This is a genomic window from Streptomyces sp. NPDC044063, assembly GCF_056434285.1.
This window is the reverse complement of sequence record NZ_JBWKFM010000001.1, coordinates 758,645-855,733: the sequence shown is the minus strand read 5'-3', so window position 1 is coordinate 855,733 and position 97,089 is coordinate 758,645. Positions and strand designations below refer to the sequence as shown.

Sequence of the window (97,089 nt, the reverse complement as noted above, 5' to 3'; positions counted from 1 at the left end):
CCGATGCTGTCCCATTTCCACATGGGACACGAATCCCACGCTGCAGAGTCCAAGCCGCAGCGGCTCCACGCCGACAAGGCCTACGACATCCCGCACCTGCGGAAATGGCTGTGGGGCAAGCACATCGGCGTCCGCATCGCCCGCAAGGCATCGACTCCAGCGAACGTCTCGGCCGCCGCAGATGGGTGATCGAGCGCACCATCTCCTGGCTGACCGGCTACCGCCGCCTCGCTCGCGGATCGGCCAGGCGAATCCCGCCATCGAGTACACCCGGCGGTGCGATAGGGCGCGTGGTGGTGCCGGACGGCATCCCAAGTCCGCTTCGCCGGTCCGGCAGCGCTACCAGGATCGGGGCTGCGCGCCCACCGCTCGGAGGTGCCGGGGCCTCGCGGATCGGACACGGTCCCGGCGCACTCCAAACCGTCGATGTTGCACAGGAGTTCGGCTGCCCTCATCGGTCAGGGACCTCCCGGTCTCCTGGAGCCGCAGCCCCGCCCGCAGCCCCAGCCGCGGCCGGTCACTCGAAAGCGGTGGCGAGTTCCTTCCAGAAGGCGCGCCAGTGGTCCTCCCCGAAGGTGCGCAGCGCGATGTCGCGGTTCTCGGCGAGTTTCCGCCGCACGACGGGGTCGCCGCTGCGCACGGCCGCCAGCATGTCGAGGAGTTCGCGGGCCGCCCGCTCGAGTTCTGTGTCGGACGAGCCGACCATCACCGCCGCGTATCCCGGGTAGACGGACGCGAAGATCTTGAACGGGCTCACCGCACACGGCAGTCCCGCCACGGCGGCGAACGCCGGCGGCATGCTCGCGGCCTCGACGCCGGGCACGTCGGGCGTGTAGACGACTCCGCCCCACCGTTTCCGGGCGATGTGCAGCAGGTCGATCTCGTCCAGGTGTATCCCCGACGCGTCGCGGTAGGTACTGAGCGGCACGCCGTCGGCCCAGACCACCAGGCCGTCGAGCCCGAGGCCGTCCGCGAGGTCGAGCATCTCCCGCGCGTGCTCCCGTTCCTCGGCGAGGCTGCCGTACACGACCAGTACCGGCAGGGGTTCTCCGCGTCTTTGCGCCTCCGCCACGGTCGCGGCGTGCAGGCGCAGGGTCTGCGCGACGCCCTTCTCGGGGACGACGCGCTTCGGGACCACCAGCACCGGCTGGTCGTCCTTGACCCCGTGGTCCGCCAGGAACTCGAGCTGGTTCGCTTCCAGTTCCCCGTCCGGTACCGACAGGGGCACCATGGGCGGCAGAAGGATCGGCTCCGCGTCGGTCGGGTAGCCGGCCGCCTCGGTGACCTGGGTGGGTGTCAGCGTCGCCCAGGAGGTGTAGCCGTTCGCTCGGGGCAGGGGGGTCAGCTCGTTCGGGAAGGCCGGGTAGACGCGTTTGCCGTCGGCGGTCCGCGCGTAGTTCGCGAGCAGGTCGTGGTCCCACCACAAGACCCGTCCGGGGCGCTGCCCGTCCGCGAACATCTCGTCCAGCACTCGCAGCAGCGCCAGCGTCACCGGTACCGCGTCCGTGAGCGTCATGTTCATCGTGATCACCACGTCGACGTCCGCCAGCATGACGCGGAAGTGCTCCTCGTACGGAGCCGCAAGCCGGTCGATCTCCTCCCGCAGCAACGTGCGTTCCTGGGCGTCGAGTTCTTCGAGCGCGGCCACCTGATCACGCACAGCCAGCAGAGCCCGCCCCCACTCGTCGGGATCGCCCGGCAACTCCATGCACGCGGGGATCATCCAGTCCGGGTACGGCTCACCTCGGCCGTCCGGGGTGAAGCCCTTGTCGAACCGCCACGAGTAGCCGAGGTCCGTGATCACCGGCAGTTCGGCCACGCCTGACCGCACGCCGAGATCGAGCGCGTACCGCAGACTGGTCAGCAGCCCGGACACGGGCAGCCCGTCGCCGCATACAACCCCTATGCGCATCCTTCGTTCCTCTCGGTGTCGCCTTCGGAGGTCTTCACGAGGTGTAGATGTTCACGAGGCACAGATGCCGTCCGTGCGGGCCGCCGCGCCCGGCCGGGCCACTCATCGCATGGGAGGCGGTCCTACGCGCCTGCGCGACGCAACCGCTCCTCGATCCCGTCGGCGAGTCGTGCGACGACGGGGGCGCCGTCGGAACGCAGCGTCGCCTTCTTGGCGTTGAAGCAGTGCACCCAGGCGCCGGCGGCCCACGCGGCTTCGCGGTCGGCAGCGGTCCAGGGCAGCTTTCTGGCCGCCTGGTAGGCGTCGAGGAACTGAGCGGTGTGGGCGATCGTCGCCTCGCCAGGACGCCCTCCCATAACGGCGTGCACCGCGGCGGCCGCACCGGCGACCACGATTTCCGGCAGCGCCACGATGCTGTCCCAGTCGTGCACGGCGTGCAGCGCGCCGTTCTTCCACGTCACGTTCTGCGCCTCCCAGTCGCAGTGGCCGATGACGGGCACGCCGAGGTCATGTTCGCTGAGCCGTTTGCGGACCCGCGTCGCCGCGTCGTCCAGCCAGTCCGGTCCCGGATGCCGGTTGAGGTCCTCCGGCTGGTCGTCGGGGAGGGGCCAGACACCGTCCTGGTCGTGGTTCCACCCCACCCACGGTGGAGCCGGGTCGAGGGTGCCGACCTCATCCACCGCGGGCGCGAGCGACACGAACCGGGCCAGTTCGGCGGCCGACTCGGCCGAGGAGCGGGGCGCGACGTCGAGCGCGGTGCCGTCGTCCAACAATGACTCCATCGTCACGATCCGGCCGTCGAGCCGGACCGGTTCGCCCAGCGGCTCCGCGCACGGCAGCCCTGCCTGCCACATGAGCCGGTGGGTGCGGCTGCAGCCGGCCAACCGGTCGGCGAATGGGCGGATCTTGACCACCACCCGACGCCGGTCGGCCAGTTCCACGCCGAGGACCGTGGACAGATGGGTCCAGCGCCACAACTCGGTGTCGGGAGGGCTGCCGAGGCGGCTCTCCACCAGCGCGGCGAGGACGGTTGCGTCGAGTGTGGTCGTCTCGTCGGACATCGCATCGGCCCCTGTTCGTCCACTGGTTCATCGCCGAGATGACGGGGAGTTGTGGCGGTCGCACGGAAGGTAACATCCCTCGGCGCTCCGTCGTCACTCCGCCGTCGGCGGCCGTCATGAGAGAGCAAGGGCCCGGCTCCCGGCCTGGCGACGGCCGTTGGACCGCTCCAGGTCGAAGGTGAGGGTGAGTTTGCGCAGCCAGCGGTCGGTGCCGTCGTAACGGGGCGTGAACGGCTCACGGCCGTGCACCGCCTGGTAGTTGTCGATGAGGACCAGGTCGCCGGGCCTCAGCCGGACCGGCACCAGGGCTCCCTCCAGCCGGCGGCAGAGCCGGGAGAAGGCGCGCGCGGCCTCGTCGTCCTCCGGCGCGGTGGTGGTGTACGCCGGGTCGACCCGCAGATACGGCCGCGGGCCGCCGAAGAGCACGGGACGCCACACGGGAGACGGATCGACGGGGCCGCCGTCCTTGAGGTGTTCGGGGTCGGGGCGGATGGCGAACCGAGGCCGGCGGAGCAGTTCGTGGTCCGCCGCACCGATGTCGAGGAGCCCGTCTGCGGTGGCGACGGTCGTCGCGGTGAGATCCTCGTTGCGCAGGCAGAGGAGGGCCAGGACGTCGCAGCGGGCGTCGTCGAATGCGTCCTCGACGTGGAAGTCTAGGTCGTCGACGCTGCCGTGGCCGGTCTGGGCGTGTTCCTGGCCCTGGATCGGCAGTACGTCGTTGAACAGCCTGCCTTCCTGCAACGTCTGCCAGCAGACCGGATCACCGATGTGCGTGGACACCATCGCCAGCCAGAGGTCGTGGGCGGCCGTGGCGGCCTGTCCGCGCGGCTTCCAGTGCGACGGCGTCGGGCCGACGTTTTCGTCCAGGCGGGGCCGCCGGACCACGGTGACCGCGCTGCCCGACCGGGAACGGACGCCGGCCAGCACGTCCGTCAGCCGTACGGGGAGGAGGTCGCGGTGTTCGGCGAGCCTCGCCAGCAGGCCGAGTTCGTCCATCGTGCCGTACTCGCGCGCGAGTCGGCGGATGACCTCGTCCGCAGGACGCGTCTCCTGTGCGGTGAGCACGATCTCCTGGATGCCGGACACGGGGGCGGACCTGCGCATGTGTGTACCCTCCTGCGGTCTTGATGGGTCCGGCGAAGGCGGCGGTGCCGCACGGTCGGGCTATCCGGTGCCTTCTGCCATCTCCGTCAGCAACTTGGCCCACGGGCCAGTCGGGAACCGGCGGTCGACGATCTCCCGGTTGCGCCGCAACAGCCCGGTCATGTGCGGGTCCCCGGCGCGGTTCGCCTGCATCGCCGCCACCAGTTCGATACCCGTCCGGCCTGTCGCGGCGGGGCGGGGTTCCACGGGGACGACGAAGAAGTCGTTGCCGTACGTCGGTGTGAAAGCGGCGTAGCTCGTGCTCGCGCAAGGAACTCCGGCGACGGCGGCCAGCGCCGGCCCCAGGCCGACGGTTCGACGTCTTCGGTGTTCGGGGTGAAGACGACGCCACCGCCGCTCGCCGCGGCTGTCCGAAGGAGGTCGATCTCGTCCAACCGCCAGGAGCCGGTGCCGTCCTGGACGCTGCCCAACGGGACGCCGTCGAGGAACCGCACATCGGGCAGGAGGTCGAGGCGCCGTGCGGTGCTCAGCACCTCTTCGGCGTAGGCCGGATCCTCCACCAGACTGCCGAAGACGAGCAGGTACGGGGCGGGAAGTCCGCGATCGGCGCTGGCCGTCCGGGCCTCCGCCAGGACTTCGAGGGCGAGTTCCACCCCCTTGACCCGGTAGACCCGTACCGGGTTGAGCAGGATCGGTCTTCGGGGGTCGAGACCGAGGCCGTCGAGGAACTGCGCGTGGCGGGGCTCCAGCGGCCCGGTGGGCACGCGGGGCAGGATGTTGGGCACCACCCTCGGCCGCTCCGGTACCGGGTAACCCGCCGCCTCCTCCGCAAGGGCTTCGGACACCACCGCCCACCGCACCCCCGGTCCCACCTCGGGCAGCGGGGTGAACTCGTTGGGGCGGTCGGGATACCTGCGCACCCGTTCGGCATAGTCCGCGCAACTGCCGAAGAGGTCGTGGTCCCAGAAGAGCACGCCGCCGGAACGGTTCTCGTGACGGCGCTCGCGCGCCGCGGCGAGCAGCGCCTTGGTGACGGGCACGGCGTCCGAGAGGGTCATGTTGACCGCGACAGTCCAGTCGATCCGGTTGCGGCGCATCCACTCCGAGAAGTACGCGCGGTAGCGCTCGGTCCGTCGGTCGATGCGCTGGTGCAGGCGGCCACGTTCGGCAGGCGCCAGAGCCGCCCCCTCCGCGACCGAGGTGCGTAGGAAGTTCCACTCGGCCGCCGCCTGTTCGGGATCCCCGAATTCGGGAGGGTCAGGCCGGGCCGGCTGCCACCAGGCGGACCTCTCCTGCTCGGCCGGCCCGTGCGGGAAATAGGCGAGCTTGTCGGGTCGCCATGAGTAACCCAGATCGGCGGATACGGGCAGCTGCAGCAGTTCGAGGTCGGCGCCCAGGCCGACCACGTTGCGGAAGATGGTCAGCAGGCCGCTGGCGGGCACGCCGTCCCCGCAGACCAGTCCCAGGCGCACCCCGGTGTCACCGGCCCAGCTGGGTGTTGATGATGGCCTCCACCAACGTGGCTCCTGCTTCGGTGAGGGCGATGCTGCCGGCCGTGCGGTCGACGCTCACCAGCCCGCGGTCGCTGAGCGAGTCGAACGTCGCGCCCCATCTGCCGGACAGCAGGGAGCTGTCGGGAAAACGGGAACGGTGCACTTCTTCGAGCAGGGGCTGACAGGTGGACAGCGCCATCTGCACCGCTCGCACCTCGCGGTGCGCCACGCTCACAGTTGTGACGTTCTCCAGCGGGATCTCGCCCTTCTCGACCAGGCTGAGGTACTTCGCCGGAGCGGCCACCGCGTTCGCCTCCGCGTCCCCGCACCAGCTGTAGGTGCCCAGGCCGATCCCCACCTGGGGGACCTGCTTGTCCTGGTCCAGGTTCAACGAGCGCCACACCTCCGGTCCCATCTCCCGCTGGGGGAAGTAGGTGGTGGGGTGCTCGTAGTAGCCGGCGGCGGCGAGTCGGTCGACGGCGCCCTCCCGCATCTGCAGTTGCTGCCCCAGTGATGGCCAGGCGAAGCCGCGTTCGGCCAGTTGCTCACGTACGCGCGGGTCCTCCCACGGAGCCGGCGAGACATGTCCGATGGCCGATTCCACGTCATGGAACGACTGCAGGTGGAGCTTGATCGCGACGATGGTGCTGAAATCGGCCTCGATCAGGCCGTCGATGTCCGCGAGGAAGCCGGGGACCGTCTGTCCGGGCAGGCCGTATACGAGATCGCCGTCGACCCTGGTGAACCCCAGCCGTCGAGCCGCCGCGCGAACGTCCAGCGTCTGCTGACCGGTGTGGCGGCGGTTGGCGACCTGCAGCAGCCGGTCGTCCAGGGACTGGACGCCGTAGGTGAGCGCGGTGAACTCCGCGTCGCGAAGCGTCTTCAGGATCTCCTCGGTGAGGGAGTCCGGACTGCCCTCCGCCCGCATCGAGGTCCGCTCGTCGAAGACGAACGTCTCCTGGTAGAAGCTCATCAGGCGCTCGATCTCGTGCGGCGGCAGGACGCTCGGCGTGCCGCCGAACAGGCAGAACTCGCCGACCGGAGTAGTACGCAGGGCCGGGACGGCCTCCACCCAGGACTGGGCTTCCCCGATGTTCGCGTCCACCCAGCGGCGTGCGGTCGCGTTGGCCGTCTCGGTCCGGTTGCTCGTCACGAGAATCGGAAATTGACAGAAGTGGCAGCGGTAACGGCAGAGCGGAATATCCGCCCACAGGTGAAAGGAAGGCGCCTCACGTAACTGGCGGTCCAGATCGCGGAAGAACTGTTCCGGCCTGCTTTCCTCGTCCCCGGTGAAGACGTGCGTGAAGGCTTCGGCTTGTACGTATCCGAGGAGTTCGTAGTTGCGCTCGTCGGAGAGCAACGAGGAAACCCTGGGTACCGGGTATTCCGGGTCGATCTCGAAGAGACTGCGGAGCGCCTGTCGACGGTCGTATAACGGTGCCGTGCTGATCCCCATGCGACACTCCGTATCGGGTACGTCGATGATCGTCTCTGGTCGGGATAGCGCCTGAACAGGCTAAGCACGTCCCCTTCCATGGTCAATACGGCCCGTGACCGTTCCGCAACATGGCGTGATTCATGCGGTAGGGGCGGACGGCCCCGAGGTCCACTTCCCGTGGTCCGGCCTGTCGGCGGATAATCCGGGTGGTCACACGTCCGGGTGCGGCTCACGCTGTGTGAGTGTCATTGGGCGAACGAATGACGGACGACGCGATTGGCTACGATCGATGATCGAAAAGTGCGGTTCAATGCCTGCCATGGTATGGCCACCTCGACTCGTCATGACAAATTCGACCGCCGCCGCTCTGGCCGACTTCAGTTCCACATGGCCGGCGAAAGAGCTGATGAACGAGCGGGCTCAGCAGGAGGCTCTGCGCCGCGCCCGTGAAGCGATTCCCGAATTGGACCGGCTGCTGGACGACGCCGTCACCGCTGTCCGCGCATCACTGGCCGTAGTCGTGGAAGGCTTCCCGAGCGACGCCGAGGCGCTGGTCATCGCCGCCGCCGCTCTGGGCGAGGTCGATCCGAGCCACAACGGACCCAACCCGGACGCGCTGGTGCACCACGTGGTCGACAGCCAGGCCCGCCCCTACCGGGATCCGGACCCCTTCCACACCGACTCCCCCTTGCTGCCGCGGCCGCACGCCTACCTCGGACTGCTGTGCGTCCGCCCGAGCCCCGCGGGTGACGGGCTGACCGTTCTGGCCGGCGCGGCGGACATCGCCGCCGAGATCGCCGACGGCGACCACCTGCGGGCGCTCCAGGATCCCAGCTATCCGTTCGCCGTTCCGCCGGGGCCCGGGAGCGACGAGCCGTCGGTCACGAAACACCCGATCCTCACGACGGACGGCTCGGGCACCACCGTGCGCTACTGCCCAGTGCGGGTTCCCGCAGGGCTGAAGATGCCCGGGCACGCCGTGGACGAGGAACACCTCGGCGCGCTCCAGGCGTTCGAACACGCGCTGGAGGCACCGCACCTGTCCACGGTCTTCCCGCTGCGGGCGGGCGAGCTCCTGTTCCTGGACAACAGGCGCCTGCTGCACGGTCGCACCGACGTGGGGCCCGACGGCATCGGCCGTCACCTCATGCGCGTCAAGGTGCAGGACCTCGGGGGACAGCGGTAAAGCGGGCCGGGATGTGGCAGAGAGAGCGGCCGTGCCGCGCGGGCAGGTGTGCCAGCCCTCCGACCTCCGGGAGCCATCAGTGACCATGAGCATCGGCATCGTCGGTGCGGGGCAGTTCGCCCGCGCCTTCATCCCTCTCTTCCAGGCCCACCCCGGCGTCCACGACGTCCGCCTCACCGAGGCCGTGCCCGAGCGGCTCACGCGCGAGTCCGCCCGGCACGCCGTCACCACCACCTACCCGTCTTACGAGGACATGCTCGCCTCCGACGTGGACGCCGTCGCGATCTTCACCCAGCGCTGGACCCACGGCCCCCTCGTCGTCCAGGGCCTGGAGGCCGGAAAGCACGTCTACTCCTGCGTGCCGATGGCCGTCTCCGAGGAAGAGATCGAGGCGATCATCGAGGCCGTGCGCCGCACCCGGCTCACCTACATGATGGGTGAGACCAGTTACTACAACCCCGCCGTCGTGTACTGCCGGGAACGGCACGCGGAGGGCGCCTTCGGCGACATCTTCTACGCCGAGGGCGACTACGTGCACGACATGGATCTCGGCTTCTACGACGCGTACCGCTACAGCGGTGGAGCCCGCTGGAAGGAGAGCGCGAGCTTCCCGCCCATGTACTACCCGACCCACGCCCTGGGCGGCGTCCTTGCGGTCACGGGCTCGCACGTCACGTCCGTGTCCTGCCTAGGCGTTTCCGACACCAGGGGCGACGGGGTGTTCGACCGGGAGATCAGCCGCTGGGACAACGACATCTCCAACGCCACCGCGCTCTTCCGCACGGCGGACGGCGGCGTCGTCCGCACCAACGAGATGCGGCGGGTGGGCTATCCGTCCCTGCTGCGCGAGTCCCGTTACCGCTTCTTCGGTTCGGAGGCCAGCTTCGAGCAACTGGCCACCACCACGCTGTGGCAGGACCGTGAGAAGGCGGAGGACATCGAGCAGTTGATGCGCGTGGTGCCGACCGCCCGTCTCGACGACGCAGCGCTCGCCTGTGTCGACCCCTCCCTGCGTGAGGCGTTCGTCAGCAGGTTCGCGCCCGTCCACGACACCGGCCGGCTGCCCGCCGAGTTCACCGGGCTCCCCAACGGGCATCAGGGTGCCCGCCAGTTCCTCGCGGACGACTTCGTCACGGCATGCCTGACCGGGGTGACGCCCCCGGTCGACGCCTGGACGGCGGCACGCTACACCCTGCCGGGCCTGGTCGCCCACCGATCCGCTCTGGCGGACGGCGCGCAGTTGGAGGTCCGGGACTTCGGGGACGCACCGGCCTGATCCGGCACCGGCCACTCCCCACGACCCGGCCCGACCGCCCTTCGGCGGCCGGGCCGGTAAACCGACTACACCCGGGTTCAGCCGCCACTGCTGGCAGGCGTTGTGCAGCCAGGTCCCCTGACGGACGTCCGCCCCGCCCGGGGTGGAGCAGTTCTCCACGTCGGCGGCCTTGCCGGTGGCCTGGTTGACCACCCGGACGTAACCGCTGTCGGTGGCGAGGAAGCGGAACCGCTGACACCGCGCCCGGAAGAGTGACGACATCCCGGGGCACGGTGTATAGAGGTGGACCGATCAACAAGGTCTTACGAGTCATCTCATTTGTCGAGTCGGCGGTTGCAGATGAGGGTGCAGGCGAGGCTGGTGAAGGCGAGGAAGTGTTCGGCCTTGCGTTCGTAGCGACGGTGGAGTCGGCGGCAGCCGGCAAGCCAGGCCACGGTCCGTTCGATGGTCCAGCGGTGTCGACCGAGTCGCTGTGAGGTGTCCACGCCCTTGCGGGCGATGCGATGCTGGATGCCTCGCTGTGACAGCCATTGCCGCAGGTGGCGGTAGTCGTATCCCTTGTCGGCGTGGAGCTTGGCGGGCCTTCGGCGGCGAGGGCCGCGACGGGACCGAATGGGTGGTATGCCCTTCACGAGCGGGATCAGGGCCTGGCTGTCGTGGACGTTGGCGCCGGAGACTCCGACGGACAGGGGCAGACCGGTCCGTTCGGTGATCAGGTGGATTTTCGAGCCGTACTTGCCCCGGTCGACAGGATTCGGACCCGTCAGGTCCCCCTTTTGAGGGCTCGCATGTTGACCGAGTCGATTGCGCACCTCGACCAATCCAGGTCGCCTCGAGAGCCGAGTTCGTCGAGGACCAGGCGGTGGAGCTTGGCCCACACCCGGGCCTTGGTCCATTCGGTGAACCGGCGGTGTGCTGTCGCGCCGGACGGGCCGAACGAGGCGGCGGGCAACTGCTGCCACGTGCAGCCCGAGGTCGCGACGAACACGATCGCGGCCAGCACCTCACGGTCGCCGTGGCGACGCCGGCCGCCACCCTGCGGCCGTGACGGCGCCTCGGGCACCACCCGCTGGAACAGTTCCCACAGCTCATCTGGCACCAACCGCTCAACGATCCCCGCCACGGCAGCAGCCTACTCAACCAAATGAGATGCCTTGTAAAGCGGGATCGCCGCCTTCGCCTGCACCACCGCCTCCGTGATCGCGCTGCGCAGCCTGAGCCTGCGCCCGGCCGTCCATGTCCATGCCCAGAGGCCCGAAATCCGCAACGAAACCCGCCCCGAGATCCCCGCCCCCGTTTCCGTCGGCCCGGCCGCCGATGACGACGCCCCCCCACAGCGGCAGACTTACGCACTCGCAGCCGAATCCAGCATCCTTGGCCACGACGGCTTCGTCATGCGGACGATGTCCCAACAGGGCATGAAGATCCACCGTGCCGAGCACTGCCTGGCCCTGGCCGAGACCGGCCTGGACCGCGTCAAAGGCCACGTCGATCCCGCGACCGAGGCCCTCTTCACATCGCTCGGACCCACGCGCTGGCCAAGTCCGGCCAGCCACAGCAGGCCGTGCACGCAGTCGAGCGCGCTCGCGCCCCTCTCGACGCGGCCAAGGGCGACCCGACACCCTTCTGGGCCCGCGACTGGGGGCCAATTGAAGCTACCGTCCGCTCCCGCACCGCCAAGTCTTCGCCACCCTTGGCGACCCTCGCAACGCCGCCCAGCGGTACGCCATGGCCTCCACCAGCCGCCCGCCCGGCACCTACGCCCGCATCATCGCCCTCGACCTCGTCGCCCAGGCAGGGCTACAACCAGGCCAAGGCGCCATCGAACAGGCATGCGTCACCTGGGGCCGGGCGATGGACCACATGGATGGGGTCGCCTCTGTCCGCACCCGCAAGGCGTCAAGAACATGCGCCGCGACCTGACGCGCTTCTGGGCTCGTGGGCTTCGATGTGGGGCAGAGTTGGCCGCTCGGGCGGTCCAACTCGTCGGTTCGTTCCTCATGTGATCAGCGGTAGCCCGTCAGCCCGTCGGTCAGCTCTTCCTCGTCATCGTCGCGCTGGGCGTAGAGGGCCTGCTGCAGAGCGAAGGAGCCGCGGATCGCGGCGATCCGGTCGGTCAAGCCATCATCCTGGGCCCCGCTGTGGAGGGCGAGCACCCGGCCGAGCACTTCGTCGCCGTAGCTGGCGCCGATCGCGGCGAGGTCCTCGGCCTGGTCGCCGAGGGTGACCTCATCCCAGTCGATCACTCCGCTGAGCCGTGGCATCCCATCGGCGGTCACCCAGAGCACGTTCTCCCCGCCGAGGTCGCCATGGACCACAGCGGAAGTGAGGTGGGGCAAGCCGTCGAGCGCGACGAGCTCCCGCTCGGCCCGCGCACGGCCGGCATCGTTCATGAGCGGGAACAGCTCAGCCCGGACGCTGGTGGCGAACTCCCGCCAATGCCCTTCGGGGGTGTGCGGGAGTACCGCGCGTGCCTTGTCGTCACCGCCGGCCGCGGCCAGCCCGGACAGCAGGGCGGCGTACTGAGCGGTGACCGCCACCGCCACTTCAGGGCTCCTGAGAACCTCCGGCTCCAGGGTTTCGCCAGGGACACGAGTGAGCACCAGGTACGCCGGCCCGTCCGGGTCGGCCGCGGCGCTCAGCTCCAGAGGCTCGGGGATGCGGAAGCCCAGTCCGAGCCCAGCGAGAGCACGCAGGCGCTCCGCCCGGCCGAGGAGTCGATGAGCAGCGGCGACGGTACGGGGGAAACACACGACGTGCTCCGCCCCGACGACTACGTGGTGGAACTGGCCCTGGTGAACGGTAAGGTCATCCGGCTTGTCGTCGGGCAGCAGCCTGCTCAGCAGAGCGCGGTGCGTCCATAGGGTCTCCATGGATATGAACTCTCCTTGGTCAAAGGGGCTGCCGTGTTTACGGTGCCCTATGCCCCCGGCGTAACAGCGAGCTCGTAGTCCGGTCCGATACGGCCCGGCCTGCGGTGGAGGGCAGAGATCACCAACGGCATCCCGAAAGTGAGCCAGCACCAACGATTTACAGTCCCGGCCCTTGTGGCGGCGGCGATCGATGCGAGGATGCGGGAGGTCGAACTGCCCGAGGAGCCACCGGCCATGACGGCCTTCCTCCCTTCGGACGTCGACCACGCGAGCGAGGTCCCCCGGCTCGTCGGGGGCCGCGCCTACTCGGCCCTGGTGAAACAGAGGCAGGGCAGCGGGCAGTGAGCCACGGGACACGTGAGGAGAAGCACGTCATGAAGAACCGCAGACTCGGTGGCAGCGGTGCGACCGTTTCGGCTATCGGTCTCGGGTGCATGGGCATGTCCATCGCCTACGGCCCCGCCGATCCGGCGGAGACACAGCGCACCCTCGACCGCGCCGCGGAGCTGGGCATCACCTTCCTCGACACGGCCGACGCCTACGGGCAAGGGGCCAACGAGGAGCTTCTGGGAGGCTGGCTGCGCGGGCGGACGCGCGAGAGCTTCTTCCTCGCCACGAAGTTCGGGCTGCGGCACGACCCGGTCAGCGGACGGGTGGACCGGGTCGACAACTCGCCGCAGCACGTGAGGCGAGCCTGCGACGCCTCGCTCCAGAGGCTGGGCGTCGACCACATCGACCTGTACTACGTCCACCGCCGCTCTCCCGAGGTCCCGGTCGAGGAGACCGTGGGCGCCATGGCGGAGCTCGTCTCCGCCGGCAAGGTGCGCTTCCTCGGCCTGTCGGAAGTGAGCCCCGGGACTCTGCGCGACGCCCACGCCGTGCACCCGGTCAGCGCCGTGCAGATGGAGTACTCCCTCGCTACCCGGGACGTGGTCGAGGGGGAGATGCTCGCGACCTGCCGGGAGCTCGGCACGGCCGTGGTGGCGTACTCCCCGCTGGGCCGCGGCATGCTCGCCGGCGCCGTCTCCTCGCGCGACGAGCTGTCCGAAGGGGACAACCGGCTGCGCTGGCCCCGGTTCTCCGCCGAGAACATCGACCGCAACCTCGCGCTCGTACGGGCCCTCGAAGCCGTCGCGGGAGAGATCGGGTGCACCCCCGCGCAGGCCGCCCTCGGCTGGCTGCTCGCCCAGGGCGACGACATCATCCCGATCCCCGGTACCAAGCGCTCCGCCCGCCTGGAGGAGAACGCCGCGGCCGTGGACCTGGTCATGACGCCCGAGCAGCTGGCGCGGATCAGCGACGCCGTCCCTGCCGAGGCGGTGGCCGGCGGACGCTACCCGGAGCAGGCGCTGAGCCGGCTGGGGCACTGAACCGATTGGGGGTGCCGGGCCGGCCGGGGCACCGGGCGTCAGAACGCCCCGATCGACCAGAAGACCCCCACCTCGTCGCCGGACACGGCGATCAGGCCGAGGTCGTAGTACAGGTCGATGCCATCGAGGTACGCGGAGGTCAGGAAGGTGTGGGAGCGCGTGCCCTGCAGGCCCGCCGCCACGAAGTCCGGGGCGGGGTCCGAAGCGGCGGCCGTCGCGTTGGTCCAGTACTGCGCGGCGGGGCCGTACCTGCCGAGCAGGATCCGGGCGTCCGCCAGCACGGCTTCCCGGTCCGGGCGAGTACGGACGGGGGCGGGTTCCGCCTGCCACTCCTCGCTCATGACGGCGAGCGCGGCGACCGCCGCCTCGGCTTCCAGGCGGTACAGGAGGCCGGGCATCTTTTCCGCAGCCGGGGGGTCGAAGGGGTAGGCGGGGACCCCGTATCGCGTGGTGTTGGTGCGGTCCACGTCCAGCCGTCCCCAGCCGCGGGGGTCGGGGACCTCCCGGTGCAGCACGGCGAGGACGTCGTGCGTCCAGTCCTCGTGCCGGCGGGGGCCGGTGGCCGCGAAGACGTAGGGGTCGTCGAGCAGCCACAGTGCCGCCGCGTCCCAGTCCTGGTGCGTCAACGTCAGCATGACCGCGCTCCGGCGCCGGTGAAACGCACTGCCTGGGTGAAGCCCGACGGCCTCTCCCCCTTGTCGGGACACCTCGAGGCCGAGCCGTTGGGGCATTCAGCGGTGATGGTGATGAGCACTGACGCGATCCTCGATTTCACGGCGGTCACTCTACCGAGGCACAGAACAGCGCCCTTGCTGTGACGCCGGTGCGACGTGCCTGGATGGACGTCCGACGATGCGACGAGAGGAGCCGGATCGTAACGCCGGAGCACCGACACCCGCTCGTGCCCGCTCGTGCCCGGTGCCACGGCGGCGAGCAGCTGCTCCATGCGCCCCCACTCCGCCTACTCCGCCCGGCCTCGGACGTCGCCGTCCAGGTCCTCGTGCCGGGGGTCCTACCGATGGTTGCTACTCTGCCTGGAGCCCGGCTTGGAGGGGATGGACCTCGTTGTCACCGGCAGGACGGCGGCTGATGTCCAACGTGCAGTCGAAACCATTTCCGGTCCCTGGCCGTCCGCATGCCTTCCGGCAACAGCCGCTGGTTGACGACCGGGCGACAGCACCGTCGCCGTGCGCGACTACACCACCGTCACCCCGAAACCGCCGGCCACCAGGTGCGGCTTCGTCAGCCCATCCCGTACGCATACGCAGTGGCCGACGCGCGGTCTGTCCGGCAGGCAGGCCGGCCGGAGTTTCACTGATCCCTGATCGGACAGGCATCTCCGATCAGGGACATGGCCACCTCACGGCGACGATGGCCGCGCCGGAGCGTTCGTCTGGTTGATGTCGCCGATCGTCCGCCACAGGCGCAGCGCCCGCCCTCGGTGCTGGTTCGCCAGGTGGTGAACGCCGGCGGCGGCGTCGAGGTCGCCGATCAGTTGCCAGCAGGTGGCCTCGTCCTGGCGGTCGCCGTGCCGGTGGAACAGGCCCGCCGCGCGCTCCAACGCCGGGCTCGCCCGGTCCCGGTCGTGTTGGCCGGCGTACACGCGGCCGACTTCCAACAGCGTGTACGCGACGCACCGCTCGTCGGCCAGTTCCTCGAAGGTGGCCAACGCCTGCCCCAGGCAGCGCAGCGCCTCGTCCGGATCACCGCGCCGATCGTGCAGCCGGCTGAACCGCCGCAGCACCACGGCCACGCGATGGTCGTCGCGCAGCGTCCTGGCCCGGCTCAAGGCCCCGTCGAACCAGAACTCCGCCTCGTCGAGTCTGCCCTGCATGAGTTTCATCACGGCCATGGAGCAGGACAGCTGCGCTTCTATGTGCCGGTCGCCCTCACCGGCCGCGATGGCCAGCGCGTGTTCGACGCGTTCGAGGGCTTCGTCGTCACGGCCCTGCACGCGGCTGACCGTACCCAGCATGGCTACCGACAGCGCCTCGCCGCGTTTGTCGCCACTGTCCCGACACAGCCCGAGGGAGGTCTCCAGGGCCTGGGCGGCGCGATCGAATTCGTCCTGGTAGATGTGCAGCTGGCCAAGGCCGCGCAGCAGCACCGATGCGCCGCGCATGTTGCCTGCGGCCTCGGCCGCGTCCAACGCGAGGCGGTGCCCGTGCTGCCAGTCCTGATAGAGACACCGGTGGTCGTAGTAGGTTGCTGCGCCGGCCGCCAGCTCCCAGGCCATTTCGTCCAGGCCCCAGTCCACGGCCAGTTTCACCGCGCCGAGCAGGTTGTCGCGTTCCGCGTCGAACCAGCCGACCGGGTCGGTCATCAGCCGGTCCACGACCGCATCAGGCAGCGAGCGGCGCGGTGCCGTACCGGGCGGGGTTGCCAGCAGCCCCGCCGCCGGCAGCCGATCGGTGCCGCGCCCGATCAGGTCGAGCCAGACGGACAGCACCCGGACGATCACCTCTCGCTTCTCCTCCGTGGGCAGCGGGGCGGCGCTCTCCACGGCACAGGTCCTGATCAGGTCGTGCAGCCGGTAACGCGGCTCGCCGAGGGCGTCGGTGGCGGTCAGCCGCACCAGGCTGGCGTCGACGAGGGTGTCCAGCACCTCTTCGGCGTCCGAGCGGTCCAGCAGCGGGCCGACCACCCAGCCGGGCAGGGTGTAGGCTCCGAGCAGACCCAGCAGGCTCAGCGCGCGCACCGCGTCGGCCGGCAGCAGCCGTAAGCTCAGTTCGACGCTGGCTCGCACGCTGAGGTCCCCGAGCCTCAGCTCGGCCAGCCTCCGGGACTCGTCCTCGATGCGCTCCCGCAGCACCCGCAGCGACCAAGCCGGACGGCCCGTGAGCTTGCCGCTGGCGATCCGGATCGCCAGCGGCAGATTGCCGCAGCAGTCGAGGATCGCGTCGGCCTCCTCCGGTTCCCGCTCGACCCGCGACCGCCCGACGATTCCGGTGAACAACTCCCGCGCCTCTGCCGGGCTCAGCACGTCCAGGTCGATGTGCAGAGCGCCGGGAAGCTGCGTCAGCAGAGTGCGGCTGGTGATCAACACGGCACAGCCGTCGGCAGCGGGCAGCAAGGGCAGTACCTGATCGGCTTGACCGGCATCGTCCAGCACCACCAGCATGCGACGGTCCACCAGCAACGACCGGTAGAGCGCAGCCCGCTCGGCCAGGCCCTTGGGGATCGCGCTGCCGGCGATCGAGAGCGCGCGCAGTGCCTCGGCAAGCATCATTCCCGGGTCCCGCGGCTCATCGGACGTCGCCGCGAGGTTGAGGTAGAGCTGGCCATCGGGGAAGGCACCGCTCGCCAGCCGCGCGGCGTGCGTCACCAGGCAGGACTTGCCGACACCGGGTCCGCCCACGATGACGGCCACTCGGGCCCGGTTCGGCGCCGACCCGTCGAGCAGTCCGGCGATCTCGGCCAGCGCCTCGGCCCGGCCCACGAAGTCCGGTACGTCAAGAGGTAGTTGACGGACAGGCATCGCCATGGCCGGCCCGGCGGCCGCCGCGTCGGGGCTCTGCGATGGTATGCCCAAGGGCCTGCCGGCCGGGACCGGGGTCGTCAAGGCAGGATCCGCGGTGAGGATGCGTTGGTGCAGCGCCTGGAGCGGCGGGGTGGGGTCGACGCCGAGTTCGTCGGCCAGTGTCCGGCGGAGCCGCTCGTACACGTGCAGCGCCTCGCCTTGTCTCCGACACCGATAGAGAGCGACCATCAGGTGTTCGGCGACATGCTCGTCGTAGGGGTGCTCGCGGAGCAGAGCGGTCAGCTCGTCAATGACCTCTCGATGGCGTCCCAGACCGAGTTCGATGACCAGACACTGTTTGAGTGTGTCCGCGCGTTTCTCGTTCAGCCGTGCCGCATCGATCTCCAGGACCCGGCTGGAGATGTCGGTCAGGGCGTGCCCACGCCAGCAGGCCAGCGCCCGCCGGAGTGCGACAGCTGTCTCGGACGGATCCGTGTGCCGTTCGGCGAGGCGCCGCTCGTGGTCGAACTCCAGCAGGTCGAGCTGATCCGGGGCCAGGTGGATCTCGTAGCCGCCGCGCCGCGTACTGATCAGGGGGCCTGGTGCTCCGCACGCGGCGAGGTTGCGGCGCAGGCCGGAGAGAGCGTCCTGGATTTGACGGACCGCGGTGGCGGGCGCTTTCGCGTCCCACATCACGGCGACGAGCCGTTCCATGGAGACGACGTGGTTGGCGTCGATCAGAAGCGCGGCCAGCATCTTGGCCTGACGCGGTCCGTCCAATCGGGCCTCGCGTCCGGTGATCCGGGCATGTAACGGCCCCAGTACGCCGAATCTCATCTTCCCCCCAGGCACTTCATGATCAGGGTTGGTCCCCTCGCTGACCTGGCGCTAGGACGAATCTAGGACGGCCGACGGACCCGTGTCCATAGCGTCACAGTGGGGCACGCAGCCGTTCCTGCGCAGCGAAAGGAACAGCGATGAAACGTTTGGTCGAGGCGGCAGTGGTGGCCGCGACGACGACCGTCGTCACCGTCACCTCCACCGGAGTGGCCAGGCCCATGGCTGACGGATGGGCCGGCAGGACCGCGGCTTCTCACCGGCCACGCGGCCGGCCCTACGCGGTCACGGCCGGCCGAGACAGTACGCCCCTGAGCCATCGGATGAGTCACCGCCATTGCCATCGGACGCGGTGCCGGCCGCCCGTGCAGCGCTCGATCGTCCCCGCGTCGATCCGCACCGGGCAGTGGGGACACGTAGACGTCGACGCGGGCTTCGGCCCGGCCATTTCAGAGGGGACGAACCCGGCATCATGAGATCCGGACTGCGGCGCCTCTCCGTCGCCGTAAGCGCCGTCACCGTCGCCGTCGCCGCGGCGGGATCGGTGGCCGTCAGTGCCGACGTGGCCACCGCGGCCGCGTCAGACGCGTGCACGTACACCAGGCGACTGCCTCGCACTCGGGCTGGAACGCGCAGGTGGCCATCCGGACGACGCAGCGCTTCTCCACCGCCACCTCGTACCCCGAACGGTAGCGGCCGGGTGCTGTGCTGAGCGGTCGGCCGGTCGTGGCCTCCCGGAGCGCCGGTCGGCGCAGGCCGCCGCCCTCATGGCACCTCTGTCCCGTCCTGAGACGGTTCCGCTACGACAACTCGCCCCACCACGAGTGGGGCTCGTTCGAGCACGGGCCGGACGGTTGCGAGCTTCTGTTTCTCGTACTGACGATCTCGCGGGCGATCCCTGCTCGCACGGACAAGGAGACACCCAACGATGCGCACACGACTCGCCGCTACCGCGGCGACCCTGATGCTGGCGACCGGAAGTCTGGTCGGCCTCGGTGCCACCGGCGCCAGCGCTGACGACACCTACTGCACCCCCGACATGAGTGCCTACGGCTGGCAGGTGCACACCTGTTTCGACGTCACCACCGCCGTCTTCACCCAGAGGATGGACGGCACCTCCGCCAGGACGGATGTACGGATCTTCTTCCGGGTGGACGACAGGTGGTCCATCGAGTACAGCAACGCGGGAACCGGCGGTACGCTGGCCGAACCCAAGCAGACCTACAGCATCAGCATGCCCTGGTACGCCCACGCGCCGGGGTACAAGCTGGAAGCGTGGATCACGGAGTCCGGCAGAACTGTCGCCTACCAGTCGACCGGCTGGTTCGGCTGACAGGTTCCCCGCCCGCATCCGAGGCTGACGCGAGCCGGTGAGTCCGGCGTCGTCCACACCCGCTTGCTTCCGAAACCGCGGTTTGACCGTATGAGCGGCCCGCACCTTCAAGGCCCCTTGCACCCGGCACGGCTGTGGCGGCACGTGTTCACCGAGCTGGAGAACCGCGGCCTCCGCGGCCGATGGACGAAGCCGGCGCCGATCGCGCAAGGCATCACAGGAGGAGGAGTTCATGCCCCGCCAACCCCACCGGCGCCGGCCCCGAGGCGGCCGACGAGCCGCCGCAGCCGCACTGTGCACCCTCGCGACCCTCACCACCGGGGTCCTGCTGGCGCCGAGCGCCCAGGCAGCCGGCTCCAACTGGGAGGCGTGGTCCGGTAACTGCTACGGCTGGACAACCTGGGACGCCAACCACGTCACCGGACACACCTGGGACCACGCTTACGACGACTGCCGGATCTCGATCATCCAGTGGAACGCCTACGGAACACCCGGCTCCGGCTCGTCCTACCGCTATGCCGACGTCTACGTCCCCAACGCCGGTGCCAGCACCCCCACGTGGTGGCACGGGCCCACGGACACCGGCGGCCTGCTGGAGGTTCAAGTCTGCGTCCAGGACATGAGCACCGGAGCAGAGATCCAGTGCAGCAAAGCGTACTACTGACACGTCCGCTGGTCAGGCCCCGGCTGCGCACATCGCCTGCCCGCGGCCGCACCCGAGCAAACCTCCAGCCCGACCAGGCCGCGCACACGGCCGCCCTGCTCGTCGCTCGCAATGCGAAGGAGGGATACCCATGAACCCGGCCCGAGCCTTGAAGGCTGTTGCTGTCAGTACGGCCCTTGCTGTGTCCGCCCTCGCGGCACCCGCCGTGACCGCGACGGCCGCCCACGCGGACAGCTGCTCCTACTCCTCGCTCACCAGGAGCGACGTGAACCTGTACGGCTACGTCGGCTATGTGGAACTGATGTACTCCTCCGGCTGCCGCACGACCCGGGCGCACTTCCACGTCGACAGCTCCTTCCTCGCCGACCACTCCGGATGGAACGTCCGCCTCTTCGTGGGCAACGGCAGAAACGTCAACCGCACCGCTCAGAACGTCGTGGTCGTCACCACCTACCCGAACAACACCTCGTACTCGGACTACTGGTCCGACCCCACCAGCATTTACGGGCATCCGACCGAACAGTTCGTAGCCGGGGTGCGCTGGGCCTACAACGCCTGCCAAGGCGAATGGGGATCCGGCTGGCACGACTACGCCAACGGCTACGACTACGGCGACGGCGGCGCCTACAGCTACAGCCAGGGCTGCCACGGCTAGCGCTCCGACCGGCAAGGCTCGCCGGCCGCAAGAAGCGAATCCCGCCATGCAAAACCAACCTGTCGTACTCACCGTCAACGACATCACATACCCAACAAAGGAAAGCCGAGGACCTGCCACCATGCGAAAGATCCGTGCCGGCTTCACCGTGACCGCTCTGGCTGCCGCCGTGATCATCGGCGTCAGCACCGCCGCGTCCGCCGCGACCGGCAGTGACTCCTACACTCTCCACGGCGTGACCATCACGGGCACCAACACGCTGGCCGAGACACCGTGGGTCGAAGCCTCCCTGTGCAACCACCAGAGTTCAGCGAACAGCTTCCACTTCTGGATCAAGGACGCCCAGACCGGCCGCGCGATCACACGCACGGACTACACCACCCCCCGGCTCGCGCCCGGCGCATGCGACTACATCTACGGAGAGGACAGCGGCCAGGACGCGATCCAGGTCTACGCGAGCTCCGGCAGTCTGTGGACGTTCGGCACCGACTGGATCTACCTCGGCTACTGATCCGCTGCCCCTGCCACCACCCCGCGACCCCGCCCGCTGGTGCCGGCCGCCGCTGACTCGGCGCCCGGGCAGACCGGCGGATCACGACGGCAGATGGGGCATGTAGCGGCCGGGCGTTACCCCTGCTCGTGCCCCCGCGGCCTGGTCTGGCCCACAGTTCGCCGTAATGATGCGCGATCTCCGCCAAGGCTGACCACTCCCCCAGACACCAGGGAACTCGCCAAACCGGTGGTCCCGGCACTGCCCCAAGTTCACCCATCAGCACAGTCAGGACCTGGAGGAGTACTCAACCGCCCCTACCCCCAGCCCCGTACTGGCCTGGGCCCGTGGCCATGGTCCAGATGGTGGGGCACCAGGACCATGCGGTCGAAACCGCGGTGCTCGACCTGTTACGGAAGAAGCCTTTGGTCTGCCGTACAGCGCGACGGCGGCTGATTCACCGGCACTACGGCGGACGGTCAGGAGTAGAAGGTGGCTCTGCCGCCCACGCCGTGCCCAGCGGGGTGGTCCTGCGTCAGGACGAGAAGGAAGACGCCGAGAGGGCGGAGCTCCACCCGGACGGGCCGGGCTTCCACCCGCCCCGCCCTGGGACGGCAGTTATGAAAGGTGTTTGTACATGGTGCAACCACTGTCGCGGCGCGCGAGGGTGCCCTAGATTCCTTGCGTGCGGCGTAACTACGGTGCGCCTTAGGGCAGTTGGTTTGGAGGATTCCGTGAACGGAAAGCTTGCGACGGCCAGACTAGCCGCGGTCACGGCGACCCTGTTGGCCGGAGTGGCGCTGGCCGCCCCGGCGTCGGCCGCCACTGCCGCGCCCGCCCGGGGAGTAGCGAGAGCGGCGGACGCGTCCACCTACTACGTCTACGTCACCGGGGTCAGCAGCTCGCTGGACGGTGCACGGGCGAACGCGAACTACAAGCTCCCGCACAACTGTGAGCCCGTGGGTGTGGTGGCCAGTGGCGCCACCCCCGACAACAACATTTGGGTGACCGTCCAGGGCATCTGCTCCGGGGCGCAGTGACCAGGGGGCGGCACCCGCGCAGCGCTGACCCAGCAGGCGCACAGCAGTGACCGAGGGGCGCCGACCCAACCGGCTCCCCTCGGGGCTCCAAGGCCGCGGTGACCAGCACCTCGAGCAGGAGTCCGAGCGTGTCGGTGACGATGCTCCACTCCGTGCCGACGGTCTTCTTCCCCGCGTCTACACCCTGGCCGGCGGCGCGAACACTGGTGGAGGTCTTGACGCTCTGCGCGTCGACCACGCAGGCCGACGACTCGCCGCCCCGTCCTTCGGATGTCGATTCGCCATGCTTCCGACCTACCGCCGCGGACCGAATGCGCCCAGGCGCACGGCAACCACGGCGGAAGCACACAACCGCGAACGCCGGACATCCTGGGATGAGACAGAAGTACCCCGCCTTCCGTCCCACCCGCGACCTCATAGGTCCCGCAGGTATCAACCGTCTCCACGACATCGCCTGCACCGCAATCCCGCATCGCGAGAATCGACCCACACAAGATCAATCCAGGTGAAAACGGCCTCCCACTACATATTTCCGAACCTCAAAGGGGCAGGTCAAGGTGCCGATGACTCCGGAGCTGTCTGCCGCTGCATCAGCTGTACGGCGCGGTCGCAGCTCAGCGCCCCAGCCGGCGTGGGAGCGTCCAGGGTGGGCAGGCCGGTGAAGCTTAGGACGTTGGCGGCATCGGTGATGTCCAGCGCGGTGGAATAGCCCCCTTCTCCTTCTTGAGATCGCCGCACACCAGGACGCCCGGCCGCCTCCGGCATGGGGCACGTTCGGCCCAGGGGCCGGGCGGGCGTTCACAAGCGCCGCTCGGTCGGAGGACGGAACTCCCTCCGCTCGACGAACCATTGCGGCGGCCACCGCGAGTTCGGATGGCTTCTTGAAGATCACCGAGGCCGTTCCTGCCGCCCTGCCGGTTCGGCGCCCAGCGATGCAGTGATGCAGATCACTCCGCCCGCCCATCACAGGCGCGACGTGGGCCGCGTCCCATGTGTGAGCTGATTCCACAACAGGAGGCATACATGAGGGTCGTGGTGGTGGGCGCCGGCTACGCCGGGACGATCGCGGCGAATCGTCTGGCCAAGAAGGTGAAGGCAGCGGAGATCACGGTGATCAATCCGCGCTCGCACTTCGTCGAACGGGTGCGGCTGCACGAGCAGATCGCCGGGACCGGCGCCGCGGCGACCCCGTTGGCGTCGATGCTGCGCGAAGGGGTCACGACGCGGCTGGACACCGTCGACAAGATCAGCGACGGAGAGGTCGTTCTCGGTGACGGCTCGCGTCTCGACTTCGACTACCTGTTCCTCGCGGTGGGCAGCACGGTCACACCGCTGCCGGGCACTGTCCCGGTCGGGATCTGGGAGGGTGCTGAGCGGGCACGGGCCGCGCTGGCCGGGCTGCCCGGCGGGAGGACCGTCACCGTCATCGGCGGCGGGCTGACGGGCATTGAGACGGCGGCCGAAGTCGCCTACGGCCGCCCCGACCTGCACGTGCGGCTCGTGGGGGCAACGATCGCCGCGAGCCTGTCGGCGGGGGCGCAGAAGCGTGTGCACACCGGCCTTGAGCACTTGAACGTGGAGATCGCGGAGGACTCCGTCGCACGTATCGCCTCGGGCGCCGGGGAAGGAGGAGGTGACGCTGTGCGTCTCCGCTCGGGCCGGCAGTTCACCTCCGACCTCACACTCTGGGCGATCATCGGGGCCGTTCCCGATCTGGCCGCCCGCAGCGGGCTGGAGGTGGATGCCGACGGGCGTGCCGTGGTCGACGAGTACCTGCGCAGCGTGACCGACCCGCGGATCTTCGCCGTCGGTGACTGCGCGGCGGTTCCCGGAGCACGGGCGGCCTGTGCGACGGCCATGCCGCAAGGTGTGCACGCAGCGGATACGCTGGCGCAAATGATCGAAGGCCGTAAGCCCGAGCCCTACTCCATGGGATACACCGGCCAGGGGGTGAGCCTGGGCCGGCGCGACGGGCTGCTCCAGACCGCTCACAGGGACGACCGTGTGCGGCGGATCTACTTCGCCGGCCGCATCGCCGCTGTCGGCAAGGAAGGGATCTGCCGCTACGCGAAGTCCGGCGCCCGCACCGCCACCTACGCCTGGCTGCCGGGGCCGAAGTGATCGAGCAGCCGAAACCCGAGGACGAGTTCACCGCGCACAGGGCCCTGCTGTTCTCGATCGCCTACGAGATCCTCGGATCGGTGGCCGACGCGGAAGACGTGCTGCAGGAGACTTACCTGCGGTGGCGGTCGGTGGGCCACTCCTCGGTGGAGAACGCGCGGGCCTATCTCGCGAAGATCGTCACCCGGCAGGCGCTCGGCGTCCTGCGGTCGGCTGTCCGCCGCCGGGAGCAGTACGTGGGGCCGTGGCTGCCCGAGCCGTTGGCGACCGATGCCGTCGGCGACGCACCCGGCGGCATCGACCACGTGCTCACCGGCGAGGCCGTCACCACCGCGATGCTGCTGGTGCTGGACGCCCTCACCCCGACCCAGCGCGCGGTCTTCGTGTTGCGGGAGGTGTTCGCCTTCGACTACCCGGAGATCGCCGCCGCTGTAGGAAAGTCCGAGGCCGCGGTACGGCAGCTGAACCACCGCGCCCGCAACAGCGTGCGCGCGAAACGGCACACGGCGGTCGCCACCCCCGCACAGGCACGGCCGATCGCCGAACGGTTCCTGACTGCGGCCACCACCGGCGACGTCCAAGGCCTGATGGACCTGCTCGCACCCGACGTGGTGTTCCTCGGCGACGGCGGCGGGGTCGTGAGCACGGCGCTGCGCCCCGTGGTCGGGCCCGACAAGGTGGCCAGGCTGCTCCTCGGCCTCCTGGCGAAGGGCGCCCGCATGGGCGGAGTCGACATCCGCCTCGGCACCTACAACGGGATGCACTCTGTCGCAGTCCTCATCGACGGCGTACTCGATCAGGTGACCTCGATCGAGGTCCGCGGCAGTGCCGTGACGGCCCTCTACTGCGTCCGCAATCCGGAGAAGCTCACCGCCGTCAAGATCTGAACCGCGTGTCTTCCAAGGGATGCCCCGGAGCGGCATTGAGTCGGCTACACAGAACTCCTTGCCCGTCCGCAGCCCTGCCGTTTCCGGAGCATCCGTTACAGCTCTCCGCCGTTGCCTTCGTCAGCCGTTGAGGGACCTCGCCCCAAAGTCCCTCCCAGCACGCCTCGTGCCAGTCCGAAGGCAGGCGGAGTGGAGCACTCACCGAACCGCATGATCTCGACCGCCTCACCCTCGGCGGCGACATCATCGAAATGAGCATCCTCAGCGCTCACGGACCCTTGACCACCACCAGCCCCCCACGTTGGAGGCGTTCACCGGTCCAGGGTTCGGCAGAGTGCGACGCTCGAACTCATCATCGATGCGAGCAATCAGCCGACCGAGATCACGCTGGCCGCCACGGGGGAGGTGAAGCATGGCCTCTTCCAGATCATCGCGGGCATACTCCACCTCCAGTCCGGGCTGCCAGACCTGGGATGCGTTCAGATAGCGGCCGGGTTGCCTGAACGCCCACTCGAAACGGGCGAGCGCGTCAGCAACTGCGCCAGGCCACATCCGCTCGTCCTCGACGCGGCGGACAGCCGCACGAGTCCTCGCGGAAACTCCCCGGATCCGCCGAACCACAACGTGTCTGCGAGGCCGCCATCGCTCAGCGCGGACGGCCTTCGGGCGCCTACGCGGCATCGCCCTTTCTGATCAACATGCCGTCATCCTGCCACGAGCGGCGCTCACTCCGCACACACGATCGTTCCCCCGCCACTCCGGGGTGCGCTGACTTCTCACCCACCTTCATGTGCTCATCAGGGCGCCATGTCGCCAGGGACTCACCGTCCCGCCGCCCGGGCCGGCCTGTGCCGGGACCTCTGCACGGTGAGTTGCCGGTTCATCCGCCGTCTGTGGGTGGCGTCGACCGGGTCGACCAGGCGCAGCAGGTCGTGCGTCTTCTCGCGCCTCGGGCGTAGGGCAGGCAGCGACCCAGTGGTCGTCGCGCGCGCCCCGAGAACGCACTCCTTCGTCTACGCGGCCTGGGTGAGTTCGGCGCGGCCGAACAGCAGGGCGTAGCCGGTGGGGAGCTGGTGGAGGATGCGGGTGATGAGGTCGGGGCCGGCGCAGGCGGCGACGGCGGAGAAGACGGAGCCGGTGTCCCAGCGGGTGGTGCCCAGGGAGGCGCCGGTGCGGGCGGCGAGGTCCTTGACGAAGGCCCAGCCGGTCAGTGGCTGGGTGTCGGGGATCTGCTCGGTCAGCACGCGTGCGGCTTCCTGGGGCAGGCAGCCGGCCAGGTCGACGCGTTCGTCGCCGGTCAGCTGGCGTCCCAGTCCGGCGAGCACCAGGCGGACGGCTTGGTCGGCTCTCTCGCGGGTGGGGTAGGCGCCCTCGTAGCGGACCCTCTCCAGCATCTGCTCATATGCCGTCCCGTACGGCTGCTGGATCAGTGCGTGCCGGTCGGAGATCACGAGGTGGTTGCCTTTCTTGCTATGGCCGGTGTGCGGGCACCGGCGTGCGGGATGGTCAGGTGGGCCGGGGGCGGCCGAAGAGCAGGTCATAGCCGGCGGGGAGCTGGAGCAGGATCTGATCCAGCAGGTCTTCGCCGGCGGCGTCGGCTGCGGTGGACAGCACGGCGCTGACGTCCCAGGCCGCGGTCTGCTCGGTGGCACCCTCGATCCACGCGGCGGTTGCGCGGACGAATCGCTCCGGGGACAGCGGCTCGGCGCTCTGCAGTGGATTGAGCAGGATCAGGGCGAACGCCTCAGGCAGGCGCGCCGCCAGCTGGGCGCGGACGCCGCCGACCAGGTGTGCGCCCAGGAGGGCGAGCACCACGCGGGCTGCGCGCTCGGCTTCTTCCACAGTGCCGTACTCGCCGCGTTCCTTCACGTGGCCGAGGAACGCTTCGCGTCGCAAAGTCATGCCGACCGCCCCCTTTCTTCGTCGAACTGCCCACGGGGTGCGGAGAGCGGGGTCAGGGGGAGGTCAGGTGCCCGCCCTCCGCACCGTCCGGCCGGTGTCAGCCGGAGATCTCCTTGCGGCCGGATCCGACGCCGATGGAGATCTTGCGGGGCTTGGCGCGCTCGGCGATCGGGATGCGCAGGGTGAGGACGCCCGCGTCGTAGTCGGCCTGGATGTGCTCGGTGTCGAGGGTGTCGGCGAGCACGATCTGGCGGGAGAAGACCCCCTGCGGCCGCTCGGACAGCTCCATCTGCACGTCGTCGGACTTCGCCACCGGGCGGCGCTCGGCCTTGACGGTGAGCATGTTCCGCTCGACGTCGATGTCGATCGCGTCCGCGGTGACGCCGGGCAGGTCGAAGGCCACCACGTACTCGTCGCCCTCGCGGTAGGCGTCCATCGCCATCGCCGAGGGCCGCGACCAGGTGCCGGGCCCGGGCGCCATCAGCTGCTGTGTCAGCCGGTCCAGCTCGCGGAAGGGGTCAGTGCGCATCAACATCGTGAAAACACCTCCAGCAGGTTCAGGCAGTTGCTGCCAATGCGCCTCACTGACACCGTTGTAACATGTCATCCAATGGATGACAAACATGATGTCGTCAATTTGATGACAACCCGAGGGAGGTGCCTGTGACCGCAGCCGACCAGCCACCCACGACCAGCACGAATACCCGCAGCCCCGTGTCGTTCCTCGCTGCCGCGGCGGCCCTGCACGCCATAGACGACGCCCTGCACAACGCCCAGCGAAAGTCCCCGGACCCCCGGGATACGCCCGGCCCCGGGCCGGAGCAGGCGCTGGCCTCCCTGCTGCTGTTGCGGCAGGTCCGCGAGCAGCTCGCCGGATGGGAATCCGGCCTCATCGAAACAGCCCGCCATGCCGGAGCCAGCTGGGCCGAACTCGCCCATCCCCTCGGCGTCGCCAGCCGCCAGGCCGCCGAACGCCGCTACCTGCGCAACCGCCCCGGGCCCGCCGGAACCACCGGCGAACAACGCGTCCAGGCCACCCGCGAACGCCGCGCCGCCGAACGCACCACCGCCACCTGGGCCCGCCACAACGCAGCCGACCTACGCCGCCTCGCCGGCCAGATCGCCGCCCTGACCGACCTGCCCACCGCGGCCCGCCTCCCACTCAGCCAGCTCCACACGGCCCTCGGCCACGACGACCCCGCCGCCCTCATCCACCCCCTCAACGCCACCCGCCCCCACCTGACCACCACCCACCCCGACCTCGCCGCCCAACTCGACACCCTCACACCGCCCTGACCTCGCCCGTTGCCCCACGTCGGGCGCGAGACCACCCCGACGATCAAGGAGCAGGCCGGCGCCCACCAGGCTGCTGAGCGAGGACGGCCTCCGGGATCACGGGATGCTCGGCCCACCGGGCGCCGGGCGATTGCGGTTCCTGTGACCGAGCGCTCTCCGGGCGGGGCTCTCCGTCCGCGCAACCGCCCGCTGGCGGCGGCCGGGCCCAGGCGCCTGCCCCAGCCCTCGGCAGGCGTCTGTGCCCGGACAGTCCTCACCGGCCTGAAGCCGGCCGGCGGCGGCATCCGGACTGCCTGGGGCGCCGCCTAGACGAGTCATTCCGAAGTGATCGTGATCAGCTTGTCGATGGGCCAAGGGGCTATTCGATGGCGTGCTGCTGGTCCGTGGACATGCATGCCTACTGCCCCCAGGCTGGCTCTGCGTCCCTCGAGAAGCCGGCGAAGTAGATGACGCTCGCCGCACAAGGGAGGCCGGAGCTGGTGCTGCTCGTCCCGGGCCGCTCACGACAGCTGCTGAATCCCTCCCGGGGTTCAATTCAGCTGGTCGCGCACGAGATCAAGGAATGCCTGTCGGCTCGGATGTATGTGCGCCCAGACCTTCTCGTCCTGCGGATCTTCCGGGTCTTCGGGGCCCTTTCTGATCACCTCCTGTACTGCCCAGGCGAGGCTGCGTGCCGCTTCGCTGACCTCGGGCGCGCACAGTACGTGGATCGTCTTCTGCGTCACCCACACCCTGTCAAGGACCTGCCGTGCCCGGGCCTGCCACTGCTCGTCAGCCAGGTTGTGGTGATGCCGATCCACCGCGACTCGTTCTGCTTCCTGCACCGCAGACAGAAATTCGATGAGGTGAGTGAGACGCTCGTTACGGCGCGCCTCGGCAAGTTCACGAGCACTGCGGCGCGCCTCGCCGCGTTCCAAGGCGTGTCCTGCCGTGCGCTGGGTCAGTATCGACATGAGCCCGCCGAGCAGGACGCCGACGAGCGGCGCAAGCGTTGTCCACACAACGTCAGACTATGACATCGATGGCATGGACATGGGGCGGGGTTCGGGCAGTTTCGGGCCGAACAGGGACACGCGGACGGCAAGGTCGTCGCCGGAAGAGGCGAGGAGGGCGATGCTCGCCCGCTCCCCCGCGGCCGTGCGCTCCCGACCCTGGTGCGGGTTATTCGTCTGTGAGCGTTTCGCCGTGGCGGAGCCAGGGGCGGGCAAGAGTGATCAGGGCGCGGGCGACGGCGAGGGCTATGAAGATGCCGCGCCAGGTGGAGCGTGCGCAGGGCGTTGCGCTTCGGCTGCTGGTGCTCCTTGCCGGCCGTGCGCGCGCCGATGACGTCCACGCGCGAGGCGACGGCGGGCAGGACGGCACCGGCGTGCGGGACGATCACGCGGAGGCCGGGGGACGCTTTAGCACACCAGAGAGCACCATGTCGGTCATCGCACGCGTGGTGTCGAAGAGGAACTCCACCATGGGCCGCGGATACGGCAGGGCCGGGGCATGCCCGGTACAGGGGGCGGCGAGGCTGGTGGGGTGCAGGCACAGCACGGCGTTGCGGCGGCCGAGTTCGGCGTAGACCAGCTCCAGCTGCTCGTTGCCCGGGTAGAGGCCGTCGAAGTTGGTCTCGAAGACCACGCCGTCGGCACTGAGCTCGTCGAAGGCGTACGCGATCTCCGTCAGGGCTCCGTCGATGTCGGGCAGCGGCGTCGAGGCGAATAGCCCGAACCGGCCCGGTGGGCGCGCGCGAGCCGCGCGGCCTCCTCGTTGACCCGCCGGGCCAGAACACGGGCCGCGGCCGCGTCACCGAAGTGGACTCCGGGTGACGAGATCGACAGATACGCCTTGGCGATCCCCGCCTCGTCGAGCATCCGCAGGGCGGGGGTCTCGTCCCAGTCGGGGATGCCCCAGATGCCGTCGGGGCGGGAGTGCCCGTTGTCGATCAGCGCCTGGCGGTAGAAGTCGGGCACCGGGCAGCTGCGCGCAGTGGAGAAGGACCTACGCTCCCCGCTCGCCTGGAGGCGCTGGCTCCAGCGCCAGCACCCGCGTGGGCATCGTGCCCCCGTAAGTCGCTTAGGCGAATGCCGGCAAGAGCAACCTCACCGGGACTTCCTGCGCCTCAACCACTCACGCCCGGCCCCTGCCGGGAGCACGCGCAGGTGGTGCAAGATCCATACCGGCAGGTCAGGTCCAGGCGCCGGAGGGGTGGAAGCAAGATGGTGCGGGTGCGGAGGTGGGTGGCCGGTATGGCCGCTGCGGTTGCTGTCACGACTACTGCGACGGCGGTTGCCGCGGTCCCCGGAGACGGAGCGAGGTCTGCCGTGTCCGGACAGCGGGCCGCAGCGGTCGCGGACGCGGAGCGCCCGTCGGCGAGCGGTGACCGCCGGCCCTTGGTGATCGCCCACCGGGCCGGTACCGCCGACTTCCCGGAGAACACCCTGCGCGCGATCGACGGTGCGTTGGCGATCAAGGTGGACATGATCTGGCTCAGCGTGCAGGTGAGCCGGGACGGCGTCCCCGTCCTCTACCGGCCCGCCGACCTCGCCTCCCTCACCGACGGCATGGGAAAGGTCGCGGACAAGGACGCCGCGGAACTGACGCGCCTGAACGCCGGCCATCAGTTCAAGAACGCCGCCGGGGACTACCCGTACCGCGCGCGTCCCACGCCACTGCCCACGCTGGAGGAGGCGTTGCGGCGGATCCCGCAGCGCATGGGCGTGCTGCTGGACATGAAGTCGGCGGACCCGCACACCCTGGCGCCGGCCATCGCGAAGACGCTGGACGCCATGGACGCTCAGGGGCGCGGGCAGTGGCAGCGTGTGCGGTTCTACTCCACCGAGAAGCTCAATCTCGAGGCCATGGCCTCCTACCCTCGGGCGCGGCTGTTCGAGGACCGGGACACCACCCGCACCCGCCTGGTCACCTCACGCCTGACCGGCGACTGCCTCGACGCACCCCCCTCCGGGACGTGGGCCGCGTTCGAGCTGCGCCGTGATGTGACGGTGACGGAGAACTTCACCCTGGGTGAAGGCCGAAGCCCGGTCAAGCAGGCCCTGATGTGGGACCAGGCCGCCTCGGCCTGCTTCCACACCCACCCCTCGGTCCGAACAGTCCTGATCGGTATCGAGACCACAGCGGACTACACCACCGCCATGCGGCTGAATGCCTATGCCGTCCTGGCCGATTCTCCCGAGCGCATGATGAAGATCAAGAACGAGGCGCGTCAGAACTTCGCCGAGTAGGCGGACGGCCGGGCCCGCCCAGCAGATCTTCACCGCTTCGGAAGGCACCTGGCCTGCCCCGAGTTTCAACTATCTGGATGCTGGCGCGGTTGGGCGGACCGCTTGGGCTCCTTGCTCCAGTTCCGGCTGGCCGAGGCTTTCCTGGACTCCGCCGTGCAACTGATCGAGGCGCTGGCCACCGGCTGGAAGCCGGAGCGGTACCGCGACACATACCACGAGCAGGAGGCGCTGCAGAGCAGCATCGAGCAGGCTCGCAAGCGGGGTGCCGCCGCCCCGGCACTCATCGGGCCGCCGATAACAATCACCCCTTGTACCAGACTGCGAACTCTGGGACCTGTACCACTTCCCCGGGCAGAACGTCCGGGCCGGACTGAACCTCGATGTCGTAGCAAGTCGATCCGTCCCCGTCGGGGACGACCTTCTTGATCACACCCCGGTAACCCCCTTCCACAGCCCCTTGGGCCGGCGAGTCCGCATAGGTGGGGGTCCGGTGGTTCTGGCGGCAAAACCAACGGAGTAGCACCTGAGCTGGTCCTGCTACGCACTCCGGGGGAACCCTGCGCCGCCAGACCGCTGACGGGGAAATCCAAGATCACCGAACACCAATCATGAAGCAGGACGACGAAAAGGTCACCGAGGAGGACGTCAAGAACCTCGACGGCCACGAAGCCTGGTGAACGCGGCTTCTCGGCCTCTTCGGCGAGGCGGGCTGCCGGGGAGACACTCCGGCGGGGCACCGCCCCAACCGGTCGGTCGCGCCCAGGCGATAGGTTCGCCCGGCCTGCGGTCCCCGCCGCACAGGGCGCCACCAGGGGGAACGGCCCGCCGACCAAGTTGCCGTAAGCGCCCCTGGGGCCTCATGATGCGGATCCGCACCGCACTTCATCCCGGGGGAATCTGTCCACATGGGCGCTTCGCTGCGCGCTCTGCGCGCCCTCGTCCTGCTCGCGGGGTTCTACCTGCTGGGCGTCGTCCTGCTGGCAGTCCTGGCCGGTATCGACTACGCCGCCATCAGGAGCGGGCTGCACGCCACCGCCGACAGCATCGTCGTCTTCTCCGTCGTCCTCGCGATCCCGGTCGTACGCGGCCTGTTCATGCTGCGCACCCCCAAGGCCGAGCCTCCGGCCGGCATCACCGTCACCATCAGCGAGGCCCAGGAGCCCGCGCTGTGGGAGGCCATGCGCGATGTCGCACGCCAGGTCGGCACACGAGCGCCCGACGAGATCGTGCTGATCGAGCACGTGAACGCGGCCGTCAGCGAGGACTCCTCGCTGCTGGGCCTGCGGCCCGGTGCCCGTCGCCTCTACCTCGGCCTGCCGCTGATGATGGGCCTGGACGAGATGCAGCTGCGCGCCGTACTCGCACACGAGATGGGCCACTACGCCAACTTCGACACCCTCCTCACCCCGCTGATCGCCCGTGGTCGCGCGCAACTGATACGCACCGTCACCCACTTCCACGAGCGCTCCGACGACAAGCAGGCCAAGGAGCGCGAGAGGCAGGAGAAGAAGGCCGCCAAGCGGGCGGCCAAGGGCAAGAAGACCCTGATGGTCGACACCCCGGGCCTGGGTGCGACGTACCGCGGCATGGCCAAGATCTACACGGCGTACGGCAACTTCTACATGCGCGCCACGCTCACCACCTCCCGCCGCCAGGAGCTCGCCGCCGACCTGGCCTCGGTCCGGGTCGCCGGACGCGACTCCGCCGCGTCCGCGCTGCGCGAGGTCGATGCCCTCGGCTCGGCGCACGCGTTCTACATGAGCTCGTACGCCACCCTCGGCGTCGGCGCCGGTCTGCTGCCCCGGCCGGGCGAGGTCTTCGGCGGCCTGCGCCGGCTCCTCGACGCCCGCTCGGCCGAGCTGGAGGAGCTGCGCCGGGAGCTGTCGACCGAGCCCGCCTCCCCGTACGACTCCCACCCCTCGCTCGCCGAGCGGGTGGCCCGGATCGAGGCCCTGCCCGACGACGGCCGCGGCCGACAGGCAGCGCGGCCCGCTCTGGAGCTGCTGGCCGACCCGGACGCGGTGCTGACCGCGCTGGAGCAGGCCGTCCTCACCCCGGAGGCGCTCGCGCTCAAGCGGGTGGACTGGGAGGACCTGGTCCACGAGTCGATGACCTTGTACGTCGCCCAGGGCACGGAGGACATCCGTGAGGCCCTCTCCGCCGAGGGCGCGGACCCCGACCTCCAGGCTCTGCTCGACGCGATCGACGCCGACCCGGCCGTGCGCTGGCGGATCGCCGACCAGTTGCCGAAGTCCGAGCAGGCGGGGGCCGCGACCGGCAGCGCGGCCCGCGAGTTCTCCCGCCTGGCGCTGCGGCGGGCCCTGAACCAGCTGGTCACCACGGAACTGACGGCCCGCGGCGCCGCACGCTGGCAGCTGTCCTGGTCCGACTCAGCCACCCTGCGCTATCCCGCCGACGGCTTCGAGGACCAGCTCGGCCTGGCCCTGGACGCGGCCGTCGCGGACCAGCCCCACACCGAATCCCTGCGAAAGCTGGTGCTCGCCTCCTGACCGGCCTCCACATCCTGGACGGCATGCTGCTGTTCGGCGCGTTCAAGTTCCTGCGCGGCGACTACGTCATCCGCAAGGCGAAGCGGCTGGAAGGCGAGATCGCGACGCTGAACGGCTGCCGACGAAGTGAGCGTGCCCGCCCGGCGCCGTACACGTTCCCCGAGGTTCCGGAGTAGGACCGAAAGCCGCCAGTAGTTGATCGTGAGGGGGCCAGGTCGGGCTGGATTCTGCGCGACGGACTCGCCGCCGGCGCGGCGCCGCAGGACGGTGCGGAGCCTGTCGTCGGTGATGACCGGCGGCCGGCCTCTGTGCTTGCCCTTGCCGGCCGCGGTGTCCAGGCCCTCCAGCGTGGACTCGCGGATGTTCTCCCGCTCTGTCTTCGCCATCGACGCGAAGAACGCGAACAGCAGCTTCCGGGGCCGGTGGGGTCGTCGATGCCGGGCAGGGGTCCGGCGAGCATCTCCAGGATGAGGCCTTGGGCGGTGAGGTGGTCCGCCAGGGCGGTGAGCTCGGCGGCGTCCCGGCCGAGGCGCTTCCTCTCGTAGACCGTGAAGATGACCCGGCAGTGCGGGGCGTGCGCCCTGATCTCCCGTGCGGTCTTCAGTGCCTCCTCGAAGGCGGTCCGGACGCGCACGCGGGTGCTGATCTTCTCGCTGAAGATCTTGCCCCTCGCGATGCCGTGTCCCGCGAGCGCGTCGAGCTGGGAGTCGAGTTCCTGGCCGAGGGTCGAGTAGTCGGCGTAGCCGATGCGGTGTCTGCGCCCGGCCGGCCTGGGTCGACGGCGGCCGGCGGCGGAGTGCCCGGCCGCCACGGCGGTCCGGGCCGCGGTCGGCCCGGACCGGCACCCGCAGCTCTTTCTTGAGCCGGGGGCACCTGGGTGAAGCGGTGGGTGTGGTAGGCGGACGCGATGGCGCCGCCGCGCGAGCGGCAGGGTGACCCGGGCTGCGCGTCGCACTTCGGACAGACGCACGCCTCGACGTCGTCGGCGTCCGGCTGGCCGGCCAGCCAGCCAGCCAGCCAGCCACGGTGGGCTGCCGAGGGGCCGTCATGGGCCCGGATTTTCGCACAATGCAAGTCTCAGAAGGGGGTCTGTCCCGCTATTAAGTGAGAACGGGTTCTGAGAGCCGATCGGGGGGCGGCGCGGGTCCGGTGCTCGTGCTGGTCGGGCGCGGCGGTTGTCTGCGTTCGTGATCCCAGCCGGCCCGGACCTCGTCTCGTGAGTCGTCGTTGAGCACCGTGTGCGTATCAGGTGACGGATGCTCAGTGATGGCTGGGCCCGCCGGTCAGTCGATGCCTTCGATGATGCGGAAGTCGCGCTCGAAGCCGTCGGGGAGGGCCACCAGCGCCTTCTGGTATGCCTCGCTCTCGTATGCCGCGACCGCCTGTTCAAGGCTGTCGAACTCGACCAGAACGACGCGTTGCGTGATTCCGGCCTCGTGGGCGACGACTCGACCGCCACGGGACAGGGTTCGCCCGCCCGCAGCCCGGACAGCCGGACCCGCCAGCTTGTTGTAGGCAGTCAGCGTCTCAGGGTCGGAAATGGCGGGGTAGACACTGACCCAGTAGCCCTTGGCCATGGAAAAACCTCCTGTGTTCGGCCGGACACGTCCGACTTCGAATTGTTGACACTCAGATCGATCGATCCCGGCGACGGAGCACCGGTCGTTTGTGAGACTCGCGGAGCGTGGAGCGCAGGTCCCTACCCGGGCATCGGCAGACAGACGACTCGCGCGATTCTCGCCGTACCGGTGACGTCGACCAGCGGACTCGGCGGGTTGTGGCGTGCGGCAGTGCTCACAGAGGAGGGGCGGCCGAGGGCGTCGCCCATGTCGACGGCAATCCGGGTGGTGCCGTGACGGGCGAGTAGGTGGGCTGCCAGGCAAGCACAGCTGTTGGTGTTGGCGATGTCCTCGGAGACGCCGATCGACGGCGCGAACATGCGGGCAGCAGTCCGGGCCGATGCCGATACCGGGGAGTGGACGAAGCAGCCCAGCAGATCCAGCCGGTCGCAGGCGGCGGCGAGCTGGTCGAGGGCCGGAGCCAGGGCGGCGAGCGCGCGCTCGGTGGGGACGGGGACAACCAGCCGTGGGCGTCCCAGTGTCGCAATGCAAGCTCCGGCGGTGGCCGTCGCGGTGAGACCCAAAGCGGAGAGCAGTAGCGCGAGTTCCTCTCTCGTTGGCTGACGCAGGTGCACCGGCCCCGCCCTGAAGGTGACGTCGACGGATGACGAAGCCCGGCGGACAGCACTGCCCTTGATGGTCCGTCCGGAGGCCCACAGCTCGGCGTGATACTTCCTGTCGCCTGTGCGCGCGGCGAGGAAAGCCAGCGCCGCTATAGTGCCGTGACCACACGCGGGCAGTTCCGTCCCGGGAGTGAAGAAGCGCACCTGGAGCACGGGCTGTCCATTCCCCCTCCTGTCTGCCGGATCGCGGTCATCCGAGAGGAAGACGGCGTGCGAGGCGCCAACCAGGGCAGGCACGAGGCGGCGCTCGCCATCGGTTAACGGCCTGCCGGTCCGCCTCCAGGGTGTCTCGTCCACGACCGCCGTCGGACTGCCTCCACGCCCCTCACGCAGGCATGCGTTGACGATCGTGACGGGCAGGTCGTCGTGGCCGGCAAGCGGCCGGGTAGGGCGCCTCATCGAGTGCGGGGCGGGAAGTCGGCGAAGCGTGGTGCGCCGGGTTCGTGCGGTATGCGAGCGGTGCGGGCGGCGAAGCTGACGGCGTGGTACCGCCCACACGGCAGGCGCACGTCGAGCAGTTGGGGCTCGTCGAAGACCGAGGCAATCCGTACCCACAACGCGTCGTCGACGTCGGAACGCTCACGCAGCATGTCGACAGCGAGAATGAGCAGCCGTTCCGGCTCGGATGTCCAGCGCTCGTCGGCGGGACCGTCGTGCACCAGCGAATTCGCCTGCTCGTGAGTGAGGCCGGCTCGCTCGGCGAACGCCATGTGCACGCCCCACTCGTACTCGCAGCCGCATAGTGCGCACGTCCGGTCGATGACGATCTCGCGTTCCCGCATGGTCGGCGTCAGCTGCCGAGTCAACTCGTAGTGACCCCACCCCCGCATGGCGCCGGTCATCGGGAGGTTTCTGTCGAACATCCGGAACTGCCCGATCGGTGGGGCCGCTCCGGGCATCATGCGCGCGAGCGGTGCGCCGACCTGGTCGGTATACGGCGGTTCAAGCAGGGCTATCCGCGACATCGGCTCTCCCGTCGAGCTCGTTTCGAAATTAGAAACGCCGGGATGGATGCTAGTGTTTCGAATAGCGAAACACAAGGAGGCGTATGTCAACGCCACGCCCAGGAACACCGGTTCGTGGATCGACGACCGGCCGTCCGATCATGGCCGCGATGGACCTGTTCGGCCGCCGGTGGGCGCTGCGAATTCTCTGGGAGCTCCGCTCGGGCCCGCTCGGCGCCCGCGCGCTGCTGGCACGATGCGAAGGCATGTCATCCAGCGTCCTCTACCAGCGGCTCCGCGAACTGGTATCGAGCGGGATCATCGCCCCTTCGGCCGATGGCTACGAGCTCACTCGGCTGGGGGCAGAACTCGGTCACGCCCTCCGTCCGCTCGCCGCATGGGCGGCCGTCTGGGCGCAGGAGCAAGAACACGACGATCAGGAGCCCACGGAGACCTGACGATGACGCCCAACCAGGTTGGCGGTGACGTAACGGCCCCCGACTCGTGGACACGCGGGTTCACGCGGCCTGCGCAGAACCTTCCGGCGCTGGCTCGTCGCCGCATAGCGGAGTGAAGTCGAGGTCCAGGCGGGGTCGTAGGCGGCTGGTTCGTCGCCGAGTTCGTGAGTGGAGTATTCACCGAAGCGGCGGATGTCCTCGGTCAGACACGGCGAGACCCGCGCCAGGTCCTCCGGGGCGATGTCCAACCCTTCGGCCTGCAGCTGACACACGATCTCGGCGATGTCGAGCGCGTTATGGAAGATCACCGCGTTGGACAGCAGCGCGTTGAATCTCGCGGTCTTCTCCCGCTCGACGGGGTCATTGTCGGCGATCACGCCGCCGTTACCGAAGCCGACCCACTGGGAGAACCGCTTGAACGACTCGACCTTGTTCGTCGCCGCGGTCACCCGCCGGCGCAGCGGCGCATCCGAGAGGTAGCGCAGCAGCGCGATGGTGCGGATGACGCGTCCGACCTCGCGGAAGGCGATGCAGGTGGCGTTCTTGTTGGAGCCCGCGCGCAGCCGGCGCGGCAGCAGCGTGGAGTGCCGCTTTCGGGGCTGGGCGAGCATCGGCTCGACCGGAGGCGTCAGCACCACCAGGTCGCCCTGGCCGTTCCCGGCGGGCGGAAGCTGATCCGTCCCGCACCCAGAAGAACGACGGCCGCATGTGTGCCGGTGCCCGGCCGTGCGGCGCCGCTTCAGCGGTCAGCCGACGGGCCCCGCCGCCCAGCCTGGAACGCGTGTGGGCCGGGCCGGCTACCGCCCGCACAACTCCATCGGACATACTGCCCGCCGTGGAGCAGCGCATAGATCACAACAGCCCGCCCGTGCACGCCGCCGGAACCGATCCGGCATTCGTCCCCGGCCTGACACCGCCACGCCCCGCCGAGCCGGAGGAGCATCCGCCGGTGCCGAGGGATGCCGTACCGGACGACGTACGCGCCGAACCAGAACCGCAGGCGGAAGCGGAGGAGGCTGCCGCCGAGGCGGAGCCGGAGCTGGTGACCGACGGCCCGGTCTTCGAGGTGTCCGACCAGCGCGGATCGATCACCGTCGACAGCACCGGCGTCATCTTCCGGCTCGATGACGAGACGGCCGAGTTCGGCTGGCCGGAAATCGGCGCGGTGGAGATGAGCACTCCCCTGTTCGGCCGCCGGTTCACCGTCACCGTGCACACCACCGGCCGCCGCAGCTACCACACCGACATCGAGGCGACCAACCGGAACCTGCCCAAGCAGTGGGCAGCGGAGCTGGACACAGTGCTGGACTCCTACTTCGAAGACGCCCAGCCCACGAGCTGAGTACGGGCGCCGCTTCAGCGGGCTGGGCGACGGAGCCCCGCCGCCCAGCCCGGTTCTCTCTTCCCCACAGATATCGCGTGGGAAAGAAGTGTCGTCGCCTCCGGACGGCTTGCCCACAGGGTCTGACCTGGGTGAACGGGCATCCGGTCGGGGGGTCTCCCATCTCCGGTCAAGCCTTCGGTCCCCCGCTGGAGGCAACCGTCCTGCCAACGGTTCAGCCGCCCGTCGGTGCAACCTGCTACCCACTCCTGCCCTTCGTCGGACGCGGCAGCCGAGGGGTGGGCCGGGGGCCACGTAGGCCGGCCGGAGTGGGCGCTCCTGCCGCCTCGCCTTCCCGATGCCCCAGGGAAGCGAGGCACCCTCTCACACGGCAGTGATCACACGTTCTCGCGCTTGCGCGCGGTCATGGCCGCGAGGCGCTGGTAGCTGGTCAGGAGATGCGTACAGCAGTTGTCCACGGTGAACTGGGCGGCGTCGAGACGAGCCTGCCCGGTGACGTGACCGTTGTCGTCGAGAGCCGCGCGGCAGGCGCTGAGAAGCGCGTCGGGGCTGTCGGGCTGGAAGAGGTAGGCGTTGCGGCCGTGGGAGAGAAGGCTGGTGATGCCTCCGCTGGAGGGGTTGACCACAGGGACACCGGAGGCCATCGCTTCGACGACGGTGCAGCCGAAGGTCTCGTAGGGGCATCCGGTGCAGAAGACATCGCAGGAGGCGTAGAGGGCACTCCGTTCGGCACCACGGACGAAGCCGAGAAGGTGGATCCGGGGGGAGGCGGCGGCCAGTCGCGTGATCTGGGCGGTGATGTCGGGCGGTCCGTCGCCGGCGATGAAGAGTGACAGGTCCTCGTTGCCGGGCATGGCGCTCAGCCTGAGAAAGGCCCCGATGATCAGGTCCAGGCGCTTCTCACGGGCGAGCCGGCCCAGGTAGAGCAGGCGTTTTCCCTTGCCGTCGTAACCGGGTGCCAACTTGGTCAGCACGGCGGGATCGGCACGGTCAGGGCCGAAAGCCTCGACGTCGACGCTGTCGAAGGGAACCTGCTCGATCCGTACGTTACTGAGGCCGCCCAGGGTGTTCGCGGCGTAAGGGGTCGCGCAGATGGCGGTGTCGAAGTGGCGGTACACGTAGCGCATGACGGGCGGGAACGCCGCGGCCGCCAAGTGCCGCCAGACCGGGTAGCTGCGGGCGAAGTTGTAGTGATCGCCCTGGTACTGGGCCACATAGGGCACACCGTGCCGCCGCGCGTACGCGTGCCCCGGCAGCCCCCACGAGCCGAACACGAAGGACCGTTCGGGGTCGATGACGACCACCAGGTCGGGCGCGATCCTCTCCAGCGCAGCGTCTATCTGCGCGAGCGCGGCCCGGCGCGGGACCCGCAGCATCGGATAGGGCAGCCAAGGCTTGGCGGCGTAAGGGAACACTTCCAGCCCGGCCGTCTCGGCCCCGGCCACGGGACTACCTGCGGGAGCTTCGGGAACCAGCAGGCACAGGCGTACGTCCTGCTGCGCGGCGAACCACTGGGCTCGCTCGACGTTCCCCAGCGAGATGCCGCTGACTTCGGGCGGAAAGCTCGCGGTGATCCATGCCACGGTCATGGGGGCTGATTCGGCGCGCGGAGGCAACTGAACGACCTCTCCCTCAGGAGTGAGAGCTCTCCGAGATCACGAAGGTGGGCCGCTCCGGGTTCATAGGAGAGCGTGACGTGTGGGCGTCGGCCGAGGCCGCCTGACGACAGTGACAGCCGTCGGTGAAACCCGGATGAAAATGGGGCGGCACCTGCACCGTTCTCACGTACTCCTCGTGAAATCGTCGCGCTGCTCGATCTCGTCGGAGCCGCGCCTGAAAGCAGCCCCTGCCGCAGCCGCCGCGGCCGGGTTGTGTCTTCTCGGCAGGAAACCGCCAGGGGCAGCGGAAGCCGGGACGGTCAGGTCTTGGTCACTCGACCGCGGGGTCGGCGTCGGTCGTGGGGGTTGGCACGGCGACGAGGAAATCCCGCAGCGACGTGTCCTCCGCAGGGGTGTACGCCGCGCCGCGGACGAGGACGACGGGGCGGGCGGCGTTGGACTGACCCATGAGGGCGGAGGCGGCGCCGGCGAGTTCGTCGACGCGGTTGAGCTCGCCCCACATGGGGTTGCCGTACAGGTCGATGTCGCCGGGTATCGGCTTCTCGACGGCCACGATGCCGGCGAGGCCGATGGCGGCGCCGAGGGAGCCTTCGCGGTGATGGTTGCCGAGGCTGTCGGAGATGATCACGGCCACGGTGGTACCGGTGAGGGTGCGGATGCGGTCACGGATGCGGCGGGCGGAGGCGTCAGGATCGACGGGAAGGAGGCAGGCCCAGCCTTCGGCGAAGACGCCGGCGTTGGTGCTGTCGACGCCGCCGGAGGTGCCGACGATGCCGCGGTTGTCGAGGGTGATGACGTGGCGTCCGATGATCTCCAGGACGGCTTGTGATTCGTCGAGGTAGAGCTGGCACAGTCGCGTGCCGCGGCCGGTGCGGTCGGCCAGGCGCCGGGCGCGGTCCACGAGGACGTCGCCGTCTACGAGGTTGTGGCCGTCGCCGGGGGCGATGCCGGGGATGGCGGGCAGGGCCCGCAGCGTCATGTCCCAGCCGCTCAACGGTGGCCTCCTATGGGGTCGGTGTGGGGGCGGTGAGAGCCAGTATCGAGCTGTCCGTCCGGAGCCCGTGCCGCTTCGGCTTAGGCGGGTGGGCGCTCGATGGCAGCGGGGCGGAGCTGGATCGACAGGCCGCTGTCGTACGTGAGGGTGTGCCCGGCGGTGACGTCAAAGGCGGGGGTGCCGAAGGCGGCGCTGGCGGCCACGGTCTCGCCGAGGTCGGCGTAGGTGCCACGGGGCACGAGGGCGAGAAGGGCAGGGAGCCGGTCGCCGTCGGCGGCGGTGGTGGCGGACTGGGTGACGGGGCCGAGGGCGAAGGTGCGCACGGCCAGGTAGTCGCCGAGTTCCACGGTGAAGGAGCGGGCCAGCGCCTCGGTTCCAGCTTTGGAGGCGTCGTAGGCAACGCGGTAGCGGTGGGCGCGGGTGGCGCCGACGGAGCCGAGCATGACCGCGGCGGCGGGGACGCCGCGCTGGCGGGTGGTCAGGGCGAAGGAGCGCAGGGTGGCGTACCTGGTCGTGAGGTGTCGGCGACGGTGCGGGCGAAGTCCTCGACGGGGGCGTCGGCGATGTGCGCGAGGTCGGGGATGTGGCCAGCGGTGTGGTGGAGCTCGGCTCGGGTGGCATCACCCAGATGAGGTCAGCAGTTCGCGGAAGGCGCCGCTGACGGCGTCCATGGCGATCACGGGGTGCCCAGACGGTGGGGGCTGGGGCTGGTATCGAGGGCCAGGAGCTTTCCGGGCTGCCGGGAGATGTGGCGGGTGAGGACGGAGCCGATCAGACCGGCGGCGCCGTGACGATGCGCTGGCGGCGTACCAGGCGGGCCCGAAGCGGTGCAGGTCGGTGATGTGGAGTCCGGCTTTGCCCTTGCCAACACCCGACCCGCGAGAACACCCCGATCTGATGCGCTGCCACTGATACCAAGCCGGCACATCGCACTCAGTCGAAGATCTCTCACTGCATCCGATCAATCTGCTATCGGGATGAAGGCGAGGCGTCAGCCGCATCCGGGAACCATGAGGCTGCTGCGCCACCCTCATCAAGTACCGTGGTGGCCGCTTGAACCGATATATACCGAGAGGTCGACGCCGTGCCCACCGCGAGGTTCTTCTTCGACGCAGGATCAGGCGCAGTCCTTTGGACGGTCACACCCGAGGACAAGGAGACGTGGGGGTACCCGGTCGAGCTGGACCGACTACCAATCAGTCCCGACCTCCACGAAAGCCTGCACAGGCTGATAGATCGCTACGATACGTCGTTGAACTGGGATTACCCCCCGCACCCGGGACCATGGCGTGAAGCAGAGTGTCACAACTTCAACGAAGCGGTACGCCGAACGCTCGGCCGCCTTCGCTCCGAGCTCGGCCCGACATGGCAGATTCACGACGAGTTCGGCGCACTCCACGAAGACCCGGACCTCGACCGCTACCTGGCTGACCCAGCCAGCTTCGTTCGCGTTTAACCTCATAGAACATATGTGTGACTGTACGAATCTGAGCGAACGTGCGGGTCAGTCCGGTGCCGATGGTTGCCGCTCGCCCCGGTGATCAGCCAGGTCATCAGCGGCGATGCAGGATCGATGTCATGCCCTCGTCCCCGGACTCGTAGGCGAGGCCGCGGATCACCACTACCGGGGCGCCGCGCCCACGATGCCCCAGGACAATCCCGCCGGCCGCGGCGACGAGATCGATGATGGTCTCCTCCTGGCGCTTGACCTTGCCATAGCCCTCGGTGTGCTCGCTAATGCGCAGCGGCGAGGTTCCGGCTGCGCCGATGGCGATGACGGTGGAGCCGCGCCGGTCCGCCCGGCCGTCGGAGTCCGCGATGACCACGGCCACCTGTACCCCCGTGGCGGTGGCGAGTTCGTCGCGCAGACACCGGGCGGACGCGTCGGGGTCGGCAGGCAGCAGCCACGCCCCGTCCGTCCCGGCACGGTCCACGCCAGCTGAAGTCAGCTGATATCCCAGCCGTTGCCGGGCAATGATCGGTCCGCGCGCGCCCGTCAGGAAGTAGTCCGAGGATTCGCCGAGGATGATCTGCACCATCTCGGCCGGCTTGCCGCTCTGTGCCGACAGCTGAAGGGCTTCCTCGCCAGGAGTCACGGCATCGAGCGCGACGTACCAGCCTTCGGAAACCGAGACGGGCTTGGAGGCGAGGACCAGGACATCGCAATGTTCGAGGGCGGTGCCCTGGTCGGTGAGGACGTCGGTGATGGCATCGGTGATCGAGGCACCTTCCCTGATCTCGGGGAAAGGCTCGATAGAAAAGGCGTGCAAGCCTGAGGTCGGAGTCACGGAGAGTTCAGCTCCTACGGCGGTTGTCCTCGGCGATCCATCGGCCGAGGAGAACGTGTGCCTCGGCCAGGTGGGCACGGCGGGTGCCGAGCGGGATGACGGTTCCCGTGAAGAGCCACGACAGCGGACTCGCTGGCGAATGCGTTCGCCGCACGCGCGCCGCGATGCTATCGACACTGGCCACAGCGCTGTAAACCTCGGATCTTGTCCAGCAGCTGACCTGGGAACGGGATCGGGCTGGTGCCCGCCAAGGGGGACCGGTATCCGCGCGGTGCGGTGGCCGCTGCGACAATGCGGACTCCGCGCCCCATTACACCGCAAGGGAGCATGGAGCCCGCACGTTTAAGGGGTCAGGCCAGCTCGGGGGTGAGGGGGCCACTGGCCAATGAGTCCGGTCGTGGGACTGGGAGGGCAGGGTGCTGGGATGGCGCGTCCGATGCCGAGTCCGCGTGCGGCGGACTCGACGTACTTTCTTTTGATCTCTGCGGTGTCAGCGTCGTAGCGTCGGCAGCCGCCGCAACCGACGACGTCCTCGTTCCAGTAGGCGATGACGAAGATGCCGTGGGGCGGGTCGAATTCGCCGGCTCGGGTGTCGGCGTAGCGGTCGTCGCATCCGTACAACGCCATCTGCTAGCCGCGACCCCTCGGCCGCCGCCCGTCGCGGAACCCGGCGTGCGCAAGCCGGCCTCGGAGGTCGACGCCGGTGACCCCGTCCGGCGTGAACGCAGCACCAGGCCGCACGCCGTCGGCCAGAATTGCCCGGAATCCAGCGCAATTGACGACCATAAGTCACCCTTGGCCTTCCTCCAAGAAATCAACAAGGAAGATGATCAAGGGTGATAGCGCCACCACTCTCAGCATCCACACACAAATGGAAGCGAATGCTCCACGGTAACGATCTCATTAAGCGAGACCATTGAGGTCGACCGGCGCGGGGATGAGCCTTCGCGGGCGCTCCGGTCAAGTCGCCTTCCAGTAGGGCAACTTGGCTCGCTCGCTCACCCGCTCACGCCTTTTCCTTGGCCACTACATGGAATTACGCCACACCCAGCTTCCCCCTACCTGACGGTGCGTCTGTTCTGGCACACTTCCCGCCACCCACCACTTACCCAAGGAAACGAGGTACGACCTTCCCCTCGCCGCAGCAAAAAACATGTGCGGCAACGACGGTGACTGCGCGGCGTGTTCGTCGCATCATCAGCCGTCACAGCGGGAGCGCGCTCGGGCGCACTGAATACCCGGCTGCAGGTGACTATCGGCCTCACCGTTGTCGTGCTCGCGCCGCCGCGTTCGCGCTGTCTGATCAACCTGCGTTCATCCGAAGGAACCCCCCAATGCACAGATTCCGCAAGTCTTCCCGAATATCAGGGCACACGCCGTCCCGTACCTCCGCCTCGCCGGCCCGTACGACCGGTCGCAGGAAGGCGCTCCTTTCCACGATGGCCGCCGCCCTGTCCGCAGGGATGCTGTTGGCTGTCGCGCCGCAGGCCCAGGCCGCCGTCACTGGCACGGTCGTGGGCGGGCAGGGCAACTTCAGCACCGTCAACCAGCGTTCGCTGCCTTCCCTGTCCTCCAACGTCACCGGAAGTTCTCCCGTCGGCGACCACATTCCGATGGCCTGCCGTACCACCGGCGACGTCGTCGAGAACAACTCCCGCTGGATCTGGTCCGGCGCCTACTACATCGCCGACGCGTTCATCCGCGAGGACACCGGCAACCTGCCGGTCTGCGCCTCCAGCCGCCCCACCGGTTGGACGGCCCTCAACATCGGCATGCAGAAGCAGGTGCGGGACCAGTGGTGCTGGGACGCGTCGGGTCTCACCATCGCCAACTACTGGGGCTACACGAACTACAACCAGTACGACTTCTGCCGTCTCGCCGCCCAGGGCAACAGCGGACTGGACTGCAACAACAGGCCGGCGACCCTGGGTGACATGGCCAACGGCCTGCACTCCATGGGCTTCCGCAACAGCGGCACCGACCTCTACCGCAACGCCTCCTTCGGGGAAACCCAGAACGAGATCGCGAACGGGCGTCCGTTCGCCGTCCGCATCGGCTGGACCTCCGGTGGCGGCCACATGAACGTGGTCTACGGCTACGACAGCGCCAGCAACATGATCGCGGTTGGCGACCCCTGGCCGAGCACCCAGACGTACACCTGGTGGAACTACTCCACCTACGCCGGGAACAACTCCTTCCGGTGGACCCACACGCGCATCGGCATCCACGCCTGAGGAGACGGACCACTATGCACCGCACAACTCGACGAGCCGCCACCCTGCTCGCCGCCACCGCCGCGCTCTGCACGGCGGTCGCTCCAGCTCAGGCCGCCGACGAGCCCACCACACCCGCCCCGGCCGACTACACCGCCGCTCAGCAGGTACTGCGCTCCGGGCAGGTCCACGACACCGTCTCCCGGTTCCTGTCGGCCGCCGAGCAGCACACGCCGGCCGGCGCTGCGGACGGCGGTACGGCGGGGAGCCCGAGGCGCGGCCTCGCGAACGGCCCGGCTAGCGCCCCCGGATTCGACCTCAAGAAGCCGGTCCCCTTCTACGAGTTGGCGCCGGAGTTCGTCACCGGCAGAACCAAGCCGACCGGCGGGTCGGCACTGCGGCTCTCCTATCTGGCCTCCCGCGTCTCGGCGGCCAACGGCCACCAGGCCGCCGTGCTGCTCGCCCCCGGCCAGGGCGGCCAGGCGGCGGGCTGGCAGATGGCCGGTATCCGCGACGGCGACGCGGACATCAGCGCGGCCGAGCGCGGCACGGACCAAGCGCGGACCTTCATGGAGCCGCAGATCCACGCCTGGTACCGGCTCACCGGCAACGGCTCCGTCGAGCCGCTGAACAAGGAGGCCGGCGTGGCGCTCCAGGGCAAGTCGCGCGTAACCCTCGCGACGTACCAACAACTCGTCACCAAGCGCTACGGGGACAAGCTGCCCGGCTCTCCGTACGACCGCAAGGGCCTGGCCGGCGGCTACGCCCCGGCCACCACGGCCTCCGCGACCGCTGACGACGCTGCGTCCGACTCGTCGCGACACTGGCTCCCCGCCGCCTCGGGAGCGGCCGCTCTGGCGGCCTCGGGCGCCGTGCTCCTGCGCGTCCGCCGCCGGCGCCGCGCGGCCTGACCCCGCTCGTCCCGCCCGCTCGGCGGCCCGGCCCTCCCCCTGTGGAGGGCCGGGTCGCCGAGGCGCAGTGGCCACTGCGTGGGGAGCAATGATTCGCGCGTTTCCCCTGCTGTCTGCTGCTACCTGCTTGTGTACGTCAGACAGTCCGCCGCGTCCCCAAGCGTCCGTCTTCAAACGGACCTTGCCCAGGTCAGGATGGATGCGAGACGGTGCGATGAGTGGGAGTGTGAGAAATCGGCCGCGGATCTTCCGTCTCAACGGTGCCGGGAACGGTTCGGCAGGGACTCTGCAATGGCGATGGAGGACGGTGCGAGCGCGGTTTCGCCGTCCGCGATGTCCCACAGGGCGTTCTGCAGCAGCCGGCCCCGGGTCCAGCCCGCCGCCCGCCCGCGGTCCAGGCCGAGAATCTCGGTGAGCATGTCAAAGCGGCGTCGCAGCACGCGCGAAGGGTCGCCCTTCGCGACGACGCCGTCCCACCGGCTGTCCAGGGCTGGCCACAGGTCGAAGCCGGGATCTCCGGCGAGCGGCTCGGGGTCGATGGCGAGCCACGGCTCGCGCTCCGCGGCGAGGATGTTGTCGTAGTGCAGGTCCCAGTGGAGGATCCGGTCGCCGGGTTCACTGACCAGTTCGGCCACGGCCGACGCCCAGCCGCGCACGAGTTGCTGGTCCGCGGGGTCGGCCAGAGCCATGACCGCGTGCGGAACCTGCTGCAACATCTCGGTGGCGATGTCACCGAGGGTTCGCAGTTCCTGCGGCGCGGGGACGGAGACCAACCGCGCCTGGATCTGGGCGAGGATGGTCATCGCGACATCGTCGTCCTCGATCGAGGCCAGGGTGCGGGCACCGTCCAGCCGCTCCAGCAGCATGGTGCTGCTCTCGGGATCGTGGTCGAGCAGCCGCACCATCCCCTCGCCGTTCCAGGTGCGCAGCCCGATGAGTGCGGCGGTGGTCTCCTCCCTGGGCATCTGGAGTTTGAGGACTGCACGCGTGCCGTCTTTGCGCAGCACCGGCAGCACCAGTGAGGCTTCCCCGGCCCCGATCTCGCCGTCCCGTTTCAGTTCCCAGCGGTCCAGGAAGTCAGCAGCCAGCGCGGGCAGTGCGGCGATCCAGGCCCTGCCCTGCGCGCCGAAGCCTCTGGCGTATGACGCCGCCAGAGGCTTGGGGACCTCGACCGCTGTCGCCGCGCTCATATCGAATCTCCCTCGCGAGTGGAATCGAGTCACGCAGTGGAGCATGTCAGCCGACCCGTCAGGGCATCCAGCGAGTTGATCCCGTCCCGGACCGCCCTGACGCCGGGCGTAGTCATCCAGCTTCTCCGTCGAGACGGGTCAGTAAGCTGTCGAAGATCTGCTCGCGTGCGACCTGTCTCTTGGCGGTCACGTCGTCCCGCTGGTGTTCGAGCACGGGCCGGAACTCGATCGTGGTGACGAAGAACGTGCAGGACTCGCAGATCGACTCGAAGTGGCAGTTCATCTCGACGGGGCGAGCACAGAAGCCGCTTCGTCCGGGGTGCCGAGCGCGTTGAAGACACCGATCCGGATCGCGTCGCACTGCCCTGCGTCGCCTGGAGTGTCAGTTGCTCCACCACACGGTGGCCCAGGCGCCGGCCGATGTCCTCGGCCTCGTCCACCATGGCCAGCGCGGCCGTACGGTCCCCGACATGAGCGCACGTGAAGCCGCAGGTCAGCAGCAGCGACGTACGGACGGCCTGCGCCTGAGGGAAGCGGTGTCATCCAATTGGCGGCCGGTCTCGGTGAGCAGGCCGATGGCGGCGCGATGGACGGGCACGCGTAGGGGGGCCCGGGGGGGGAGGACGCCGATGAGACGACCAGGGGCCACCTCACGCGGACCGCTCAGATCCAGGCACCCGATGTCAGGCAGCGAGCCCCGACCGCGCACCGCCCAGGAGTGTAGGCCCTGCCGCCCCGGCTTACGGGGCGATCAGGGTGCCGAGCTCGTGCCGGCTCACCGCGTCGGCCCCTGCGAGATGGTGGATGCCGGGCGCGTCGTTCGACGCCAGCTCCAGAAGGGCGGCGGCCAGGTCGGCGACGTGTACCGGTCAGCGGATGTCGTCGGTGAACAGGACGCCGCTGCGGGTGCCGGCGGCGAGCTCGTGCAGCGCCTGCTCATGTACCCGTCCCCGACGATCAGCGATGTGCGGGCGAAACAGCCTGCGGATACACCGCGAGGACCCGGTCTCCGCGGCCGCCTTCGCCGCTCCGTACGGGGTGACGGGGTCAGGGAGGCAGGTCTCGTCGTAGTGGACCCGGGCACCGGAGAACACGGCATCGCTGGAGACATGGACCAGGTGGCTTCCGTACTGCGCCGCGGGCTTCGCGAGCCGGACAGGCCCCTGGGCCGTCACCGCCCAGTCAGCCTTGCGACTCGAGGTGTTCATAACGAACTGCGGGCCAATCTCGGCCATGACGGCGTCGCCGCCGGCCCCCGCCTCATCAACGCCGCGGCCGGCCAGCCAAGCCCCGACTTCACTGGAATTTCAGTCCGCGCTGCCAGAGTGACGGAGAGCCGGTGACTGTTGTTGATGAGGCGGTCGAGGAGGGACTCGGTGACCACGAGGCTGGGGAAGAGCGAATACCAGTGATGAGGACATCGGGGCGGGCGAACTCACGCAGGCGCCGTTCTCAACAGGAACTTCAGCTTCTTCACCTCCCCGCCCAGGCTGTTCGTCGACGCCCGCACCGGCCCGGTCACCATCCAGTGCGGCGGAGCCGGTGCGCGGGTACCGGCACAGGGCTACCGACTCCTCCGGGGAGTCGGCCGCAACACCGGGCCACGGGTCACCGGTGGCATCGGGAACGACGCTCACGACCACCGTCGTGAACCGCTCCGAACTACAAGCGCCAGAGACACAATCCGCACCGCGCACCAATACAAAAGGCAGCCACGCCAGCCGACGAGTTCACCCGGAACACAGACGCCAGAAATCACCGCACGACTGACGTCATTCCGCTGCCCAAGCCACACCTTCATCCCTTCTCAGTCGGTTCGTCGCGGCCTTTCAGGATCCATCTCATTTCAAGGAGATCCATGAGATTCACACGGGTCGGCCTCCTGACAGCGGCGGCGGCGCTGCTGCTCGCACCGATCACGCCCACGTCGGCCTCGGCCTCCGCCCCGGCTCCACAAGCGAAAGCAGCGGCCGAGCGGCCGGACTTCCAGCTTCCCTTCCCCTGCGACAGCGTGATCGAGCTGAAGACCTACCGGGGTCATAACCCGGACGACAAAAAGATCGACATGTACCGGCAGGGGATGCGGGAGGGAAGCCCCGTCCTGGCCTCAGCCGACGGCTATGTGCACGAAAACTTCTCTCCGGGCGGGCTGGAGATCCGGCACGGCGGCGGATGGTTCACCACGTACATGCACATGACCGGCGTCGCGAAGGCCGGCACGTGGGTCAAGCGCGGTGACGTGGTCGGCTACATGGGGGATGTCGGATCGGAAGGCAAGCCGCACCTGCACTACGAGCAGCTTTACAACCCCGACAGCGACCAGGACGCCGACAACCAGCACATCGTCAACCCCGTCCTTCAGGGGCGGGGGCCGTTGGTCATGGACCCCGACAACCCGATCACCATGACCAGCACGAACTGCGGTGTGTCCACAGGCAGCAGCCTGTTCGCCCAGTCTCCGGACCGTTCCGGTGTGTTCCAGTGGTCCGGCAACGGCACCGCCTGGAACAAGGTCGGCGGCGCCGCCGGAACCCTCTACGCCGGCGGAGCCGGCCTGTTCGCCACCAACCCCACCAACGGCGACCTCTACAAGATGAACGGGCCCAACAACTGGAGCAAGGTCGGCGGCCCCGGCAAGACCTTCGCCGTCACCGGCAACAGCCTCTTCGGGCTCTCCCCCGACGGCAACGCCGTCTTCCAGTGGTCCGGCAACGGCACCACCTGGAACAAAGTCGGCGGCGCCGCCGGAACCCTCTACGCCGGCGGAGCCGGCCTGTTCGCCACCAACCCCACCAACGGCGACCTCTACAAGTTCAACGGGCCCAACAACTGGAGCAAGGTCGGCGGCGCGGGCCACCAGTTCGCGGTCGCCGGAGACGCGCTGTACGGCCTGTCGCCCAGCAGCGACGCGGTCTTCAAGTGGAGCGGCAACGGCACGACCTGGAACAAGGTCGGTGGTCCCGCCTCCTTCATCGTGGGCCGATAGCCGGCGACGTCACCAGCGGACGGGCCCGGGCCTCCGGGGCTGGGCCCGTCCGCTCTCCCCTCTGGAGCCACGTGTTCTCACGCATCACTCTGGCTGCTGCCTTCGTCACGGTCTCGCTCGGGATGCTCCCCGCCGTCGCCGCCCCAGCACCTGCCCAGGTCTCCGCCACCGCCTCCGCGAACATCGACTCGGTCACCACCAACCCGGTGACCCCCAACTCGGTGACCACCAACCCGGTGACCACCAACTCCGTGACCACCGGAGACTTCGTCCGGGTCTACAACCCCGGCACCGGGGAATCACAGCCCTGGTACATAAACGACCACACCTTCATCCGTGACGAGGCCACCGGGACCTGGCACCTGTTCGGCATCACCCACGCCGAACCGGCCGACCCGGAGAACGAGGACTCGTTCGCACACGCCACGGCACCCAGCCTGCGCGGGCCATGGACCAAGCAACCCATGGCCCTGACGGTCGACCCCTCCTACGGAGAGTCGCACCTGTGGGCACCGCACGTCATCCGCTCCGGCTCCACGTACTACATGTTCTACGCGGGCGGGCAGACCATCGGCGACCCTTCCAGGAGCCAGATCAATCTGGCCACCTCCACCGACTTGATCCACTGGGAACGGCGGCCCGGAGGGCCACTGTTCCGCGACGGACTCGAAGCACGCGACCCGATGGTCGCCCGGGTCGGATCCCAGTGGGTCATGTACTACACCGCCACCGAGACGGCCACCGGGGGACGCAACATCGTCGCGTACCGGACGAGTCCGGACCTGGTCACCTGGAGCTCACGCAAGACCGCGTTCACCGCCCCCGGCGACGGCTGGACCGAATCCCCGTTCGTGACACAGCGCAATGGTCTCTGGTACCTGTTCATCGGTGGCTCCGCACCGGCCGACTATGTCGGGGCCGAGGTGTACGCCAGCTCCGATCCGCTGCACTTCACGGCCACCGGCCAGGTGGGCCGCCTGCCGTCCCACGCCGCTGAAGTCGTCACCGACCGCGACGGTAGTCAATGGCTCAGCAGCGCGGGCTGGGGCACTGGCGGAGTGGACCTGGCACCGCTCACCTGGCAGGCGCGGCCCTACACTCCGCGTCATCTGTACGCGCTGAGCCCCGACAAGAGCGCCGTCCACCAGCGGACGGCCGGAAACTCCTGGACGAGGATCGGTGGACCGGCAGGCACACTGATCGGCGGCGACGGTGGCCTGTTCGCCACCGACCCGACCACCGGCGACATCTTCAAGTACAACGGCACCCCGGACGCCTGGACCAAGGTCGGCGGCCCAGGGGCCCAGTTCGTCGTCACCGGCGGCACACTGTATGGGCTCAGCCCGGACAAGAAAGCCGTCTTCCGGTGGACCGGATCAGGGACCACCTGGACGAAGATCGGCGGACCCGCCGCCACGCTGTACGCAGGCGGCGCCGGCCTGTTCGCCACCAACCCGGCCACCGGCGACATCTTCAAGTACGACGGCACCCCGGACAAGTGGACCAAGGTCGGCGGGCCCGGAAAGACCTTCGCGGTCACCAACGAGGCACTGTACGGCCTGTCGCCCAACGGTAGTGCGGTCTTCACATGGACCGGGTCGGGCACGACCTGGACCAAGGTCGGCGGACCGGCCGGAACCCTCTTCGGCGGTGGCGCCGGGTTGTTCGCCACCAACCCCGGCAACGGCGACCTCTACAAGTTCAGCGGCGTACCGGACAACTGGTCCAAGGCCGGTGGTCCCGGGAAGACCTTCGCGGTCGCTGGTGACCGGCTCTATGGGCTGAGTCCTGACAAGAGCGGCATCTTCCAATGGTCCGGGTCAGCGGCCTTCCAGTGGACCAAGGTCGGCGGACCCGCCGCGGGCATCGTCACCGAATAGCGATCGCCACACACACTTCCCCTCTCCCCTATCGCACCCCCGTCCAAAGGAGATGCATGAGGATCACATGGGCCGGCTTCCTGGCGGCGGCAGCACTGCTGCTCGCACCGGCCACAGCCCTCCTGCCCGCCGCCCCGGCGGCGGCCGCGACCACCGCGACAGTCCCGGCGGCGAACACCAAGGTCGCCGCCACTCCCCCGTTCCAGCTTCCCATTCCCTGCGGGCAACGCTGGACGACGTCCACGCACGATGGACACGCCAGCCAGTACATGGTCGACATGGTCTCGTCCGGTGGAGCCACCCAGGGCACACCCGCCCTGGCCTCGGCGGGCGGACGCGTCGTGACCTCACAGTTCGACAGTCAGGCCGGTAACTTCATCGTGATCGACCACGGTGGCGGCTGGCAGACCCGGTACCTGCACCTGGACCGGCGCGACGTCGCCGTCGGCGACGACGTGGAGCAGGGCCGACAGATCGGCGTCGTCGGCAACACCGGCAGTTGGACCACCGGGGCGCACTTGCACTACGAGCAGAAACTGAACGGCTCCGTCGTGCAGGCCACCATTGACGGGCACCAAGTTCCCGTCACGTGGGAATACAACCAGCATTTCGAGACCAGCGGCAACTGTGCTGTGTCAACCGGCAGTAGCCTGTTCGCTCAATCCCCGGACCGTTCCGGCGTCTTCCAATGGACCGGCAACGGGAGCAGCTGGGTCAAGGTCGGTGGACCGGCGGGCCAACTGTACGCGGGCGGCGCCGGTATATTTGCCACTAATCCCGACAACGGGGACCTGTTCAAGATGAACGGGCCGAACAACTGGAGCAAGGTCGGCGGACCCGCAAAGATCTTCGCCGTCACCGGCAACAGCCTCTTCGGGCTCTCACCCGACGGCAGCGCCGTTTTCCAGTGGTCCGGCAACGGCACTGTGTGGAACAAGGTCGGCGGCGCCGCCGGAACCCTCTACGGCGGTGGAGCCGGCCTGTTCGCCACGAACCCGACCAACGGTGACCTCTACAAGTTCAACGGGCCCAACAACTGGAGTAAAGTCGGTGGCGCTGGGGCACAGTTCGCCGTCACCGGTGACAGCCTGTTCGGACTCAGCCCCGACAAGAGCGCCGTCTTCCAATGGACCGGTAACGGTACCGCGTGGAACAAGGTCGGCGGGGCAGCCGGAACCCTCTACGGCGGTGGAGCGGGGCTGTTCGCCGCCAACCCCACCAACGGGGACCTGTACAAGATGAACGGGCCCAACAACTGGAGCAAGGTCGGCGGGCCCGGCAAGACCTTCGCCGTCGCCGGAGACGCGCTGTACGGGCTGTCGCCCAACAGCGACGCGGTGTTCCGGTGGACCGGTAACGGGACGGTGTGGCACAAGGTCGGCGGCCCCGCATACTCCATCGCGGGCCGGTAACCGGCGTCACCCCAAGCGGCCCACCGGAGCCGTCCCCCTGACGCGAGGGTTTCGGTGGGCCGCTCTTCCACGCCGTCGATCACCGCTTCCATCAGCCCTTCAGATCGCCCTCAAGGGCCCAAAGGCCTGGCGGAGTTCCTCGGAGCGATTGCTCTTCTTGCGGCCGGTGGCGACCAGGCTCCGGCGGCCTGGGCGCCCGGTAATGCGGGCGTCGAGAACGGCACGTTCGGCGGCACGGATGATGGGGCGACCGCAGCCGTCGGGGCAAATGCGCCGGGCGCCGCGGTGGCCCCACTGATCGTGGCGGCTGCGGCAGCCGTCGCGGCGAATGTTCGCGACCCTGCGGCCACGCGGACACCCCACTTCTGCAGCGAGCCCCTCGTCCTTGGGGCGGACGGTGCAGAAGCATCATCACGCCTTCTGCCACTGACCTGCCCGCGACACCCCGCACCGGGTGATGCGGGAAATCGCACCGCACCCACCTCTGAAGGGCGCCGATGCTCGGTACAGGAACCAGCGCGGCAGGGAGTCAGCGGCGGCCGATCAGCACGGTGAAGACCGCGTTCTCGATCAGCCCGTCACCCTGGGCGTGCTGGCGCAGCAGGTTCAGGGCCTGGGCCTCGAACTTGGGCCAGCGGTCACCGAACAGGGGGCGAGCGGCGAACGAGGTGGAGGAGAGGTAGCCGAGGACGCGTTCAGGGCTCCATTCCCTACGCACGTCGAACCGGTGCTCCTCGATGTGGGACAACGCTGACTCGGCCATGATCTCGGCGTACGGACGGTCGGGCGCGTTGTAGGTTCCGGCCCGGCCGGCGCGCCGCTCAGCGCCCAGATAGGTCTGGATCAGCTCTCGCAGGGCGTCGGTCCAAGCGGACCGTGCGGTCCATAAGCTCCCATCCGCCATGACCACCGCGCTCCCCCGGGGCGCGGTGCACCCGTCGAGCATCGTGAGGACCTTCTGCTGATCCATCCAGTGGACGCTCGGCAAACGGTGACCAGGTCCGCCTTCCACCCCGCGGTGGGCGGGGTGAAGTCCTCCGCCCGGCTGTGGTGCAGCCGCACGATGGTGTCCGGCAGGGCCTCGAGTGCGATCTCGGCTTCGGTGAGCATTCCTGCATCGGCCTCCACCACGTCGATCTCGGCGAACGCCGTGTGCAGAGCGAGAGGAACCTGGCCGGTGCCGGATCCCAGGTCCAGCAGAACCGGCGAGGCCGCCTGGCGGCATCTCGCGGACAAGGCCCGTCAGCCGGCGGGGCATTCGGCGGTGACTGCACCCCCCTTGCCTCTTGTGCCTCTTTGATCCCTTTTCTGCGCCTTTCTGGTTGTCCTCCTTGTGCGCTGGGTAAGGCGAGACGGTGCCGTTCCGCCTCCGGCAGCGGTGGGACCCGCCACGAAGTCGGCGAACGGCCCGCACGCGGACCCGATGCGTTCACGGGAACCTTCGGCGTGGAAAGGCGCGCACCGTTCCGGGGCCCTCCCTGATCACGTCGACGGTTCCGATGACAGGGGGATACTCATGAGCACCGATGCGCGACCCGAACCCGGGCTCTCACCCGAGAGGCTGGCCTTCTTCACCGATGCGATCTTCGCGATCGCGATGACGCTACTGGCGGTGGAACTGGAGCACCCGGACGACAAGCAGCTCCACTCCGGTGGCGCACTGTGGGAATTCCTGGTCGACCAGTGGGGCTCCTACCTCGCGTTCGCGCTGGCGTTCGCGCTTCTCTGGTCGGTCTGGCGCCGCCACCACCAGCTGATGGACCGCGTCCGCCGGCTGTCCAAGGCGTTCGCGTTCTGGCATGCGCCGTTCCTGCTCCTGGTCGCCTTCCTGCCGTTCCCGACCACGGTCGTCGGCGCCTCGATCGCCAATCCGACCGCGCAGACCCTGTTCGCCGGCACGATGGCCGCCATGGTCTGCTGCGAGGCGACCGTCAAAGAGCTTTCCGTCGCAGCCGGTCTGGCCACCGACGACCCGGCCGCCATCCGCCACCACGCCGGCGCGTCCTGGTCCGTCGGCCTCTGGTTCGCTCTCAGCGCCGCCCTCGCCTGGCTGCTCCCCTACGCCTACGTCATGTGGTTCCTCGCCCCCCTCGCCGCCACCTACGGCGGACGCCTCCTGACCCGCCTCCGGGCACGCAGGGCGGCAACGGTTTCCGTGCCGTGAAAGTGCGGCGCACCGCCCCCCCCCGTCGCCGGATCCGTCGGACACTGCCTGGGGCGTGTCTGACGGATCCGCGGGAGAACCCTCGCATCATCCGTACGAGTATCCGCCGCATGTGGCGACTCGTACGGGGCAGCTTTTGGGCGCCCCCACCGTAGACAGAAGGAAGGATGTCCATGCGACGCCTCGTCCCGAACGCCTTCGGCCCGCTCGCCGCCGCGGTGCTGGTCACCCTCGCCGTACCCGGATCCACGTCCGCCGCGTCCGGCCAACTCGTCCTCAACGGACGTACCTTCACCGACCCGCCTTCCGGCTGCTACCGCAACCTGAACGCACCCCTGTCGGTACAGAACCGAACCCGCACGGTTGCGTTCATCCACACCACCCAGGATTGCACCGGTCCCGCCCAGTCGGTGCCTTCCGGCGGAACCTACGCGGCCAGCTCGGGGCACAGCGTCCGCATCTAGAGACTGCTCATCGCGACAGCGCGCACATTCCATCGGACACGCCCTTCAGGCTGCCTCGGTGCGCCGCTGCGGCGCCTTCCCCCGAGGGGGCTCCTCTTTCCCTTCCTCACCGCGAGGCTGACCGTCTTCACGCGGCGGCCGTCGATGCGCGCGACTTCTTCGCGGGCGTCTTCGATCGGGTATCCCGCGTCCTGGAGCATGCGGATGGCCGTCTCCAGGGACAGCATCCCGGTGCTGACGCCCTTGACGACCTCGTCGAGGACGGCGGCCCGGTCGGTGGGGGTGTGCGGGCCGAAGACGAGCCGTGCGGGGCACTGCTCACCGACCGGCCATCCGCTGGCCTGGCCGGCCTGGTGGTGGCGCTGCACCATTCTGAGCAGCGGTCCGTACTTGCGGGCGCGTGCGAGGCGCATGGCGTCGATGAGGGAGTCGAGGGGGCCGAGGCTGAGCTGGAGGGCGTAGCCGCTGGCGGCGTTGAGGGCCTCTTGGGTCATCTTCGCGCCGGGGGAACTACCGGGCGAATCGGGGCCCGAGAGGAACGGGCTGCGGCGCGGGCGGTGGCGATGAGCAACGCCGCCGCGGTGACGCACACGGACGACACGACCGCCGCCACCACGCCGCTGACCAGGAGCAGCGTGACGGCCAGGGCGGACGCGGCGACCGTGCCGAGGAGGGCCCAGAGGACGAAGACCCTGCGGGAGGCCCCGGACCCGCCGGGAGCGGGCGGGGCCGGGTGCAGCGTCGCCCAGCAGGCGTCCGCCTCCTGCTGTTCCCGGGCGAGCTGCTTGCGGGCCCGTGAACGGAGCATGGCTCCTGCCGCGGCCCCGCCGCCCGTCACCGCGCACACCGCCTGCCACGGCGCCGGGACGAACAGCAGCAGCGCGACCGCGGCGAGGGCCGTCCACCCGCACACGCAGGCCCAGGCGGCGAGCCGCCCGGAGCGCGGGCGGTCGTCGCCGGCCCGCAGGTCCGTGACGGCGGGCACGTACCAGGCACTGCCCGCCAGGAAGATAGCTGTCGCTCCGACGGCCGGGACGATGTGAGACATGAGCTTCCTCTTCCGGTGCTCAGTGCCGTGCTCAGTGCTGAGCCGGCTCCAGCGCGGCGGCTTCGGGGTGGTGCAGGTCGAACGCCGGGGACTCGGAGCGGATGCGCGGCAGGCTGCTGAAGTTGTGCCGCGGCGGCGGGCAGGAGGTGGCCCACTCCAGCGAGCGGCCGTAGCCCCACGGGTCGTCGACCTCGACCGCCTTGCCGTACTTGGCCGTCTTCCAGATGTTGTAGAAGAACGGCAGGAAGGACAGGCCGAGCAGGAACGAACCGATCGTCGAGATGGTGTTGAGCGCGGTGAATCCGTCGGCGGCGAGGTAGTCGGCGTACCTGCGGGGCATGCCCTCGGCGCCGAGCCAGTGCTGCACCAGGAACGTGGCGTGGAAGCCCACCGTGAGGGTCCAGAAGGTGATCTTGCCGAGCTTCTCGTCCAGCATCTTGCCGGTGAACTTCGGCCACCAGAAGTGGAAGCCGGCGAACATCGCGTAGACGACCGTGCCGAAGAGCGTGTAGTGGAAGTGCGCGACGACGAAGTACGAGTCGGAGACGTGGAAGTCCAGCGGTGGCGCGGCCAGGATGACGCCGGTCAGGCCGCCGAAGACGAACGTGACCAGGAACCCGGTGGCCCACAGCATCGGGGTCTCGAAGGACAGGGAGCCCTTCCACATGGTGCCGATCCAGTTGAAGAACTTCACCCCGGTCGGGACCGCGATCAGGAACGTCATGAAGGCGAAGAACGGCAGCAGCACGCCGCCGGTCACGTACATGTGGTGTGCCCAGACGGTCACCGACAGGCCGGCGATCGAGATCGTGGCCGCGATCAGGCCCCAGTAGCCGAACATCGGCTTGCGGGAGAAGACCGGGATCACCTCGGAGACGATGCCGAAGAACGGCAGCGCGAGGACGTAGACCTCCGGGTGGCCGAAGAACCAGAAGAGGTGCTGCCAGAGCAGGGCGCCGCCGTTGGCCGGGTCGAAGACGTGCGAGCCGAACTTGCGGTCCATCTCCAGGGCGAAGAGCGCGGCGGCCAGGACGGGGAAGACCAGCAGGATGAGCACGGCGGTCAGCAGCACGTTCCAGGTGAAGATCGGCATGCGGAACATCGTCAGGCCGGGTGCGCGCATGCAAATGATCGTGGTGATGAAGTTGACGGCGCCCAGGATGGACCCGAAGCCGGACAGGGCCACCCCCATGATCCACATGTCGGCGCCGACCCCGGGCGAGTGCACCGAGTCCGACAGCGGTGCGTAGGCGAACCAGCCGAAGTCCGCGGCGCCCTGAGGAGTGAGGAAGCCTGCCGCCGCTATCAGGGAGCCGAACAGGAAGAACCAGTAGGCGAGCATGTTCAGCCGGGGGAACGCCACGTCGGGCGCGCCGATCTGCAGCGGCATGATCCAGTTGGCGAATCCGGTGAACAGCGGCATCGCGAACAGCAGCAGCATCACCGAGCCGTGCATCGTGAACGCCTGGTTGAACTGCTCGTTCGACATGATCTGCGTGCCCGGGCGGGCGAGTTCCGCCCGCATCAGCAGGGCCATGAGGCCGCCGACGATGAAGAACACGAACGCCGAGACGAGATAGAGCGTTCCGATCTTCTTGTGGTCGGTGGTCGTCAGCCACTCCACCATCGGGCTGCGGGGAGCCTTGACGGCTCGCTCGCTGACCACGGGGCGCCCGTCGACGGGCCCCCTCCCCTTCGTACCCACCGTGTCCACTGGTCGCGGACCTCCGCTCTCATGTTGCTGAAGACGACGGCAGGGAAGGGCAGGCGAACGGCCCCGCGCGAGGCGGAGCGTCATTGCCCTTCCCCTCCGCCATCACATGATCAGCCAGAGCGGCAGCCCGGCGGAGGGGCCGGGCAGGTCGTCGGGCGGGGGCCGTTGGTCCCTGCTTCCCGGTCCGTGGAGGAGTCGCGTGACCCCCTCCCACCTGCGGGGGTGTCCGCCATGAACGCAGAGCCGACCGGCCCGGCCCGCCATCACTACCCCGGGAAGTGGCTGGTGCAGTTCGCCGACCGCATCCTCGTGGTCTGCCCGTGCTGCGGCGGCCGCGCGCTCGTCGTGCCCAGGCCCCGGGCTTTCCGAGCGCCCAGGACGTCCTGCGCGGTGAGTGCTGCGGTGGAGATCGCGTCGAGGGTGTCACTGGGGAGGTCGGCCGGGCACTGGTAGCGGTACTTGGTCTTGTTCCGCTTGGTGTCATAGTCGTAGAACTCGGCGTCGGTGGGGATCGTGGCCAGCGGCGGCAGAGGCCGCCACACCCGAGCCGGTGTAGGGGATGTCCAGGCACTCCAGTAACCCCTGGAGCTTGCCGTCCTCGGCGTACTGCCCGGCGATGGCAAGGAACGCCACATCGGCACCGCGGACCTCGTCTGCGAAGGTCTTGTCGGAGGCGTCGAGGAGTGCGGTGGCGTAGCCCTGCCGTTCGAGGGACTGCCATGGGGCGCGGCCGGACATCAGCGACCGCTCCCGCTCGGTGGAGCTGCCGCCGGAGACGACAGCGGTTGGGGCGGGCTCGAAGGGCTGCATCGTCATGGCACTCCAGTGGTGCTGGGGTGGATTGGTCTTGTCTCACACGTACTGGCCTGCGGTGGCGTTACGGTCGGAGACTGAGCCGGGCGGCGCTCGGCCGTGCCGGGCAGGTCCTGCTGATTCGGAGTGCACGTGATCCCTCTTTCGTTGGAAGCCGTCGCGGCCGCCGTCGGCGGCCGTCTGTGCGACGTGCCGGATGCGGCCGTGCTGGTGACCGCGCCAGCGGCGGTCGACTCGCGCGCGGTCGTACCGGGTGGCCTCTTCGCCGCACTGGCCGGTGAGCACGTCGACGGGCACGCGTACGCAGCCGACGCGGTGAAGGCCGGGGCGGTGGCGGTCCTCGCCGCCCGCCCGGTCGGTGTTCCGGCCGTGGTCGTCGACGACGTGCTGGACGCGCTCGCCGCGCTGGCCCGCACGGTGCTGGCCGAGGTGCCCGAGGCGATCGTGATCGGGCTGACCGGCTCGGCGGGCAAGACCAGCACGAAGGATCTGATCGCGCAGGTGCTCCCCGAGCTCGGGCCGACGATCGCCACGGTGAAGTCGTTCAACGGCGAGATCGGGATGCCGCTGGCCATCACGCACCTGGACCGGGACGTGAAGTTCATCGTGCTGGAGATGGGCGCCCGCGGCATCGGCCACATCTCCCACCTGACAACCATCGCCCCGCCGACGGTCGGCCTGGTATTGAGCGTGGGGACCGCGCACGTCGGCGAGTTCGGCGGCCGCGAGCAGATCGCCCAGGCCAAGGGCGAACTCGTCGAAGCCCTCCCCGCCAAGGGGCTGGCCATCCTCAACGCCGACGACCCGCTGGTGGCCGCCATGGCCCCCCGCACCCGCGCTCAGCTGCTGACCTTCGGCACTACGCCGGGCGCCGACGTACGGGCGGTGGACGTGACGCTCGACTCGGCGGGCCGGGCCTCCTTCACCCTCGTCGCCGCCGGCTGCGACGCGCGGGTCAGCCTGACCCTTCACGGCGCGCACCACGTGTCCAACGCGCTGGCCGCGGCAGCGGTGGCGATCGGGCTGGGCGCCGATGTGGAGAAGACCGCCGACGCGCTCTCCCGCGCGGTGCTGGTGGCGTCCGGACACATGGAGGTCACCGACCGGCCCGACCAGGTACGGGTCATCAACGACGCGTTCAACGCGAACCCCGATTCCATGAAGGCAGCGCTCACCACCTTGGAGGCCATGAGCAGCGGGCGGCGGACCATCGCGGTGCTGGGAGAGATGAAGGAGCTCGGCGCCGACGGCGGCGACGGGCACCGGCAGGTCGGCCGCCTCGTCGCCGCTTCCGGTGTGCAGGTGCTGATCGCGGTAGGCGGCGCCGACGCGCAGGCGATGGCTGACGCCGCCCAGGAGAACAACCCGAACCTGACCGTGGTCAGCGCCCTCGACCGGGACCACGCCCTGATGCTGGCCCGAGACCTGCTACAGCCCGGCGACATCGTCCTGGTGAAGGGCTCCCACAGCGTCGGGCTGGAGCACACCGCCGAACGGCTGGCCCAGCCCGACACCGTGGTCAGCGACCGCTAGACGGCGGTCAGCGGCCGGGCCGACGAATCCAGGAGCAGCGCCTCCCAGCTCGGCTACCGCCACCGAGGGCGTTGTGTGCCAGGACCGGCCGGTCGTCGTCATCGTGGCCGGCCAGCCCGGCGCCGGATAGACAGCGATCGCCGAACGCGCCTACGTCTTCCATGGCACCGACACCGTCGCCTCGATCCGCCTCCGGATCCGCTCGTGACCGCCGGGCAGAACTTAGCGCATCCAGCCAGGTGTTTCGACGCCCGTGCAATCGTTCCAGGCACGGCAGAAGGCACGGGATTGCGAGCCCACTGCCGCCCAGAGAGACTTGAGGTCGAACCCCCTGTCCCAGGCGTTCAACAGAGCTTCGAAGAATCCGGTGGCAACAGCCGTCCTGTCCTCTTCACTGCTTTCACCTGAACCTGTTCCAAGAGCTGGAAGAGGTGTCGGGTCTGCTCCGGAGTGAACTCGGACGAGTGCTCGCCAAAGACCCTACCCAGATTCGCAAGCCGAATCGTCAACGGCGGAACGTCACCTCCGTCCTCCACAGCGGAGTCCGCTGACAAACCTCGCCAGGCCTTGACCTCGGCACGGTCAGCATCCGCCAGGACGTCGCTGACACCGACCAGCTCCTCCCACCATGACGGAGTCGCCATCCGTGACCTCCCTACATCTGTGCTGATTCACGCCATAGCATCCCCCATCGCCTGAATCGGGCCTTCGGCAACCCCCTACTACCTGACCATGATCCGCCGGACAGTCCTTAGCCCAAGGGTCATGGACGGCGCTGTCGACCTCTTCACAGTCGGCCACGGCCGTCGACCCAGCCAGGGCCTCGGTCATGAGCCATGCTGCCCGCTCCTCCCAGGAGGTTCCCCTCGCCGTTTTGAGGACGCGCTCTGCCTCGGGCACGAACAGGGATACGAGCTACACCAGCTCATAGTTACTCAAGTCAAGGCTCACAGCGCCATCATCACCCATTCGCACGCAGCCCGGACCGACATCAACGCACCTGAGACGTCCTCTGTGGCTTTGTCCGCGATTGACGGGTTCTGGCACAGACCTTGGGGACTGATCACGGAGCGTCACCTAGGTGTTCGATTGCGAGAGGGCGCGTAAGTCTCGTGTGCCCGCTGTCCTGTGACAGTGCGTGTTGATCGTTGTCATCGAAGGCTGGTGATCATTACGTTCGTATCATCGAAAGCTTTAGCGGCATAACTAGGCATTTGGCCGTCTCCACGAGGCAACGTACCGATCCACACGCAGACCGGTCAGTGTCCAGCACACGAGCGCCCTGCGCACGTCGTTTCGATGAGGACCGGCCAGGCGGCACAGGAGGATCGAGTGGCAACAAATAAGGTGCCCGAGAGGCTGGATCCGAACATTGAGTTGGCCGCGCAGGCTGGTGATCCGGCCGCAATGAGAATCGCGAGCCAGCAGCTGGCCGCCTACGCCCAGCGCGCAAGCTCTCTGGCCGATGAATGGCTGTATTTGGCAGCGGAGGGTGGAGATCCTGAGGCGATGTACGGGCAGGCCCAAGCCCACTTCTTGGAGAAGGGGGAAGCCGCCCGGGAGGCCTGGTGGTACTGGTTGAGGCACGCTGCAGATGCAGGCTGGCTTGCGGCGATGGAGGACATGGTCCGCTACAGCGCGAGCGAGGACCAGTATGAGTTCTGGCTTCGGAAAGCCGCCGTAGGCGGGGCTCCAGGTTCGATGCTGACCCTCGCCGATCTGCTGACGAAGAGGGGTGAGGCAGCCGAAGCGGAACACTGGTACCGGGCAGCCGCGGACATGGGTCTCCCGCTCGCCCGCTCTAGCCTCGTCCACTTCTTGACCAGGCGGGGCCGTTTGACCGAAGCCGAGCAGTACGTGAGGTCGCAGGCCCAAGCAGGCTCGTTGGCGGCCACCGAACTATTGGCCGGGGTCCTTCAAAAGCTCGGTCGAGCCGAGGAAGCCGCCACGTGGCGTGCGCAGATCGATACATTGCGCGAGCGCAGGGCCGAGCACGATCGCGGGGCGTGGGTAGAAGGGACGGGGGGACTCGAAGTTGCAGAAGTCGCGACGACGGCGCTAGTAACCACCGCCGTCGTGCCATTCCTTCAAACTCTCGCAGCCAAGGTTGCCGAAGATGCTTATGGGCAGGCTCGCCAGCTGGTCCGCCGGCTCCTGCGCAGAAACGGCAGGGACGACGGCATCGAAAATTCATCGCAGCCCTCTGAGTTGGCCGCAGGGAACGAACCAGGGCTTACCGTCCTCCAGGACGCCGATGCAGGCATCACGCTCTTTCTCTGGTCGAATGCGTCGGACGAGGCGCTGCGGGCTCTCTCCTCGCTCGATTTGGGTGAGCTGACGCTCCGCAGGCCGGATCAGGGACAGGTCCAACTGGTGTGGCACCCGGCATCCGGTAAGTGGAATATGCGCGGCTTCTGAGCACATACGGCCACGGGAAGATGCCAGTAGTGCCTCGCGTGCGTTGTGCGGTCTGGTGACCCACCTCACAGGATGCTTGCCCTCCGGCAGTCGGAGATGACACTCCGCCATGTCTCTGGGGCTCTACCGCGGTCGGCCGTGGACGGTCATGGTGCTGGTCATGCACACCGATGCATCATTCTGGGACTTGCTCGTGTTCGACGGGATCGACGACGTGGATGTCGAGGCGGTGACGGCCACGTTCGGCACGGTCGAGGTGGAAGCACGAGGCCGAGTGACGGGGGCGGAGTGTCCGGATTGCGGCTGCTTCTCGGACCGGGTGCACGATCGCTATCAGCGCAGGTTGAAGGATCTTCCACTCGCTGGGCAGAGCTTCGTGATTCGGTTGGCGGTCCGGCGCTTCATCTGTGGAGCGGACGACTGTCCACGCCGGACGTTCGCCGAGCCGTTCTCCCGGCTGGCCGCCCCGTATGCACGGTCCACCACCCGGCTCAACCATGCCCTGGAGCGAGTGGGGCTCGCGCTGGCTGGGCGGGCCGGCGCCCGGCTGGCCGCCCAGCTGGGCTTCGGCGCGGGAAGGATGACCCTATTACGCAGGGTCGTGGCGCTGCCTGATCCGCAGTTCGGCACGCCGCGTGTGCTGGGCGTGGACGACTTCGCGATCCGCCGCGGTCACGCCTACTCCACCGTCTTGACCTGTGTTGAAGCCCATCGGGTGGTCGATGTCCTGCCGACGCGTGAAGCCGGGCCGCTGGCTGCGTGGCTGATCCGCCACCCTGGCGTGGAGATCATCTGCCGGGACCGGGCCGGTGCCTACGCCGAAGGGGCCCGGCGCGGTGCCCCCGATGCTCTGCAGGTCGCTGACCGGTTCCGTCTGTGGCAGGGCCTTGGTCGGGCCGTGGAGACCTGCGTCGCCGCACACCGAGACCGCCTGGGTAAACCGTCGCCCAGCGGCATGTCGCCGGCCACCTGGCTGACTTCCGCTCGGGTGCAGGACGACTCGGTGCCTATCGGCCGACGGGCCGAGAGAAAGAAGGCAGCACATGCCCTGGTCCACGAGATGCTCGCCCAGGGCCACTCACGCCGGGCGATCGCCCGGCACTTGGGCTGGGGCCTCAACACCGTGCTCCGGTACGCGAACGCCGCACGCTGGCAGGACACGATCCGCGAGAACCGGACCCGGCCCAGCCGACTCGACCCCTACAAGCCCTACCTGGAGCGACGATTCGCCGAGGGATGCACCAGCGTCACCCAACTCCACGGCGAGCTCGTTGCCAACAACGCGCCCGTCACATACCAGATGGTCCACGCCCACATCGCCAGCCTCCGCGTGGCTCCGACCGGCGCGCCGCCGCGGTCGCCGACGGTGCGCCAGGTGACCGGGTGGATCACCCGACACCCCGCCGCCCTGACCGAGGAAGACCGGGCCAGCCTGAAGGACGTCCTGGCCCGCTGCCGGACACGGCTGCCGGGCACGTCCGCGATTTCGGTGAGATCCTCACCGGCCGCCTTGGCGCCACGCTCCCTGCCTGGATCGACGCAGTCGACGCCAGCCAGCTGCCCGGGCTCACCGGCTTCGCACTTCACCTCCGCCGAGACCTCGACGCCGTGACCGCCGGCCTCACTCTGGACTGGAGCTCCGGCAGCATCGAGGGCGCAGTAAACCGCATCAAGAAGATCAAGCGGCAGCTCTACGGCCGAGCCGGATTCGAACTCCTGCGCAAGGTGATCTTGCTTCAATAGCGCATCGCCCGGGTGCCGACTCGCCAGCTTCCTAGCCCCTTGAGGTCAGAGATCGGCCGTCCAGATCCCGGCAGGATGGGCACGCGAAGGGAGCCACAACTGAGGCTGTGAGTCGCGATGCCTCTCGTCAGCCTGCTCATCCCAGTGGAAACGGCCCTCGGCATCAGGCCACGCAACTTGCAGCACTGGGAGAGGCGGCCGTCGGTAGAACCCAATGGCCCGCCCGAAGAAGGTCCGGTACCAGCTGCGATCGACCTGCCTGAGCGCGACTCGATACCCGTGGACAACATCAGGATGGCTCTGGCCATCCGCCAGCACTACGCCCGCGGCAGACTTCTCTCCGAGCGTGTTGAGCATGCGGTGCATGGCGTGGATATCGAGCCCGAACATGGCGAGTTCAGGTCCGCCGTGAGTGTGCGCAAGGCCGATCGTGTAGGCGAATCCAGGACCGATCTCGTCTTCGGGAACCACCACGACGTGCCATCCGTGCTGCTGCACATGCTCGATGACCGTCAGGTCCATGCGGTCCACTTCGTCCCGGTCGCCGTAGTCATGGCAGAGGACACACCGGCACTGGAACGGATCATCAGTCATGTGGGGAGGGTATGAGGTGAGACTTCAGGTCGAGCAACCGGGGTTTGGGCCCTCTCAATCGAACAGTGTCATCACGCTCCGCGACGATTCCCCAAGGTCTGTGCCAGAACCGATTGACGACGTCGTTTCGACGTGGAATTGGGAGTCGCACGCTCGCACGAATAGGTGATGTTCACGAGAACGGGAGTCAGCTGCCGCAGGCCTTCCCCCGGCGTATCCGTCACTGCCCGGCCCGGTTGGCGAGGGGCTCTTGAGAGGCGGTCGGTGGTGCGAATAGTGCCTGGACGGTTTCGGTGGCCAGGTCTCGTAGCCAGGTGTGGGCGCGGTCGTCGTCGTAGCGCTGGTGCCACAGCAGGTACAGGGGGACCTCGGGCAACGCCAGTGGCAGTGGCAGTGTGGTCAGGCCGAGTTGGTACCGGGCTGCGCGCGTGACCGCGTCGGGAAGGGTCACCACCAGGTCGCTGCCGAGGGCGAGTTGCAGCGCGAAGGCAGCCGTGGGTCCGGCGGCGACGACGCGCCGATCGAGGCCACGGGTGGTCAGGGCGTCGTCGATCGGGTCGCGCAGGCTTCCGCGTCGCGAAACGGTGAGGTGTTCGGCGGCTGCGTAGCGCTCGATGCTCAGCGGGCCTTGGGTGAGGGGGTGGCCTGGTCGGACGGCGACGACCAGCCGGTCGCTGGCGACGAGGCGGTGGCGGACGTCTGGGAGCGTCGGAGTGCTGGAGCTCGATTCGAGGTCGACCTCACCCCGGCGCAGCTCGGCGTCGTCCGTCCCGGGTTCGGCCGGCAGGCGCAGTCGGACGCCAGGGGCCTGGCGGTGGACGGCGGTGATCAGGGCGGTGCCGCAGGCGGCGGTCAGGGCGTCGTGCCAGCGCAGGGTGAACACCCGGTCGAGAGCTGTCAGGTCGAGTTCTTGCTGCGCGGACAGAAGATGGTGGGCCTGCTGTACGAGGGCATGGACCTGGGCGCGCATGGCCAGTGCGCGGCTGGTGGGAACCATGCTGCGGCCGGCGCGGACCAGGATCTGGTCACCGGTGGCCTTGCGGATACGGCCCAGGGAGCGGCTCATCGCCGGTGCGGTGACGTGGAGGCGTGCTGCGGCGCCGGCGACGCTGCCCTCTTCCAGTAGTGCGTCCAGGGCCGTGAGCAGGTTCAAATCCAGTTGCATGCAGGTAACTCTATAAGTGAATAGCATGCACTTGTTGTTAATGATTGGGAGACCTACCTTCGAAGTGCAGGCGCGAGACGATCCGCCCGCACACATCGAACTCAGGGAGCCCACCATGAGCACAGCCATGCCTTTCGCCGCCGGCACGACGCTCCTGCCCGAGGTGACCGCCGCGGTGAAAACCGCAGGCCTCACCCTGCGCGACCGCCACACCCCGCACGCCCGGGGAGTGAGTCTGGACGAGGTCGTCGCTGAGATCCACGCCAACGACGACGCGGTGCTGGACGTGCTGCGGGAGCCGCTGCTGCGGGCCCGGCGGGGATCGCAGTGGGCCGAGGACGAGCTGGCCGGCGGTGCGCTCCCGTCGGGGGAATGGTGGGTCGTCGACCCCGCCGAGGGCAACATCAACCACGTTCACGGCATGGAGGACTGGGCCGTGACCGCCACCCTGGTCCGCGACAACCAGCCGGTGCTCACCGTCGTCCACCTGCCACTGACCGGCGACACCTACACCGCTGTCGCCGGCGGCGGTGCCCGCCTCAACGACCGGCCCCTGAAGGTGTCCGCCAAGACCGATCTGGGCGCCGCGCTCGTCGGCACCGGCCAGGCCAGGCCCGGCGAGGACGAGCGCACCTTCCGGCGGATCGGTGACTCGGTCACCGCAATGCTCATCAACGGCCTGGTCGTGCGCGTATCCGTTCCCGCCACGATGCAGCTCATCCACGTCGCGGCCGGACGCACGGACGCCTTCTGGCAGTTCTCCGACGTTCGCTCCGGTCTGGTCGCCGGTGCGCTGCTGGTCTCCGAGGCCGGAGGCTCCGTCACCGACCTGGCGGGCGAGCCCTGGAACACGGGCAGTCGCGACTTCCTGGCCGCCGCCCCCGGCATCCACACCGCCGCCCTCAAGGTCCTGTCGCCGATCGTCTGACCGGACACCTCCGCTCCACCCACCTCACACCGCAAGGAGCCTCACCTCATGACCAGCATCGGCATCCTGGGCGCCGGCCGCGTCGGCACCAACCTCGCCGACAAGCTCTCCGCAGCCGGACACCGTGTCATCCTCGGTGTCCGGAACCCGCAAGAGACCGCAGCCCTCGCCGCCGGCGTCGCCCCGCAGATTGCCTTCGCCGACCAGCACACCACCGCCCGCACCGCGGACATCGTGATCAACGCGACGCCCGGCGACACCTCCCTGGACCGCCTGGCCGGCCTGCGCACCGAGCTCTCCGGAAAACTCCTCATCGATGTCTCCAACGCCACCCGCGACGCCGATGACGGCCTACCCGGCGACCTGTGCTATCCCGGCAGCAGCCTCGCCGAACAACTCCAGGCCGCCCTCCCCGACACCCATGTGGTCAAGACCCTCAACACCATGCTGTTCATGGTCATGACCGCTCCCGAAACCCTGGCCACCCCACCGACCGCCTACCTCTCAGGCAATGACCTGAACGCGAAAAAGATCGTCACCGGCCTGCTCGGCGACCTGGGCTGGCAGCCCGCATGGATCGAGGACCTCGGCGGCATCACCACAGCACGCGCCACCGAGGCCATGATCCTCGTGGTCCCCCACATCCTGCGCCGACACGGCTTCAAGCCATTCGCCGTCTCCCTCGCCCGCTGACCCAACAAGACCGGGCTCAGACCAAACCAGTAGCGGGCTCGTGCGAGGCAGCTGGGCGCTGGCACGGACAACGCCCAGCTGAGCTGCAAGTGACGCCCGAACTCATGGACGCTGATCACGCCCTCTCCAGGCGACTCAGGGCCTCGATGGTGGCGACGGCCCCGGCCACCGCCGTGCGCGGCACGGCCTCCCCCACCGCCGCCCACAGCGCGGCCACGTCCAGGTCCGCGTCATGCCCGGCAACCAGGTCCAGCTCCTCGGTGAGGATCTTCGACACCTCCGCCAGGATGCGCGCGTCCTTCTCCAGCTGCGGCAACATCGCCAGGCGCTCCCACTCCGACGCCCTGCGCGCCGGGCTGACCAGCCGGTTCGCCATCAGCAACCGAAAACAGGTCCAGAGCGGTCAACCGCCTGCGCCTCCAGCTGACGCACCACCGCCGTCAGCAAGGCCATGCGCCGCGGCTGCAGCGCCCTCTCGACCGTCTGCACCTTGCTGGGCTGCCCGTACCGAGCCAGCATGGCCCCAGCGCGGACGCGGAGACCTCCTCCACTCGCTCCATTTGCCCGCAACATCGCGGTCCCCGTCGACTTCACCGGCGGCGTGCGCAGCCGCTCCAGCTACGAGACCCGCCAGTCCTCCGGCCCTCCGGCACCACCAGCAGCCCGGCCAGCGCGGGCGCGGGCGCGGAATCAGACCGATCGGTGGCCCGGGCCACCGCCTCGTACAGGCGCCACTCGGCCGCCGTACGGGCCTCCGCCACCTGCCGGGCCAGCACCGAGACCCCCGGCAGCAACACCCGGTTCTTCCGCAGCCACGTCACCGCGCGGTTGAACAACGCCACCGGCCCCTTGCCCGCGACGCTCGCGCGTGTAAGGCCGGCCGGGCAGTGGCCGCAGAAGGTCTGCGGTCGCCAGGAGCGACGTCGGTGACGTTGTCGCCTCAGCCTCGAAGTGCCGTTTGGGACGGTGGTGATGCGGGCTCGTCCTTGTACGCCTTGGCATGGGTCCGGTACAGGGCCTCGTACTCGCCATCGAGCACCATGAGGGAGTCGTGGATCCCTTCCTCAATCAGGCGCCCACCCTCGAGGACGAGAATGCGGTCGGCGTTGCGGGTGGAGCCGAGGCGGTGGGTGATCAGGACGACGCTGCGTCCCTCGCTGAGGGCACCGATACGGTCGTAAAGCTCTCCTGACGCTGCGCAGCTGGCTGTCCGACTCCATCAGCCACAGGAAGCTGCTTCCCACCTGGTTCGTGACCGTCCTCGGGTCCGCACCGCCGTCCGAAGATTAGGGGGCGTCGAGCAGGTGGGGGCCGTTGTTGCGGACGTCGTTGACAGCGGTGGACACTGCGCGGGTGTCGAGGCAGCCTGCGGCCGGGGTGGCCAGTAGGGAGCGGAGTTCGGCGGGGTCCTGGTGGCCGGGGTCGAGCCAGGCGTCCCAGTCATCCTGAGCGATGGCCAGAGGCATGCGCGGGTGGATCCGTCCGGCGGCGTCCGTGGCCTCGGTGGTGAGGATGGTGCTGCTCACTACCCACGCGGCTGGATCATCGTCCTCGGCCACGCTGGGATCGCGCCAGTATTCGTAGAGCCCTGCCATGGCCATGATCTCCCCGTCGGCCGGGGCGATGAAGTACGGCTGTTTGTACGCCTTCTTCTTCTCTACGGCCGGCACGGGCACCCACTCGTAGAAGCCGTCCGCGGGCAGCAGGCACCGGCGCTTGGCGAACGCACGGCGGTACGCCGGTTTCTCCGCCACCGTCTCAGCCCGCGCGTTGATCATCCTGGCGCCGACGCTCACGCTTTTCGCCCAGGACGGCACCAGACCCCAGCGCAGCGGCCGCAGCCGCCGCATCACCTCGCCTGTTTCCCGATCCGGGCCCTCCAGCACGGCCCACACATCATCGGTCGGCGCCACGTTCCAGGACGGGGCCAGCACCTCCCGCAGATCCCAGAGCACCGCGGAGAACAGCCCGGTCAGGACCTGCGGGCTGCGTGTAGAGACGTATCGGCCACACATCTGGGCCACCCTATGGCCTTCAGCGGCCCACCAGCCGAAGTTCAAGAACAGCCGCCACGGCGATGCGCCCAGGCTGCGCCAAGCGGGTGACACGTCGGTGACCGGCCGCGCGGCAGCGTGTTGAACGCTGCATGCCGTCTTCGCGTCATCGTCGCCGGCCGCCACGGCCGCCGGCTACCACCCGCCGCCACGCACCGCTCATCGGCGAGTTCGCTGCCCAACCGGTTGAGTGCCATCGGGCGTTCCAGGTCGCCGTCGACTTCGGTTTCGTGGCTGTCGCCGCGATCGTCGACGTCCTGCCCCAGGAGGAGTCCCGTGCCCTGGCCGAGCGCTTGGGCTTCCGCGGCTGCGGCCGGCTGTTCTGAACGGCGACGAACTCACCCGGAGCAGGTATGAGCACCGTCGCGCCTGCCGACATGACCGGCTGCCAGGGCCTGGTGCGCACGGTGATCGACTACCTCCACCGCGCTTTCGGATGTGCCCGGCTGAGCGCCCTGATCCACGATCTCGCCGAAGGCCACCGAGCGACCTTCGAGCCCCCAGCTCCTGGATCACGTCTGCACAGCCCACCAGGCAGAGTACGGAGAGGTGGTTGGCGCACGCGTCTGCTTCGCTGCCGGACACGTGCTGAGGACTCGATGGCGGACCTGCTGCAGGTCGAAGTCGGTAATCGTGACACGGGGTGGCGTGGTGCGCCGGGAGACGACATGGACCATGGCGATTCCGTACACGAAGGCGGAGCGAAAATCTTCGCGGCCCCGTCCCGGGTAGGCGATGGATACCGCGGCGTCGAAGGGGTTGCCGGCCAGTTTGGCCAGGGCTGCGTCCAGGAGGCGCTTGTCGTACTCGTCGGTGCCGCTATTTCTTGTCCGCCTCCAGGGTGAGGGCAGCGCGATAGGTCACTGGGCGACCTCGTGGGGCACTGTTGACAGGGTGTCGGCCTCGGCCCGGTCGAAAGCGGCGTGCACCGCCGGGTTCTTCTCGAAAAGAGTGATACCGCCCCATAGCCCCACCAGGTGCTTGACGGCTTCGTCTCGGAGCTCCGGCGACAGCGTCGGCGAACTGGTGGCGCAGGTTCCCAGGCAGGGCATGTAGCACAGCAAGGACGGTGTCCGGGCGAGACTGGTGCCCCGGCCGACCGCACGACTCCACGGGCTGTGCGCTCACGAGCTCGTTCCCTTCTGGTGCTGATAGCACCAGACCGCCGCCCAGCAAGATCGGGCAGGCGGACACACCGTCCTCGCCTCCGTCTCTCTTCGCTACCAGCAGGACGGTGGCGCCGACGGAGCGCCCGGCACCCCCGGGATATGGATGCCAGGGCCCCGTTTTACCTGCCAGGCTGCCCGCAGGCACCCAGCAGCGGTTTCCTGACCGTCTCTGGGGACCGCAGGGACCCGGGCGCGAGCACGTGGGGGGCCGGCAGGCTCTGCTGGCGACCCTCAGCTCCGTCGTTGGTCAGCGCCAGGACTTCGAGGGACGGAAGAGCTGTACTACCTGGACGAATCCGGGTTCTCCCCGACCCTGCCGACCGGTTTCACCTGGGCCCGCACCGGCGTGCGGGCCGTCGCGAAGCGGGAGGACACCAACAACCGGCGCGTCAACGTGCTCGGCGCACTGGACGAGACAGGACCGCAACCCCAGCTGCTGTGGACCACCGTCGGCCACAGGATCGACGCGCCGATGGTCCTCAACTTCGTCCGCACCCGCATCACCCGGCTGCCCGGAGGCACGAACCGCCTCCCGCAGCCCCCACCCCGCTGGAGGCGGCACCGGCCCTGCACCATCGTGTGGACAACGCCTCCATCCACCACGGCAAACCCTTCAAAGGACGCCGTGACCAGCTGGAGGCCATCGGCGTCAACCTGCTCTACCTCCCGCCCAGGTCCCCGGAGCTGAACGGCATCGAATGCGTGTGGCGTTCCGTCAAGTACCAGGACATGCCCGTCCGCGCCTCCACCAGCACCCAGGAACTCCACACCGCCGTCGACCGCGCGATGACACGACGAGCGACGGCCCTGACAACCACAGCCGACCAACTCAAGACCGCTGAGGTGTGCCGTCTCATGACATTGGTTCCTCGCGGTCAGGCTTGGCGGGCGTAGGACGTGAGGCGATCGGCGAGCGCGGTGACGAGGTCACGCAGTTCATCGGGGCGCTCGATGACGAACGGCCGGTCGAGTGAGGCGAGTATCCGAGGCAACCAGTCGAGCTGCTGCACCCGCAGCTCGACGCGCAGCCAGTGCTCGGCCGCCGGGTCCTGGTCGTCCGCGGGCTCGTGCTGCTCCAGGCTCGCAACGCTGGCGGGAAGGTGCGCGCGGATCTGCTCAACTGTCCCGTACATCCGCAAGGTCACCTCATGCCGGTACTCGGCCGTGGCGAATCCTGACAACACGCGCTGTGCCGGACCGGGGCCCACGGGCGCTTCGAATGAGCCGGGCAGGGTCCGCGCGTCTGCGATGCGATCGAACCGGAAGGTTCGGTCCTCGCCGACCTGGGCGTCCTTGCCCGTCACATACCACCGGCCCGCATGGGCGGCGATCCCGTACGCGTGCAGCGTGCGTTCGCTGCGCCGTCCGTCGCGGTCGGTGTAGCGGATCGACACCGGTCGGCGGTGGCGCACCGCATCGGCGATGGTGAGCAGGAGCCCGGCGGCCGGGTGCTCCAACTCGCCGGGCTGATCCGTGAAGGCGAGAGCTTCCAGGAGTGTGTCGAGCCGGCGGGCGATGTGCTTGGGCAGCACCCGCCGGATCTTGGCTGATGCCGTCTCGTTTGCCGTGCGCTCCGCCGTCGTCAGCCCTGCCCGGCGGCCGGCGACCAGGCCGAGCAGTACGGCCAGCGCCTCGTCGTCGCTGAGCATCAGCGGAGGCAAGCGGTACCCGGGGGCCAGCCGGTACCCGCCGTAGCGGCCGCGCACGGATTCCACGGGCACGTCCAGGTCGATCAACTGGTTCACATACCGCCGCACAGTGCGCCCTTCGACGCCGAGACGGTCGGCGAGTTCGGCCACCGTCCGGGTGCCGCCCGACTGCAGCAGCTCCAGGAGTGTCAGTACGCGGCCGGTGGGTCGAGGCATGTTCGCAGCCTAACGCGCATACAGGACCGATTCTGTCCACTATTTCTCCTAGCCTGCGACGTGCACGCCTCGAGCACAGCCAAGGAGATTCCCATGCACTTCGTCTCGATCCGCATCATCACCAGCGACGTAGCGCGCCTCGTCGAGTTCTACGAGCGAGCCACAGGAGCGCGGGCGACGTGGGCCACCGAAGACTTCGCCGAACTCAAGACCGCGGGCGCCACCCTCGCGATCGCCAGCACCCGCACCGTCCCACTGTTCGCCCCGGGCTCCGCCCGCCCGGCGGACAACCACAGCGTGATCACCGAGTTCCTCGTCGACGACGTGGACCGCGTTCACCAGAACCTGACGGGCTTCGTCACCGACTTCGTCACCAAGCCCACCACGATGCCCTGGGGCAACCGGTCCCTGCTGTTCCGCGACCCCGACGGCAACCTCGTCAACTTCTTCACCCCCGTCACCCCTGCGGCCATCGAAAAGTTCGCACGCTGACGCCACGCACACAGCCGCTCACGCGGGAGCCCCGAGATCCCAGGGCTCCCGGTGAACGCGGCCGCCGAGTCCAGGAGCGCCACCAGCGGGGGATATCGGAACGCACCGCTGACCCCCGAAGGACGTCTGCGCTTGTGCCTGCGGGTCGATGCCGGACGTCCGATCGCACACGTCGCTGCGGAAGCAGGAATCTCCCGAACACCCGCGGACGCGGTGTACGGACGACGCTGTGAGGGACGTCGGGACATCGGTGCAAACCCTTCGAGGCCATCCTGCCGAAGGGGAGAACCTGGGCAGTCCCAGCCCTGCCTACGACACCTTCCCACCGACGTCGGCCATGGGAAGGGAGCCGCGCCCTCATCGGTGCCGGCGTACGCGGGGTGCCGCAGCCAGATGCCGCAGCACCCCGCGCTCAAGTGCCGGTCGGAAGATGTTGAAGCGGTCGATTGGTCGATACACAGTGTCCAGCACCCCCGGGCCACCCGGCCCCGATGAAGGTGTGGGTGGACCACTCCGGGCCTTTCCCGTTGTCCTGCTCACTGAACCGTTGCCGCAGCCAGCGGATGACCTCGCCTAGGGCGTGTCTCTTGGATGGGCTGGTCAGTTGATCGGACGTGTCTGTCCGGTTAGCGATCACTGATGCGATGTGGGGCCGGATCGAGCCGTTGATGCCGGCTGATCCGGTCCGTGGACGACGGTGGGCCGACCACCGCCGGACCCTGGAGGCCATTGCGTGGAAGTACCGCACCTGTTGCCCCTGGCGAGACCTGCCCAGAGAGCTAGGGTCTTGGCAGACCGCTCACAAGCGCCTGATCAGGTGGGCCGTGGACGGAACATGGGAACGCATCCTCGCGGCGGTCCTTACTGCGGCGGATGACGGTGGCCACGTGGACTGGACAGTCTCGGTGGACTCCACCGTCTGCCGGGCTCACCAACATTCGGCCGGAGCCAGGAAAAGGGGGCACCAGACCAGTCCGAGCCCGAGGATCACGCGCTCGGACGCTCCCGCGGCGGCCTGAGCACAAAGGTCCACTTGGCCAGTGACAGCCAGGCTCGCCCTCTGGGTATCCACGTCACCGCCGGTCAGGCTGGCGACGCGCCCGCCTTCGAGGCGGTCATGGCTAGGATCCGGATCCCACGCAGCGGACCCGGGAGGCCAAGAACCCGCCCGGTGACCGTCCTGGCGGATCGCGCCTACTCGTCCCGGGCGATCCGTGCACACCTTCGCAGCCGAGGGATCCGGGCTGTCATCCCGCAGCCCGCCGACCAGATCGGCCACCGTCTGGGGCGAGGCCGCGCTGGAGGCCGCCCGCCCGGCTTTGACCCCGACAAATACAAGGAGCGCAATGCCGTCGAGCGGTGCATCGCCCGACTCAAGCAGTGGCGCGGCCTCGCCCTACGGACGGACAAACTCGCCATCGCCTACCAGGCCGCACTGCACGTCGCCGCCATCCTCATTTGGGCCCGCAGATGACCAAAGAGCAGAACCCAGCGTTGACATTGACCATGCGGCCCATACTATTGACCGTATGGTCAATAGTATGGATGCCCAAGCACACGCACCTCATCGACTCGGTGCCGTCAGCGCACTGGTGTGGGGCTACGTCGCAGCCATGGTCGCAACCGTCGTGGCGCTGGCGCTCCTGGCGTCCAGGGCACCGGGGCAAGCGACTGAGGAGGCATGGGGGCACGCCCTGATCGTCGTACTCTTCGCAGTCCTCCTTCTGGTGCGACTCCGGTCGGCTCGGTCGGGCAGTACCAGGGCGGTACGGGCACTCGGCATCATCGCTGCGGCGCTGCTCGTCGTGAACCTGGTGGAAGCCGCCCTGCCGGATGTCTTCCCCGAGTGGATGCGGGTCGAGATGGTGGCGATCGCTCTCTGGATGGCGGCACTACTCATCCTGGTCCGCCGTTCGGCACGCCGCTGACCAGCGCACCGACCCGCTAGAAATGATGCTGTGAACACGCCCCACTCAGAGCCTCGCCCGCGCACCCGTCAGCGCCTCAGCGAGGAAGTACGTCGGACACAGATCATCAAGGCCACCATCGCGGTGGTCGCCGAACTCGGCTACGAAAGTGCCTCTTTGGCCCGGATCGCCGAGCGGGCGGAGGTCTCCAAGGGCCTGGTCTCTCACTACTTCACGGACAAGGAACACCTGATGGAAACGGCCGCCCGGACCACCCTGGCGACCATGAGACAGACCATCGCCGACTCTCTCGTCCTGACCGATCCGGTCCCCCAGGTCATCCGCGCCGCGATTCGCCGTGCGGCCAGCCTGGGTACAACGCACCAGGCCGAGCTGACCGCGATGCGACAGATCAGCACCAACCTGCGTAAGGCCGACGGCACCCCACGGCTCGGCCTCACCGACTACGAGCAGACCTACCAAGGCCAGGAGGCCCTGTTCCGACGCGGTCAGGAAGAGGGCACACTCCGCGACTTCGACACCCGGGTCATGGCTGTCACCTACCAGGGAGCCATCGACACGATGCTCACCTACCTCCACGGCCATCCCGAGGCCGACGTCCACCACTATGCGGACGCCCTCGCCGACCTCATCGTCGCTGCCATCAGACTCCCTCAAACGGCCACTTGACACTCTTTGGCCATCCGGGGCCCGACCAAAGAGACACGCTCTAGACCAAGATCCCTATTCGTCCCATTCCTCGTCGTCGGCTCCGCCTTGCTTCTTGTACGCCTCCACCTGCTTCTCGTACCGTTCCTTGTCTTTCGCTGCCCTCTCTTCGTATGGCCTCTTTCCCGCCAGGGACAGGCGCTGCCACTCGACGCCGAGTTGCTTTCCGATCTCCCCGAACTTCAGGTCAGGGTTCGCTTCCTTGAGCTTCGACCGGTTCTCGTTCGCGTAGATCATGTAGGCGCTGTGGGGCCGTTTCGGGGCGCTTTTGTCCTTGACCCTCTTGGTGCGGACACGTGACCGGGCTGCCGTTGCAGCCGCACGTTTGGTTTCTTCAGCCATGGAGACTCCCTTGGTGGGGCGGGGGACGGTGCGAGTGCCGGGCGGTGAGCACGAATGAGCTGTGGGCGCCCGCACAGGCATGGGGACGGAGCGCGGGTCAGGACGCCTGCTCGTGGACGCTGTCCAGGACGTCGTCGACGGTCTGCCAATAGTCGACGTCCTCGTAGAGGCCATCGATGCCCAGTTCCATCTCCAGCACAGTGGCCACGTTGGCCAGGGCCATCTCGCCGGCGCCCAAGTCCTCGACGAGGTCGGCATCGGGCGTCAGAGCCGTCGGCGCGCAGTCGAGGACGTCCGCGATAATCACCCTTGCCTTGACGCTTGTCTCGTCGGCGAGCTGACCGCCGGCGGCATGCGACGCCGCCTCTTGTGCCTGGCCTGCCTGTTTCCCTGGATCGCCGGACAGATCACTGCTCATCATCGGTTTTCCTCTCCTCCGGACCGCTTGACTTGGAGCCTTCCCCGAGCCGGCCGCCTCAGCACGGTGCACATCCGCCCCAAGCAAACCTTCACCCTTGTGGGGGATCTGTCCCCGCAAGAGCGGGTCTGGCCCCGTTGGTGGTGGCTGCACATCGCGGATGTACTGCCGGCTCGCCGGGAACGTGAGGGACTATGAGGGGTGTGACCCAGATACGCGTCAAAGGGGCAATGAGTTGATCTTGAAGCCCTGACGGGGATCGGGGAGGGCAGCCGGAGGAGGCGACAGGGGGATCCGTCGCAGGTCGGAAGATGCGGCGCTGGCCGGGGAAGAGGCGCCAGTGGCCCGGGTATTGGGCGCCGCAAGTGGCGCACTGCGCGCGGTAGAGGGCGGCGGCCGGCCCGAGGGTGTCGGCTGGGCGGGCGTGCGAGAGCTGGCCCTCGATGACGGCGACGAGTTCGACCCACGGGGCCGGGCAGGTGCAGGCGGGCGGTAACGCTTCGTTGGCCGGTGCGGTCATGCGTCGCTCCCGTCCTGGGACGGGTCGGCGGGGTAGGTGGCACGCCATTCGCGGGGCTTGAGGCCAGTGGAGTGCTGGACGGCGGCGACTTCTTCGTGGTCATAGGCGGTGCGGACGCCAGAGATGGACATGCCGGCCGCAGTGGCGAGGTCGGCGAGTTTGTAGGGGCGGGGACGGGTGAACTCGCGGCCGTACGCGACGAGCCGGCGGATCTCGGCTTCGGCTTCTTCGCGGCGGCGGGCGCCGGCGAGGGCGGACAGCAGCGGGTCGGCGTCGTGCGCGTCCCAGGCCGCTTCGAGGTTGAAGGCGGTGTGCTCGCGGGCCTCCACGATGCCCGCCCGGACCTCGCTCCGTACCTCCTCGGGGAATTCCTCGGGGTCGGGCGTCGGGTGGAGGATGGCGTGACGCGCGGCCCCTTGCGAGGGCCCGCGGACGCGCCAACCGCACCCGCCGGTGAGTCCCTCTTTGGGGCGAGTGACACATTCTTCATATATGCCGTGGGCAGCCTTCCCTGGTCACGTGCAGTCAGCGCGTCATCCTCACTCCGCCCATGCGGGCGGATCTCCAGAAAGGCAGCCATGGCCCATGAACTGATCGACACTCTCCGCATCACCGTCCACACCTGCGACCTTCCTGGCGCCGGCACCACCGGCCGGGTCTACCTCGGAGCAGCGGGGCGGGAGTTCACCCTCAGCACAGGCGGTGACGACTTCGCCCAGGGTGCGGTGACCGTCTTCGTCCTCGGTGGCCCCGACGCGAACGTCAGCGACCGCACGGGCGCCGACCCGCGCGACCCTCACCTGTATCTCGCGGATCTGCTGCGCTGCCCGGTCTACGTCCGCTTCGCTGCTCTCACGCCGCACGATGTCTGGCAGGTCGAACGCGTCGACCTGACCGTCAAGACCAGCGCCGGCCGCACCTTCGAGTACGAGGTGCTCGCCGACGAGCCGAACGACCCCCAGCGGCTGCGCCTGAGCGACACGCACGGCGAGGTCGTCCATCTGCGTCCGCGCTTCGACCACTGGCAGGAACAAGATCACTTCCAGGAAGGCGCCCTCGTGACCGACGTCCCCTTCGGCGAGAAGCAGGTCATCGTCCACTCGGCCAGCGGGCTCATCATCACCCCGCGCAATCACAACATCACCACGGGCACGGAAATGCGGCTGTGGCAGGCCGGGCTGCCGGCCGGCGGCCCCAACTACAACGCGGGCGGGGCGGCTCTCGGCCGCATCTGGCAGTTCGAGCAGACGGACAACGGTGTGCGCGTCAGGAATTTCCTGGACAGGCCGATGTACCTCTCGGTCGCCGAGGGCGAGGAGAACATCACGGTCAAGATGAGCGAGAAGCGCAGCGGCGATTCCGGCCAGCTGTGGAGGCTCGAACAGGCGCTGCCCGGACTGAGCGACTTCCTCCTGGTGCCCGTTTTGAACGGAGGCCTGGCCGTGGGCCCGCTGGAAGGCGCCCAGATCAGCGAGAACGTGCTGGTGCTCCGCCGCCGATCCAGCCTCGACCTGCTGTGGAAGGCCCACACGCCATCCCCCTCCAAGGCCGACGACGTGTGAGTAGCCCGGCTCCGCGCCCACACGGGGCACCGTGAACGGGCAGCCGACCAAGCGATTCCCAATGTTGTTGTCAAGGTGTCCTGGCCGCGTCGAGAAGGCGCGGACGGTTCATGTCGGCTGGGTGATTGGGGACGCCTGGGTGAAGCAGCGTCCGTCGCGCAGTAACGCCCAGAGGACGTTCACGCGCCGTCGGGCGAGTGCGAGCACGGCCTGGGTGTGGCGTTTGCCCTCGGCACGCTTGCGTTCGTAGAACGCCCGGGAGACGGGACAGGTACGGATGCTGATCAGGGCTGACTGGTAGAAGACTCGTTGCAGGCCACGGTGATAGCGTCGGGGCCGGTGCAGGTTGCCGCTGATGCGGCCGGAGTCCCTCGGAGCGGGGGCCACTCCGGCGAAGCCTGCGAGGCGGTCGGGTGTGCCGAAGACCGCCATGTCGCCGCCGGTAGCGGCCAGGAACTCGGCTCCGAGGAGCGGGCCGATCCCGGGCATGCTGGTCAAGACCTCGGCGTGGTGGTGCTGCCGGAAGCGGTCCTCGATGTTCTTGCCGACGTCCGCGATCTCCTGGTTAAGGCTGATCACCCGCTTGGCGAGCGTGCACACGAGCTGTGCGGTCAGCTTTTCCCCGGTGATCGCTGTCTGCTGGCGTCCCGCCGCTTCCACGGCCAGGGCGGTGAGGGTGCCGGCGCTTCGTACCTTTCGGTTGTGCAGCCAGGACTCCAGCCGACGAGCGCCGGTCCGGCGTATCGCTGCCGGCGCCTGGTAGCCCGTCAGCAGGATCAAGGGGCCCATACTGGTGAGGTCCAGCCGGCGTTCAAGGGCGGGGAAGATGCTGTTGAGCAGGCCCCGGATCCTGTTGATCGTCCGAGTACGGTCAGCCACGAGGTCGGAGCGATGGGCGGTGAGCAGTTTCAGCTCCACCGTGCCCTCGTCACCGGGCCGCATGGGGTGCAGGTCGCGGCGCATCCGTGCCTGGTCGGCGATGACCGCTGCGTCACGGGCGTCGGTCTTGCCCTCGCCGCGGTAGCCGCCGGCGGCACGGTTCACTGTGCGGCCCGGGATGTACAGCAGGTGCTGGTCATGGTTGAGCAGCAGGTCGATCAGGAGTGCCGCAGCGCCGTCGGCCAGGTCAACGGCCCAGGTCGTGTTGCTGCTGAGGTGGAGGACGTCCGCGAGCAGCTGGAGCAGCTCCGGTTCGTCGTTGGCCACGCGGCGCGACAGAAGCCGACGGCCTTCCGCATCGATCACCACGCAGTGGTGATGCGTCTTCCCGGCGTCGATCCCGGCCCATATCTGATCCACTGTGCCTCCGACGGTCGTAGGTGCGGTCCCGCAGACGACCTCGCCGTCGTGTCCCTACACAGCGATCTGATCGCACATCCCAATTGGCGGCCGAGTCGTCGCGGGGTGCCAGGCGGCCAGTCACTTGGAGCCACGGTCGGCAGACAAGTAGAAGCCACACCCGGCACCCCCGGGCACTGAGACCCTACGAATGGCCTGAGCTACCCGGAAAGAAGGTAGGGACAAGTACCGTGGTGGTCTGATAGCCGGATTCGCTCAAACAGGGGGCGGCAGTGTGCGTGGGGGGATGGTGGGGGCGGTAGGCGGCTCGCCGATCAGAGTGGCGGTGGATGAGTGATGGCCGCAGCGGGCTCCGAGGTCGTTGAGGGCGGTGACGACGCGCCCGAAGGAGCCGCAAGCCAGCACGGCTGCCGGAAGCGCATCGTGAGCTCCCGCGAACCCTGTACGGTCAGGTCATCGCCATGTGCTAACGCAGCTGGGAGCCGCTATGGAGTTTCACCGCGTCGAGCGCCCCACCCAGACGTTTCAGAAGTCGGTGACTTCGGAGGGTATCAGGGCCATTTGTCACCGGGCGTTGGGTGCCGATGTCGTGTCCGCTACCGAGCTGGGCGCAGGAATGTACAACAACGTCTACCACCTGGTCCTTGCCGGCCGGGACCAGGTGGTGGTCCTGCGGGTCGCGCCGGAGGATGGCCGCCAGTTCCGCAGTGAGCGGCATCTGATGCGGAATGAGTTCGCGAGCGTGCCGTGGCTTGCGGTGATCGCGCCACTGATGCCGCAGGTGATCGCCGCGGACTGGTCGCACGAGGTGATCGGCCGGGACTGGATGATCCAGACACACCTGGAGGGAGTCCCGGCCCCGGAGCACCTGGGGACGTATCCACGGACGGCCTGGCCTGCGTTCTTCCGGCAGATGGGTGCCATCGCCCGCTCCGTGCACGGGTGCGCGGACCGTACTTCGGGCCCGTGGCCGGCCCGGGATACGCGACATGGAGCGAAGCGGTAATCATGTCGCTGGAGAAGATCGCCGCCGACCTGGACAGCGTCGGCCTGGACTCCGCGGACGTACGCAAGGTCGCCGCTGTGGCCACCCACGACCAGGCTGTGCTGGACGAGGTGACCGAGGCGAGGCTGCTGACCGGGGACCTATGGACGGTCAACTGCCTCCTGGACGCTGATGCCGAGGAGCCGGTGATCAGTGGCGTGCTGGACTTCGACCGCACGCTGTTCGGAGACCCGCAGGCGGACTGGACGATCCGAATGGCAACAGCCAAAGCCGACGAACGCGAAGCATTCTGGGAGTCGTACGGGATGCCGGACCGCTCCCCCACAGCAGCATGGCGGGCCCACGTCTACGAGGCCCGCCATCTCGGGGCGATCCGTCTGGAGCGCTACCGGCTAGGAAAGGAAGAAGCGGTCCGCGAGAGCTACGAGACGATGACCGCCGTGCTCGCCGAGCTAGCCTGACCGGTGATGTCGTCGGGCGGGACAACCCGGAGGCGGACCTGCCAGAGCAAGGCGTCGGCCCGCTTCTCCACCTTGGCCGCACTGGTGCCGGTCACCACGATCGAACCTAGTCGGTGAGCACAGGCCTCCGGCCGGCACACCCGGGCCTGGCGTCGGCAGCCCGGCGAGCGAGATCAGCCGCCCCCACCCGAGGCAGCTCCTTGACTCGCGCTGTCGACTCTCTCCGCACATTCACAGCGGTGATCGATGGCGGGGGCCTGCTCCGTTACGGAACAGCAGCAAAATGTCTGTGACGAGCACGGACCGTTTGGCCAGGCGGTTTGAAGTCCCCGAGCCCAGCACAGGAGCGAGATTCTCACGGCTGCGTCGGCCTTGGTTGCGGTGGGGTCGTGGTTCCGGGGCCCAGTTCCTTGCACAGCGCCCGGTTGACATCGGTATTTCGACCGGGAACGTATGGCGGTATGGGGCGGTAGCCGGAGGCGATGTACAGGGCGAGGGCTCTGTGGTTGTTACGTCCGGTCTCCAGCAGTATGGCGTTGGTTCCTGTGGCGAGAGCGTGCTGCTCGAGGTGGCGGAGGATGGCGCGTCCGACGCCGAGTCCGCGTGCGGCAGGCTCGACGTACATTCTTTTGATCTCTGCGGTGTCGGCGTCGTAGCGCCGGCAGCCGCCGCAACCGACGGCGCCCCCGTTCCGGTAGGCGATGACGAAGGTGCCGTGGGGCGGGTCGAATTCGCCGGCTGGGGTGTCAGTGTAGTGGTCGGCGAATCCGTACAACGCCATCTGCTCGGTGTGCAGACGCTCGAGCAGGTCCCGCGCAATGGGGTGCACGTAAGGGAGGGAGCGGAGCGTGAGCGTGCCGGGGCAGGGGCGGGCGGTCATGGTGCTGAGAGTGCCGTATCGATGGCCTCGCGCGTAGTGGGCGGCAGGTGGCGTCCTTCAACGACTCGCAGTTTGCGCAGCATGGCCCGGCAGCGGGGCGAGGGCACTCCGGAGACGAGAGGTGGACCTGGGCGCTCCCGGCAGCTCTCCAGCGCCCGGCCACCCTTGACGCCCCGCTGGCGCAGGAGAAGCCTGGCGCAAGTACGCGCAACCGACTTGCTACAGGAGGGGACCGTGGACCTAACCTTCATCGGGATTGACCCGGAGACCACCGGGGGCGGCTCGCCGACCGTGTGGGTGCACGACGATACGGCCGACCTGGTTCTTCAGGGCGAGGAGGCCGAGGAGTTGCTGAAGGCGCAGATCGGCGAGACGGACTGGGTGCCTGGTCATGACCGGGGCATCCCCGCGCACGAGACCGTGATCCGTATTCCGGCCCGCATGGTGCCGATTTTGAGGGAGGCGTGTGATGTCGCAGAACGGCGTGCTGCCGGACTTCGCTGAGCTGCTGGGCGGTGCACAGCACACTGCCGTGCACCTGGAGATGCGCGACCTCTACAGCGTTGGCGATGAGAGGAGCGGCTTCGAAGAGTTTCTGCGGACTGGCCGAACCGACCTCGACCCGGACTCGCCTTTCTGGCAGGGCTGGACCCCGCTGGTGCGTGAGGCTGTCGGCCGAGGTGTGATGATCCGGCGGGCCCGGATTGTCTCCGAGCCGGTTACCGACTATATCCGTTGGGAGCACGCCCTGACCTCGGTCAACCTCGCCGTCGGCGAGCAAGTCCGCTGGCTCCCGCGTCGGCTTGCTTCCGACATCGCCCTTCCCGGAAACGATCTGTGGCTGATCGATGACCGCCGGGTCCTCTTCCACTGGTTCACTGGTGATGGCGACTGGGCCGGGCACGAGTTCAACGAAGACCCCGCCGTAGTGAAGATGGTTGTCTCCGCGTTCGAGGCCGTGTGGGAGCGCGGCGTCGATCACGAGAAGTTCACCGTCTGATCCGCCCAGTACACCCATGTCTGCCTCTCCCTCCTCCAGCGCCCAGGCGGCCCGGGAAGCCCTTGCCGTGCGTCTGTCGCATCTCCGCAAGGACGCCGGCCTGACTGGTCGAGAGTTGTCTGTCCGGTGCGGCTGGCACCCGGCGAAGACCACGCGGCTCCAGAAGGGGGAGGCCGGACCCACCGACGCCGATATTCGTGCGTGGTGCGCAGCTTGCGGTGCAGAAGACCAGATAGAGGACTTGATCGCCACCGCTCGTACGGTGGACTCCATGTACCTGGAGTGGCGCAGGCTCCATAGGTACGGCATGCGCAAGGTGCAGGAGGACTTCTACACCCTGCACGAGCAGACCAGCGTGTGCCTGGTCTACGCCTCCAACGCGGTGCCCGGGTTCCTCCAGACCTCGGCCTACGCCACCAGCCTCATGCAGTCCATTACGGACTTTCAGGGCACCCCAGACGATGTCACCGAGGCCGTTGCCGCCCGTGTCGCTCGCTCGCGGTTTCTCTACGAGGGAAACCGCCGTTTCGTCGTGCTCCTGGAGGAGTGGGTGCTGCGGTCGCGCATCGGGGATCACGACACCATGACGGGACAGCTCCGGCACCTGCTCACGGCCATGCCGCTGCCGTCTCTCTCCCTCGGTGTCATCCCGTTCACTGCCCGCCGTCGGATGTGGCCCCTGGAGGCGTTCTACGTCTACGACGACCGGCGTGTCCTCGTGGAAACCCTCACCGCGGAAGTCAATGTCACGCAGCCTCGCGAGCTCGCCGACTACCGCAAGGCGTTTGGGGAGCTGTCACAGATGGCTGTGCATGGTGCTGCTGCGCGTGCCCTGATCGAGTCGGCTCTCAGCGCCATTGGGTGAGTCTGCGCAACAACTCGCAATTACATTGAGGGTCCTCCCCAGCGCTCCCTACCGTCGATGAGGTCGCCGGGTACCTGGCTTCGACAAGGATTCCGCACCCGGCGGCACTTCAACCCGGCAGCTCTCCCACGCCCTTCCCCGTCGTGATCAGGGCTGCCCTCCTATTGGAGGTCACCGTGAAGCCCGGTTCGCCGTCTCCCCCCTCTCTCCCCGAGTGGTTGCACGAGGGCGCGCGCGTCTTCGACCCGGACACGCATAGAGAGGCCATCGTGCAATTTATCGGGGAGTGGGAGGATCCGAACACGCGGCGCCGGTACCGGCGGGCGGTCTTCCTCCGCCCCGAGCGCGGCGGCCGTGAGTGGGTGGTCGAGAACCCGGGGGCGCTGAGAGAAGCGCCCGGCCGTTGAGCTCCTGCGAGTACGAGCCGATCGACGTCACCCATCTGGCGAAGGCCGTGTTAGTGCCGTTCCTTGGTGCCGTGGTTGCGCCCGCTGTCGCCTGCTCGCCAGGCACGGCATCGCCCGCACGCAGAGCGCACCGCCTCGGTCGGGCCCCCGTCTTGGATCCGAATGTTCTGCCGAACAACTGATACATCAACCCGTTCCTCCTGGAAGGGGGCCGCCATGGGCGAGATCAACAAGGTTGTAGGTGTCAGGATCAGCAAAGGGCGAAGGCGCCGAGGGATGTCGCAGCGTGATTTGGCGCTGAATATCCGCCGGTCGGAGTCTTGGGTGAGCCAGGTGGAGCGCGGTGCTTTGCCGTTGGACAGCCTCGCCATGGCGGAGAAGGTGGCGGGGGTGCTGGAGATGGACCCGGCTTTTCTCCTCGCTCTCGATGTGCGGTGGGCTCGAACGAGCGGCCGTATTTCGGCAGGTCAGAGCGCTCTTGTCACTTCGTTGGGACGGCAGGGTCTAGACCGTTCCGCAACGGTGCTACGGGGTCGCAACCTGGCTGCGATCCAAACGCCTGTGTTCGGGGTTGACTGTCTCCCGAGCCGCACCGGAGACCCGGGCAGCGCATCCATCCCGAAGGGGAGGCACTGATGAACGAGCAGTCCGACGGATTCGCTCCGCAGATCAGCGAGCACGACGTGGACGAGCTCACGCTCGGCGACAAGACCTTCAACAACGCCGATGGCTCGCAGTACTGGGAGTCCGAGACCACCTGAACCTCGGCCTCTTCAGGTACATCGATAGTCACCCTCCGGGGCCCAAGCACACACGGCTTGGGCCCCGGCCCATGCCCCGGAAGGGAGCGCGCGATGAACAGCACGTTCGAGGTGATGTGGACGGCCGGGACCGGCCCCGGCACGGCCGTACGAACCGGCGGCGGGGCCACGATACGTACGGCCGTCGACGGCCCCATACAACTGACGATCGTGGGCGATTGCGGCGCCACCGAGGAACAGCTGCACTCGGCACTGGGCGCGGTCTCTGACGGCAGGTGGGCGGAGCTGACGACGTGGACCGGCTCATACTGGGCCATCGCCGATCGCCCAGGTGAACGGCTGGTCGGCGGGGACCTCGCCGGCCTGCGCGCCCTGTTCTATCGGCTCACCGGCCAGGCCGTCCGATGGGCGAGCCGGGCCCGTGACCTGGCCGACGGATCGCCTGACCTGCCGCTGCTGGCCGCCCGTCTGGTGGCCACGGATCACTGGACCGACCGCAGCTTCTACCCCGGTGTGCGGGCCGTGCCCGGGGGCCAAGCACTGTTGCTGACCCGCGGCCTGGTGCGGCTGATCGACGTCACGGCCGTGCCCGGCCGGCGCTCCCTCGACGAGGGCGCCCCCCTCTTCGGCCAGGCCCTCACAGACGCGGTGGCGCTGCGCATGCGCAGCGGGGCCGGGCCGGTCGGCGCGGACCTGTCCGGCGGGCTCGACTCCTCCACAGCTGTCCTGCTCGCCGCGCCTCTGGGCGAGGTCCGCGCGATGACCTACAGCGACCCCTACACCAGCAGCGAGGACACGGCCTTCGCCATCCGCGTTGCCGAGCACGCTGGCGTCCGCCATCACATCGCCTCCGGCGGGCCTGCTCAGCTCTCGTTCGACTTCGCCGAGGGCGTCCCGGCCGGTGACGAGCCGTGCCTGAGCGCGGCGAACTCGGCTATGGAAGCCGCTTACCTCGCCCCTGTCGCCGGGCTGCGCTGTCACCTGACGGGGCACGGTGGCGACGTCGTCCTGAGCATCGGCTCGGCCCGCTTCGCCGGCCTGCTCCAGGCCGGTCACCGCCGCGAGGCGCACCGGAAGGCCGTCGCCTGGGCGCGGGCCCAGAACACGGCGCCGGGCCCCGTCTGGCACCAGGTCAAGGACGCGGCCGTCGGCTATTCTTACGCGCTCGCCCAGGCCGCGAGCCAGGTCGCCTCCGGGCGCCTCCCGGCGCACGGCCGGGTGAGGGCGTGGTCGTGGGTGCAGCTGGGCGCTGCTGCGTCCTGGCTGGCCGGCGACGGGCGCGAAGCGGTCTCGGGCCTGCTGCGGCAGGCCGCGCACCGGGCTACGGACCGGCCGGCGGTGGAATTCGCCCAGTGGGATGCGTTGCACTTCACCGGCGCCTGCTCCCGGGCCGCCGCCCCGCTGGACGCCTCCCGCCGGATACGCCCCGGGCACCCCTTCCTCGACAACCAGGTCGTGCGAGCCGCGTTCGCCGTAGACCCCTTCGACCGCCCCCACGTCTTCAAGGCGCTGCTCGCCGCCGCGCTCCCCGAGCTGCCCCGGTGGCTGACTAGCCGTCAGTCCAAGGGCAATTTCACCTCATGGAGGCTCGCTGGCCTGGCCCGGCACCTGCCTCGCCTCCGGGACCTCATCCGCACCTCCCCGCTCGTCTCCGGGGGCCTGATCGACGCGGGCGCGGCCATACGGTCGCTGGACGTCCTGGCCCGGGGCGAGCACTCCATGGGACTGGCCGACCTCCACATGTTCCTCGTAGCCTGCCACTGGCTCGCCCACCCGCCCACACCCGCGCCGGCCAGCGGACACGCGGAAGGGACGACACGGTGCTGACCACACCCGAAGGGGTCCATCACGCCTCGTGCTGCGAGGGCACGGCGATCCTCGATGTCCGCTCCGGCCGGTGGGTGATGCTCGATCCGGACGCCTCCCGCATCTGGCAGACGGTTCTCGCGCGCGGCACTACCGAGGGCCTCGCCCGCGAGATCGCCGCCTGGTGCGGGGCGGACGAAGCTGCTGTCGCTCCTGCGGTCGCGTCGACCGTCGAGCAGCTGCTGGCCCGCGGGTTGCTCACCGACGCCCCCAGGCACGAAGGGCCGCCCGTCATCGAAGACGCGGCGCAGTCGCCTGCCGTGGCTGCGTCGGCGCGCGTTCCCTTCCCCTTCCGCATGCTGGCGGTGGTGGCGCTCGCTGTGGCCCTGGCCGTTTTGCGGCTGCCGCTGCGAGCCCGGATCTGGCTGCTGCGTGCCACCTCCCACCTGCCCTATGCCACACCGAAGGACCTGGGGCTGCTCCACGCGGCCGTGCTGTCGGTGCGACCGCCGTGGTGGAGGGGACGGATCGCGTGCATCGAGACGAGCCTGACCGTCGTGGTGGCCGCCGCCTTGGCGGGGCGCCGGGTTCGCTGGGTGCTGGGCGCCCGGTTTCTCCCCCATGCCGCCCATGCCTGGACCGAAGTCCCCGGAGCCGCGGCCGGACGCGATGGCCAAGACGCCCTGGACCGTCCGTGGATGCCGGTGCTCACCACCTGAGGACTCTTCACTCGTATGGGTGATTTAATCCTATCGAGGTTGACGCATTGGGGTGGTGGCCTGCGGAGACGCATCCCGGCTGGGACATATCGCCCTTGCCGACGCGGAGAATTTACGAGCGTCATAGGCGGGTGACACACCCCACCACCGCCCCGGGCTCGGCCCCCGTGATGCATCTCAAAACCGGCCGCCACTTCGACGCCTCCACCACACTGAGCACCCGGCAGATCGCCCGCCGCCTCCCCTCCGCCCTCGCTCGCGCGGCGCGTCTCGGATGGCGCACCGACCGGCCGGCGGTGATCCGCCTGGTAGCCGCCCAGGTCTCGGCAGCCGCCCTGACCGCCGTCGCTCTCGCCGCGACTACCAGCGTCCTGTCCACCCTCTTCACCACCCGCACCGACATCACCGCCGGGCTCCGTCATTCCGTCGTACCGCTGGCGCTCCTGGCAGTTGCCGCCGCAGGCCGGTATCTGGCCGATAGCTTCGCCCGCGCCGCCGCATCCCGCCTCGGGCCCAAGGCCGTCCGTGAGGCCGACCTGGCCGTCATCGACGCCGCCACTGGCGCCGAACTGGTCGCCTACGAGGACCCCGACTTCATGGACGCCTACCGGGCGAGCAGTGAAGGCGCTCATGCTGCCGGAGACCTCATCACCAGCGCCCAGATCCTCACCTCCGCCGCCGCGCAACTAGCCGCGGCCGCCTCGATCGTGACTGTCCTCCACCCGGTGCTGCTGCCGCTACTGGCCTTGGCCGTCCTTCCCCGGGCCTGGGGAGCCGTACGGGCCGCGAGGATCGAACACACCTCCCACCACCGCAGCATCTCCGATCGTCGGCTGCGCCAGAGCTTCCGCGACCACATCACTGACCGCAACACCGCCCCCGAGGTCCGCGCCGCCACCATGGCCCCCTACCTCACCGATCAATACCGGGTAATCTCCACCCGCCTGGAAATCGAACAGCTCTCCGCCGCGCGCCGGGCCCTCCTCGTAAAAGGCGCGGGCGACACCATGGCGCAGACGGCAATGCTTCTCACCTGGGGCATGCTTGTTGCGCTCGCCGCGTCCGGCCGCATTCAGCCCGCCGCAGCCGGGGCCGCCGCTGTGGCCATGCGAACCTGTGCTACTGCGCTGTCCTCCGCCGTAACCACGGGGGCCATCCTGTTCAAGCTCTCCCTGCTCCTGGACGACTGGTCACGCTTCCTGACCGTCGCCCGACACTGGGCGAACCGGCGGGGCACCGCGCCCCTGCCCGCTGGCGGTCCGCACACCATCACTGCCGAAGCGGTGTCGTTCGCCTACCCCGGCACCACCACGCCCGCACTGGACGGCATCACGCTGGAAATCCGGCGTGGTGAAGTCGTGGCGCTGGTCGGAGAGAACGGCTCCGGCAAGACCACCCTCGCCAAGATTCTCACTGGTCTCTTCCTCCCCACCAGCGGACGCATCGCATGGGACGGCATCGACCTGTCCGAGGCCGATACAAACGCAGTAATGGGCGCGGTGTCGCTGGTACCCCAGGACTACACGCGGTGGCCGCTCGCCGCGCGGGAAAACATCACCCTGGGGCAGCCCCGTCCAGGCGGAGACGCCGCCGTTCACGCTGCCGCACAGGCTGCCGGGGCCGACACGGTTATTGCCGCTCTCCCCGACGGCCTGGACACCTCTCTGGCCCGCTCCTGGTGGGGAGGACACGATCTCTCCGGTGGCCAGTGGCAGCGAATTGCCATCGCCCGCGCCTTCCACCGCGACGCCCCGGTACTCGTCATGGACGAGCCCACGGCCGCGCTCGACGCCCGCGCCGAGCATCAGGTCTTTTCCCGGCTGCGGGGACTCGCCGGCGGCCGTGCCGCCCTGTTCATCACCCACCGCCTGGCCAACACCCGGCTCGCCGACCGCATCATCGTCCTCGACCACGGCCGCGTCACCGAGATCGGCACCTTTGATGAACTCATCACGGCGGCAGGGCTGTTCTGCGAGCTGTACAAGCTCCAGGAAGGCATGGACGACTGCCCAGAGGACTAAACCCGCTACGGGAACACTACTTGGTTGGGGTCGTGGCGCTGGAGGGCGGCGACGCCGGAAACCCAAGGCGCAGCGGCGGGCCGCGCTGGCAGGATCACCGCATGCTCATCACACCGCGCCCCGGCGCAGACCGGAAGAACATCCGGCAGGCTCTCAGCGGCGTCCATACCACGGCGATGAACCTGCAGCGGCCGTACGGCAGCGCCTTCGAGGGGTTGCTGGCGTATCTGGAGTGGGCCACGGAATCCGCGCGAATGCTGCGCTCCCAGATCAGCGACCGGGACCTCGATCTGCTCGTGTTCACCGACCGCTACCGGGCTCTGTTGGGCAGCTGCGGCACCCTCGCCGGGACCGCCCAGCAGCGCCTCGTGAACGGCTTGGTCCAACTTGAGGTTGCCGAACGGGTCGAGGCGTTCGAGGCGGCCGTGGCCGCGCTGGATACGCGGATCGGTCGGTGGAGCCAGCGGGAGGTGTTCGTCGTGGCCGACTCCAGTTTCTACATCCAGAACGAGGTGAAGCTGGCCGACGTCGACCTGCACGAGGTGCTCGACGCGCCACGCTGGCAGTTCGTGCGGCTGCTGTTCCCGATCGTGGTGGTCGACGAACTGGACGACCTCAAGGACGCCAGCAAGCAGCGGGCCCGCTGGCGCGCTGCCCACACGCTCGGTCTCCTCGACGGGGTCCTCAAAGGCGACACCCACGGGGTCCTGCACAAGGGCGAGCACACCGTTCAGGATGGTGAGACCCGCGGCAGGGTCAACGTGGAGATCGTCCTCGATCTCCCCGGCCACGTGCGTCTGGACCGTGCCGATGTCGAGATCATTGACCGGACCGTGGCCATCCAGGGCCTGGCCAGCCGCGACGTGCGGTTGCTGACGTGTGATACGAGTCAGCACACCCGGGGCCGGGCCGCCGGGCTGCAGGTGACCAAGGTGGCGACGAAGGACCCCGGGGACGAGCCGGATTGGTCGGCCCCGGACAAGTCAGGCACTGGCGTACGCGCGCAGCGGCGCGCCCGGCAGGGCGGAACCCAGGCTCCGCCAGCAAGTTGAGAGTTGAGCACCGCGGCAGTAGCACTGCGGATGTTGCACGCTGGCCACCTGGAGTAACCCACCAGCTCCTTGGAGGCTGCCGTGAACGGTGCAGTGCCTCGCGACAAGGCCGTCAGAACCAGCTGCCTCGCTGAAGCCCCCTCTCCGGGAAAGATTTGGACGGCTTTATGGTTGCCTTCCAACCCCGAGAGCTCGCTCTGCGCTGTCCAAGAGATCGGCATACGTGAGTACCTGAACTCTCGACAGGTGTGAGTTGTAGGAGCGGATCGTCTGCTCTACCTGCTTACGCTCGATTTCCGTGTTGCCCGCACGGCCAGGGTGCCCGATCACCACGATCCCACCTGCGCGCCGGTAGTCATAGCTGATCCCGAGATCGTTTTCATGAACCGTCTGTAGCCCCATGCCGGTCTCATCCATCGTGCGAAGGTAGTTCATACACTGGCCAACAGCCTTGTGGACTTCACTGGAGACGATGAAGTGATTTCGGTGACGCTCAACGATCTTGCACTCTGGCCCCTTTAGCTCAACGATTTGAAGACTTCCGTCAGCGCATACAAGTGGGATGTCATGCTGATCCAAGGGCATCAGATCACGTCGCTTGGCGATGCCTACGTACTGTCCTCCGAACACCCAGTACAGATCCTTGAGTGCCTTTTGCATGGTTGTTTCGTTGGACCTGCTGTCCAGAGCAAGTTTCTGGAGTGTAGCCACCGTCTTGCGGCGTTGGTTGATGACGGCGGCTTCTGCGGCTGAGAGGCCCTCTGGCGTCGAGACTAGCCCGGATACGACGTCGACGATGTCGTCTCTCTGAGCGAGGAGACGTCCGAACTCCACGGCACTGACAGAGGATTCTTTGTTCAATTTCCGTAGCTGTGCGATTCGATCTGCTGCGGATTGAATGAATTCCCTGTACCCCATCTCGGGGCATGGCTCACGGACGTAGTCGTCATTTTCTCGATTGAAGGTGAGGTAGCAAATGTTGCTGTATGTGCCATCCCCGATGAGTTCGCGGAAAGCGCTTGCGTATCGGTCCAAGACGCTTTGCAAGGGCGCTGTGGCTGCGGGGTCTTCAAGTAGCTGGTTCTGCCAACGTCTCGGTTTTGTGGTTTCCTCTGTCTCTTCGAGGATGAATATCCGGCCAATGAATGGTGTGAGATGTGCGACCGTCGATCGTCGGTACGACTGCAAGAGGCCAATGGAATCTGCTACCGCTTCGGAGATTCGGTTTCTGAAATTTTGCCTTGCGCCGATGCCGGACTGGAGCACTATTTCCATAACGGCGATCGGAACGCCATTGTCCAGAACGACAAGGTCCCAGAGATTACCGCTCGGTGAGTAGGCGCTGGGAAGGGACTTTCTTAGCTCCGTGTGGATGGAATCGGCGTCGACTCCGGCCCTTACGAGGTCATCTGTGATGAACTCCATGATGGGCTGCCAGACTTGCCTGATGGATACTACCCCGCCCTCGTTCGGGCGGCTGTAGTGGCGAGTCCAGCAGGCCCGGACCGCATCGGTTGCCGGGTGTTGCGCATCTCTGTCGACCATGCAGGACATGTTGCCAGGGGGGTCTGACAGTGAACCTGCAAGGCTGACGGGCCATATGGGCATGGGTGTGCGCCCTGGACACCTGAGTCCAGCAGGAGGTGCCCACATCCTGCCGAGTCCCACCTGGTCAGGCGCCATTGTCAGAGGCTTCTGGTATCCCACCCCCATGGGACTTTCTCCTGAGCAGCCGGCTGCCGTGTACGCGATGTACCACCCCGGCTACGGGGCGGTCAAGGCAGGGGTCTGCCTTGAATCACGGCAGAGGATCCGCGGACACGAACGCCGTGGATGGGTTCTGCTGGCCGACTTCAGCACCCCCACGGCCCTTGATGCCAAGGCGATCGAGCGGGCGGTGCTCGACAGCGTTGCGCCCCGGGTGTGGGAAGCGAGTGGCTGGGGCGCCCGCAACATCGACGGCTTACCCGGACACGGCACTATCGCGGGTTGTCGTCACTGCGGGGCCCCACCTGCCACTCCTCGTCTTCGGCTACTGGAGGGAGCATTCCTGTCCCCGGATCAGATGCCTCAAGGGGGTCGTTCTGAGACGTTCGATGCTGGGCTTGTCAGCCCCGAACGCATGCGGCTGGCTTTGTACTTCGCCGAGATCGCACAGAGGTCCCTTCGCTACCCCGCGCGGACTGATGAACTCGATCCGTTTGAGGTGCGCCGCGACCAGGTAACCCGAGCCGTCCTCGCCGAACGGTACCGCCGCCCAATCCGCTGATGGCTGGCTGGCAGGGAAGTTGCCCCGACCGTTCAGATGGCACGGCCGTTCGTACGCGGATGATGTTCATTGGGCGATCACCTCGGGCGGGACGACCACCGAGAGATACACGCGGGTTCCGATTCCGTCGCGCATCGGTCTGTAGGAGACCGGCCCGCAGTTCCCTGCCTTCTGCGTGGCCTCGGCGAGGCGCCGTACTGCCCGGTCCTCGCCCATAAGGCGGACCTGGACGGGCTGGGGGCCTGTGGCTTGCTCGGGCGACGGGGCCACCGTGGGTGAGGGGCCGGTCCCGAGTCGGCGGCGGGTCACTCGTCCTCCCCGAAGCAGAGGCATGCTGGACAGCTCTCGGTGGGCTGGACGGGGCGCGGCAGCCGCCACAGATGCAGGGGTGGCAATTCGGGAGCCGGATCGGGACACAGGTCTCGACATGCTGTTTGAACCATGCCTTCGCGTCGGCCTCGGCCCGGTAGCCGGTGCCGTCGCCGCGGTCGATGTGTCCGTACTGGCCGCAGGCGATCGCACTGTCCGGGGTGAGGCTGAAGCCCCAGGCGCCAGGGGCTACATCCCAGGCCCGGCGGAGGGTTTCGAGGGTGCTGTCCTGGCGGCCGCCTTCGAGCTGCTGGGCGGCCTGCCGGAGCAGGATGCGGGTCTGCTGCTGGCGCCCTGTCTGGGTGCGGAGCAGAGCGGTGGGGAGTTCGTCCCGGGAGACATCGAGCGCGAACCAGCGCTTCGCGGCCTCGGCCGGCCCGGTGGGGGGAGCGGCGAAAATCAAGGACTCGCCCGCCCACTCATACGTCCCTGTCATACGTCTACCTCCTTCTTGCTGGTCCGCAGCTGTATCTCGACGGTGCCCATGGAGAAGAGCACCGAGGCGGCGCGGTGCAAGTAGCCGGACAATTTCCCGGCGGCGTGTACGGCTTCTTCCAGAGCCTCGATGACTTCTCCAGCGACCTCCGCAGGGTCGATGCCGTCATCCATGCGAATGAGCCCACGGCAGCATGCAGACGTACGGCGGTGGTGAGCTGTTCGAGACCTGGGGTATCCGGTCGACGAGCCGGACCACGGCCTGGGCGGTCTCGCTGACGAGCGGTGGGTGCGGCAGCGCGCTCGGGGAGAAAGTCGCGTGGTTGAGGCCTGAATCAGGCCGGCAGCGTCGCCGGCAATCCGGGCGGGGGATTTCTTCGAGGGCATGATCACCCTTTCGTCTTCGTCGGAACCCTGGGCAGGGGAACGGCGCCCAGAGCATGGCGCGAGCCAGCGGCCCGTGGCCGTTCAGCAGGTGAGCCGCCCGCTGACTGCGGGAGCCCTTCCATCATGGGCGGCCAAGAAGAGACCTACGCGCAGCTCGCGGACGCCATCGAGGTGACCCCGAGCCTGACGATCGTCCTGGAGACGGCGACTGAGCAGTCCATGGCCAGAGCGGCCGGGCGTACCGGTGGGGAGGACGTGCGCGAAGACTGGGACGTGCTCGACGTCCAAGCGAGGCTGCGGGAGACGATCACGGAGATCCTTTCCTGTCCGTCCGCGTTCCGAATATCGGGCCGACGGTGCGCATCGACGCCTTGCAGGAGCGGGCCGCGGTGCTGATGGA

100 protein-coding genes and 4 pseudogenes are annotated in these 97,089 nt (G+C 68.6%); 49 read left to right on the top strand and 55 right to left on the bottom strand.

The features are described 5' to 3' along the window. Positions 1-230, top strand: a pseudogene (locus AC07BS_RS04030) (IS5/IS1182 family transposase); the annotation flags it as partial. Positions 231-517: 287 nt separating this feature from the next. Here AC07BS_RS04030 and AC07BS_RS04025 read toward each other — a convergent pair. The 5 genes from AC07BS_RS04025 to AC07BS_RS04005 all read right to left on the bottom strand — a co-directional run bounded on the left by AC07BS_RS04025 (position 518) and on the right by AC07BS_RS04005 (position 7,026). Next, complete coding sequence (locus AC07BS_RS04025) at positions 518-1,912, bottom strand: hypothetical protein (protein WP_478930025.1); 1,395 nt, start codon at positions 1,910-1,912, stop codon at positions 518-520. A gap of 122 nt (positions 1,913-2,034) precedes the next feature. Continuing rightward, on the bottom strand, positions 2,035-2,973 hold the full coding sequence (locus AC07BS_RS04020) for a hypothetical protein (RefSeq protein ID WP_478930023.1): 939 nt from the start codon (positions 2,971-2,973) through the stop codon (positions 2,035-2,037). 114 nt (positions 2,974-3,087) lie between these two features. Continuing rightward, the gene (locus AC07BS_RS04015; RefSeq protein ID WP_478930021.1) at positions 3,088-4,077 is read right to left on the bottom strand and encodes a TauD/TfdA family dioxygenase; all 990 of its coding nucleotides are present in this window, start codon (positions 4,075-4,077) and stop codon (positions 3,088-3,090) included. 158 nt (positions 4,078-4,235) lie between these two features. Beyond that, complete coding sequence (locus AC07BS_RS04010; RefSeq protein WP_478930019.1) at positions 4,236-5,549, bottom strand: hypothetical protein; 1,314 nt, start codon at positions 5,547-5,549, stop codon at positions 4,236-4,238. Positions 5,550-5,556: 7 nt separating this feature from the next. After that, positions 5,557-7,026, bottom strand: a complete 1,470-nt coding sequence (locus tag AC07BS_RS04005) for a radical SAM protein (protein WP_478930017.1) — start codon at positions 7,024-7,026, stop codon at positions 5,557-5,559. 325 nt (positions 7,027-7,351) lie between these two features. Between AC07BS_RS04005 and AC07BS_RS04000 the strand changes: the two genes are divergently transcribed. Both AC07BS_RS04000 and AC07BS_RS03995 read left to right on the top strand, forming a co-directional pair. Further along, positions 7,352-8,194 (top strand): TauD/TfdA family dioxygenase, encoded by an 843-nt coding sequence (locus AC07BS_RS04000; protein ID WP_478930016.1) that lies wholly within the window; start codon positions 7,352-7,354, stop codon positions 8,192-8,194. 79 nt (positions 8,195-8,273) lie between these two features. Beyond that, positions 8,274-9,470, top strand: coding sequence for a Gfo/Idh/MocA family protein (locus tag AC07BS_RS03995; protein ID WP_478930014.1), 1,197 nt, complete (start codon positions 8,274-8,276; stop codon positions 9,468-9,470). Positions 9,471-9,554: 84 nt separating this feature from the next. Here the strand turns inward: AC07BS_RS03995 and AC07BS_RS03990 are convergent. From AC07BS_RS03990 to vph, 4 genes and pseudogenes are all read right to left on the bottom strand, one after another. Next, a pseudogene (locus AC07BS_RS03990) lies at positions 9,555-9,731 on the bottom strand (RICIN domain-containing protein); the annotation flags it as partial. Positions 9,732-9,784: 53 nt separating this feature from the next. Further along, positions 9,785-10,584, bottom strand: a protein-coding gene (locus AC07BS_RS03985; RefSeq protein ID WP_478930071.1) for an IS5 family transposase whose coding sequence is annotated in 2 segments (ribosomal slippage) — positions 9,785-10,245 and positions 10,245-10,584 — 801 coding nt in all. Because the reading frame shifts where the segments join, the coding sequence is not laid out codon by codon here. Positions 10,585-10,606: 22 nt separating this feature from the next. Beyond that, the gene (locus AC07BS_RS03980; RefSeq protein ID WP_478930012.1) at positions 10,607-10,957 is read right to left on the bottom strand and encodes a hypothetical protein; all 351 of its coding nucleotides are present in this window, start codon (positions 10,955-10,957) and stop codon (positions 10,607-10,609) included. A gap of 519 nt (positions 10,958-11,476) precedes the next feature. Continuing rightward, complete coding sequence (vph, locus tag AC07BS_RS03975; RefSeq protein ID WP_478930010.1) at positions 11,477-12,343, bottom strand: viomycin phosphotransferase; 867 nt, start codon at positions 12,341-12,343, stop codon at positions 11,477-11,479. Positions 12,344-12,717: 374 nt separating this feature from the next. Between vph and AC07BS_RS03970 the strand changes: the two genes are divergently transcribed. After that, entirely contained in the window at positions 12,718-13,713 is a 996-nt protein-coding gene (locus AC07BS_RS03970) for an aldo/keto reductase (protein WP_478930008.1), read from the top strand. 38 nt (positions 13,714-13,751) lie between these two features. Here AC07BS_RS03970 and AC07BS_RS03965 read toward each other — a convergent pair whose 3' ends face one another. The 4 genes from AC07BS_RS03965 to AC07BS_RS03950 form a co-directional block, all read right to left on the bottom strand. After that, a complete protein-coding gene (locus tag AC07BS_RS03965; protein ID WP_478930006.1) occupies positions 13,752-14,348 on the bottom strand; it encodes a hypothetical protein in 597 nt (198 codons plus the stop codon). Further along, positions 14,342-14,659, bottom strand: a complete 318-nt coding sequence (locus tag AC07BS_RS03960; RefSeq protein WP_478930004.1) for a hypothetical protein — start codon at positions 14,657-14,659, stop codon at positions 14,342-14,344. The genes AC07BS_RS03965 and AC07BS_RS03960 overlap by 7 nt, the downstream gene beginning before the upstream one ends. A 414-nt stretch (positions 14,660-15,073) precedes the next feature. Beyond that, positions 15,074-18,010, bottom strand: coding sequence for an AfsR/SARP family transcriptional regulator (locus AC07BS_RS03955; RefSeq protein WP_478930003.1), 2,937 nt, complete (start codon positions 18,008-18,010; stop codon positions 15,074-15,076). A 94-nt stretch (positions 18,011-18,104) separates the two neighbouring features. Further along, positions 18,105-18,233, bottom strand: coding sequence for a hypothetical protein (locus AC07BS_RS03950; RefSeq protein WP_478637895.1), 129 nt, complete (start codon positions 18,231-18,233; stop codon positions 18,105-18,107). 705 nt (positions 18,234-18,938) lie between these two features. Between AC07BS_RS03950 and AC07BS_RS03945 the strand changes: the two genes are divergently transcribed. From AC07BS_RS03945 to AC07BS_RS03925, 5 genes are all read left to right on the top strand, one after another. Further along, positions 18,939-19,343 (top strand): hypothetical protein, encoded by a 405-nt coding sequence (locus AC07BS_RS03945; protein WP_478930000.1) that lies wholly within the window; start codon positions 18,939-18,941, stop codon positions 19,341-19,343. Between the two features lie 232 nt (positions 19,344-19,575). Beyond that, a complete protein-coding gene (locus AC07BS_RS03940; protein ID WP_478929998.1) occupies positions 19,576-20,007 on the top strand; it encodes a hypothetical protein in 432 nt (143 codons plus the stop codon). Between the two features lie 130 nt (positions 20,008-20,137). After that, a complete protein-coding gene (locus tag AC07BS_RS03935) occupies positions 20,138-20,662 on the top strand; it encodes a DUF2690 domain-containing protein (RefSeq protein WP_478929996.1) in 525 nt (174 codons plus the stop codon). Positions 20,663-20,783: 121 nt separating this feature from the next. Further along, positions 20,784-21,173 carry a hypothetical protein gene (locus tag AC07BS_RS03930; RefSeq protein WP_478929994.1) on the top strand — a complete coding sequence of 130 codons (390 nt, stop codon included), beginning with the start codon at positions 20,784-20,786 and terminating at the stop codon, positions 21,171-21,173. Between the two features lie 713 nt (positions 21,174-21,886). Continuing rightward, positions 21,887-22,192 (top strand): hypothetical protein, encoded by a 306-nt coding sequence (locus AC07BS_RS03925; protein WP_478929993.1) that lies wholly within the window; start codon positions 21,887-21,889, stop codon positions 22,190-22,192. A 91-nt stretch (positions 22,193-22,283) separates the two neighbouring features. Here the strand turns inward: AC07BS_RS03925 and AC07BS_RS03920 are convergent. Continuing rightward, a pseudogene (locus AC07BS_RS03920) lies at positions 22,284-22,460 on the bottom strand (IS5 family transposase); the annotation flags it as partial. 755 nt (positions 22,461-23,215) lie between these two features. Here AC07BS_RS03920 and AC07BS_RS03915 point away from each other — a divergent pair. Then, entirely contained in the window at positions 23,216-24,313 is a 1,098-nt protein-coding gene (locus AC07BS_RS03915) for an NAD(P)/FAD-dependent oxidoreductase (RefSeq protein ID WP_478929991.1), read from the top strand. Further along, complete coding sequence (locus AC07BS_RS03910) at positions 24,310-25,200, top strand: RNA polymerase sigma-70 factor (RefSeq protein ID WP_478929989.1); 891 nt, start codon at positions 24,310-24,312, stop codon at positions 25,198-25,200. Before AC07BS_RS03915 ends, AC07BS_RS03910 begins: the two co-directional genes overlap by 4 nt. 261 nt (positions 25,201-25,461) lie before the next feature. On the opposite strand, the gene AC07BS_RS03905 is transcribed toward AC07BS_RS03910, so the two are convergent. The 4 genes from AC07BS_RS03905 to AC07BS_RS03890 all read right to left on the bottom strand — a co-directional run bounded on the left by AC07BS_RS03905 (position 25,462) and on the right by AC07BS_RS03890 (position 27,637). Continuing rightward, entirely contained in the window at positions 25,462-25,752 is a 291-nt protein-coding gene (locus tag AC07BS_RS03905) for a hypothetical protein (RefSeq protein WP_478637910.1), read from the bottom strand. Positions 25,753-26,213: 461 nt separating this feature from the next. Next, positions 26,214-26,651 carry a DUF2267 domain-containing protein gene (locus AC07BS_RS03900; protein ID WP_478929988.1) on the bottom strand — a complete coding sequence of 146 codons (438 nt, stop codon included), beginning with the start codon at positions 26,649-26,651 and terminating at the stop codon, positions 26,214-26,216. A 55-nt stretch (positions 26,652-26,706) separates the two neighbouring features. Then, entirely contained in the window at positions 26,707-27,102 is a 396-nt protein-coding gene (locus tag AC07BS_RS03895) for a DUF2267 domain-containing protein (RefSeq protein WP_478637914.1), read from the bottom strand. Positions 27,103-27,199: 97 nt separating this feature from the next. Next, on the bottom strand, positions 27,200-27,637 hold the full coding sequence (locus AC07BS_RS03890) for an Hsp20/alpha crystallin family protein (RefSeq protein ID WP_478637915.1): 438 nt from the start codon (positions 27,635-27,637) through the stop codon (positions 27,200-27,202). Between the two features lie 128 nt (positions 27,638-27,765). Here AC07BS_RS03890 and AC07BS_RS03885 point away from each other — a divergent pair, with 128 nt between their 5' ends. Continuing rightward, positions 27,766-28,398: a type III effector protein gene (locus AC07BS_RS03885; RefSeq protein ID WP_478929986.1), complete on the top strand. Its 633-nt coding sequence runs from the start codon at positions 27,766-27,768 to the stop codon at positions 28,396-28,398. A 530-nt stretch (positions 28,399-28,928) separates the two neighbouring features. Here the strand turns inward: AC07BS_RS03885 and AC07BS_RS03880 are convergent. From AC07BS_RS03880 to AC07BS_RS03870, 3 genes are all read right to left on the bottom strand, one after another. After that, positions 28,929-29,399, bottom strand: coding sequence for a hypothetical protein (locus tag AC07BS_RS03880; RefSeq protein WP_478929985.1), 471 nt, complete (start codon positions 29,397-29,399; stop codon positions 28,929-28,931). Positions 29,400-29,775: 376 nt separating this feature from the next. Beyond that, positions 29,776-30,024: a hypothetical protein gene (locus AC07BS_RS03875; RefSeq protein WP_478929983.1), complete on the bottom strand. Its 249-nt coding sequence runs from the start codon at positions 30,022-30,024 to the stop codon at positions 29,776-29,778. 41 nt (positions 30,025-30,065) lie between these two features. Further along, positions 30,066-30,356, bottom strand: coding sequence for a hypothetical protein (locus AC07BS_RS03870; protein WP_478929982.1), 291 nt, complete (start codon positions 30,354-30,356; stop codon positions 30,066-30,068). Between the two features lie 351 nt (positions 30,357-30,707). Between AC07BS_RS03870 and AC07BS_RS03865 the strand changes: the two genes are divergently transcribed. The 3 genes from AC07BS_RS03865 to AC07BS_RS03855 all read left to right on the top strand — a co-directional run bounded on the left by AC07BS_RS03865 (position 30,708) and on the right by AC07BS_RS03855 (position 34,314). Continuing rightward, positions 30,708-31,628: a glycerophosphodiester phosphodiesterase family protein gene (locus AC07BS_RS03865; RefSeq protein WP_478929980.1), complete on the top strand. Its 921-nt coding sequence runs from the start codon at positions 30,708-30,710 to the stop codon at positions 31,626-31,628. 905 nt (positions 31,629-32,533) lie between these two features. Then, complete coding sequence (locus AC07BS_RS03860; protein ID WP_478929978.1) at positions 32,534-34,138, top strand: M48 family metallopeptidase; 1,605 nt, start codon at positions 32,534-32,536, stop codon at positions 34,136-34,138. 23 nt (positions 34,139-34,161) lie between these two features. Next, positions 34,162-34,314 carry a hypothetical protein gene (locus tag AC07BS_RS03855; RefSeq protein ID WP_478639437.1) on the top strand — a complete coding sequence of 51 codons (153 nt, stop codon included), beginning with the start codon at positions 34,162-34,164 and terminating at the stop codon, positions 34,312-34,314. Between the two features lie 332 nt (positions 34,315-34,646). Here AC07BS_RS03855 and AC07BS_RS03850 read toward each other — a convergent pair. The 5 genes and pseudogenes from AC07BS_RS03850 to AC07BS_RS03830 all read right to left on the bottom strand — a co-directional run. Then, positions 34,647-34,826, bottom strand: a pseudogene (locus AC07BS_RS03850) (recombinase family protein); the annotation flags it as partial. Beyond that, on the bottom strand, positions 34,739-35,212 hold the full coding sequence (locus AC07BS_RS03845; RefSeq protein ID WP_478929977.1) for a zinc finger domain-containing protein: 474 nt from the start codon (positions 35,210-35,212) through the stop codon (positions 34,739-34,741). The gene AC07BS_RS03845 and the pseudogene AC07BS_RS03850, both read right to left, overlap by 88 nt. Positions 35,213-35,421: 209 nt before the next feature. Then, on the bottom strand, positions 35,422-35,715 hold the full coding sequence (locus tag AC07BS_RS03840) for a DUF1330 domain-containing protein (protein WP_478929975.1): 294 nt from the start codon (positions 35,713-35,715) through the stop codon (positions 35,422-35,424). A 122-nt stretch (positions 35,716-35,837) separates the two neighbouring features. Continuing rightward, entirely contained in the window at positions 35,838-36,779 is a 942-nt protein-coding gene (locus AC07BS_RS03835) for a PhzF family phenazine biosynthesis isomerase (RefSeq protein WP_478929974.1), read from the bottom strand. Beyond that, positions 36,776-37,345, bottom strand: coding sequence for a carboxymuconolactone decarboxylase family protein (locus AC07BS_RS03830; protein ID WP_478929972.1), 570 nt, complete (start codon positions 37,343-37,345; stop codon positions 36,776-36,778). Before AC07BS_RS03830 ends, AC07BS_RS03835 begins: the two co-directional genes overlap by 4 nt. 140 nt (positions 37,346-37,485) lie before the next feature. Here AC07BS_RS03830 and AC07BS_RS03825 point away from each other — a divergent pair, with 140 nt between their 5' ends. Continuing rightward, positions 37,486-37,782 carry a winged helix-turn-helix transcriptional regulator gene (locus AC07BS_RS03825; protein ID WP_478929970.1) on the top strand — a complete coding sequence of 99 codons (297 nt, stop codon included), beginning with the start codon at positions 37,486-37,488 and terminating at the stop codon, positions 37,780-37,782. Here AC07BS_RS03825 and AC07BS_RS03820 read toward each other — a convergent pair. Next, positions 37,761-38,420: a Tn3 family transposase gene (locus AC07BS_RS03820; protein ID WP_478929968.1), complete on the bottom strand. Its 660-nt coding sequence runs from the start codon at positions 38,418-38,420 to the stop codon at positions 37,761-37,763. The two genes, AC07BS_RS03825 and AC07BS_RS03820, sit on opposite strands and share 22 nt — an antisense overlap. 197 nt (positions 38,421-38,617) lie before the next feature. On the opposite strand from AC07BS_RS03820, the gene AC07BS_RS03815 reads away from it, so the two are divergent. Next, positions 38,618-39,124: a hypothetical protein gene (locus AC07BS_RS03815; protein ID WP_478929966.1), complete on the top strand. Its 507-nt coding sequence runs from the start codon at positions 38,618-38,620 to the stop codon at positions 39,122-39,124. A 377-nt stretch (positions 39,125-39,501) separates the two neighbouring features. Here the strand turns inward: AC07BS_RS03815 and AC07BS_RS03810 are convergent, their stop codons facing one another. The 3 genes from AC07BS_RS03810 to AC07BS_RS03800 form a co-directional block, all read right to left on the bottom strand. After that, positions 39,502-40,713, bottom strand: coding sequence for a glycosyltransferase (locus tag AC07BS_RS03810; protein WP_478929965.1), 1,212 nt, complete (start codon positions 40,711-40,713; stop codon positions 39,502-39,504). A gap of 340 nt (positions 40,714-41,053) precedes the next feature. Then, complete coding sequence (locus AC07BS_RS03805; protein WP_478929963.1) at positions 41,054-41,737, bottom strand: coenzyme F420-0:L-glutamate ligase; 684 nt, start codon at positions 41,735-41,737, stop codon at positions 41,054-41,056. An 80-nt stretch (positions 41,738-41,817) separates the two neighbouring features. Then, the gene (locus tag AC07BS_RS03800; RefSeq protein WP_478930070.1) at positions 41,818-42,219 is read right to left on the bottom strand and encodes an SDR family oxidoreductase; all 402 of its coding nucleotides are present in this window, start codon (positions 42,217-42,219) and stop codon (positions 41,818-41,820) included. A 602-nt stretch (positions 42,220-42,821) separates the two neighbouring features. On the opposite strand from AC07BS_RS03800, the gene AC07BS_RS03795 reads away from it, so the two are divergent. Next, entirely contained in the window at positions 42,822-43,193 is a 372-nt protein-coding gene (locus tag AC07BS_RS03795) for a hypothetical protein (protein ID WP_478929961.1), read from the top strand. A gap of 97 nt (positions 43,194-43,290) precedes the next feature. On the opposite strand, the gene AC07BS_RS03790 is transcribed toward AC07BS_RS03795, so the two are convergent. Then, the gene (locus tag AC07BS_RS03790) at positions 43,291-44,025 is read right to left on the bottom strand and encodes a coenzyme F420-0:L-glutamate ligase (RefSeq protein ID WP_478929959.1); all 735 of its coding nucleotides are present in this window, start codon (positions 44,023-44,025) and stop codon (positions 43,291-43,293) included. Positions 44,026-44,367: 342 nt separating this feature from the next. Then, complete coding sequence (locus tag AC07BS_RS03785; protein ID WP_478929958.1) at positions 44,368-44,652, bottom strand: GNAT family N-acetyltransferase; 285 nt, start codon at positions 44,650-44,652, stop codon at positions 44,368-44,370. A gap of 812 nt (positions 44,653-45,464) precedes the next feature. Here AC07BS_RS03785 and AC07BS_RS03780 point away from each other — a divergent pair. Then, positions 45,465-46,259 carry a papain-like cysteine protease family protein gene (locus tag AC07BS_RS03780; protein WP_478929956.1) on the top strand — a complete coding sequence of 265 codons (795 nt, stop codon included), beginning with the start codon at positions 45,465-45,467 and terminating at the stop codon, positions 46,257-46,259. A gap of 14 nt (positions 46,260-46,273) precedes the next feature. Beyond that, positions 46,274-47,149: a hypothetical protein gene (locus AC07BS_RS03775; RefSeq protein ID WP_478929955.1), complete on the top strand. Its 876-nt coding sequence runs from the start codon at positions 46,274-46,276 to the stop codon at positions 47,147-47,149. Between the two features lie 254 nt (positions 47,150-47,403). On the opposite strand, the gene AC07BS_RS03770 is transcribed toward AC07BS_RS03775, so the two are convergent. The 3 genes from AC07BS_RS03770 to AC07BS_RS03760 all read right to left on the bottom strand — a co-directional run bounded on the left by AC07BS_RS03770 (position 47,404) and on the right by AC07BS_RS03760 (position 49,574). Continuing rightward, the gene (locus AC07BS_RS03770) at positions 47,404-48,339 is read right to left on the bottom strand and encodes an APH(6)-I family aminoglycoside O-phosphotransferase (protein ID WP_478929953.1); all 936 of its coding nucleotides are present in this window, start codon (positions 48,337-48,339) and stop codon (positions 47,404-47,406) included. A 112-nt stretch (positions 48,340-48,451) separates the two neighbouring features. Beyond that, positions 48,452-48,622, bottom strand: coding sequence for a hypothetical protein (locus AC07BS_RS03765; protein WP_478637949.1), 171 nt, complete (start codon positions 48,620-48,622; stop codon positions 48,452-48,454). 586 nt (positions 48,623-49,208) lie between these two features. Further along, positions 49,209-49,574 (bottom strand): sugar nucleotide-binding protein, encoded by a 366-nt coding sequence (locus tag AC07BS_RS03760; RefSeq protein ID WP_478929951.1) that lies wholly within the window; start codon positions 49,572-49,574, stop codon positions 49,209-49,211. Between the two features lie 623 nt (positions 49,575-50,197). On the opposite strand from AC07BS_RS03760, the gene AC07BS_RS03755 reads away from it, so the two are divergent. The 3 genes from AC07BS_RS03755 (at position 50,198) to AC07BS_RS03745 (ending at position 54,617) form a co-directional block, all read left to right on the top strand. Next, the gene (locus AC07BS_RS03755) at positions 50,198-51,325 is read left to right on the top strand and encodes a peptidoglycan DD-metalloendopeptidase family protein (RefSeq protein WP_478929949.1); all 1,128 of its coding nucleotides are present in this window, start codon (positions 50,198-50,200) and stop codon (positions 51,323-51,325) included. A gap of 71 nt (positions 51,326-51,396) precedes the next feature. Then, positions 51,397-53,205 carry a hypothetical protein gene (locus AC07BS_RS03750; RefSeq protein WP_478929947.1) on the top strand — a complete coding sequence of 603 codons (1,809 nt, stop codon included), beginning with the start codon at positions 51,397-51,399 and terminating at the stop codon, positions 53,203-53,205. Positions 53,206-53,261: 56 nt separating this feature from the next. Beyond that, the gene (locus AC07BS_RS03745; protein ID WP_478637954.1) at positions 53,262-54,617 is read left to right on the top strand and encodes a peptidoglycan DD-metalloendopeptidase family protein; all 1,356 of its coding nucleotides are present in this window, start codon (positions 53,262-53,264) and stop codon (positions 54,615-54,617) included. A 529-nt stretch (positions 54,618-55,146) separates the two neighbouring features. Here AC07BS_RS03745 and AC07BS_RS03740 read toward each other — a convergent pair. Further along, the gene (locus AC07BS_RS03740; protein WP_478637956.1) at positions 55,147-55,587 is read right to left on the bottom strand and encodes a hypothetical protein; all 441 of its coding nucleotides are present in this window, start codon (positions 55,585-55,587) and stop codon (positions 55,147-55,149) included. Between the two features lie 546 nt (positions 55,588-56,133). Between AC07BS_RS03740 and AC07BS_RS03735 the strand changes: the two genes are divergently transcribed. Further along, positions 56,134-56,781: a TMEM175 family protein gene (locus tag AC07BS_RS03735; RefSeq protein WP_478637957.1), complete on the top strand. Its 648-nt coding sequence runs from the start codon at positions 56,134-56,136 to the stop codon at positions 56,779-56,781. Positions 56,782-56,954: 173 nt separating this feature from the next. Beyond that, the gene (locus AC07BS_RS03730) at positions 56,955-57,245 is read left to right on the top strand and encodes a hypothetical protein (RefSeq protein WP_478637960.1); all 291 of its coding nucleotides are present in this window, start codon (positions 56,955-56,957) and stop codon (positions 57,243-57,245) included. Here AC07BS_RS03730 and AC07BS_RS03725 read toward each other — a convergent pair. The 5 genes from AC07BS_RS03725 to AC07BS_RS03705 form a co-directional block, all read right to left on the bottom strand. After that, entirely contained in the window at positions 57,242-57,739 is a 498-nt protein-coding gene (locus AC07BS_RS03725) for a hypothetical protein (RefSeq protein ID WP_478637962.1), read from the bottom strand. The two genes, AC07BS_RS03730 and AC07BS_RS03725, sit on opposite strands and share 4 nt — an antisense overlap. Beyond that, a complete protein-coding gene (locus AC07BS_RS03720; RefSeq protein WP_478637964.1) occupies positions 57,736-58,293 on the bottom strand; it encodes a hypothetical protein in 558 nt (185 codons plus the stop codon). Before AC07BS_RS03720 ends, AC07BS_RS03725 begins: the two co-directional genes overlap by 4 nt. Positions 58,294-58,324: 31 nt before the next feature. Then, on the bottom strand, positions 58,325-59,959 hold the full coding sequence (ctaD, locus tag AC07BS_RS03715) for an aa3-type cytochrome oxidase subunit I (RefSeq protein ID WP_478637966.1): 1,635 nt from the start codon (positions 59,957-59,959) through the stop codon (positions 58,325-58,327). Between the two features lie 314 nt (positions 59,960-60,273). Next, positions 60,274-60,549 (bottom strand): hypothetical protein, encoded by a 276-nt coding sequence (locus AC07BS_RS03710; RefSeq protein WP_478637967.1) that lies wholly within the window; start codon positions 60,547-60,549, stop codon positions 60,274-60,276. Next, positions 60,488-60,823: a hypothetical protein gene (locus tag AC07BS_RS03705; protein ID WP_478637969.1), complete on the bottom strand. Its 336-nt coding sequence runs from the start codon at positions 60,821-60,823 to the stop codon at positions 60,488-60,490. Before AC07BS_RS03705 ends, AC07BS_RS03710 begins: the two co-directional genes overlap by 62 nt. Before the next feature lie 129 nt (positions 60,824-60,952). On the opposite strand from AC07BS_RS03705, the gene AC07BS_RS03700 reads away from it, so the two are divergent. From AC07BS_RS03700 to AC07BS_RS03685, 4 genes are all read left to right on the top strand, one after another. Further along, complete coding sequence (locus AC07BS_RS03700; protein ID WP_478637972.1) at positions 60,953-62,353, top strand: UDP-N-acetylmuramoyl-tripeptide--D-alanyl-D-alanine ligase; 1,401 nt, start codon at positions 60,953-60,955, stop codon at positions 62,351-62,353. Between the two features lie 1,299 nt (positions 62,354-63,652). After that, complete coding sequence (locus AC07BS_RS03695; protein WP_478929944.1) at positions 63,653-64,771, top strand: hypothetical protein; 1,119 nt, start codon at positions 63,653-63,655, stop codon at positions 64,769-64,771. Between the two features lie 148 nt (positions 64,772-64,919). Next, complete coding sequence (locus AC07BS_RS03690; RefSeq protein WP_478929942.1) at positions 64,920-66,383, top strand: ISL3 family transposase; 1,464 nt, start codon at positions 64,920-64,922, stop codon at positions 66,381-66,383. Beyond that, positions 66,266-66,514 (top strand): transposase, encoded by a 249-nt coding sequence (locus tag AC07BS_RS03685; protein ID WP_478930069.1) that lies wholly within the window; start codon positions 66,266-66,268, stop codon positions 66,512-66,514. The genes AC07BS_RS03690 and AC07BS_RS03685 overlap by 118 nt, the downstream gene beginning before the upstream one ends. 45 nt (positions 66,515-66,559) lie before the next feature. On the opposite strand, the gene AC07BS_RS03680 is transcribed toward AC07BS_RS03685, so the two are convergent. Together AC07BS_RS03680 and AC07BS_RS03675 are read right to left on the bottom strand one after the other, a co-directional pair. Beyond that, positions 66,560-67,108, bottom strand: coding sequence for a DUF4262 domain-containing protein (locus AC07BS_RS03680; RefSeq protein WP_478929941.1), 549 nt, complete (start codon positions 67,106-67,108; stop codon positions 66,560-66,562). A gap of 220 nt (positions 67,109-67,328) precedes the next feature. Further along, positions 67,329-68,273 carry a LysR family transcriptional regulator gene (locus AC07BS_RS03675; RefSeq protein WP_478929939.1) on the bottom strand — a complete coding sequence of 315 codons (945 nt, stop codon included), beginning with the start codon at positions 68,271-68,273 and terminating at the stop codon, positions 67,329-67,331. A gap of 115 nt (positions 68,274-68,388) precedes the next feature. Between AC07BS_RS03675 and AC07BS_RS03670 the strand changes: the two genes are divergently transcribed. Both AC07BS_RS03670 and AC07BS_RS03665 read left to right on the top strand, forming a co-directional pair. Beyond that, positions 68,389-69,201 carry an inositol monophosphatase family protein gene (locus AC07BS_RS03670; RefSeq protein WP_478929938.1) on the top strand — a complete coding sequence of 271 codons (813 nt, stop codon included), beginning with the start codon at positions 68,389-68,391 and terminating at the stop codon, positions 69,199-69,201. A 48-nt stretch (positions 69,202-69,249) separates the two neighbouring features. Further along, a complete protein-coding gene (locus AC07BS_RS03665) occupies positions 69,250-69,894 on the top strand; it encodes an NADPH-dependent F420 reductase (RefSeq protein ID WP_478929936.1) in 645 nt (214 codons plus the stop codon). A 115-nt stretch (positions 69,895-70,009) separates the two neighbouring features. Here AC07BS_RS03665 and AC07BS_RS03660 read toward each other — a convergent pair whose 3' ends face one another. Both AC07BS_RS03660 and AC07BS_RS03655 read right to left on the bottom strand, forming a co-directional pair. Next, positions 70,010-70,270, bottom strand: a complete 261-nt coding sequence (locus tag AC07BS_RS03660; RefSeq protein ID WP_478929934.1) for a hypothetical protein — start codon at positions 70,268-70,270, stop codon at positions 70,010-70,012. A 214-nt stretch (positions 70,271-70,484) separates the two neighbouring features. Beyond that, positions 70,485-70,838 (bottom strand): DUF4158 domain-containing protein, encoded by a 354-nt coding sequence (locus AC07BS_RS03655; RefSeq protein WP_478930067.1) that lies wholly within the window; start codon positions 70,836-70,838, stop codon positions 70,485-70,487. Between the two features lie 107 nt (positions 70,839-70,945). Between AC07BS_RS03655 and AC07BS_RS03650 the strand changes: the two genes are divergently transcribed. Next, complete coding sequence (locus AC07BS_RS03650) at positions 70,946-71,086, top strand: hypothetical protein (protein ID WP_478929932.1); 141 nt, start codon at positions 70,946-70,948, stop codon at positions 71,084-71,086. A gap of 94 nt (positions 71,087-71,180) precedes the next feature. On the opposite strand, the gene AC07BS_RS03645 is transcribed toward AC07BS_RS03650, so the two are convergent. After that, positions 71,181-71,909 carry an SOS response-associated peptidase gene (locus tag AC07BS_RS03645; RefSeq protein ID WP_478930065.1) on the bottom strand — a complete coding sequence of 243 codons (729 nt, stop codon included), beginning with the start codon at positions 71,907-71,909 and terminating at the stop codon, positions 71,181-71,183. A gap of 899 nt (positions 71,910-72,808) precedes the next feature. Beyond that, on the bottom strand, positions 72,809-73,000 hold the full coding sequence (locus tag AC07BS_RS03640; protein ID WP_478929930.1) for a hypothetical protein: 192 nt from the start codon (positions 72,998-73,000) through the stop codon (positions 72,809-72,811). Between the two features lie 696 nt (positions 73,001-73,696). On the opposite strand from AC07BS_RS03640, the gene AC07BS_RS03635 reads away from it, so the two are divergent. Continuing rightward, positions 73,697-74,011 (top strand): transposase, encoded by a 315-nt coding sequence (locus tag AC07BS_RS03635; RefSeq protein ID WP_478929928.1) that lies wholly within the window; start codon positions 73,697-73,699, stop codon positions 74,009-74,011. Here the strand turns inward: AC07BS_RS03635 and AC07BS_RS03630 are convergent. Then, complete coding sequence (locus tag AC07BS_RS03630) at positions 73,993-74,982, bottom strand: helix-turn-helix transcriptional regulator (protein WP_478929927.1); 990 nt, start codon at positions 74,980-74,982, stop codon at positions 73,993-73,995. The two genes, AC07BS_RS03635 and AC07BS_RS03630, sit on opposite strands and share 19 nt — an antisense overlap. A 93-nt stretch (positions 74,983-75,075) precedes the next feature. Here AC07BS_RS03630 and AC07BS_RS03625 point away from each other — a divergent pair, with 93 nt between their 5' ends. The 4 genes from AC07BS_RS03625 to AC07BS_RS03610 all read left to right on the top strand — a co-directional run bounded on the left by AC07BS_RS03625 (position 75,076) and on the right by AC07BS_RS03610 (position 78,071). Further along, the gene (locus tag AC07BS_RS03625) at positions 75,076-75,474 is read left to right on the top strand and encodes a VOC family protein (protein WP_478929925.1); all 399 of its coding nucleotides are present in this window, start codon (positions 75,076-75,078) and stop codon (positions 75,472-75,474) included. A gap of 644 nt (positions 75,475-76,118) precedes the next feature. After that, a protein-coding gene (locus AC07BS_RS03620) for an IS5 family transposase (RefSeq protein WP_478930064.1) occupies positions 76,119-76,948 on the top strand; the annotation gives its coding sequence in 2 pieces (ribosomal slippage) (positions 76,119-76,428 and positions 76,428-76,948; 831 coding nt in all). A 67-nt stretch (positions 76,949-77,015) separates the two neighbouring features. Continuing rightward, positions 77,016-77,402, top strand: a complete 387-nt coding sequence (locus tag AC07BS_RS03615; protein WP_478929923.1) for a hypothetical protein — start codon at positions 77,016-77,018, stop codon at positions 77,400-77,402. 30 nt (positions 77,403-77,432) lie between these two features. Further along, positions 77,433-78,071 (top strand): TetR family transcriptional regulator, encoded by a 639-nt coding sequence (locus tag AC07BS_RS03610; protein ID WP_478929921.1) that lies wholly within the window; start codon positions 77,433-77,435, stop codon positions 78,069-78,071. Between the two features lie 54 nt (positions 78,072-78,125). Here AC07BS_RS03610 and AC07BS_RS03605 read toward each other — a convergent pair whose 3' ends face one another. The 3 genes from AC07BS_RS03605 to AC07BS_RS03595 all read right to left on the bottom strand — a co-directional run bounded on the left by AC07BS_RS03605 (position 78,126) and on the right by AC07BS_RS03595 (position 79,719). Next, on the bottom strand, positions 78,126-78,452 hold the full coding sequence (locus tag AC07BS_RS03605) for an HMG-box domain-containing protein (protein ID WP_478929919.1): 327 nt from the start codon (positions 78,450-78,452) through the stop codon (positions 78,126-78,128). 97 nt (positions 78,453-78,549) lie between these two features. Further along, positions 78,550-78,870 (bottom strand): acyl carrier protein, encoded by a 321-nt coding sequence (locus AC07BS_RS03600; RefSeq protein WP_478929917.1) that lies wholly within the window; start codon positions 78,868-78,870, stop codon positions 78,550-78,552. A 516-nt stretch (positions 78,871-79,386) separates the two neighbouring features. After that, complete coding sequence (locus AC07BS_RS03595) at positions 79,387-79,719, bottom strand: hypothetical protein (protein WP_478929915.1); 333 nt, start codon at positions 79,717-79,719, stop codon at positions 79,387-79,389. A gap of 249 nt (positions 79,720-79,968) precedes the next feature. On the opposite strand from AC07BS_RS03595, the gene AC07BS_RS03590 reads away from it, so the two are divergent. Beyond that, entirely contained in the window at positions 79,969-80,952 is a 984-nt protein-coding gene (locus AC07BS_RS03590) for a hypothetical protein (protein WP_478929913.1), read from the top strand. A gap of 108 nt (positions 80,953-81,060) precedes the next feature. On the opposite strand, the gene AC07BS_RS03585 is transcribed toward AC07BS_RS03590, so the two are convergent. Beyond that, positions 81,061-82,251, bottom strand: coding sequence for an IS110 family RNA-guided transposase (locus tag AC07BS_RS03585; protein WP_478929912.1), 1,191 nt, complete (start codon positions 82,249-82,251; stop codon positions 81,061-81,063). A gap of 487 nt (positions 82,252-82,738) precedes the next feature. On the opposite strand from AC07BS_RS03585, the gene AC07BS_RS03580 reads away from it, so the two are divergent. After that, on the top strand, positions 82,739-83,257 hold the full coding sequence (locus AC07BS_RS03580) for a phosphotransferase family protein (protein ID WP_478929910.1): 519 nt from the start codon (positions 82,739-82,741) through the stop codon (positions 83,255-83,257). Positions 83,258-83,259: 2 nt separating this feature from the next. Then, positions 83,260-83,718, top strand: coding sequence for a phosphotransferase (locus tag AC07BS_RS03575; protein ID WP_478929908.1), 459 nt, complete (start codon positions 83,260-83,262; stop codon positions 83,716-83,718). Positions 83,719-84,073: 355 nt separating this feature from the next. Here the strand turns inward: AC07BS_RS03575 and AC07BS_RS03570 are convergent, their stop codons facing one another. Beyond that, entirely contained in the window at positions 84,074-84,598 is a 525-nt protein-coding gene (locus AC07BS_RS03570; protein ID WP_478929906.1) for a GNAT family N-acetyltransferase, read from the bottom strand. 234 nt (positions 84,599-84,832) lie between these two features. Between AC07BS_RS03570 and AC07BS_RS03565 the strand changes: the two genes are divergently transcribed. The 9 genes from AC07BS_RS03565 to AC07BS_RS03525 all read left to right on the top strand — a co-directional run bounded on the left by AC07BS_RS03565 (position 84,833) and on the right by AC07BS_RS03525 (position 93,229). After that, entirely contained in the window at positions 84,833-85,102 is a 270-nt protein-coding gene (locus tag AC07BS_RS03565; protein WP_311610535.1) for a hypothetical protein, read from the top strand. Further along, positions 85,068-85,598 carry a DUF6879 family protein gene (locus AC07BS_RS03560; RefSeq protein ID WP_478929904.1) on the top strand — a complete coding sequence of 177 codons (531 nt, stop codon included), beginning with the start codon at positions 85,068-85,070 and terminating at the stop codon, positions 85,596-85,598. The genes AC07BS_RS03565 and AC07BS_RS03560 overlap by 35 nt, the downstream gene beginning before the upstream one ends. Before the next feature lie 16 nt (positions 85,599-85,614). Further along, the gene (locus AC07BS_RS03555; protein ID WP_478929902.1) at positions 85,615-86,463 is read left to right on the top strand and encodes a helix-turn-helix domain-containing protein; all 849 of its coding nucleotides are present in this window, start codon (positions 85,615-85,617) and stop codon (positions 86,461-86,463) included. A 569-nt stretch (positions 86,464-87,032) separates the two neighbouring features. After that, positions 87,033-87,506 (top strand): helix-turn-helix domain-containing protein, encoded by a 474-nt coding sequence (locus tag AC07BS_RS03550; protein ID WP_478929900.1) that lies wholly within the window; start codon positions 87,033-87,035, stop codon positions 87,504-87,506. Next, positions 87,506-87,631, top strand: coding sequence for a hypothetical protein (locus AC07BS_RS03545; RefSeq protein WP_478929898.1), 126 nt, complete (start codon positions 87,506-87,508; stop codon positions 87,629-87,631). The genes AC07BS_RS03550 and AC07BS_RS03545 overlap by 1 nt, the downstream gene beginning before the upstream one ends. A gap of 93 nt (positions 87,632-87,724) precedes the next feature. After that, positions 87,725-89,458, top strand: coding sequence for an asparagine synthase-related protein (locus AC07BS_RS03540; protein WP_478929897.1), 1,734 nt, complete (start codon positions 87,725-87,727; stop codon positions 89,456-89,458). After that, positions 89,452-90,156, top strand: a complete 705-nt coding sequence (locus tag AC07BS_RS03535) for a lasso peptide biosynthesis B2 protein (RefSeq protein ID WP_478929895.1) — start codon at positions 89,452-89,454, stop codon at positions 90,154-90,156. The genes AC07BS_RS03540 and AC07BS_RS03535 overlap by 7 nt, the downstream gene beginning before the upstream one ends. A gap of 170 nt (positions 90,157-90,326) precedes the next feature. Then, on the top strand, positions 90,327-92,177 hold the full coding sequence (locus AC07BS_RS03530; RefSeq protein WP_478929893.1) for an ATP-binding cassette domain-containing protein: 1,851 nt from the start codon (positions 90,327-90,329) through the stop codon (positions 92,175-92,177). A gap of 32 nt (positions 92,178-92,209) precedes the next feature. Further along, a complete protein-coding gene (locus AC07BS_RS03525; protein ID WP_478929891.1) occupies positions 92,210-93,229 on the top strand; it encodes a PIN domain-containing protein in 1,020 nt (339 codons plus the stop codon). 165 nt (positions 93,230-93,394) lie between these two features. Here AC07BS_RS03525 and AC07BS_RS03520 read toward each other — a convergent pair whose 3' ends face one another. Both AC07BS_RS03520 and AC07BS_RS03515 read right to left on the bottom strand, forming a co-directional pair. Then, positions 93,395-94,774: a Shedu anti-phage system protein SduA domain-containing protein gene (locus tag AC07BS_RS03520; protein WP_478929889.1), complete on the bottom strand. Its 1,380-nt coding sequence runs from the start codon at positions 94,772-94,774 to the stop codon at positions 93,395-93,397. A gap of 1,525 nt (positions 94,775-96,299) precedes the next feature. Then, entirely contained in the window at positions 96,300-96,476 is a 177-nt protein-coding gene (locus AC07BS_RS03515) for a hypothetical protein (protein WP_478929887.1), read from the bottom strand. Between the last annotated feature and the right edge of the window lie 613 nt (positions 96,477-97,089).

Bases quoted from the DNA above. Each gene is read 5' to 3' on its own strand.
- AC07BS_RS03665 (WP_478929936.1), top strand. From the start codon at position 69,250: ATGACCAGCATCGGCATCCTGGGCGCCGGCCGCGTCGGCACCAACCTC.
- AC07BS_RS03520 (WP_478929889.1), bottom strand. From the start codon at position 94,774: ATGGTCGACAGAGATGCGCAACACCCGGCAACCGATGCGGTCCGGGCC.
- AC07BS_RS03895 (WP_478637914.1), bottom strand. From the start codon at position 27,102: ATGACTTTGCGACGCGAAGCGTTCCTCGGCCACGTGAAGGAACGCGGC.
- AC07BS_RS03965 (WP_478930006.1), bottom strand. From the start codon at position 14,348: ATGCTGACGTTGACGCACCAGGACTGGGACGCGGCGGCACTGTGGCTG.
- AC07BS_RS03960 (WP_478930004.1), bottom strand. From the start codon at position 14,659: ATGGAGCAGCTGCTCGCCGCCGTGGCACCGGGCACGAGCGGGCACGAG.
- AC07BS_RS03775 (WP_478929955.1), top strand. From the start codon at position 46,274: ATGCACCGCACAACTCGACGAGCCGCCACCCTGCTCGCCGCCACCGCC.
- AC07BS_RS04025 (WP_478930025.1), bottom strand. From the start codon at position 1,912: ATGCGCATAGGGGTTGTATGCGGCGACGGGCTGCCCGTGTCCGGGCTG.
- AC07BS_RS03625 (WP_478929925.1), top strand. From the start codon at position 75,076: ATGCACTTCGTCTCGATCCGCATCATCACCAGCGACGTAGCGCGCCTC.
- AC07BS_RS03600 (WP_478929917.1), bottom strand. From the start codon at position 78,870: ATGAGCAGTGATCTGTCCGGCGATCCAGGGAAACAGGCAGGCCAGGCA.
- AC07BS_RS03545 (WP_478929898.1), top strand. From the start codon at position 87,506: ATGAACGAGCAGTCCGACGGATTCGCTCCGCAGATCAGCGAGCACGAC.
- AC07BS_RS03915 (WP_478929991.1), top strand. From the start codon at position 23,216: ATGAGGGTCGTGGTGGTGGGCGCCGGCTACGCCGGGACGATCGCGGCG.
- vph (WP_478930010.1), bottom strand. From the start codon at position 12,343: ATGGAGACCCTATGGACGCACCGCGCTCTGCTGAGCAGGCTGCTGCCC.
- AC07BS_RS04020 (WP_478930023.1), bottom strand. From the start codon at position 2,973: ATGTCCGACGAGACGACCACACTCGACGCAACCGTCCTCGCCGCGCTG.
- AC07BS_RS03945 (WP_478930000.1), top strand. From the start codon at position 18,939: ATGCGCACACGACTCGCCGCTACCGCGGCGACCCTGATGCTGGCGACC.
- AC07BS_RS03860 (WP_478929978.1), top strand. From the start codon at position 32,534: ATGGGCGCTTCGCTGCGCGCTCTGCGCGCCCTCGTCCTGCTCGCGGGG.
- AC07BS_RS03605 (WP_478929919.1), bottom strand. From the start codon at position 78,452: ATGGCTGAAGAAACCAAACGTGCGGCTGCAACGGCAGCCCGGTCACGT.
- AC07BS_RS03780 (WP_478929956.1), top strand. From the start codon at position 45,465: ATGGCCGCCGCCCTGTCCGCAGGGATGCTGTTGGCTGTCGCGCCGCAG.
- AC07BS_RS03890 (WP_478637915.1), bottom strand. From the start codon at position 27,637: ATGTTGATGCGCACTGACCCCTTCCGCGAGCTGGACCGGCTGACACAG.
- AC07BS_RS03540 (WP_478929897.1), top strand. From the start codon at position 87,725: ATGAACAGCACGTTCGAGGTGATGTGGACGGCCGGGACCGGCCCCGGC.
- AC07BS_RS03705 (WP_478637969.1), bottom strand. From the start codon at position 60,823: ATGACGATGCAGCCCTTCGAGCCCGCCCCAACCGCTGTCGTCTCCGGC.
- AC07BS_RS03570 (WP_478929906.1), bottom strand. From the start codon at position 84,598: ATGACCGCCCGCCCCTGCCCCGGCACGCTCACGCTCCGCTCCCTCCCT.
- AC07BS_RS03840 (WP_478929975.1), bottom strand. From the start codon at position 35,715: ATGGCCAAGGGCTACTGGGTCAGTGTCTACCCCGCCATTTCCGACCCT.
- AC07BS_RS03660 (WP_478929934.1), bottom strand. From the start codon at position 70,270: ATGGCGAACCGGCTGGTCAGCCCGGCGCGCAGGGCGTCGGAGTGGGAG.
- AC07BS_RS03640 (WP_478929930.1), bottom strand. From the start codon at position 73,000: ATGCCCTGCCTGGGAACCTGCGCCACCAGTTCGCCGACGCTGTCGCCG.
- AC07BS_RS03940 (WP_478929998.1), top strand. From the start codon at position 19,576: ATGCCCCGCCAACCCCACCGGCGCCGGCCCCGAGGCGGCCGACGAGCC.
- AC07BS_RS03680 (WP_478929941.1), bottom strand. From the start codon at position 67,108: ATGACTGATGATCCGTTCCAGTGCCGGTGTGTCCTCTGCCATGACTAC.
- AC07BS_RS03765 (WP_478637949.1), bottom strand. From the start codon at position 48,622: ATGAACTGCCACTTCGAGTCGATCTGCGAGTCCTGCACGTTCTTCGTC.
- AC07BS_RS03670 (WP_478929938.1), top strand. From the start codon at position 68,389: ATGAGCACAGCCATGCCTTTCGCCGCCGGCACGACGCTCCTGCCCGAG.
- AC07BS_RS03725 (WP_478637962.1), bottom strand. From the start codon at position 57,739: ATGACCCAAGAGGCCCTCAACGCCGCCAGCGGCTACGCCCTCCAGCTC.
- AC07BS_RS03530 (WP_478929893.1), top strand. From the start codon at position 90,327: ATGCATCTCAAAACCGGCCGCCACTTCGACGCCTCCACCACACTGAGC.
- AC07BS_RS03575 (WP_478929908.1), top strand. From the start codon at position 83,260: ATGTCGCTGGAGAAGATCGCCGCCGACCTGGACAGCGTCGGCCTGGAC.
- AC07BS_RS03720 (WP_478637964.1), bottom strand. From the start codon at position 58,293: ATGTCTCACATCGTCCCGGCCGTCGGAGCGACAGCTATCTTCCTGGCG.
- AC07BS_RS03950 (WP_478637895.1), bottom strand. From the start codon at position 18,233: ATGGGCCTGGCCACTCCGGTGGAGGTGACGGTGACGACGGTCGTCGTC.
- AC07BS_RS03560 (WP_478929904.1), top strand. From the start codon at position 85,068: ATGTCGCAGAACGGCGTGCTGCCGGACTTCGCTGAGCTGCTGGGCGGT.
- AC07BS_RS03690 (WP_478929942.1), top strand. From the start codon at position 64,920: ATGGTGCTGGTCATGCACACCGATGCATCATTCTGGGACTTGCTCGTG.
- AC07BS_RS03755 (WP_478929949.1), top strand. From the start codon at position 50,198: ATGAGATTCACACGGGTCGGCCTCCTGACAGCGGCGGCGGCGCTGCTG.
- AC07BS_RS03760 (WP_478929951.1), bottom strand. From the start codon at position 49,574: ATGGCCGAGATTGGCCCGCAGTTCGTTATGAACACCTCGAGTCGCAAG.
- AC07BS_RS03645 (WP_478930065.1), bottom strand. From the start codon at position 71,909: ATGTGTGGCCGATACGTCTCTACACGCAGCCCGCAGGTCCTGACCGGG.
- AC07BS_RS03830 (WP_478929972.1), bottom strand. From the start codon at position 37,345: ATGTCGCGGATAGCCCTGCTTGAACCGCCGTATACCGACCAGGTCGGC.
- AC07BS_RS03745 (WP_478637954.1), top strand. From the start codon at position 53,262: ATGAGGATCACATGGGCCGGCTTCCTGGCGGCGGCAGCACTGCTGCTC.
- AC07BS_RS03905 (WP_478637910.1), bottom strand. From the start codon at position 25,752: ATGTGGCCTGGCGCAGTTGCTGACGCGCTCGCCCGTTTCGAGTGGGCG.
- AC07BS_RS03935 (WP_478929996.1), top strand. From the start codon at position 20,138: ATGAACCCGGCCCGAGCCTTGAAGGCTGTTGCTGTCAGTACGGCCCTT.
- AC07BS_RS03730 (WP_478637960.1), top strand. From the start codon at position 56,955: ATGCGACGCCTCGTCCCGAACGCCTTCGGCCCGCTCGCCGCCGCGGTG.
- AC07BS_RS03580 (WP_478929910.1), top strand. From the start codon at position 82,739: ATGGAGTTTCACCGCGTCGAGCGCCCCACCCAGACGTTTCAGAAGTCG.
- AC07BS_RS03930 (WP_478929994.1), top strand. From the start codon at position 20,784: ATGCGAAAGATCCGTGCCGGCTTCACCGTGACCGCTCTGGCTGCCGCC.
- AC07BS_RS03955 (WP_478930003.1), bottom strand. From the start codon at position 18,010: ATGAGATTCGGCGTACTGGGGCCGTTACATGCCCGGATCACCGGACGC.
- AC07BS_RS03550 (WP_478929900.1), top strand. From the start codon at position 87,033: ATGTTCTGCCGAACAACTGATACATCAACCCGTTCCTCCTGGAAGGGG.
- AC07BS_RS03515 (WP_478929887.1), bottom strand. From the start codon at position 96,476: ATGGATGACGGCATCGACCCTGCGGAGGTCGCTGGAGAAGTCATCGAG.
- AC07BS_RS03695 (WP_478929944.1), top strand. From the start codon at position 63,653: ATGAGGACCGGCCAGGCGGCACAGGAGGATCGAGTGGCAACAAATAAG.
- AC07BS_RS03740 (WP_478637956.1), bottom strand. From the start codon at position 55,587: ATGGATCAGCAGAAGGTCCTCACGATGCTCGACGGGTGCACCGCGCCC.
- AC07BS_RS03810 (WP_478929965.1), bottom strand. From the start codon at position 40,713: ATGACCGTGGCATGGATCACCGCGAGCTTTCCGCCCGAAGTCAGCGGC.
- AC07BS_RS03675 (WP_478929939.1), bottom strand. From the start codon at position 68,273: ATGCAACTGGATTTGAACCTGCTCACGGCCCTGGACGCACTACTGGAA.
- AC07BS_RS04000 (WP_478930016.1), top strand. From the start codon at position 7,352: ATGACAAATTCGACCGCCGCCGCTCTGGCCGACTTCAGTTCCACATGG.
- AC07BS_RS03970 (WP_478930008.1), top strand. From the start codon at position 12,718: ATGAAGAACCGCAGACTCGGTGGCAGCGGTGCGACCGTTTCGGCTATC.
- AC07BS_RS03590 (WP_478929913.1), top strand. From the start codon at position 79,969: ATGGCCCATGAACTGATCGACACTCTCCGCATCACCGTCCACACCTGC.
- AC07BS_RS04015 (WP_478930021.1), bottom strand. From the start codon at position 4,077: ATGCGCAGGTCCGCCCCCGTGTCCGGCATCCAGGAGATCGTGCTCACC.
- AC07BS_RS03825 (WP_478929970.1), top strand. From the start codon at position 37,486: ATGGCCGCGATGGACCTGTTCGGCCGCCGGTGGGCGCTGCGAATTCTC.
- AC07BS_RS04005 (WP_478930017.1), bottom strand. From the start codon at position 7,026: ATGGGGATCAGCACGGCACCGTTATACGACCGTCGACAGGCGCTCCGC.
- AC07BS_RS03630 (WP_478929927.1), bottom strand. From the start codon at position 74,982: ATGCCTCGACCCACCGGCCGCGTACTGACACTCCTGGAGCTGCTGCAG.
- AC07BS_RS03735 (WP_478637957.1), top strand. From the start codon at position 56,134: ATGAGCACCGATGCGCGACCCGAACCCGGGCTCTCACCCGAGAGGCTG.
- AC07BS_RS03615 (WP_478929923.1), top strand. From the start codon at position 77,016: ATGGATGCCCAAGCACACGCACCTCATCGACTCGGTGCCGTCAGCGCA.
- AC07BS_RS03785 (WP_478929958.1), bottom strand. From the start codon at position 44,652: ATGGCGTTGTACGGATGCGACGACCGCTACGCCGACACCCGAGCCGGC.
- AC07BS_RS03835 (WP_478929974.1), bottom strand. From the start codon at position 36,779: ATGAGGCGCCCTACCCGGCCGCTTGCCGGCCACGACGACCTGCCCGTC.
- AC07BS_RS03770 (WP_478929953.1), bottom strand. From the start codon at position 48,339: ATGAGCGCGGCGACAGCGGTCGAGGTCCCCAAGCCTCTGGCGGCGTCA.
- AC07BS_RS03855 (WP_478639437.1), top strand. From the start codon at position 34,162: ATGCTGCTGTTCGGCGCGTTCAAGTTCCTGCGCGGCGACTACGTCATC.
- AC07BS_RS03555 (WP_478929902.1), top strand. From the start codon at position 85,615: ATGTCTGCCTCTCCCTCCTCCAGCGCCCAGGCGGCCCGGGAAGCCCTT.